The sequence below is a fragment of the Paenibacillus sp. JNUCC 35 genome (assembly GCF_058269095.1).
On record NZ_CM177771.1, the window covers coordinates 2,927,677 to 3,043,019 of the forward strand.

The 115,343-nt window shown below is 47.8% G+C and carries 92 protein-coding genes and 1 pseudogene (1 of these 93 running past the window's edge); 72 read left to right on the forward strand and 21 right to left on the reverse strand.

The features are described from left to right. From melA to AC2TF6_RS13390, 6 genes are all read left to right on the forward strand, one after another. Positions 1-1,251, forward strand: the 3' portion of a protein-coding gene (gene melA / locus AC2TF6_RS13365) for an alpha-galactosidase (protein WP_491311434.1). 51 nt of this gene lie to the left of the window's left edge; only the last 1,251 of its 1,302 coding nucleotides appear in the window; its start codon lies beyond the left edge, outside the window; it ends in the stop codon at positions 1,249-1,251. Then, positions 1,251-2,207 (forward strand): carbohydrate kinase family protein, encoded by a 957-nt coding sequence (locus AC2TF6_RS13370; protein WP_491311435.1) that lies wholly within the window; start codon positions 1,251-1,253, stop codon positions 2,205-2,207. The genes melA and AC2TF6_RS13370 overlap by 1 nt, the downstream gene beginning before the upstream one ends. Before the next feature lie 104 nt (positions 2,208-2,311). After that, positions 2,312-3,853: a right-handed parallel beta-helix repeat-containing protein gene (locus AC2TF6_RS13375; protein ID WP_491311436.1), complete on the forward strand. Its 1,542-nt coding sequence runs from the start codon at positions 2,312-2,314 to the stop codon at positions 3,851-3,853. A gap of 222 nt (positions 3,854-4,075) precedes the next feature. Beyond that, positions 4,076-5,530, forward strand: coding sequence for a benzaldehyde dehydrogenase (gene yfmT / locus AC2TF6_RS13380; protein ID WP_491311437.1), 1,455 nt, complete (start codon positions 4,076-4,078; stop codon positions 5,528-5,530). Between the two features lie 22 nt (positions 5,531-5,552). Next, entirely contained in the window at positions 5,553-6,422 is an 870-nt protein-coding gene (locus AC2TF6_RS13385; protein ID WP_491311438.1) for a methyl-accepting chemotaxis protein, read from the forward strand. A gap of 234 nt (positions 6,423-6,656) precedes the next feature. Then, positions 6,657-7,256 (forward strand): hypothetical protein, encoded by a 600-nt coding sequence (locus tag AC2TF6_RS13390; RefSeq protein ID WP_491311439.1) that lies wholly within the window; start codon positions 6,657-6,659, stop codon positions 7,254-7,256. A gap of 160 nt (positions 7,257-7,416) precedes the next feature. Here the strand turns inward: AC2TF6_RS13390 and AC2TF6_RS13395 are convergent, their stop codons facing one another. Then, positions 7,417-8,571, reverse strand: coding sequence for a winged helix DNA-binding domain-containing protein (locus AC2TF6_RS13395; protein WP_491311440.1), 1,155 nt, complete (start codon positions 8,569-8,571; stop codon positions 7,417-7,419). A gap of 362 nt (positions 8,572-8,933) precedes the next feature. On the opposite strand from AC2TF6_RS13395, the gene AC2TF6_RS13400 reads away from it, so the two are divergent. The 8 genes from AC2TF6_RS13400 to AC2TF6_RS13435 all read left to right on the forward strand — a co-directional run bounded on the left by AC2TF6_RS13400 (position 8,934) and on the right by AC2TF6_RS13435 (position 17,289). Further along, positions 8,934-9,143 (forward strand): VOC family protein, encoded by a 210-nt coding sequence (locus AC2TF6_RS13400; protein WP_491311441.1) that lies wholly within the window; start codon positions 8,934-8,936, stop codon positions 9,141-9,143. 115 nt (positions 9,144-9,258) lie between these two features. Then, on the forward strand, positions 9,259-9,933 hold the full coding sequence (locus AC2TF6_RS13405; protein WP_491311442.1) for a response regulator transcription factor: 675 nt from the start codon (positions 9,259-9,261) through the stop codon (positions 9,931-9,933). Beyond that, positions 9,930-11,297, forward strand: a complete 1,368-nt coding sequence (locus tag AC2TF6_RS13410) for a sensor histidine kinase (protein ID WP_491311443.1) — start codon at positions 9,930-9,932, stop codon at positions 11,295-11,297. Before AC2TF6_RS13405 ends, AC2TF6_RS13410 begins: the two co-directional genes overlap by 4 nt. 219 nt (positions 11,298-11,516) lie before the next feature. Continuing rightward, positions 11,517-12,506 (forward strand): alpha/beta hydrolase, encoded by a 990-nt coding sequence (locus AC2TF6_RS13415; RefSeq protein ID WP_491311444.1) that lies wholly within the window; start codon positions 11,517-11,519, stop codon positions 12,504-12,506. A 127-nt stretch (positions 12,507-12,633) separates the two neighbouring features. Next, positions 12,634-13,605 (forward strand): alpha/beta hydrolase, encoded by a 972-nt coding sequence (locus tag AC2TF6_RS13420; protein WP_491311445.1) that lies wholly within the window; start codon positions 12,634-12,636, stop codon positions 13,603-13,605. 208 nt (positions 13,606-13,813) lie between these two features. Next, the gene (locus AC2TF6_RS13425; protein WP_491311446.1) at positions 13,814-14,626 is read left to right on the forward strand and encodes a (2Fe-2S)-binding protein; all 813 of its coding nucleotides are present in this window, start codon (positions 13,814-13,816) and stop codon (positions 14,624-14,626) included. Between the two features lie 71 nt (positions 14,627-14,697). Next, positions 14,698-16,674 carry an AraC family transcriptional regulator gene (locus AC2TF6_RS13430; RefSeq protein WP_491311447.1) on the forward strand — a complete coding sequence of 659 codons (1,977 nt, stop codon included), beginning with the start codon at positions 14,698-14,700 and terminating at the stop codon, positions 16,672-16,674. Between the two features lie 231 nt (positions 16,675-16,905). Beyond that, a complete protein-coding gene (locus AC2TF6_RS13435) occupies positions 16,906-17,289 on the forward strand; it encodes a flagellar basal body-associated FliL family protein (RefSeq protein WP_369998581.1) in 384 nt (127 codons plus the stop codon). A gap of 67 nt (positions 17,290-17,356) precedes the next feature. On the opposite strand, the gene AC2TF6_RS13440 is transcribed toward AC2TF6_RS13435, so the two are convergent. Beyond that, positions 17,357-19,411 (reverse strand): serine hydrolase domain-containing protein, encoded by a 2,055-nt coding sequence (locus AC2TF6_RS13440; protein WP_491311448.1) that lies wholly within the window; start codon positions 19,409-19,411, stop codon positions 17,357-17,359. Positions 19,412-19,679: 268 nt separating this feature from the next. Here AC2TF6_RS13440 and AC2TF6_RS13445 point away from each other — a divergent pair, with 268 nt between their 5' ends. Then, positions 19,680-21,077 carry a PepSY-associated TM helix domain-containing protein gene (locus tag AC2TF6_RS13445; RefSeq protein ID WP_491311449.1) on the forward strand — a complete coding sequence of 466 codons (1,398 nt, stop codon included), beginning with the start codon at positions 19,680-19,682 and terminating at the stop codon, positions 21,075-21,077. Between the two features lie 36 nt (positions 21,078-21,113). Here the strand turns inward: AC2TF6_RS13445 and AC2TF6_RS13450 are convergent, their stop codons facing one another. Then, positions 21,114-22,496: an MFS transporter gene (locus AC2TF6_RS13450; protein WP_491311450.1), complete on the reverse strand. Its 1,383-nt coding sequence runs from the start codon at positions 22,494-22,496 to the stop codon at positions 21,114-21,116. A gap of 113 nt (positions 22,497-22,609) precedes the next feature. Here AC2TF6_RS13450 and AC2TF6_RS13455 point away from each other — a divergent pair, with 113 nt between their 5' ends. After that, entirely contained in the window at positions 22,610-23,488 is an 879-nt protein-coding gene (locus AC2TF6_RS13455; RefSeq protein WP_491311451.1) for a LysR family transcriptional regulator, read from the forward strand. 103 nt (positions 23,489-23,591) lie between these two features. Here AC2TF6_RS13455 and AC2TF6_RS13460 read toward each other — a convergent pair whose 3' ends face one another. Beyond that, positions 23,592-25,079 (reverse strand): carbohydrate binding domain-containing protein, encoded by a 1,488-nt coding sequence (locus AC2TF6_RS13460; protein WP_491311452.1) that lies wholly within the window; start codon positions 25,077-25,079, stop codon positions 23,592-23,594. A 196-nt stretch (positions 25,080-25,275) separates the two neighbouring features. On the opposite strand from AC2TF6_RS13460, the gene AC2TF6_RS13465 reads away from it, so the two are divergent. The 5 genes from AC2TF6_RS13465 (at position 25,276) to AC2TF6_RS13485 (ending at position 30,269) form a co-directional block, all read left to right on the forward strand. Beyond that, on the forward strand, positions 25,276-25,929 hold the full coding sequence (locus AC2TF6_RS13465; RefSeq protein WP_491311642.1) for a M48 family metallopeptidase: 654 nt from the start codon (positions 25,276-25,278) through the stop codon (positions 25,927-25,929). A 418-nt stretch (positions 25,930-26,347) separates the two neighbouring features. Further along, on the forward strand, positions 26,348-26,938 hold the full coding sequence (locus tag AC2TF6_RS13470; protein WP_491311643.1) for a TetR/AcrR family transcriptional regulator: 591 nt from the start codon (positions 26,348-26,350) through the stop codon (positions 26,936-26,938). A gap of 24 nt (positions 26,939-26,962) precedes the next feature. Beyond that, on the forward strand, positions 26,963-28,165 hold the full coding sequence (locus AC2TF6_RS13475) for an MFS transporter (RefSeq protein ID WP_491311453.1): 1,203 nt from the start codon (positions 26,963-26,965) through the stop codon (positions 28,163-28,165). Positions 28,166-28,696: 531 nt separating this feature from the next. Next, positions 28,697-29,719, forward strand: a complete 1,023-nt coding sequence (locus AC2TF6_RS13480; protein WP_491311454.1) for a hypothetical protein — start codon at positions 28,697-28,699, stop codon at positions 29,717-29,719. Between the two features lie 43 nt (positions 29,720-29,762). Further along, complete coding sequence (locus AC2TF6_RS13485; protein ID WP_491311455.1) at positions 29,763-30,269, forward strand: MarR family winged helix-turn-helix transcriptional regulator; 507 nt, start codon at positions 29,763-29,765, stop codon at positions 30,267-30,269. A 270-nt stretch (positions 30,270-30,539) separates the two neighbouring features. Here AC2TF6_RS13485 and AC2TF6_RS13490 read toward each other — a convergent pair whose 3' ends face one another. Next, the gene (locus tag AC2TF6_RS13490; protein WP_491311456.1) at positions 30,540-31,916 is read right to left on the reverse strand and encodes an aminotransferase-like domain-containing protein; all 1,377 of its coding nucleotides are present in this window, start codon (positions 31,914-31,916) and stop codon (positions 30,540-30,542) included. A 195-nt stretch (positions 31,917-32,111) separates the two neighbouring features. Here AC2TF6_RS13490 and AC2TF6_RS13495 point away from each other — a divergent pair, with 195 nt between their 5' ends. From AC2TF6_RS13495 to AC2TF6_RS13505, 3 genes are all read left to right on the forward strand, one after another. After that, on the forward strand, positions 32,112-32,978 hold the full coding sequence (locus AC2TF6_RS13495; protein WP_491311457.1) for a DMT family transporter: 867 nt from the start codon (positions 32,112-32,114) through the stop codon (positions 32,976-32,978). A gap of 78 nt (positions 32,979-33,056) precedes the next feature. Then, on the forward strand, positions 33,057-33,584 hold the full coding sequence (locus AC2TF6_RS13500) for a GNAT family N-acetyltransferase (RefSeq protein WP_491311458.1): 528 nt from the start codon (positions 33,057-33,059) through the stop codon (positions 33,582-33,584). Positions 33,585-33,917: 333 nt separating this feature from the next. Continuing rightward, positions 33,918-35,090, forward strand: coding sequence for an MFS transporter (locus tag AC2TF6_RS13505; protein ID WP_491311459.1), 1,173 nt, complete (start codon positions 33,918-33,920; stop codon positions 35,088-35,090). 120 nt (positions 35,091-35,210) lie between these two features. Here AC2TF6_RS13505 and AC2TF6_RS13510 read toward each other — a convergent pair whose 3' ends face one another. Then, complete coding sequence (locus AC2TF6_RS13510; RefSeq protein ID WP_491311460.1) at positions 35,211-35,762, reverse strand: chorismate pyruvate-lyase family protein; 552 nt, start codon at positions 35,760-35,762, stop codon at positions 35,211-35,213. 192 nt (positions 35,763-35,954) lie between these two features. Between AC2TF6_RS13510 and AC2TF6_RS13515 the strand changes: the two genes are divergently transcribed. From AC2TF6_RS13515 to AC2TF6_RS13525, 3 genes are read left to right on the forward strand one after another with little or no spacing between them, the layout of a single operon-like run. Further along, positions 35,955-36,101: a glycosyltransferase family A protein gene (locus tag AC2TF6_RS13515; protein ID WP_491311644.1), complete on the forward strand. Its 147-nt coding sequence runs from the start codon at positions 35,955-35,957 to the stop codon at positions 36,099-36,101. Then, the gene (locus tag AC2TF6_RS13520; RefSeq protein WP_491311742.1) at positions 36,035-36,631 is read left to right on the forward strand and encodes a hypothetical protein; all 597 of its coding nucleotides are present in this window, start codon (positions 36,035-36,037) and stop codon (positions 36,629-36,631) included. The genes AC2TF6_RS13515 and AC2TF6_RS13520 overlap by 67 nt, the downstream gene beginning before the upstream one ends. Positions 36,632-36,671: 40 nt before the next feature. Then, positions 36,672-37,535: a hypothetical protein gene (locus AC2TF6_RS13525; RefSeq protein ID WP_491311461.1), complete on the forward strand. Its 864-nt coding sequence runs from the start codon at positions 36,672-36,674 to the stop codon at positions 37,533-37,535. Positions 37,536-37,583: 48 nt separating this feature from the next. On the opposite strand, the gene AC2TF6_RS13530 is transcribed toward AC2TF6_RS13525, so the two are convergent. Beyond that, complete coding sequence (locus tag AC2TF6_RS13530) at positions 37,584-38,159, reverse strand: TetR/AcrR family transcriptional regulator (RefSeq protein ID WP_491311462.1); 576 nt, start codon at positions 38,157-38,159, stop codon at positions 37,584-37,586. 197 nt (positions 38,160-38,356) lie between these two features. Here AC2TF6_RS13530 and lpdA point away from each other — a divergent pair, with 197 nt between their 5' ends. Together lpdA and AC2TF6_RS13540 are read left to right on the forward strand one after the other, a co-directional pair. After that, positions 38,357-39,742 carry a dihydrolipoyl dehydrogenase gene (lpdA, locus tag AC2TF6_RS13535; RefSeq protein WP_491311463.1) on the forward strand — a complete coding sequence of 462 codons (1,386 nt, stop codon included), beginning with the start codon at positions 38,357-38,359 and terminating at the stop codon, positions 39,740-39,742. Positions 39,743-40,375: 633 nt separating this feature from the next. Beyond that, positions 40,376-42,361: an endonuclease MutS2 gene (locus tag AC2TF6_RS13540; protein ID WP_491311464.1), complete on the forward strand. Its 1,986-nt coding sequence runs from the start codon at positions 40,376-40,378 to the stop codon at positions 42,359-42,361. Positions 42,362-42,410: 49 nt separating this feature from the next. On the opposite strand, the gene AC2TF6_RS13545 is transcribed toward AC2TF6_RS13540, so the two are convergent. Next, the gene (locus AC2TF6_RS13545) at positions 42,411-42,545 is read right to left on the reverse strand and encodes a hypothetical protein (protein WP_491311465.1); all 135 of its coding nucleotides are present in this window, start codon (positions 42,543-42,545) and stop codon (positions 42,411-42,413) included. A 438-nt stretch (positions 42,546-42,983) separates the two neighbouring features. Then, positions 42,984-43,376 carry a RidA family protein gene (locus AC2TF6_RS13550; protein ID WP_491311466.1) on the reverse strand — a complete coding sequence of 131 codons (393 nt, stop codon included), beginning with the start codon at positions 43,374-43,376 and terminating at the stop codon, positions 42,984-42,986. Positions 43,377-43,482: 106 nt separating this feature from the next. On the opposite strand from AC2TF6_RS13550, the gene AC2TF6_RS13555 reads away from it, so the two are divergent. From AC2TF6_RS13555 to AC2TF6_RS13585, 7 genes are all read left to right on the forward strand, one after another. Continuing rightward, entirely contained in the window at positions 43,483-43,824 is a 342-nt protein-coding gene (locus tag AC2TF6_RS13555) for a winged helix-turn-helix transcriptional regulator (protein WP_491311467.1), read from the forward strand. Between the two features lie 161 nt (positions 43,825-43,985). Then, entirely contained in the window at positions 43,986-44,339 is a 354-nt protein-coding gene (locus AC2TF6_RS13560; protein ID WP_491311468.1) for an ArsR/SmtB family transcription factor, read from the forward strand. Next, positions 44,336-44,755, forward strand: a complete 420-nt coding sequence (locus AC2TF6_RS13565) for an SRPBCC family protein (RefSeq protein WP_491311469.1) — start codon at positions 44,336-44,338, stop codon at positions 44,753-44,755. Before AC2TF6_RS13560 ends, AC2TF6_RS13565 begins: the two co-directional genes overlap by 4 nt. Positions 44,756-45,183: 428 nt before the next feature. Then, entirely contained in the window at positions 45,184-47,439 is a 2,256-nt protein-coding gene (locus AC2TF6_RS13570) for an ATP-binding cassette domain-containing protein (protein WP_491311470.1), read from the forward strand. A 240-nt stretch (positions 47,440-47,679) separates the two neighbouring features. Next, a complete protein-coding gene (locus AC2TF6_RS13575; protein WP_491311471.1) occupies positions 47,680-48,225 on the forward strand; it encodes a MarR family winged helix-turn-helix transcriptional regulator in 546 nt (181 codons plus the stop codon). A gap of 129 nt (positions 48,226-48,354) precedes the next feature. Continuing rightward, the gene (locus AC2TF6_RS13580; protein WP_491311472.1) at positions 48,355-48,864 is read left to right on the forward strand and encodes a hypothetical protein; all 510 of its coding nucleotides are present in this window, start codon (positions 48,355-48,357) and stop codon (positions 48,862-48,864) included. Beyond that, the gene (locus AC2TF6_RS13585) at positions 48,861-49,727 is read left to right on the forward strand and encodes an SDR family oxidoreductase (RefSeq protein ID WP_491311473.1); all 867 of its coding nucleotides are present in this window, start codon (positions 48,861-48,863) and stop codon (positions 49,725-49,727) included. Before AC2TF6_RS13580 ends, AC2TF6_RS13585 begins: the two co-directional genes overlap by 4 nt. Positions 49,728-49,967: 240 nt before the next feature. Here AC2TF6_RS13585 and AC2TF6_RS13590 read toward each other — a convergent pair whose 3' ends face one another. Then, complete coding sequence (locus tag AC2TF6_RS13590) at positions 49,968-50,843, reverse strand: CPBP family intramembrane glutamic endopeptidase (protein ID WP_491311474.1); 876 nt, start codon at positions 50,841-50,843, stop codon at positions 49,968-49,970. Between the two features lie 349 nt (positions 50,844-51,192). Between AC2TF6_RS13590 and AC2TF6_RS13595 the strand changes: the two genes are divergently transcribed. From AC2TF6_RS13595 to imm9, 8 genes are all read left to right on the forward strand, one after another. Beyond that, the gene (locus tag AC2TF6_RS13595; RefSeq protein ID WP_491311645.1) at positions 51,193-52,515 is read left to right on the forward strand and encodes an erythromycin esterase family protein; all 1,323 of its coding nucleotides are present in this window, start codon (positions 51,193-51,195) and stop codon (positions 52,513-52,515) included. 194 nt (positions 52,516-52,709) lie between these two features. Further along, the gene (locus tag AC2TF6_RS13600; RefSeq protein ID WP_491311475.1) at positions 52,710-53,246 is read left to right on the forward strand and encodes a pyridoxamine 5'-phosphate oxidase family protein; all 537 of its coding nucleotides are present in this window, start codon (positions 52,710-52,712) and stop codon (positions 53,244-53,246) included. A 98-nt stretch (positions 53,247-53,344) separates the two neighbouring features. Beyond that, positions 53,345-54,088: a YggS family pyridoxal phosphate-dependent enzyme gene (locus tag AC2TF6_RS13605; protein WP_491311476.1), complete on the forward strand. Its 744-nt coding sequence runs from the start codon at positions 53,345-53,347 to the stop codon at positions 54,086-54,088. A 21-nt stretch (positions 54,089-54,109) separates the two neighbouring features. Continuing rightward, a complete protein-coding gene (locus tag AC2TF6_RS13610) occupies positions 54,110-55,339 on the forward strand; it encodes a benzoate/H(+) symporter BenE family transporter (RefSeq protein ID WP_491311477.1) in 1,230 nt (409 codons plus the stop codon). Positions 55,340-55,728: 389 nt separating this feature from the next. Further along, a complete protein-coding gene (locus tag AC2TF6_RS13615; protein WP_491311478.1) occupies positions 55,729-56,751 on the forward strand; it encodes a YncE family protein in 1,023 nt (340 codons plus the stop codon). Between the two features lie 256 nt (positions 56,752-57,007). After that, positions 57,008-57,766 carry a hypothetical protein gene (locus AC2TF6_RS13620; protein WP_491311479.1) on the forward strand — a complete coding sequence of 253 codons (759 nt, stop codon included), beginning with the start codon at positions 57,008-57,010 and terminating at the stop codon, positions 57,764-57,766. Between the two features lie 78 nt (positions 57,767-57,844). Then, positions 57,845-58,372, forward strand: coding sequence for a hypothetical protein (locus AC2TF6_RS13625; RefSeq protein ID WP_491311480.1), 528 nt, complete (start codon positions 57,845-57,847; stop codon positions 58,370-58,372). Between the two features lie 261 nt (positions 58,373-58,633). Beyond that, positions 58,634-59,110, forward strand: a complete 477-nt coding sequence (gene imm9, locus AC2TF6_RS13630) for an Imm9 family immunity protein (RefSeq protein WP_491311481.1) — start codon at positions 58,634-58,636, stop codon at positions 59,108-59,110. 568 nt (positions 59,111-59,678) lie between these two features. Here imm9 and pdxR read toward each other — a convergent pair. Continuing rightward, positions 59,679-61,107 (reverse strand): annotated as a pseudogene (gene pdxR, locus AC2TF6_RS13635) (MocR-like pyridoxine biosynthesis transcription factor PdxR). A 400-nt stretch (positions 61,108-61,507) separates the two neighbouring features. Here pdxR and AC2TF6_RS13640 point away from each other — a divergent pair. The 3 genes from AC2TF6_RS13640 to AC2TF6_RS13650 are packed head-to-tail and all read left to right on the forward strand — an operon-like array spanning position 61,508 to position 65,141. After that, positions 61,508-62,998 carry an aminotransferase-like domain-containing protein gene (locus AC2TF6_RS13640; RefSeq protein ID WP_491311482.1) on the forward strand — a complete coding sequence of 497 codons (1,491 nt, stop codon included), beginning with the start codon at positions 61,508-61,510 and terminating at the stop codon, positions 62,996-62,998. A 27-nt stretch (positions 62,999-63,025) separates the two neighbouring features. Then, on the forward strand, positions 63,026-63,967 hold the full coding sequence (locus AC2TF6_RS13645) for a D-alanine--D-alanine ligase (protein ID WP_491311646.1): 942 nt from the start codon (positions 63,026-63,028) through the stop codon (positions 63,965-63,967). After that, entirely contained in the window at positions 63,957-65,141 is a 1,185-nt protein-coding gene (locus AC2TF6_RS13650) for an aminotransferase class I/II-fold pyridoxal phosphate-dependent enzyme (RefSeq protein ID WP_491311483.1), read from the forward strand. The genes AC2TF6_RS13645 and AC2TF6_RS13650 overlap by 11 nt, the downstream gene beginning before the upstream one ends. An 802-nt stretch (positions 65,142-65,943) precedes the next feature. On the opposite strand, the gene AC2TF6_RS13655 is transcribed toward AC2TF6_RS13650, so the two are convergent. Continuing rightward, a complete protein-coding gene (locus AC2TF6_RS13655) occupies positions 65,944-67,062 on the reverse strand; it encodes a mandelate racemase/muconate lactonizing enzyme family protein (RefSeq protein ID WP_491311484.1) in 1,119 nt (372 codons plus the stop codon). A gap of 265 nt (positions 67,063-67,327) precedes the next feature. Between AC2TF6_RS13655 and AC2TF6_RS13660 the strand changes: the two genes are divergently transcribed. Both AC2TF6_RS13660 and AC2TF6_RS13665 read left to right on the forward strand, forming a co-directional pair. Then, positions 67,328-67,693: a hypothetical protein gene (locus AC2TF6_RS13660; RefSeq protein ID WP_491311485.1), complete on the forward strand. Its 366-nt coding sequence runs from the start codon at positions 67,328-67,330 to the stop codon at positions 67,691-67,693. A 45-nt stretch (positions 67,694-67,738) separates the two neighbouring features. Beyond that, the gene (locus AC2TF6_RS13665) at positions 67,739-68,956 is read left to right on the forward strand and encodes a sialidase family protein (RefSeq protein ID WP_491311486.1); all 1,218 of its coding nucleotides are present in this window, start codon (positions 67,739-67,741) and stop codon (positions 68,954-68,956) included. Positions 68,957-69,134: 178 nt separating this feature from the next. On the opposite strand, the gene AC2TF6_RS13670 is transcribed toward AC2TF6_RS13665, so the two are convergent. After that, the gene (locus AC2TF6_RS13670) at positions 69,135-70,868 is read right to left on the reverse strand and encodes a sulfatase family protein (RefSeq protein WP_491311647.1); all 1,734 of its coding nucleotides are present in this window, start codon (positions 70,866-70,868) and stop codon (positions 69,135-69,137) included. A 389-nt stretch (positions 70,869-71,257) separates the two neighbouring features. On the opposite strand from AC2TF6_RS13670, the gene AC2TF6_RS13675 reads away from it, so the two are divergent. After that, positions 71,258-71,857 carry a DJ-1/PfpI family protein gene (locus AC2TF6_RS13675; protein WP_491311487.1) on the forward strand — a complete coding sequence of 200 codons (600 nt, stop codon included), beginning with the start codon at positions 71,258-71,260 and terminating at the stop codon, positions 71,855-71,857. 320 nt (positions 71,858-72,177) lie between these two features. Here AC2TF6_RS13675 and AC2TF6_RS13680 read toward each other — a convergent pair whose 3' ends face one another. Beyond that, positions 72,178-84,018 carry a DUF7507 domain-containing protein gene (locus tag AC2TF6_RS13680; RefSeq protein WP_491311488.1) on the reverse strand — a complete coding sequence of 3,947 codons (11,841 nt, stop codon included), beginning with the start codon at positions 84,016-84,018 and terminating at the stop codon, positions 72,178-72,180. A 443-nt stretch (positions 84,019-84,461) separates the two neighbouring features. Here AC2TF6_RS13680 and AC2TF6_RS13685 point away from each other — a divergent pair, with 443 nt between their 5' ends. From AC2TF6_RS13685 to ppsA, 3 genes are all read left to right on the forward strand, one after another. After that, positions 84,462-84,920, forward strand: coding sequence for an SMI1/KNR4 family protein (locus AC2TF6_RS13685; protein WP_491311489.1), 459 nt, complete (start codon positions 84,462-84,464; stop codon positions 84,918-84,920). Between the two features lie 203 nt (positions 84,921-85,123). Then, complete coding sequence (locus AC2TF6_RS13690; RefSeq protein WP_491311490.1) at positions 85,124-85,561, forward strand: VOC family protein; 438 nt, start codon at positions 85,124-85,126, stop codon at positions 85,559-85,561. A 254-nt stretch (positions 85,562-85,815) separates the two neighbouring features. Then, on the forward strand, positions 85,816-88,410 hold the full coding sequence (gene ppsA, locus AC2TF6_RS13695) for a phosphoenolpyruvate synthase (protein WP_491311491.1): 2,595 nt from the start codon (positions 85,816-85,818) through the stop codon (positions 88,408-88,410). A gap of 151 nt (positions 88,411-88,561) precedes the next feature. Here ppsA and AC2TF6_RS13700 read toward each other — a convergent pair whose 3' ends face one another. Both AC2TF6_RS13700 and AC2TF6_RS13705 read right to left on the reverse strand, forming a co-directional pair. Further along, a complete protein-coding gene (locus AC2TF6_RS13700) occupies positions 88,562-90,889 on the reverse strand; it encodes an ABC transporter permease (protein WP_491311648.1) in 2,328 nt (775 codons plus the stop codon). 2 nt (positions 90,890-90,891) lie between these two features. Continuing rightward, the gene (locus AC2TF6_RS13705; protein WP_491311492.1) at positions 90,892-91,596 is read right to left on the reverse strand and encodes an ABC transporter ATP-binding protein; all 705 of its coding nucleotides are present in this window, start codon (positions 91,594-91,596) and stop codon (positions 90,892-90,894) included. 257 nt (positions 91,597-91,853) lie between these two features. Here AC2TF6_RS13705 and AC2TF6_RS13710 point away from each other — a divergent pair, with 257 nt between their 5' ends. The 3 genes from AC2TF6_RS13710 to AC2TF6_RS13720 are packed head-to-tail and all read left to right on the forward strand — an operon-like array spanning position 91,854 to position 93,801. Continuing rightward, a complete protein-coding gene (locus AC2TF6_RS13710; protein WP_491311493.1) occupies positions 91,854-92,240 on the forward strand; it encodes a GntR family transcriptional regulator in 387 nt (128 codons plus the stop codon). A gap of 6 nt (positions 92,241-92,246) precedes the next feature. Next, on the forward strand, positions 92,247-93,116 hold the full coding sequence (locus AC2TF6_RS13715; RefSeq protein ID WP_491311494.1) for an ATP-binding cassette domain-containing protein: 870 nt from the start codon (positions 92,247-92,249) through the stop codon (positions 93,114-93,116). Position 93,117: 1 nt separating this feature from the next. Continuing rightward, positions 93,118-93,801 (forward strand): hypothetical protein, encoded by a 684-nt coding sequence (locus tag AC2TF6_RS13720; protein WP_491311495.1) that lies wholly within the window; start codon positions 93,118-93,120, stop codon positions 93,799-93,801. 191 nt (positions 93,802-93,992) lie between these two features. On the opposite strand, the gene AC2TF6_RS13725 is transcribed toward AC2TF6_RS13720, so the two are convergent. Together AC2TF6_RS13725 and AC2TF6_RS13730 are read right to left on the reverse strand one after the other, a co-directional pair. Beyond that, on the reverse strand, positions 93,993-94,232 hold the full coding sequence (locus AC2TF6_RS13725; RefSeq protein ID WP_491311496.1) for a hypothetical protein: 240 nt from the start codon (positions 94,230-94,232) through the stop codon (positions 93,993-93,995). A 332-nt stretch (positions 94,233-94,564) separates the two neighbouring features. After that, a complete protein-coding gene (locus AC2TF6_RS13730) occupies positions 94,565-95,218 on the reverse strand; it encodes a glycosyltransferase (protein WP_491311497.1) in 654 nt (217 codons plus the stop codon). 597 nt (positions 95,219-95,815) lie between these two features. On the opposite strand from AC2TF6_RS13730, the gene tnpA reads away from it, so the two are divergent. The 6 genes from tnpA (at position 95,816) to AC2TF6_RS13760 (ending at position 100,394) form a co-directional block, all read left to right on the forward strand. Next, positions 95,816-96,118: an IS66 family insertion sequence element accessory protein TnpA gene (gene tnpA, locus AC2TF6_RS13735; protein WP_014281220.1), complete on the forward strand. Its 303-nt coding sequence runs from the start codon at positions 95,816-95,818 to the stop codon at positions 96,116-96,118. A 47-nt stretch (positions 96,119-96,165) separates the two neighbouring features. Next, positions 96,166-96,465, forward strand: coding sequence for an IS66 family insertion sequence element accessory protein TnpB (tnpB, locus tag AC2TF6_RS13740; protein WP_350339146.1), 300 nt, complete (start codon positions 96,166-96,168; stop codon positions 96,463-96,465). A gap of 54 nt (positions 96,466-96,519) precedes the next feature. Next, on the forward strand, positions 96,520-98,088 hold the full coding sequence (tnpC, locus tag AC2TF6_RS13745; protein ID WP_491311649.1) for an IS66 family transposase: 1,569 nt from the start codon (positions 96,520-96,522) through the stop codon (positions 98,086-98,088). 105 nt (positions 98,089-98,193) lie between these two features. Next, a complete protein-coding gene (locus AC2TF6_RS13750) occupies positions 98,194-98,682 on the forward strand; it encodes a hypothetical protein (protein WP_491311498.1) in 489 nt (162 codons plus the stop codon). Between the two features lie 160 nt (positions 98,683-98,842). Then, positions 98,843-99,265 (forward strand): hypothetical protein, encoded by a 423-nt coding sequence (locus AC2TF6_RS13755; RefSeq protein WP_491311499.1) that lies wholly within the window; start codon positions 98,843-98,845, stop codon positions 99,263-99,265. A 718-nt stretch (positions 99,266-99,983) separates the two neighbouring features. Further along, positions 99,984-100,394, forward strand: a complete 411-nt coding sequence (locus AC2TF6_RS13760) for a fibronectin type III domain-containing protein (RefSeq protein ID WP_491311500.1) — start codon at positions 99,984-99,986, stop codon at positions 100,392-100,394. A gap of 505 nt (positions 100,395-100,899) precedes the next feature. Here AC2TF6_RS13760 and AC2TF6_RS13765 read toward each other — a convergent pair. Further along, entirely contained in the window at positions 100,900-101,892 is a 993-nt protein-coding gene (locus AC2TF6_RS13765) for an NADP-dependent oxidoreductase (RefSeq protein ID WP_491311501.1), read from the reverse strand. A gap of 172 nt (positions 101,893-102,064) precedes the next feature. Here AC2TF6_RS13765 and AC2TF6_RS13770 point away from each other — a divergent pair, with 172 nt between their 5' ends. The 8 genes from AC2TF6_RS13770 (at position 102,065) to AC2TF6_RS13805 (ending at position 109,955) form a co-directional block, all read left to right on the forward strand. Then, entirely contained in the window at positions 102,065-102,634 is a 570-nt protein-coding gene (locus tag AC2TF6_RS13770; protein ID WP_491311650.1) for a TetR/AcrR family transcriptional regulator, read from the forward strand. A 323-nt stretch (positions 102,635-102,957) separates the two neighbouring features. Further along, positions 102,958-103,530 (forward strand): TetR/AcrR family transcriptional regulator, encoded by a 573-nt coding sequence (locus tag AC2TF6_RS13775; RefSeq protein ID WP_491311502.1) that lies wholly within the window; start codon positions 102,958-102,960, stop codon positions 103,528-103,530. Positions 103,531-103,582: 52 nt separating this feature from the next. Further along, positions 103,583-105,010 carry a serine hydrolase domain-containing protein gene (locus AC2TF6_RS13780; protein WP_491311503.1) on the forward strand — a complete coding sequence of 476 codons (1,428 nt, stop codon included), beginning with the start codon at positions 103,583-103,585 and terminating at the stop codon, positions 105,008-105,010. A gap of 250 nt (positions 105,011-105,260) precedes the next feature. After that, positions 105,261-105,989 (forward strand): YheC/YheD family protein, encoded by a 729-nt coding sequence (locus AC2TF6_RS13785; RefSeq protein WP_491311504.1) that lies wholly within the window; start codon positions 105,261-105,263, stop codon positions 105,987-105,989. A 41-nt stretch (positions 105,990-106,030) separates the two neighbouring features. Further along, positions 106,031-106,930, forward strand: coding sequence for a phosphoenolpyruvate mutase (aepX, locus tag AC2TF6_RS13790; protein WP_491311505.1), 900 nt, complete (start codon positions 106,031-106,033; stop codon positions 106,928-106,930). Beyond that, positions 106,930-108,090, forward strand: a complete 1,161-nt coding sequence (aepY, locus tag AC2TF6_RS13795) for a phosphonopyruvate decarboxylase (RefSeq protein ID WP_491311506.1) — start codon at positions 106,930-106,932, stop codon at positions 108,088-108,090. The genes aepX and aepY overlap by 1 nt, the downstream gene beginning before the upstream one ends. Then, positions 108,087-109,199, forward strand: coding sequence for a 2-aminoethylphosphonate aminotransferase (locus AC2TF6_RS13800; protein ID WP_491311507.1), 1,113 nt, complete (start codon positions 108,087-108,089; stop codon positions 109,197-109,199). Before aepY ends, AC2TF6_RS13800 begins: the two co-directional genes overlap by 4 nt. 15 nt (positions 109,200-109,214) lie before the next feature. Then, positions 109,215-109,955, forward strand: coding sequence for a YheC/YheD family protein (locus AC2TF6_RS13805; RefSeq protein ID WP_491311508.1), 741 nt, complete (start codon positions 109,215-109,217; stop codon positions 109,953-109,955). A gap of 678 nt (positions 109,956-110,633) precedes the next feature. Here AC2TF6_RS13805 and AC2TF6_RS13810 read toward each other — a convergent pair. Beyond that, entirely contained in the window at positions 110,634-111,266 is a 633-nt protein-coding gene (locus AC2TF6_RS13810; protein WP_491311509.1) for a flavin reductase family protein, read from the reverse strand. 161 nt (positions 111,267-111,427) lie between these two features. Here AC2TF6_RS13810 and AC2TF6_RS13815 point away from each other — a divergent pair, with 161 nt between their 5' ends. After that, the gene (locus AC2TF6_RS13815; protein WP_491311510.1) at positions 111,428-111,814 is read left to right on the forward strand and encodes a winged helix-turn-helix transcriptional regulator; all 387 of its coding nucleotides are present in this window, start codon (positions 111,428-111,430) and stop codon (positions 111,812-111,814) included. A 907-nt stretch (positions 111,815-112,721) separates the two neighbouring features. On the opposite strand, the gene AC2TF6_RS13820 is transcribed toward AC2TF6_RS13815, so the two are convergent. Beyond that, a complete protein-coding gene (locus AC2TF6_RS13820; protein WP_491311511.1) occupies positions 112,722-113,624 on the reverse strand; it encodes an SDR family oxidoreductase in 903 nt (300 codons plus the stop codon). A 557-nt stretch (positions 113,625-114,181) separates the two neighbouring features. Here AC2TF6_RS13820 and AC2TF6_RS13825 point away from each other — a divergent pair. Then, complete coding sequence (locus AC2TF6_RS13825; RefSeq protein ID WP_491311651.1) at positions 114,182-114,517, forward strand: TetR-like C-terminal domain-containing protein; 336 nt, start codon at positions 114,182-114,184, stop codon at positions 114,515-114,517. The last annotated feature ends 826 nt before the right edge of the window (positions 114,518-115,343 follow it).

The following is a 115,343-nucleotide window of genomic DNA, read 5'->3' on the forward strand; positions in this document are numbered from 1 at the left end:
GCGACAGATATTTTGCTGATCGAAGGTCTAGAGGGAGGAACCCTCGCACTCGTGGATATCGACGGGGAACGGCTGGAGATTGCCCGCAAGCTGGTGGCCCGGATTATAGAGCAGACGGGGAAGAAATGGAACGTAATCGCGTCTACCGACCGCAGGGAAGTAATCGGCGGATCCCGGTTCGTCATTAATCAGATTGAAGTGGGAGGGCTGCAGACCGTCCGCTACGAATACGAAATTCCGTTGAAATACGGTGTGAATCAGTGTATCGGCGATACGCTCGGGCCCGGGGGGCTGTTTAAGACGCTGCGGACGCTTCCCACCTGGATGGACATCGTACGGGATATCGAGGATTTGTGCCCGGATGCGACGATTCTCAATTATACAAACCCGATGTCGGCCGTCACGCTGCTTACGTCCCGCATCACGACGCTTCCCGTTGTGGGCCTGTGCCACTCTATTCAGAACACGTCCAGGCAGTTGTCCAAATATGCCGGTGTGCCTTACGAACAGATGCAGTGGAAAGCGGGAGGCATCAACCATATGTCCTGGTTTGTCCAACTGACCCATGAAGGACAAGATTTGTACCCGCTGCTTCGTGAGAAAATTCAGGACCCCGAACTGCTGAAAAAAGATCCGGTGCGCTTCGACGCGATGAAATATTTGGGGGCGTTCGTATCGGAATCGAGCGGACATTTCTCGGAGTACATCCCTTATTACCGCAAACGCCAGTCGTTAATCGACCGGCACTGCAGCTCGGGATACAACGGGGCGACCGGCTATTACGCGGACAACTGGCCGATATGGCGCAAAGAAAACGACGAGAAAATCATCGAGCAGCTCGAAGGAAAAAGGCCGCTTGAGCTTGAGCCGAGCAACGAATATGCGGCCATCATTATCGAAGGAATGCTCAAAAACGAGCCGAAAGTCATCTACGGCAACGTGCCCAATAACGGCCTGATTAAAAATCTGCCCGCCGGCGGTATCGTGGAAGTGGCCTGCATGATCGACCGCAACGGCATTCATCCTTGTTATTTCGGCAGCTTGCCGGAGCATCTCGCCGCTTTGTGCCGCTCCAATATGGCCTTTTTCGAACTGGCCGTAGACGCTGTGCTCCACAAGGATAAAGAGATGGCCCGCCACGCCCTGATGGTGGACCCCTTGTCCGCAGCCGTATGCTCGCTCGAAGAAATCGGCGAGATGTTCGAGGAGCTGTACGTAGCGGAGCGGGACTTCGTACCGGTGCTGAAATGATGCATACCGCAAGCACGAGAAAACCGGTCGTTGTCGTCGCCGGCGAGCTGAATGCGGATATGATCGTATCCGGCAGGGATGTAATACCGGAGTGGAACCGGGAGAAAATCATCGACGGATTCCAAACCGTGCTCGGTTCCTCTTCCGCGATTACCGCTTGCGCGCTGGCCAGTCTGGGGGTTGACGTAAGGTTCGTGGGAGTTGCCGGCCAGGATGATCTTGGCGGCTACTGCATCGGCGAGCTTCAGCGGATGGGTGTTAACACCGATGGAGTGACAGTATTGCCGGATGTTAAGACCGGTGTCACCTTGTCGTTCACGACTCCATCCGACCGGGGTCTCTTGACTTATCCGGGCAGTATTCCGATGTTAGTACCCGCATATATTCCGGAAAATATTCTGCGCGAAGCGGACCATCTGCATTTCGGTTCCTACTATTTGCAGGACGGCATGAGGCCACACTGGAAAAAGCTTTTCAGAGAGGCTCGGACCAGGGGGACGCGTACTTCATTCGATGCGGGATGGGACGTGCGCAACGAATGGGATTCCGAGGGCATCCGTTCCCTGCTGGAGGAAACGGACTTGTTTATGCCGAGCGAGGAAGAGGCGCTGCATATTTTCGCAGCGGACCGGATCGCAGATATTCGCGAGAAACTCGGAAGCGCAGCGGGGCGGGTGGCCGTCAAGCAAGGGTCCAAGGGCGCGAGCCTTCTTGCTCCGGACGGGAGCGTCGCAACAGCCGGACCGTGCCGGGTATCTCCCCGGGATACGACAGGAGCCGGGGATTGTTTTAACGCCGGCATCATTTACGGTTCTCTCCACGGCTTGCAAGGGGAGGAGCTGCTGCAGTACGGCAACGCGTGCGGCGCACTGTCCACGCTTGGCGTCGGGGGAACGGGCAATCTGCCGACGACTGCGGCCGTCGGCAGGCTGCTCAAAGAGCAGTCAACCGCCTAAACCCGGCCAGGGAGGTGAGGCCCGCACATTCTCGCAGAGATATACGCGGTTTCGTTGAAGCGATTCAAAGTCCGACTATTAACCAAACAGGGAGATGATCATTCGTGCAATTCGGTAAAACGTTAATAACGGGATTAAGTTTGGCTGTGCTTGGTTTAGGACTGGGCATTGCTCAATCGCCGTCTGTATCGGCTTCAGGCACCGACTATTATGTGGCAGCGAACGGGAGCGATTCGAATCCGGGTACGTTAAGCACGCCGTGGAAGACGCTGCAGCATGCGGCGGATCAAGCGGGACCCGGCAGCACCGTGTATGTCCGGGGCGGCGTGTACAATGAGAAATTGAAGATCACGAAATCCGGCTCTGCGCAGCAAGGCCCCATCACGTTCGCGTCCTACAATTCGGAGGCCGCCGTCATCGACGGTACGGGACTTGCGGTCAGCGGAACGGAAGGGCTGATCGATCTCGCCGATGCCAGCTACGTCAACATTCAAGGATTTGAGGTCCGCAACTTCGCGACGGCCAAAAGCAATGTCATGCCGGTCGGCATCTACGTGCATGGTGCCGGAGGCTTCATCAACCTGTCCGGCAACAAAGTGCATGCTATCAAGAACACGGCCGCTCCGACCGGAACCGACCTTCTGGGAAGGGACGCCCACGGCATTGCCGTGTACGGGACGAAAGCTCCCCAGTCGATCCACGACCTTACGATTGACGGAAACGAGCTGTACAATCTCGTGCTCGGATCGAGCGAATCTTTGGTTCTCAACGGGAATGTCGACACGTTCGCCGTGACGAACAACACGATCCACGATAACGACAATATCGGCATCGATGTGATCGGTTTCGAGGGCAAAGCGCCGGATGTTTCGTATGACCAGGCCAGAAACGGAGTCATCCGCGGAAATCGCGTATACAACATTTCCTCCAATAACAACCCTTCTTACGGCAAAAAGCTTCCGAACAACAGCAATGCGGCAGGCGGCATTTATGTCGATGGCGGCAAAGACAACCTGATCGAGCGGAACTATAGCTACGGCAACGATATCGGCATCGAGATCGCTTCCGAACACGCGGGCAAAGCGACCAGCCGTATTACGGTCCGCAGTAATATGATCTACAATAACCGCTTGACCGGCCTGGCTATGGGAGGTTACGACAAGAAGCGGGGAGCGACGGTAAACTGCGTCATTGTGAACAATACATTCTATAAGAACGACAGCTTGGGAGACGGCAGCGGGCAGTTGTATGTCCAGTACGATACTCAGAACAATGTCATTAAAAATAATATTTTCGTAGCCGGTACCTCGGATGTTCTGATCTATAACGAATATACGAAGAATTCGGGGAACATTGTGGATTATAATTTGTACTTTGCGCCAGGGGGCAGTGCCAATGCGGCCTGGACATGGAAAAATGTGACGTATAACGGTTTCACCGCCTATAAAAAAGGCACGGGCAATGACGCCCACTCGCTGTTTGCCGATCCTTCATTCGTAAATGCGGCATCGAGCGATTTTCATCTGCGGCCAGGCTCTCCGGCAATTGACGCCGGATCGACCGAGCCGGACATTATCGGCTCGCTTGATATCGACGGAGATCCTCGTGTACGGGGTGCCGCAGTGAATATAGGGGCGGACGAATAAAACCTCCGCTGCCGAACCAAGCGCTTGCCGCATGAAGACAACCAGCCTTTCCTTTTAGAGGGAAGGCTGGTTTTGCGTGTCCATATAAACGAGCAATTAGCCCTAACGGATTCAATTGGGACGGTGTCCCGAACAAACATGTAAATCTCGAGAGGCTTAACAATTTTCGGCAGCTTGTCGATATATATATTGCTATTAATTAACAACCAAAGAGGGGATTATATGGACTTCCAACAGTTAGGCAAACAATTTATAGACGGCGAATGGAGAGACGGCAAGAGCGCTAAATCGCTGCCTGACATCAATCCGTATAATGATGCGGTTATCGCCACTTTTCAAATAGCCGATGTTGCAGACATAGATCACGCTTATCAAGCTGCCTACAAAGCGAAGCTGGAATGGGACAAGGTTAATCCTTACCGAAAACGCGATATTCTTGAGAATGCGGTTAAATACATAGAAGCACATGAGGAAGAAATTACATCCATTATTGTTCAAGAACTAGGTGGAACACGTCTGAAGGCTGCATTTGAGATCGGTCTTGTGAAAAATATGATTAAGGAAGCGGCCACGTTCCCGCTTAGAATGGAGGGCAAGATTTTGCCTTCCGTAGAGGACGGAAAGGAGAACCGGCTGTACCGGATCCCCGTCGGCGTGGTTGGGGTGATCAGTCCGTTTAATTTCCCCTTCTTCTTGTCTATGAAGTCGGTTGCTCCGGCGCTGGGTGCCGGCAATGGCGTGGTGCTGAAGCCGCATGAGGATTCACCGATTACGGGTGGAACTCTGATCGGCAAAATTTTCGAAGAAGCGGGTGTGCCGAAGGGCTTGTTGAATGTTGTGGTGACGGATATTAAGGAGATTGGCGATGCGTTCGTCGAGCATCCGATTCCGAGAGTCATTTCCTTCACGGGTTCGACTAAAGTGGGAAGTTATATCGGCCAACTGGCCGTCAAAAACTTCAAAAAGCCGCTGCTGGAGCTCGGCGGGAACAGCGCGTTCATTATCCTGGAGGATGCGGATATCGACTACGCGGTACAAGCGGCGACATTCAGCAGGTTTACGCATCAAGGCCAGATCTGTATGTCGGCCAACCGGATTCTTGTTCAGAAGACGATCTACCCGGATTTTGTGGATAAATTCAAGGAGAAGGTTTCAACACTCACAACAGGTGATCCAAGCGATCCGCAGACGATCATTGGACCTGTCATTAACAACCGTCAAGCCGAAACATTGGAGAAGCTGATCGCAAGCGGAATCGAGCAGGGCGCTGCTGCGCTGGTGCAGGGGAAGATTACCGGCAGAATGGTAGAGCCTACCGTCCTCGTAAATGTCAAACCGGATATGGATGTTGCTCAAAATGAGTTGTTCGGCCCGGTTGTGTGTATCATCCCGTTCGAAACCGAAGAGGACGCGATTGAGATTGCCAACGATACACGTTTCGGGCTCAGCGGAGCCATTCACACCTCCAATCTTGAGCGCGGAGTAGAAATGGCGAAGAAGATCCACACCGGGATGATCCATGTGAACGATGTCACAATTAACGACGAGCCGATTGTAGCTTTTGGCGGAGAGAAGCAGTCCGGCTTGGGCCGTCTGAACGGCGAATGGAGTCTCGATGAATTTACGACGCTGAAGTGGATTTCGGTTAATTACAGACAAAGGAAATTCCCGTATTAAGGGCTGGGGGAGAGAAGAGAACATGAGTAACGTGGCAGAAGCACAAACACAGCATGAATTGATCAAGGCCTTTGTAAAGGTAGCTCCACTGCTGTCCAGTCTGAATCACGACGACATCACAATTGGCATTTATGACACGGAGAAGCTGATCATCAACATTCCGGGCAAAACCTTTTCGCTGAATGTCAGTCCGGGGGACCCGCTAATGGAGGGGGATATCGTAACCAATGCGATCCGAAATAATACAGCTTTAACGGCAGTCGTTCCGAAAGAGCTGTTTGGTTTTCCGCTTGCCGCACGCGCCATCCCGCTGCTTGACGAGCAGGGAAGGGTTATCGGCGGCGTAGGCATGGGTACAAGCCTTGAGAAAGCGAATAGGCTTTTTGAAATGGCCGAAAGCTTTTCCGCAATTGTCGAACAAACAACGGCGTCCATTGGAGATATCAGTCAATCCGTTTCGAACCTTACCGGCCGTGTGACCGACGTTACCAACCAAATGAAGGACGTCAGCTCCAGTGCGCAGCAGATCGGCAAAATTTCCGCCGCAGTTAATGAGATTTCGGACCAGAGTAACATGTTGGGGCTTAATGCCGCCATTGAAGCGGCAAGAGCAGGGGAAGTGGGCAGAGGCTTCTCCGTTGTGGCCGACGAGATTCGGAAGCTGGCAACGAGCTCTAAAGAGAATGTAGAGCAGATTAATGGCATCACGAAAAATATTCAAGAACTTTTGCTGCGGTTAAATGATGCTTTTGCCGATATTTACACGCTTACCGATACCCAGTCAAAAGCGATCCGGGAATTCTCCGCAACGATTCAGGAGATCAGTACGAAAGCAGAGGATTTAGCACAAGTTGCTGAAGAAACCCTTTATTCAAGCGAAAGCAAGCAATAGGAAATTAACGATTTTCTCTTTTGAACGAATCAACAAAGAAGAAGTGCAGTTGTTATGTGCTTCTTCTTTTGTTTTTTCTTTTATCCGGGGTTAATATGCAAGCGGTTCTAAGTCCAGGTAAGCTATGATCCGGGTATTTCATTTCCGTGAGTCTCCGGCAGCCGAAACTTCGCACCAAATCCTACAAAAACACATAAGATTCCGTTCGCTGATGAACATAAAGGAGAGGGGACAATGTCCGACAACGAGTTGATGTTGCAGCAGAAAGCGCTGCAGATTGAAGCAGGAAAGATAGCAGAAGAACTGAAACTCAACGATTTGTTAAGCCAAGCGGGGGAGCCGGTTCGGGTCGGCAGTTCAGCTCTCGGGCTGATGGTCTGGAGGGATTTGGATATCACGGTAATCTGTTCGCGGCTCGATCAAAATGTTGTAGCTCAGATTGCTTCGGAAATTATGGTCCGTACGGGCGTGCGGGAGCTGAAATTTATTAACGACTCTGGCACTTGGAACACGGATCCAACCTATCCTGACGGGTTGTACCTTGGCCTGAAATATAGGTCTGGGCAAGAAAAGGATTGGAAGCTAGACATCTGGTTTATCGATGAACCGGAAAGGCAGCCAGATCTTGGACATATTAAGACAATGCCTGAACGCCTAACTCCGGAAAGGCGTCATTCCATCCTCAGAATCAAGAGTATATGGGCCCAACGTGCTGAATATGGCAAAATCGTGAGGAGTTATGACATTTATACCGCGGTTCTAGACGATAACGTGCACACGCCGGATCAATTTCTGGAATGGTTGGAGCAGCGATCTGCAAAAAGGGGATCGTGAACGAGAATGTCGGCAAGACCACTGATTATGGTGGTGTCCTTCAAGAAGACGGAGACGAAGTGCTGGGACTGCGGTTTTTCTTTTCGATCTTGTTTTAAAGTAAAAAGCTGGCCCTATCACACTTTCGGAGTGATGTGGTCAGCTTTTTTAGATCAGGGCCTTATTCAGGCTTAACATAACGGATATCGTATGTTTCCGCATCTTCCGCAATAAACCGGAGGAGCCGGGAGCCTTCCTCGGCCAAAGCCGTTTGGATCTCCGTGGACAGTGGCTTGAAGGGCTCTATGACCAGGATTGCTGAACTGCGGGATCGTTCAACCTTCCAGGTACCGCTTACGAAACCGTCGACAAGCACGGTGGCCCGGATGATACCGTTGACGGTAAAGACTCGGGAGCGGTGCTCTTCCGCTATAATGCGGCTCCGATCGGCATAAGACAGCAGCATGTTGTCGAACTCCGGCAGGAAACGCAGCGGAGCCAGGCTGTCCGGGTCCGTGAGCGGCAATCCGGTCACGTCGAACAGCTCGCTTCCATGCTCGTCGCGGTACGTCATCAGTCTCGGACGGAGACGGTCTACCGCTTCGCGCAGGCGAGTCAGTCCAGACCAGACCTGCATATCCTGCACGGTGGCAGGGCCGAATGCGGTCAGGTAGCGAAGGAGCATTTCGTCCGGCCCAGTACTGGCCTGGAGTGGCTTGCCGAGCCATGTCTCGGCAGGCGTGTGGGCGGCGAGGCCCCCTACGCCCCAGATTCCACGTGGCGGCACTTGGACAAGCGGCACGAGTGTGCGGACGACGGCCGCGAGCGCGGCAGGGTCTGTGTCCGGCCACTGGTTGCCCAGAAGCGATCCCAGTTCGCTGAACGTACGCGGTTCCTGCTCGGCCAGCGTTCTTCCGGCAGCTGCAATCGCTCCAATGTCCAGCCCGGCAAGCTTTCGGCCGTAAGAGCCTTTCAGGCCGCGATCCAGCGCGGGCTGCAGAAGCGGGCGCAGGCCAAGGCAGTCGTGAGCTGTAACCAGGTGAAGGGTGGAGCGCATCAGAGCGATTCGTACGACCTGCCGTTCCCGGAGCAGTTGTGACAAGTCTTCGTGACGGAAGTCTTCAAGTCGTGTCCATAACCCGATATAAGGAGGATTGGATGCCTGGGCTTGAAGGCCGACCAGATGACGGATGGCTTCCGGCACGGACAAATCTGCCCGGCTAAGCAGAAGCTGCCGCTGGAGCAGGATCCGGTTCAGCACACGCGGACTGAGCACGGAACCGGACCGGCAGCCACCAGAATCCGCTTCAGATGTTGCCGGTGCCCGATCTTTCATAAGATCGGGAGCGGCCGAAGAAATTCGAGACCAATTCGGTTACAGCCGGACGCTTTCGTATAATGATTCCAGGTCATGTAAAGTTCCCCCTGTGACAAAAACCTTATTTAATAAGGGAAATACTACCATGCCCGTTAAGGAAGATCAACTTTGCTGAGTGAGGAAGCAGCATAGCCCGGTATTAAATTAATGTCTGCGCGGCGAAAGAGATGCGGAAGCTTGAATCCGGATTCGATACGGTATCTAGAACACACCGGCCATGGAGCCGGTTTACAAGACCGAATTAATAAAATAAACAATAGTTGAAATGATTCACTTCCTTTGTCGATTTCCCCCTTGTCCATGCGGGTACGAATAAGTTAATGCTGTCCGACTCTTTCGAGCCGGTTTCGTATACCCGCAGCATTAGTCTTGCCCTGAACTATGACGATGTGTCAGAAGCCGGAACGGCATATGCCAAGCTAAGCGAGGGCGGCGAAAGCAAGTATCCTCTCGCTCTTCAGCCGTGGGGTGCTTATTATGGAGAAGTCGTAGATAAATTCGGTGTCACGTGGATGATTACCAAACAGTGAAGATGAAACGTACGATGCCGTTTTTAGAAATAATAGGAGAAGGGTATATCAAATCTGTTTATAGTATAATAATATGTACGACTGTCTAGGATGGAAAACAGGAATGAGGGAACAGATGCCTACTATACTGGTTGCGGATGACGATGCGAACATTCGAGAACTCGTCTGTTTGTTTCTACGCAACGACGGATTCGCAACAGCGGAAGCGGCAGACGGCAAGGAAGCACTTACCGTCTATGCCTCGACGCCTATTGATCTTGTCGTGCTCGATATTATGATGCCGATTATGGATGGTTGGACGTTATGTAAGGAGCTCCGAAGAGCTAATCCTGATCTTCCGTTACTTATGCTGACTGCGAGAGGCGAAACATGGGAGAAAGTGAAAGGTTTCGAACTTGGAACGGACGATTATTTAACGAAACCATTCGATCCGCTAGAGTTGACGGTTCGTGTTAAGGCATTATTGAAACGATACCGGATTGGCTCCACGCAAACGATCCAGTTCGGCAATGTCATCCTTGATCGGCAGACCTATAAGGTAATGAGAGGGACGGAGTCGCTCACGTTGCCGCTCAAGGAGTTTGAACTACTGTATAAGCTTGCCGGAACACCTGGACAAGTCTATACGCGCGGGCAGTTGATTGATCAAATTTGGGGAATCGATTACGCCGGAGATGATCGAACGATAGACGTGCATATTAAACGCCTGCGCGAACGATTCGCGACTACACCCGATTTTCGTATCGAAACGGTGCGCGGGCTTGGCTACCGGCTTGAGGTCTGCGAATGATCAGATCCTTATATATACGTGTTGTCCTGACATTTCTAGTCAGCGTCATCGCAGGCACGGTCATTGCTTTTTTTGTGTCAACTTGGATATTCGAAGATAAATTAAACCAAAACGCGCAAATCAACTTACGTAACTTTGGCCAAGACATCGTCCGGATTTACAAGACACTTCCGTTACATGAAGCTGACTCGTTCGTGAGTGAAATGAAGCAGCTCGATTCCTATCATATTCGAATTTACGAAGCAACGGGTCAGTTCCAGTCGTACGGAAAGCTTAACGGACACAAGTCTGCCCCTGTGACGATGGAGCAGCTAAAAAAGGTAATCGATGGCGGCGTTGTTCAAGCCACGCCAAATGGTATTGCTTCGGTCCTCTTAGGGTTGCCGTTGAAAACAGAAATGGGAACAAAGGCGATGTTTTTGGAAACCCTCGCCCCCCCTTCCGCCACTTTTGTCGCCAGTTGGGCAATAATCTTTGCAACCTGTTCGTTGATCGCAGGAAGCTTATTGATTCTGGTTGCCTCTATATTCTTAGTAAGGCCAATCAAAAAACTGACAAAAGCAACCAAGCGGATAGCCGCTGGAGACTTCAACGTCAAGCTGAATATTAAGCAGTCGAGTGAGCTGGGTACGTTGGCTCGCAGCTTCGAAGACATGATGCACGATTTGAAGCAACTTGAGCAGATGCGCAGGGAATTCGTGACGAACGTGTCGCACGAGGTGCAGTCTCCGCTCACTTCGATATCCGGTTATGCTTCAGCACTCAAACAAGTAGGTCTCTCAGATCATGAACGAAGCCGTTATCTGGATATTATTATCGCTGAAGCGAAGCGGATGTCCAAGATGAGCGATAGCCTGCTCAAGCTGAGTTTGCTGGAATCGCAGTCACAGCAACTTCGTTTGACCACACTTAGCCTCGATGAACAGATCAGACGGGTCATCGTTGCGCTCCAGCCGCAATGGTCGGCTCGCAACATCCGTTTTGAGCTCAATTTGAAGGCCGTTAGCCTAATGGCTGATTATGATCTGTTAAACCAGGTATGGACGAACATAATTGCCAATAGCATCAAATTTTCCAAGGATGGCGACGTAATTAGCGTCACCATCCTACAAGATATTAAAAACGTAATAGTCCGAATATCCGACACGGGGATTGGTATTTCCTTAGAGGACCAGAAGCGTATATTCGAGCGGTTCTTTAAGGCCGACCGTTCCCACAGTCGTAAGTATAGCGGTAGCGGTATGGGACTCGCCATCGTAAAACAGATCGTATCGCTTCATCAAGGCGACATCCGAGTGGAAAGCGAACCCGGCCGAGGAACGACTGTCATAGTCACTTTGCCAATCACAACGCCGACAGAGTAATTAGATTCCTAATGGTTAATTCGGATTGTCAAACGCTGTCCCCGTATTCTCCATGTTACGGTATCATGTGCAAGCTTCCTTGCATGTGACGCCGTAGCATTTTTTTCTTGTTCATACTCCGTTCATTTTGTCGCCATAGGGAGTACATATTCGTCGTATAAGCTTTTCTTAACGGCGATTTTTAAGGTAGGCCCAATAGACAGATGAGGACAGGAGGAGATGAAAGTGACACAAAAAGAGGAAAAGAAAACGAGGAATGGAACGAGAACAAGTAAAGCACTAAAAATTTTGCTTAAAATCATAGGAGCAATCCTTATAGCAATCGTGCTTTTTCTAGCTATTGTTTATACAGTTAATCAAATCAGCAATCATTCGGAGCAAAAAAGATTAGAGCCCTATGGTCAGCACGTAGCGGTAGATGGGAAAAATATGAATGTTTTGATTCAGGGACAGGGCGAAGAAACCGTCGTGCTCCTGCCTGGTTTTGGAACAGCAGCACCGGCTCTTGATTTTAAGCCGCTAATAGAAGAGCTATCACCTTTTTACAAAGTCGTCGTGGTTGAGCCATTTGGTTATGGATTAAGTGATCTAACCGATAAGGAACGAAGCACAGAGAACATTGTGAGTGAAATTCATGAAGCGCTGCAGGGTCTTCATATTGAGCGTTATATTCTAATGGGCCACTCCATTTCAGGGATTTACGGACTCGATTATGTAAACAAGTATCCAAACGAAGTGAGTGCATTTGTCGGGCTCGATAGCAGTGTTCCAACGCTAAGCGAGAAGAGGTTTTCATCTTCAGAAATAGAAACGGTTAAACTACTCAAAAAATCAGGTTTCTCCAGATTGCTAATGAAACCGGATACCGACGTATATGCTGAGCTACCCTATGAGTATCAAACAATAGAACAAATCAGAATTCTTATGTACAAAAACATGTATAATTCCAACCAATTAAATGAAATTGAAAATATGTATTCTAATTTTAAAAGGGCTGAAAATTCAACATTCCTCAAAAATCTTCCTGTTATTTTCTTTATCCAAGCGAATCATCTAGCAACGGATCGATGGATACCCGAGCATGAAAAGCAAATAAAAGATTCTGTACATGGAAAAATGGTACTACTGGAAGCAGGACATTATTTATATCGTTCCCATTCCAAAGAAATCGCAGAGAACTTTAGAAAATTTGTGAAAGAAATAAAATAAGTCATCATATTCTTGTTCATACTCCGTTCATATTGTCGTCATAGGGAGTACATCTTCGTCGTGTAAGCTATCCATAGTGACCCGTTTTGGCAGCCAGATAAACAGATAAAGATAGGAGAAGATGAGTATGGAACTAAAAGCAGAGGTAATAAAAAAGAGGATGAGTAAGCCACTTCGAATTATACTTAAATCATTAGGAGCTATAGCTATATTAATCGTACTTTTTCTAGCCATTGTTTTTATTGTTGATAAGGTCGCTAGTAAATCGGAACAAGGAAAAATAGAACCCTATGGTCAGTCTGTAACCGTCGATGGGAAAAAAATGAATGTTTTAATTCAAGGAAAAGGTCAAGAAACGGTAGTGCTTCTGCCTGGTTACGGAACAGCCGCACCAGTACTTGATTTTAAGCTGCTTATCGATGAATTATCGCCATACTACAAAGTTGTTGCGATTGACCCTTTCGGTTATGGATTAAGTGATAGAACCGAAAAAGAGCGAAGCACAGAGAATATTGTAAGTGAAATTCATGAAGCCTTACAGCAGCTTCATATAGACCGTTACACGCTAATGGGCCATTCCATTACAGGCATTTACGGATTGGATTATGTGAACAAATATCCAAACGAGGTGAGTGCATTTGTCGGAATCGATAGCAGTGTACCCACACAACCGGGTATGGATGTTAAATTCCCATTAACCATGTTTAAATTTCTTAAGCAATCAGGCCTTCAAAGATTCATCGTGAATGTAGGTAGTGACCCATATGCATCTTTATTATTTGATGATAAAACAAAGGAACAAATGAAGATGATTATGAATAAAAACGCGAATAATAACACGATGTTAAATGAAATGAAAAATATTTCTTCTAACTTTAAGGGGGCTCAAAATTTAACATTCCCTAAAAATCTTCCCCTTCTTCTCTTTGTACAAGCGAATAATACAAGTGTAGAAGGATGGATACCTCTGCATGAAGGGCAAATAAAAGATTCAGTACATGGAAAAGTAATAACAATGGACGGATCCCATTATTTACACCATACCAAATTCAAAGAAATCGCTGAAAGCGTGAGGGAATTCAAGGAAGAAATAAAATAAGCCCTCTTAAAAAGGTCTCTAAACCCTAATAAACCGCCCTATGGGACAGGTTATTAGGGTTTGTTTGCTTAACGTTCGAAAAGATTCACCCGGTGATGAAAAAAGCTTGCACGATAACGGTCTTTTATTGATAATCATTATCAGTCAAGGTATAATAAAACCAATTTCCATGTATTGCAAGGGATAGAATGAGGGGTCGAGCGAAGCGATGAACGAAATCATGCTGGAGAAGCTAGATAGTACCTTTAATGTAACGGCAAAAAAACAGGAAAATCCCGTGTTTAGTTGCCCTGCCGCTGACTTGACCGACGAGAATGAAGTAAAGCTGCTGTTGGATTTTTACACGCCTCTAATAAAAGGGTTGGATCCATCCGTTGGTGAAGTCTATATGACGGACTGGTTTCGGGGTCCGCTTCTTGGCCTCATTTATATGTTATCCGCCTGGAATAAAACGCCTGATCTCACGTTGGATAATCTGACCGTTCAAATGTATACAGCTTCTTATAATGACCGCGAATATTATGAGATTAACTTTCTATTGAACAATCTTGAACTTCATGCCGGGCCTGACGAACCGCTGAAGCGCGCAAGCTGGGCGGAAGAGAAGCTGAGCCGCTTTTTGTCACAGACCGTGCGACCGGTTTTTGAGACGATTGCAAAAGCAGGCACCTTAAAGGCGGGCATGCTGTGGAGCCAGTTGCCGACCTTACTTGAGTACGGGTATGAAAGGCTGATGGAATCCGAAGAATGTGAGACCGTCAAGCACCAGACGACGAGAAACTACGGGATTGTGAAATCTTTGGACGGGGCTGTTTTTGGAAGAAGCAAAAATCCGCTCAACGTCAAATTCCGTATGACCCATTCAATGGCCTCTCCTGATAAGCAAGTACGGGTGAAAGCAGCTTGCTGCCTGTATTATCTGGTTGATGGCGGCCATTACTGTTTTACTTGCCCTCGGGTCAAAGAAGCTGAACGTGACAAATGGCGTGAAGAATACAGAGAAGAGCAGAAAGCTAAATAAGCGGCTAAAAAAGAACCATCTCCTTTCGATTCGGCGAAAGAAAATGGTTTTTTTGCGGAACGGGAGAAGGAGTGGAACGCTTGAAATTAGATGATCACATGATGCTATGGAATCAGGTTTTTATAAAGATCATGGATGTTCGTCATACAGCCATGGAGCAGGGAGAAGCGCTGCGAGCTTATCGGCTGCCTGTCAGCGCATTCCTCTATACGATACGTGGAAGTGCTCAGGTATGGCTGGACGGAAATGCCCACGTTGCCAAAGAACCCTATATTTTTCATGGGGGGAAGGGTATGAATTTGACTATTTTGGCCCACGATGAGCTGGAATATTATATGATCTTGTACAAACCGATACTGCCTTTGCCTAATCGCCAGGAATTTGTGCACTTGATGGGAGAGGATAATCCTTTCCACTTTCAATATGCTTTTGCTCCAAGCCATCCTTTAGCTTTATTTGATAAGCTTGTACGGTTGGAGAAAGAGTGGGATCAGACCCATGCATTGGATAAGCTTCATGTCAAAGCGATTTTTTATCAATTCCTCTATGAACTGTTAAGACAACTGGATCAACAAAGGATTAGACCGGTAAGGCCTAATCTGGCTTCACTGGCCACTCATTACATCCATGAGCATTACGCTGAGACGATTACGTTGGAATCGCTGGCCCAAGCGCTTGATTGCAGTGAGGGACATCTGTCCAGGCAGTTCAAGAGTGAGATGCAGAATAGTCCGATTCACTATCTAAATCAAGTGCGAATGAACAACGCTATACGGCTGCTGATGCGAACGGACGCAACATTGCAGGAGATCGCGGAACAAGTTGGCTTTATGGATGCGCATTCCTTAAGCCGCAGCTTCAAAAAATATAAGGGACTATCTCCTGCCCGCTTTAGGAAAAAGCATGCTCATGATTGGCAAGATCGGGAATTGCCATTATCTATGGATGGAATTGCCGTTCTGCAAACGAATAATCCTCTCTATAATGATATTGAAAATCATTATCAATACAAAACGGGGAGAGAGTTATTGATGCAAAGAAGAACGAAGACAGCGGTCATGGCCTTGGTCATGTGTATTTCTTTATTGGTGAGTGCGTGCGGGAATACGGCACATACAACCGTTAATTCGCAAGGCTCGGCAAATAAGACTGAACAGTCTAATCAGCAAGCAGCGGCGACAGTAAAAACAAGAATAGTATCTACCCAGAAGGGGGATATAAAGATACCGGCTGAGCCTAAACGAGTGGCCTCCGATCAGTATTTCGGCTATTTATTGAAACTGGGTATAGTACCGGTCGGAGTTAGAAGCATCATGCTCAACGAGGCGTGGATCAGTAAATCGGGCATATCGGAAACCGTTATGGCCGGCATTGAAGATCTCGGCGATTTTCCGATGAATCCGGAGAAATTAACCTATCTGGAGCCGGATTTAATTATAAGTTCAATCGAAGAGAATATTGAGCTTTATGAGAAAATCGGAACTACCGTATTCTTGCCCTACTGGGAAAATAATTCAACTGCAGGACCCATAGATAAATTCCGCAGAATTAGTAAACTATTCGGCAAGGAACAGGCAGCGGAGGAATGGATAGCTGAATACGAGCAGAAAGTAGCGGATGCTAAAAAGAAAATTGCCGGAATCATCAAAGAAGGGGAGACCGTTTCGATCGTGCAAATCGGATGGAATGGTCTGTATGTTCTGGCAGCGGAAGGCGGTAATTATGGCAGTTCAACGATCTATCAAATGCTGCGGCTGCCTCCTACGAAACAAGCTCTCCAAATGAAAGATGGATTTGCGAAGGTTTCTCTTGAAGTGCTTCCCGACTATTTAGGTGATCATGTGTTTATCTACGGCGCAGAAGACAAAGGGGCAGAGAAAATCTTAAACAGTCCTGTATGGAAAGGTGTTCCTGCCGTTAAAAAAGGCCAGGTGTACTATTACGGTTCCTCCGGAGAGAAACAAGATGAGTTTGTAATGGAGGATCCATATTCGTTGGAGCTTCAACTGGACAAGGTTGTGAAGGTTTTATTGGCTGGGCAAAAGTAGAAGCTTACTAAACAACTTTCAAAAGCCGGAAAAGTGGGAACAAGTCCAATGGATTTGTTCCCACTTTTTAAATCAAAAACGATTGTCATAATTGTAATATTTACTAGTAATTAAAATATATGGATGGTTCGGTGGTTTCGTGATATAATCCTGTAAACAGGAAAATTATGGGTTTCGGGCTGAGTATTCTACTTAGGATGATCCCGTTTTTTCAAAAAGGAGATGGATAAAATGAAAAGAAGATTTAGTATGATTTTAGTATTTTTGACCCTTTTATTTTCCATATCTTCAACGGCAGCGGCAAGCGGAGAAGAGGAAGTGTATAGTTACCGATTTACATTTCAAGGACCGCTGTGGACTTTTAACTATAATCTGAATGCTTATTATTCGGGGAGCGGCAGCACCCCTAGCTTGAAGGCAGCATTATTTAAAGTACATTCATGGGGAGAAGAAGACCTGGACAGAGAGGAGCGCTTCTTTCCTCTTTATTACTCCCCCCGCTCATTTGCTGCAAGCGCGCAATTTCTTCCTTTAGTCACCGGGAGTGAATACGTAATTCGGGTGTATTCTACAGCCCCGAGGTCAGATTGGAGTGTATCCATTACTCCATTCTAAATCCTGTAGAAACTGTGTCACAGGTTGAGTCAAGCCCGCGTAAATCGCGGGCTTTTTCTTGTCAGATCTAGTTATTTTTCAGATCAATTTTAAATACATCCCCCGCGTTGCCGCCAAAAACGATCATCCCGCCTTCAGGCAGTACTACCGAATGCATGCCGCTTACCTTTGAGAAGTTCACGACCGCTCCCTTCGCGTCATAAACGGCGAATCCCCCGCTTGCCGGAGCCTTAACGGTTAACACTCGATTGGCTGATTTTTTATCAATTTTATACCAGACGGCCTTTCCATCAGAAGGTATGCTGCGAATTCCGGAGTTTCCTTGGGAAAAGGGCTGAATCGCATCTTCACGGATATAGGCCTGTCCATGGGTTGACAGATACTCCTTATGGTTCTTTTGATAGAAATTCAAGTCAAAAACATCTCTCCCGGTAATAACCGGAATAGAGGCTGCATTCACTGCTTTATTCTCGCTAACGATTTTAGTGCCGGATGCGTATCCATGACCGGGATCAACGGATATTTTGATGGTCACACCCGCTTGGTTGATATAACGGACGGAAGTTATCTTTTCATCCACTGCGTAGTAGTTTTTTCCGTTTCGATGTTCCCACACCGTTTTAGTCGTCTGATCGAGCGGGTTAGGGTCTAATTTTTGAAAATCATAGGTTACGATGACGATTTGGCCTACGCCGGGAAAATTCAAATAAGTGTTAAGCTTTAGATAGGTTTTTCCGTTTTTCGCTTGGTCAAAGCTCAGGGTCACATTGCCATCGTTGTTTTTGAATTGTCCGCTGCCCGTATACACATATTTTTGAGCCGGTATGACTTCGCCCAGCAGAGCGGGCAAATCAATCTCTCCGTTCTTGATCTCCAAATTTGCTGTTTTACCTACGGAACCGTATAATCCGGAATAAGCCTGCATATCCGAAGGCATATCCACTTTCACGGGCGGTTGAAATGTCTTCTCAGGCAAAATCTCTTTAATGATGCCTTTGGCTTTTGCATATTCCAATAAAACATTCGATGCGAAAGCGGAATTGTGGATAGAAGTCCCTCCCGACGAAAGCACGGCGATGGAAATATCATGTTCGGGCAGGGAAGTCAAGACAGCGTGATACGATTGCGTATCACCGCCTTTGGATAATGCCGTTATTCCGTAATCATCAAAGGGCGTTAAACGGACGGCATCCCAGCCAAGACCATAATTAATAGTGTTGTTCTCTTCGGGGACCCATACGCCGTTCAGATACTCATGACTTTGCATGGCCTTGACCGACTTCTCGGATAAAATATCAGTTCGGTTGCCGATCAGGACTTCACCGAACTTGCTTAGTTCCTCGGCTGTGGAGTAAAGGCCGCCTGTTCCGAGGACATTGACATTTTCGACGGGTAAAGCTTGATCCACCGCGGGATTATAGATTTTTGCGAGCCTGTTTCTGTCAAAGGAATCAAGTGGTGTTTTAGTTGAGGTTAATTGAAGTGGTTTGCTTACATGAGTTTCGAGGAATCTGCTGTAGCTTAACCCGCTCACGCGTTCAACCAAGAGTTCAAGCAGTTGGAAGCCGTCATTGCAATACACCGAAAATTCACCCGGGTTTGCTTTTAAGTGTTCTGATTTTAACTTTTCCAGTAATTCATCATGATTTCTCGTATCATTGTCATCGAACATCGTACCGTTGCCATAGTGGCTGCCGTAAATTCCCGATGAATGATTCATTAGCATGCGCGGTGTAATCTTTTTGTATCGTTCATCCGCCATTTTAAATTCCTTGATATAGGCGGTCAGCGGTTTATCGAGTTCAATTTTCTTAGAATCGGCTAACATCATCGCTGCAGCGGTAACGTACATCTTACTTACCGAGCCGATGCCAAACATGGTGTTTGGGGTGATCGGCTGCTTGTTAGCTTTGTCGGACACACCGGCACTGTCGGATAAAACGATAGATCCGTGATCCCTAATTGCATACTGTATCCCGCTTGCGCCATAACCGGACACGATCTTCGACGCAAGCTCTTTGGCTTTTTCTTTTACAGGATCATGATTCGTTTGAGCAAAAACAGAGGTGGCCGGAATAGTTAGCAGCATAGCGGTCATGAATATCGAAACCATTTTCTTCATGAATAAATCCTCCTTGTAAGTAATGCTAGATTTTACTAGCTAAATTGATCATACAAGGGAGAAGACTGTTTTATAAAAAAACATCCTGAAACGAAAAAAACAATCCCTAAACAACATTTTGTTTAAGGATTGTTCATTATGGAGAAGTTTTTTTATCACGGAGTTCACAATAAGTTTTTCTATATAGCCCGAGTTGGTCATATTTTTTTTGTTAAAAGTATTTTACATTAGGAAAGAAATCTTTTGAAAAGGAAAGGATGGTCAGGAATTGAACTTGAAAGCACCAGATGAATCGAAAAACAAACAGAACACGACCGGTCAAAAGAAAATCAAAGCTTCCTTGTATCAAACGATGTGGCGATGGCATTTCTATGTCGGTTTAATCTGCACCCCTGTTTTGTTCATTTTAGCTTTTAGCGGAGCCGTCTATGTGTTCAAACCCCAAATCGACAACATCCTGTATCAAGATCTGTACGATGTCCATAGCGACAACAGGCAAGTTATGCAACCGTTATTACCTTCGGATATAGTTGCGAAAGTTAGCGAAGCTTACCCTGGATCTTCTATTTCAGGTGCAACCTTTTATGACGAGAACAACAGGTCTGTCGAAGTTCATATGCGTCTGGACGGAAAGGATACTTCCGTTTTTGTAAATCCCGCTAACGGTGAACTGTTAGGAACACTCAACAATAAAACGCGATTTACCGAATTTTTCAAAAATCTGCACGGCCAATTAGTTGCGGGAGGAATGCCGGGCAAACTAATCGTCGAATTGTCCTCCCTTTGGGGAATCATTCTTCTGCTTACCGGTCTGTTCGTATGGTGGCCCAAAAACAAAAAACAAATTTGGGGAACGTACTTGCCCAGGTTTAAAAAAGGAAAAAGGATATTTTGGAGGGATATGCACAGTGTAACTTCCTTTTGGCTGACTTTTTTTATATTTATTGCTATCGTTACGGGTTTGCCGTGGGCGCCGGTTTCAGGCAAACAAATTGATCAGCTCGCTGGAGAATCGACACCTCCATTTGCAACCTCGTATGGAAAGAAGCCTGAATCCGTTGTTCCCTCCGGTTACAGCACGGACGCATGGTCTGCAAGCGAGGTTTTAAAAAGCGGCGGCCAGTCGGCCTCTTCCTTTGTTTCGATGGAATATGTACAGCAGGTGGCTCAGCAAGAAAAGATTAGCTCTCCTTACACGATCTACTTGCCCAAAGACAGCCGTGGTGTTTATACAATCGGTACGCCAACCGTTCTTACTCACCCGACAGATCACGCCACTCTCAATATCGATCAATACTCGGGGAAAATCTTGAGTGATGTTCGTTTTTCCGATTTCGGAGTTAGAGGGCAATTAGTAGAGGCGGCAGTGGCTTTACATGAAGGCCGGTTGTTCGGGATGGCTAATCGAATAATAGGCGCACTGGTCTGTATCGGTTTGATGGTTCTTATCGTTAGTGCATGTATGCTGTGGAAAACAAGAAAGCACAAAGACTCTATCGGGGCTTTGCCTCCCGCTAAGGATAAAATTGTAGTCCGCTCTATTCTGGCAATTATGATCGTGCTTGGGGTGATCATGCCTCTTGTCGGCATTTCTATTCTGATCGTGTTCTTGCTGGACCGTTTTGTAATCATGAAAATTAGGCCTTTGAAAAAATGGCTCAGTTAACCGTTTTGTTGACGCAGCGGTTTATGAACGCAAAGGCTACTGCAAAGCTTTGCAAGAATCCCGGCGGCGCCGGCTCATGAATACCAAAGACAATGCAATTACCGTGAGGATAATCCCAAGCACTCGAAATCCCTCGAAGCTGACATTACCTCCCATGACTGTGCCAATCAACAGAGAAGAGAGAATGGTTCCCAGGTATCTGGATGTGTTAAATAATCCGGATGCTACACCGATTATTTCTTTCGGTGAACTTTGGAACAAGGCCGCTTGCATACCGACATTGTTCAACCCGTTACTAATGCCGAATGCAGCCAAAGCCAAACACACGCTGATAACCGGTGAAGTTGGATTCAATGTCACGAGCCACACCGACCCGAATGTCATTAAGATCGCGGACAGGAACAATGCCGGTCTGGGCCCTGATTTATCAATCCATCGACCTGCCAATGGAGAAGCAGCAAGCGAACACACGCCTAAACTTAACATAAGAATTCCTGTATGGAATTCGCTTACATGACGCACCGTTTGCAAGTAGGACGGAAGCCCGAAAAAAAGCGAGTAATAAAGTACGTTAACGAGAATGAACTCGACATTGACCCAAGTCATCGCAGGATATTGGGCGAATGTGCGCAAAGGAATAAAGGGTGACGTCGTTTTTAGCTCGTGTCGTACGAAAGCCAAAAGCAGAATGAGGCCTGTCAGCCCGACAATGCCATATCCTAATGAGATAGGCCCGGATGATTTGGCCGAGAGTAGTCCAACGAGCAGGGCAACCAGTCCCGCTGTGAACAGCAGGATCCCTGACGCATCAATCAAATTCAACCATTTACGAAAGGACATGTCCCGTGTAACGGATGCTGGCGGTTCGTCCCTAGGAATCGTCCTCCAAGCCAATAGAAAGCCGGCGACCGTAAACGGAATATTGACGAAGAAGATAGCGGGCCAAGCCCACAAATGAATCAAGATTCCGCCAATAAAGGGGCCAATGGCTGCCGCTCCCGATAGGAATATGGACAAAACAGACAGCGCAGTCGCTTGATTCTCTGTAATAGACATGCGAATGATGGCCATTCCAACCCCAACCATCATGCTTGTTCCGATAGATTGTACAATGCGGAACCCGATAAGCCACCCGAAGTTTGGTGATAATGGAGCTACCATGGATGCAAAGAAGGCTACAATAAGCCCGATAAGAAATATCTTCCTGCGACCGAATAGATCGCTGGCCTTTCCCATGACAGGCTGAGCGACAGCACTTGCAATGTAGAAAGAAAAAATGATCCAGGAAACACGTGTAAAGTCAAGTTGGAACACATTTTGCAGATTTGGAATAGCAACAGAAACCATCGAAGAATTTAACGGGTTGAGTAGGATCCCCAGTCCAACGGAAATCATCAACCACCAGCTGCGGGCATTCATTTGTGGAGTCCCCCTAAAGTGTTTTAATGATAGCCTACTTGAAATAATGTATTTACTCCAACGCATTTCATGTTATGATTTCATAGACTTGAAGGAATGTATGGGGGTAGGAGATGGAACTTCTTCAATTGCACTATTTTCTTGCGGTAGCTCGATTGGAACATATGACCGAAGCTGCACGAAGTCTGCACGTTACTCAATCGTCGCTGAGCAAAACGATTCAACGTCTGGAAGAGGATCTGGGGGTCCCTTTATTCGATCGAACAGGTAGAAAACTGCGATTGAATGAATTCGGAAGCAGATTCCTTCGTCGAGCGGAAAGGGCTTTGTTTGAATTGAAACAGGGGAAGCAGGAGATGAGGGATCTATCCGGCCTGGAACATAGCACACTCGAATTGGCGGTGACCACCGCAAGCACGCTGCCTCATATTCTTCGAGAGTTTCGGAAAAAAATGCCCGATATCCAATTTCATGTCCAAATGCTTGCCACGCAGGAAATGGTAACGCTTCTTCATAGGGGAGAGGTCGATTTCTGTTTGTCTTCACCTCGGGTAGAAGGGGAAGATATTGAATGTCAAATCGTGTGCATAGACCCGATTCTTGTAGCTATTCCGAAGGGGCATCGGCTGGCCGACCGAAGCAGCGTATCCTTGACAGAACTAAAGGATGAATGGTTTGTCGGTGTAAAGCGAGGCTATGGTACTCGCGATTTAGTGGATTCAGTATGCAGCTCGGTTGGATTTGCACCTAAATATGTGTATGAGGGAGATGAACCTGCTAGGTTAAGCGCTCTGGTGGAAGCTGAAATTGGCATAGCCTTCATACCAAGCACGGCACGGAATTCGCGGGAAAATATCCACTATCTCCAAGTAGAGGACCACGAGCTAGTAAGGGAGATCGCTTTAATATGGCACAAGAGCCGTTACATTTCGCGGGCTGCTTTGGAATTCCGTAAGGTCGTTGTAGAATATTTCGGAACGAACTCGAAATAGATAAGTTAAAAACGGTGCTGAAGAAGTGAAAAATGATTCGGGGAGCAGGGAACGAAGAAGGGCACTCTTCTGTAGAGTGCCCTTCGCTTCTTAGAGTACCTATCTAATAATGATTCAAAGCTTTAACCGGCAGAGAATAATAGGCGTTTCCTTTTTGTTTGCCATAACTATGCACCGCGACGCCGCCAAAACCGGCATGTCCGTCGTAATGAGCTTTTATTGCGGCGAGTGCACGATCCAGATCATCCAAGCCTTCTTCATAAAAGGTCGCGCTGTCCGCACCGGCTGTTACAGGGTCAATCGTTTCAAGCCCTACACAAACTTTTTTGCCGGCCACTGCCGCATAGTCGATTTCGTTCTGGGCATCCCGGACGGCTTGCCATTGACCGTCGGAATATCGGTCCGTATAGTCCATAAGCCCGACCCAATCCAGCCGATCGATCAGATGCTGGTAAAATCCTTTATTGCTGCCGTTATACGTGACCACGTATTCAGCGCCGTCATACCATCTGGGGATGTCCTGGGCGTATGTCATTCCGGTTCCGTTCATAAGTAAATTGGCTTTATCCAGATAAGCAAGCGCTTGCTGCATCATATCGGTTTTGTTGCTTGCCCATTGTTCTTTATTCAGGTAAATTTCAATATCTTGATGGACACCGTCGAATTTTTCGTTAGATGCCGCACTGCCGTTGAAGTTAATGACAGCGGTAATTCTTTTCAATCCTTCCGAATGGTTTTCTGTCATGCCCCATTCTTTAGCTCCGCTTACTGCTTCCACCCTCAACCCTCTGGCATGTGCTTGAGAGATAAATTGCTTAAGCTGCGAGTTATAAGTGGTCAAATGGGTATCGTTTATGGCAAGAAGAAGAACATTGACCCCTTTGTCTTGAGCGAATTGGAACAGGGTCGAACGTTCCGCTGAATCTTGCAGCACGGAAGTTGTCTCCTGCCAAATCCACATCGCCTTGACGTCCTTATTTATGGCTTGGACACCATTTCTGGCTTTAAGGCTCAGATCATCTAAGTATGCGTTTGCACCGCTGTCGGCATTTTTATAAATGTATACTTGGAGCTTGGCGGTTCCGGGTACAGTCGTAAAAGCGGTCGATTTAAATTCGTAGAGCGTTTGATTAAATTTCAAAGTGAACTTGGCCAGTACATTGTTGTTTGCATCTAAACAATCCACTCCGATAATGGCTGAATCCGTAACGGCGCTTACGCTGCCGTGTCCGGACAAGACATAGGCTGCCCCCGCCGGTATTCCGGAAATGATTTGCCCCGCACCCCCTTCGCCAGAAGAGATGCGTGCGGCTTTTGCTCCTGCAAATGCCGGAGAAGAGACGCTGGCGGTATTCCCCCAGTTTGTCCAATTTGCCAAATTTTCTTCAAATCCTGGATTAGCAATCAGATTATCACCCGGATTCAAAGCGGCTGCGCTCACACCCGTCCGTTCTGTCGTTCCGTTATTGAACTCAGGATTCAGCAGTAAATGGTTACTTGCCGCTTGTCCTTTTGACGGCATTCCCGAAAGACTTATAAGGATGGAAAATGCCAAAATAAGCGACAAAACTGCGTGCATAAACTTTTTCATCAGCATGACTCCTTTTTATCATAGATTGGTTTAAATACTCATTTATGGTATCATGCCTCGATTTAATAGTACATATAAGAACGTTAATAGACTGTTAATAGACATTAAATGTTATTTAGTTCAAAGCGGCTGAGGTGATGAAATTGCCGCCCGATGTTATAATGATAGCCATAAACTAATAGAAACGATGATGATGATGAAAATTGAACTAGACCAACAACAAATAGATATTCATGTTGAATACGGCACACGCAAAAAACTCTCGATCCACATCGACCCTTCAGGACTGGTCACCGTGAAGGCGCCGAATCATACAAGTGATGATGTGGTAATGAACGCCATAAGGCAGCATGGGAATAAAATTCTGAAGCAATTGCAAGCGATTGAGGCAGCTCGCACGCCTATGAAGTTCAGGGAATACGAAGAGGAAGGCAAGTTCCTTCATCTTGGTCGATACTACCCGCTTCATGAGTTAATCGAGACGAATGGGCGGACGGAAGAAGAGCTGCAGCACGATCTGAAGAAGTTCTATTTTACGAGCTGTAAGAAGGTGATCGGGGAGCGCATAAAAATCTATCAGAAGCAGCTGAAAGTCACGCCCAAATCCTTCACCATCGAGGAATCCCGAACGAAGTGGGGGAGCTGTAACTCGGCTAAGCATCTTACCTTCAATTACCGTCTGGCAATGGCGCCCGTTGACGTTATTGATTACGTGGTCATACACGAGCTTTGTCATCTCTTGCATATGAATCATGATCGATCCTTCTGGCGGCGCGTCGGAAGCGTGATGAAGGATTACAAAGCGAAGGAAGCGTTCCTCGCTAGGTACGGACACGCCATGACATTGTAATGAAAAGATACATGCTTTCGGATAGTGCATAGTTATAAAGCATTTCTTTGCCAAGAGAAACCGCCCGGAGTAGGATTGGAGCCGGTAGGTAGCGTTCTTCCGGACTTCTTTAACAGAAAAGAGGCGCTCCATGTTCTTGGTCCCGCACAAATAATGATTAAACCTGTCGACACGACAGGTTTTTTTTGTGTAGAAATATTTGCGGCAAAACAAATTGCAACGTCAGCTTTGATATCGCAGAGCTATATTTAGTGAAAAGCCTGAGCCTGCTGTAAACGAGGTGTAGAGCGGTTAGCCAGAGACCAGAATGAACCTAAAGAATGAGTTCTATGTGTCCTTTTTTATCAAAAGCAACTTACATTTGCATGAAAAAATTTTTTTTGATAAAATAACTGACGAACGTTCGTTAATTATCGAGGTGATACTATTGAAAAGTAAAGAAATTAAAGATATTGCTTTAAAATTTTTCACCATTCATGGGTATGAGGGAGCATCTCTATCTCAAATTGCCGAGAATGTCGGGATGAAAAAACAGTCTCTCTATGCTCATTTCAAAGGGAAAGATGATCTGTTTCTACAAGTTTTACAAGATGCCAAAGAGACGGAAATTTCTTCGAAACTAAACTATTTGAGTAAAGTGGATACCCAAAACCCCAAAGCGGATTTATTAGGATATCTGCAATTGGTTATTGATTTGTTTCAACAGAGCGAGCAGTTAAAGTTTTGGCTGCGTATGTCTTTTTTTCCACCTCTCCATCTTGCAACAGCGATTAATGAAGAAGTATTCGATACGGAACAAAAGATTCAAACCGTATTGGAAAACAAATTTCAAGCTTGGATCGATGCCAAAGCCATCACGGAGGATACAGCCTCCATCCCAACTCTTGCCTTCTTAGGTATAGTTGATTCGATCATGCTCGAACTTGCATATGGAAATAATGAAAAACGTTTAAACGAGAAACTAAATGCCTCATGGACCGTATTTTGGAGAGGTATTTCACAGCTATGATGGTACAGAGGGAGGTATTGCTTCATGAAGAAACCATTGAAAGAACAAAAAACAGTCTTACTCATTCTATTAAGTAATATATTCATTGTTTTTCTAGGAATCGGACTTATCATCCCTGTTACGCCATCCTTTATGAATATGATGCATTTATCAGGCCAAACGATGGGTTATCTTATAGCGGCATTTTCGTTCGCACAATTACTCATGTCTCCCCTGGCAGGACGATGGATTGACTGTTATGGCAGAAAAAAAATGATCATAATCGGCTTATTTCTCTTCAGTGTATCCGAGGTGATCTTCGGTTTAGGTACCCATGTATCCGTTCTTTATTTATCCAGAATTCTAGGAGGCATTAGTGGTGCATTTATTATGCCGGCTGTAACTGCCTTTGTTGCAGATATTACCTCAGTAGAGGAAAGGCCAAAAGCGATGGGTTATATTTCTGCCGCCATTAGTATCGGTTTTATTATTGGCCCGGGTATCGGAGGTTTTATTGCTGAGCTGGGTGTGCGTGCCCCATTCTACTTTGCTGCCGGCTTCGCATTAATCACCTGTATTTCATCCCTGTTTATTTTAAAAGAGCCGCTAACCAAACAACAGCTTTTAGAAATCACTCAGCTTAAAAAAGATACAAACTTTGTAATTGATCTCAAACGTTCCCTTCATCCACTATACATGATTGCTTTTATTATTGTGTTTGTGCTGGCCTTTGGTTTATCGGCCTATGAAACTGTATTTAGTCTGTATTCCGATCACAAATTCGGTTTCACTCCAGGAAATATTGCTACCATTATTACCATAAGCTCAATCTTCGGGGTTGTAGTGCAGGTCTTTATGTTTGGTAAAATGGTAGATAAACTCGGTGAAAAGAAACTCATCCAGATATGCTTAATTTCTGGCTTAGTATTAGCGGTAGCATCTACCATGGTCTCTAGCTATTTAGCCATTCTGCTGATAACTTGCTTCATCTTTCTCGCATTTGACTTGCTGCGACCGGCATTAACGACCTATTTATCAAAAACTGCCGAAAAAGAACAAGGATTTATCGCCGGAATGAACTCAACATACACAAGCCTGGGCAATATCTTCGGGCCCGCGTTAGGCGGTATCTTATTTGATGTAAACATCAACTATCCGTACCTCTTTGCTGCTGTCATTATGTTTATTGGTCTTGTCATTACGATGATGTGGAAAGAAAAACATTCAGCTCGCAGCTTGGTAAAATAAGATAAAAACTTCGGTTTCCGTGACAACGGTGAAATTTGTGAAAACGAGTCAATCACCGTATTGCGACTCTGATTTTCTGCTGATCTTGTAGGCTATTTAGTCTATCTTTTGAAAGGATGCCGACACATCGGCTTCTTTTAGATGCAAATGAAGTCGCGGTAATCGCGGCTTTTTGTGTTTTAACGATACAGGATATCGGATTGATTCCAACAAGGACTCCTATAAAATTCCGTGACCATAAATTTTCAACAATACTTTAAAGATACCTTGATTATATTGTGGAAGAGAAGTAGTTAATGAGATTAAAAATTTATATACTAAAATACACGACGGCCAGATAATCAGCGGAACCATTCCCCGTAGTGGTCATGAGTACGGAAACCATCCCTAAACAACATGTTGTCTAAGGATTAAGTAACCTACCCGGTTGACTACCTGCGTTCACACGCATATAATTAGGTTACCTATTTAATTGATTACCTAACATTTAAACCTCCTATTTATGATGAAAACGAAAGGAGTTCGTCCATTATGCGCATGCGTGGAGTGACTTATGACACGGGATTTCTAAGTGAGGGAACCAGCACACACCCCGATTTCGATGCGGCGAGAGTGAACAGGGAGATGGAAATTATACGGCATGATCTGCACTGCACGGCCGTACGTGTAACGGGCGGCGAGCCCGTTCGCCTGGAAATCGCATCACAAGCGGCGGCGGCAGCAGGCCTTGAGGTATGGTTCTCGCCGTTCACAAACGATCTGGACCAAGATGAGTTGCTTGACTTGCTCGCAGACTGTGCAGAACGCGCCGAACGCCTCCGGCTTACGGGGGCGAAGGTGGTCATGGTAACGGGGGCCGAACTCATGCTCTTTACCCGCGGTTTCCTTCCCGGAGAGACTTTGTCGGAGCGCCTCGCGGCATTGTCCGAACAGGCGGTTAGCCGGGCCGCGTTCGCAAAATTACCGGCTCTGCTCAACGGTTTTTTGACACGTGCCGTAGATGTCGTGCGAGCCCGATTCGGGGGTCCCGTTACGTACGCTGCCCTGCCCAGCGAACCTGTGAACTGGGAACCTTTCGACTTCAGCGCTGTCGACGCCTACAACTCTGCCGAGGTTGCTCATCTTTATGCGGATTCAATCAAGAAGCTGGCCGGCTCAAACAAACCTCTGGTGATCTCCGAGTTCGGATGCACAACCTTCAAGGGTGCGATCGATCTGGGGGCACGTGGAATGTTCATCGTAGAGTGGGACGGTGCGCAGGCAGTTGGGCTGAAAGGCAGCTACGAGCGTGACGAGTCCGAACAAAGCCAGTATTTCAACGACAGCGTCGACATTTTCGAAGAAGCCGGAGTCGACACGGCCTTCTGGTGCACCTTTGCCTGCCACAACTTGCCGTACGATGAAGATCCCGATCGTGATTTTGATCGAGCCTCATACGGGGTTGTACGGGTGCTGCCAGAAAGCTGCGGCATGACTTACCCCGACATGCCTTGGGAGCCCAAGGAAGTCTTTCACACTATAGCAGCGCGATATAAAGCCGCAATGAAATCATAGAACAACGTGTCTTTGCATCTCACATGTTATTCATATTAGGGGAGTGAATGGATTGGCGGATGAGCGGAAGCAAACCGCAGAGCAGTTAATGGAATCGTATTTCCAAGCGCAGGTCGGCGGAAATATGATGCAGAATCGCGCGGTACACAATCAAAAGCCGGGCGAAATAATGGTTCTCTATTTCATTAGTATGAATGTCGAAGATGAAAGCCCCGGAATGAAAGTTTCGGAAATCAGCGGAAAACTGAATGTCACTTCGCCAACGGTAACCCAGCATATCAACAGTCTGGAAGGACAGGGACTTGTCGAGCGTCACGCCGATCCCGCCGATCGGCGGGTTGTCAGAATCCGGCTTTCGGATAAAGGCAAAAAGTATATCCAACACATTAATGAAGCCCGCCTCAATATGTTCGTCGGTCTCGTTGAGCATCTAGGGGAGGAGAAAAGCCTGCTCTTTGCCGAGCTGCTGAGAAATGCTTCGGATTATATGCTTAAACAGCAGGAATTTTATATCCGAAGTTTGCTTGCGGATGACAATGACGCAAAATGAGTAAGCAGGAAAAGCCCGGTCATTTGACCGGGTTTTTCTGATGCTTCCGCTGTACAGTGGGCCCTGCACGCATTTACTTCTGCAATTGCACGGACTCCCCGCGCCGCCGGCTCATGAACACTAGAGATAACGAAATTGAAGAACGGGAAGGCAAAAGCGGTTCGAATGTCAACGACCTCAAGAATAGAATGAACAATGGGTCGTAAAAATGATTAAAACCTGTCGATTCGACAGGTTTTTTTGCGCAGTAATATTCCGTGCATATTCTGCTCACAGCCGGAAGAAAGGCTTAGGAGATCTGCTTGTAAACGGGGCACGCTCCAATTCTTCGGAAATGATGCGGATCCCTTCTTCAATATCCTGCTCATCCGTCCGAATAATGCTAAGGCGCAGCAAGTTAGATTTGGGGAAAGAAGGAAGGAAATGCCTGTCGGCCGACAGTATATCCACGCCGCGATTCTCCAAACGGTTGACCACATCTTCCGGATGAATGGAGTCTGGAAGTTGAATGGAAGCGAAAAGCCCTCCGCATGATGGAATGGTAGCTAAGCATTCTTTGGGCAATACTCGCTGTGAAACTTCCTTTAGATGTTTAATGCGATGATTGTACAAGGATTTCATCTGCTTTGCATGATGAGCATACATTCCGGACTTCATATAAATCTCAAGTACACCTTGAGAAAGAACCGAGGTGCTCAGATCCGCCGAATGTTTATGCCACTGGAGGATAGGAATAAACGAATCGGGTACTGCGGCAGCGGCAATCCTTAATCCGGGCAGCATCACTTTGGAAAAACTTCTTAGATAAATGACATGACTGGCCCCATTATAAGCGTGAATCGGATCTGCTTTGCTGTTTGTTTCCAAATCCGCAAGATAATCATCCTCCACAATGTAAACGTCATTGGCTTTGGCGAGTTCAGCCAGCCGCTGTTTGTCCTCCGCTGTATAAGAAGTGCCTAACGGATTATGGAATCGAGGGATCGTATAAAAAAACTTGATATGGTTGCTTTGAAAATGGCGTTCCAAAGCTGCCCAATCAATCCCGTCAGGAGTTCTTTCGATCCCGATTACGGTTTGTCTTTGTGTCTTAAGTGCGGCAAGCATTCCCCAATACGTTGGCTGCTCGACCAGAATGTTCGTTTTTCCGTTTGGGAAAGGCATCCCGGACAGAAGATGAAGAGCTTGCTGAGCGCCTGAAAATATAAAAACCTGCTGTGCCGAAGGGAAAACCTGCTGCTGCTGAAAAAGCTTCACGATCTCCTGGCGAAGAGAAAGCAACCCCTGTGGATCGGGATAAGTGAATATCGACGCCTCAAATAATTCCATCGCTTTGTTCAAGCATTGACGAAAATCCGTTTGCGGAATCGACGCGGGGTCGGGAGCCGCTGACGCAAAATCGATTCGTTTTGTTTGCAGCAGGGGAAGGAGCGCTTCTTGCGCTACGACGAAATAACCGCTCTTCGGACGGGAATAAATAAGATATTGATTTTCGAGTTCCTGATAAACACTAATAATGGTGTTAAGACTACAGCCGAATCTCTGGCTCTGCATACGAATAGAGGGCAGCTTCTGACCCGGTTTAACGAGACCATTGACTATGTCCGCACGGATAATTTGCAGAATGGTTTCTTTTTTATTGGTCATAAAAATTCTCCCAACTTGAATGATTTGGTCCGATATCTGTACCCATACAGACAGATAAATATTCAATATACAGGTTATTTTGTGACTATTATAATACAACTATTCATACAGAAGTGTATTATACGATTATTTTATTACTTTGTCCGCTCAAAGTGTCGGGTGCATTTTTGTAGAGTAAATATTGGGGTGATTGTAATGAACCAAACGACAAGAGGCTGGATCCATGGTTTCGTAGGCGTGCTTATTTTCAGCGGCTCGCTGCCCGCAACACGGCTGGCTGTGACGGATCTTGATCCGTTATTCCTTACCGTAAGCCGCGCCGCAATTGCAGGGTTGTTGGCGGGAGTCCTTCTCCTCATCTTCCGGCAGCAACGGCCTGTCCGAAGCGATATCGTTCCGTTATTGTTAGTAGCACTCTGCGTGGTAGTAGGTTTTCCGCTGCTGACAGCCTTGGCGCTTCAGTACGTCACATCCGCGCATGCCATTATTTACATTGGACTTCTGCCGCTTTCGACGGCGATCTTCGGCGTGCTGCGGGGAGGTGAACGGCCTCAACCAACCTTTTGGATCTTATCGGCTCTAGGCAGCTCCCTTGTAGCTGGATTCGCTCTAACGCAAGGGGCTGCATCTTCGCCGGTCGGTGATACGTTAATGCTGGCTTCTATCATCGTATGCGGTTACGGTTATGCGGAAGGGGGACGGCTTTCACGGAGGCTTGGCGGCTGGCAGGTGATCTCCTGGGCGCTCGTTCTGTCGCTTCCCGTTATGTTACTGCTCTCGTTTTATTACATGCCGGTTTCATGGGCGGGTATAAGTACTTCCGCAATGTTAAGCCTTGCTTATGTGTCCCTGTTCAGTATGCTCATCGGTTTCGTATTCTGGTATCGTGGTCTTGCCCAGGGAGGCATAGCCGCAGTCGGGCAGTTGCAACTTCTCCAGCCTTTCTTCGGCCTGCTGCTTTCGGCTGTCGTTCTGCACGAGTCGATCGGCTGGCCGATCTTTGTCGTAAATATCGGTGTCGTACTATGCGTGGCGGTTGCACGGCGATTCTCATCAAAATAGTTTTCAACGTCAGCTTTTATTCGCAGAGATATTTAATTAATATGAAGTAAAACGCAGAGATGCAATAGGGGGGAGAGTATGGTTTCAATCATTCAGATGAAACTCGAAGATTCGTTTAAAATACGCGATATAGATCGTTCCGAAACGATAGAGCTTATCTATACATGTAAGAATGAAGATCTGGAGGAAGTAAAAACAGGTCATGAATGCCCTAACTGGAAAGAAGACGATTATAACGCTGTCATTTCAAGGTATGAGTATGAGCTAAAAAACGGCGGTACAGCTTTCGGAGCATACGATGGCGATACATTAGTCGGGTTCGGTGTCCTGGCTAATAAGTTTAGAGGCCAAGAGAATGACCGGCTTCAGATAGACCTCATGTATGTTACCCGGGATTACCGGAGACAAGGAATAGGCAGCCGGATAATGGATGAGTTAAGTAAAGCGGCCATTGAAAAAGGCGCGAAGTACTTATACATCTCCTCTACAGAAACAGAATCCGCTGTAAATTTTTACACAAGCTGCGGTTCGGCCGTTACGTCGGAAGTCGATGAGGAGCTATTTGAAAAAGAGCCCTGCGATATTCATATGATTAAACGACTTTAAGAGTTTTCTCCCTAACAAAACCTTGGTCTTTATGTTACTCTGAAAAAGAATTTGTATCGAAAGGGTGACCCTAAGCCAATGATCTACTAATCCTATCCCACAAAAGAAAATATCGTAGACATACGAATTTTCTTTTGTGGGATAGGATTAGTGCGGGCTTTTTTATAGGAACGATAAGACATTGCTTCTTTAAAGGAAGCCGTGTGACTTGTTGTTCGTATGTATGCCTCCTATCCGGAAAAGGATAAGGAGGTTTTTTGTATGGAAAATAATACAGGAACACCCGTGAATGGATGATCTTATAATTTTTTTCGAAAAATCAGGAGGCTCAGCATGTTTAAACTATCTAAAAAAAGAATGGTACTGGCTGTACTAATGATCAATATTTTCATAGTTATGGTGGGGGTTGGCTTAATCACTCCCATCCTGCCGGAACTGATCACTCAATTTGGAGCAAGCGGGCAGTCGATGGGATTATTGGTAGCAGCCTATGGAATTACCCAGTTCTTGTTATCTCCAATAACCGGACAACAGTCTGACCGATACGGGAGGAAAGTGTTCATCGTTGCAGGCGCCGTTATCTTTGCTGCAGCTAAATTTATATTCGCTGTTGGAGATGCGCTGTGGATGTTGTATACATCCAGGTTACTGGAGGGAGTGTCGGCAGCTATGATTGTTCCGCCAATGATGGCATATGTAGCGGACATTACAACAACCGAGGAGCGTGCTAAAGGAAATAGTCTATTAGCCGCAGCCATGTCATTCGGATTTGTTATCGGACCGGGGCTGGGAGGAATTCTCGCAGGGTATGGAACGAGAGTGCCGCTCTATGTAGCGACAGGTGCGGCTCTGGTCGGAGTCATTTTTTCGATGATTTGTTTACCCGAAAGTTTGTCGAGAGAACAAATGAAAGCGGCGCGGGCAGCGGTTACCCGGAAGGAATCGTTGCTTAAACAATATGCGAGATCCGTGAAATCAAAGTACGCCGTCCTCTTTATCCTTGTCCTGGTGATGACTTTTGGACTCGCTAATTATGAATCGGTTCTTGGGTTATATGTAACGCAGCGTTTTCAATTTACCCCCCAAAGTATTGCCGTCATTCTGACGACAGGTGCTGTCATTGGAGTTGCCATGCAAGCGTTAATTGTGGCGAAAGTGATTAAGAAGTTTGGTGAAAATAAGGTCATAAAAGGCTCTCTTCTTGTTACCGCTATTGCCTATGCCGGGCTTGTTTTGGTCAAGGACTTCTGGAGTATCTTCCTTATAACTTCCGGTATTTTCTTTGCAACCGCCATGCTCCGTCCAGCTCTCAATACACGATTATCGAAGATGGCAGGGAACGAACAAGGATATGTGGCCGGAATGAATAATGCCTATATGAGTTTAGGCAATATCATAGGGCCCATTCAGGCCGGATTCTTATTTGATATGAATATGTTCGCTCCCTTCATAGCGGGCTGTTGTATTCTGTTTATTGCTTTTTTGATGACCATAAAATTCAAGTGAAAATGTTCTGCCTTAAAGTCATTCAGAATCCGTTGCTTCAGACCGAACTCACCTTTACTTCAAAAGGTGGTTTTTTCTATATTCCGAAAACCTCCAAAAGCGATTTGTGTGAGTGTGGCATTATTGTTCGCTGGCGGAGGTAATGCGGGAAGCGGAACGGACAATGGCGTCCAAGTCAAAATATTCGATCAGGTAGAACCAGCACGAATCTCCCCCCATGATTTTATATTTTTTCATAAGGTAAGTGGAAGTGGCCAGGGAATAGGGTGCGAATGCTTCCATGCTGCTTCTGTGTTCGATTCCTGTCTCCGTTATTTCCCTTCGTGTCGGATATTCAGCCAGCAGTTTGCCGAGCGGAAATTGCCGGTTATCGAGCTGCCTGGCCAAATCTGCCGGGAGTGTCGGCAGGTTCGCATACACAATATTGAAAGATAACACACGGCCGGGCAATGTTAGGCTCGATAGGCGTCTGATGAACTGTCCGTTGGCCGGAAAAGCTTGCCGGACGTCTTCCGGAACGGATTCCGAAACTGCCCGTTCATGTTCATACACATGAATATTCACTTGATTACGGACGATAATCTCGATCGTTCGCGTTGTCGTTCCGTCCGTTTGCAGCAGAAGATCGGATATGAGGAGCTGATCCTGTTCGTTGTCCGCGTAAATTGTCATAATGCCTCCTTTAATCTCTGTTTCCTACTCTTGATTATATATAAAATGGTTATTTTTTCAATTAATTAGTAGTAAAATATAATTATTAGAAATAATTTCGAAAACATAATTTTTATTTTTCACAAATTTATTGACCCCTGTATGGTTATAAAAGTCGAGCAGATTCGTTCCGTTTTACCTAAGCTCCGGTATATGTACCGGCCCCGCGATGAATATTCCGGAAGGTCCTGCGCCAGAAACACGGGACTCCGGGAAGCTGCCGGAGAATATGTTTGTTTTCTGGATGCGGGGATGCTGGTGCCCAGGGGCATTTCTACGGTGCATTCATTGAAAAAATGAATACGCTGCAGCTCCCCAAGCTTGCGGCCTATTCAGCCGAAGAGCTTGATAAGGTCTCTGCCTGCACAGCATTATCCTCCCATACGCTGCTGATCGGCGCCGATGATCCTGAACTGGTGAGATACCTGGATGTCTCGCGTATCTATGTGCATAACCGGCCTACGCTTGAACTTTTCCGCGCAGAGTTTCCTTCCCGAGTAGTCGAATACTCGCTGGGCTTACGCACTTTCCTGCCGGCAAATACGTTTGAGCTTTGTATCGTGACGGATGTGATCCGAGTGCTTCATCCCGAGTTGCGGGCCAAGCTGCTGAGAGAACTAACCAGAATATCCAGGGAGGTCATTCTTCTTTTGTCAGCAGGAACATGTGCACCGGAAACGGCTCTGTTGACCCCGAATAAGACGGATCAGTCCGCAAAAAAGGAAGCTGCTCACGAGCACACTCAAACTCTAGATTGCGGGCTTTTCATCTTGGAAAAAATATCAGCCCGTGCTATTGTAACTGAAACGAGCAATTGGAGTGGAAACTGAATACTCTCTAAACGAAAAAACTATGAAAGGATTGGATTGTATGACTCCACAAATCATGCGTATACTCAAAAAGCTGTATCGTTCCGACAATTACGACTATGATCGCGGTCGGTCGGTTTCCATTTATTCGGAAAGCACATTGTCAGAAAAAGAACGAGAAATGTTGGAGCAATATGGATGGAGTGCCAACGATATCGTATCTTTTGCTAATCATGATGACATTTTGCAAAAGCTGCTTTCATTGAAAGGAAACCCTGCTCTCAGCCAAAAAAGATGCATAGAAACCTTCATTGCCGGGGTTGGCGGAAGCTATCCTCGAGGGCGTTCCGTTTTATCGGCCTGGCACAAATTAAATACGCTGACTAGGCATAATTACGATGAGCAAGGACACTTTGCGTGCTGCTGGGTTTGTCAGGGAAAAGACGAGCCGAGTTTTGAAAATGACGCTTACTTTCAATACTGTCTCTATATCGGACATGCCTATACATCTCAGCCCCATTACGCATACCTCAATCTGAACCATCTTTTGAACGCGCCTGCTGTACAACCGACCGAGCAAGATGTTCAAACTTTTTCTAAACTAATTGATTTGCTTCGGATTGCCTCCGATGACGAAACGCCTGGCCAATTTGAAAAGCGTTTAATAGCTGCCAAGATTTTAAGCGGTGACAAATACACTAAGCGAGGAATTTTAGATACCCTGGCCATTGTAGGTGTAATTCCGAATCCGTTTTTAACATTGACCCCATACACTTGGACGGATTTTGGAGATATCGCTGCCTGTGAGGACCGATTGAATAATACGAAAGGACGCTCGGATCTGGAGGTGCCTTGGGCAGGATGGCGAGGTTCGTTAAAGCCGAACGAAGAGATCATAACGGAGCTGTTTGGAGATTATTTATAGAATGGACTGTTAGAGGATACACGAGTCCAGCCGTGATCATGGATCCTATCAAGTATGGAAGGCCCTTACCAGTTCTTTGGCAGACTGCTTGCCCGCCGAGAGAAGGCTGCCGCTCAGTTCAGGATCATTCACTGTCCGTGCAAGAACAAGAGAGCCCACCATGGTACTGAACAGTGCGCTGCCTTTGGACGCGTCAATTTCGGCGAGATTGGAGATAAAAGCAATCATCCGCTCCACTTCATGGGTGAATACTTGCCGGACGTCTTCTGAAGAACGGGAGATTTCGGCAGAAAGGGCAGGAATAATGCAGCCCATCTCCGTTTTGTCGCGGTGATACGTACTTAAATAATAATCAATGACCGTATTGATTTTTGGGGTCTGCTTCTCCTGATCGGCGGCTTTCTGCAATAGCGCGATGGTATCGGTTATGGCATATCGGCAGGTTTCGGCAACCAGTTGTTCTTTGTTGTCAAAGTGTGCATAAAACCCTCCATGAGTCAATCCGGCCCCCTTCATAATGAACGGAACGCTTACGTCTTGAATACCCTTGGTGCGAAAAGCCTGGGCAGCACTTTCAACGATCTTATTCCGCACTTTTGTCTTATGGCCTTTGGGATACGGCATTGTAATCACCCCATTGCTTCATCATTCTGTTTTCAAAATATTATAAGCGTCATAATAAAACCTGTCAATTTAGGGGGGCCCGTAATTGTCAGTTCAAGAAAGGCTAATCGCGGCTGTTGACGGCTTTAAAATATGATGATTATAATATATTATGGTCATCATAATATAAAACGACTTCAACTTGGAGGTATCGGGATATGAGTAAGCTTGAATCCGTAGAAACGTTGGTTATTGGATCAGGTCCGGGAGGTTATGTGGCGGCGCTGCGATCTTCACAGCTTGGTATGAAGACGGCGATTGTCGAACGCGGCCAGCTTGGCGGAGTCTGCACGAACGTGGGTTGCATTCCATCCAAAGCATTAATTGCAGAATCGCATCGCTATGATTTGTTTCGATCGTTCAATCAGGCAGATGCGGCTGCGTCATTTAAGAATGCGCAGGATTTCAAGCAAGGGATTGTGACTAAGCAGGCAGGCGGAGTCCGTTATTTATTAAATACTGCGGGTGTGAGCATTCTGGAAGGAGAGGCTAGATTGGTCGATGAACATACAGCTGTTATCGAACAATCCGGACAGGAGCAAACCGTTTCTTTTAAGTACGTCATACTGGCAACAGGATCTCGTCCGATTGAGCTTCAAGCATTCCCTGTTGGAGGACGTGTTTTGTCTTCTACAGAAGCTCTGGCGCTCCCTGAGGTTCCGGCCAGCCTGGTCGTTATAGGCGGTGGATATATCGGTGTCGAACTGGGGCAAATGTATGCCAAATTTGGAACGAAGGTAACGATTCTGGAGGGAGGAGAACAAGTGCTGCCTGGATTCGAGGCGGACCTTGTGGCCCCTGTTGTTCGGCGGTTGAAAGCCGATGGTATTAACATGATTACCGGGGCGACAGCTGAACACGTCGTACAGAATGCGGATTCAATTGCACTGCATTATTCAAAAAATCAGGAGCAGCATCATGTTACAGCGGACTATGTATTAGTCACTATCGGCAGAAAACCAAATACGGACGGCAAGTTGGGACTGGAACGCATAGGCCTGCCGGTGACGAGCAGGGGATTGATCGCGACGGACGAACAGTGCAGAACGGCTATCCCGCATATTTTCGCAATTGGAGATATTACGGCTGGTCCGGCCCTCGCTCACAAGGCGTCCTATGAAGCCAAGGTGGCGGCAGAAGCCATTGCAGGCCTTACGTCCGAGATTGATTATAGAGCCATGCCGCTCGTCGTCTTTTCTGATCCGGAGCTGTCCAGCGTCGGCATAAGCGAAACGGAAGCAAAGGCCAACGCCGTCCCGGTTGTGATTGGCAAAGCTTCTTTCGGGATTAACGGAAGAGCATTGGCATTGAGGGAACCCGAAGGATTTGTCAAGATTGTCGCGGACCCGGCCTCTGGAATCGTGATGGGCGCACAAATCGTAGGAGTGGAGGCATCAACACTCGTGTCGGAGCTTGCGCTTGCTATCGAGATGGGGGCTACCGTGGAGGACTTGGCTATGACGATTCACCCCCATCCTACATTGGGAGAAGTGATTATGGAGGCTGCCGAAAACGCGGTCAAAAAAATGAGGATGAAAAGTTAAAAGAGCAGCAGATTTAACCCTATATGGAGAAGGGTAAGATCTTCGCCACAATCCTGAAATATGTACGGAGTAAAATTGTGAGCGGAGCATGCCGGCTGAACGCGGACCAAGGCATTGCCGAGCAGGGCAACTACATGTGACTGCTCGCTGCGGAGGGGGCTTACGGCCGGTTGCGCCGGGTGCAGTTCAGGCATGACGATTTAGGGGACGCCGACATCCATGGATTCGAATGAGACGAGATGAACCGTGAGATTTTATAGTACTTGACATTCACCGGGGGAGTAAGGTATTGTTGAAAATAATTATTGCCTAAGGGAGAGATTTTGATGTCGGTGAACGTTCTTAACTAATCAAATTCCATAATGAGGGTTCTGGAGATTCATGCGTGAATTTTGCTGTTAAGCAAGGTTTATTTAGCCATGGATTTACAGTCAACTCGGAATTAGTTAAGAACAACGGATATCATACAATGCCATAGGTATATGCCTATCATTGCGCCTGTCATCCGTGCTGAGTTCAGCACGGATTTTCTGTTTTATCAGGCGCTCTTATTTAGGCATAACATTAAAAGGCAGAGAATGACGCACGTTCATTCTCTGTCTTTTTTTATTTTCGTACAAGGAGAGATCACCCATGAATGAAAAAGCATTGCAGCGTTTGGAATACGGCAAAATCAAAGAAGCTCTGGCGGAATATGCCGTATCGTATCTCGGAAAGCGGCAGATTATCGAGCTGCTTCCTTTAACGGCGATGTCCGTCGTGCGGGCGAAGTTGGACGAGACGGCGGAAGCGAAGTCCCTGCTTCAGCACGGCGCCAGCGTCCCGATTCCTTCATTGGAAGGCATGGAGAATATTTTGAGCCTGCTGGGAACGGGCTACGTGTTAGGTGAAAAGGACTTCATGCACATTCACCAATTTCTGACCAGCTGCGCGCAGCTCATGAGGTATATGGCCGCGAAAAGCGGGGCAGCGCCTCGGGTTAGCTCTTATGCGGCTTCCATGTATACGATGGATGTGCTGAAATCGGAGATCGAACGGTGTATCCGTCACGGGCAAGTGGCCGACTCCGCGAGTAAGGAGCTCATGAAAGTCCGCAAGCGGCTGGCCGTATTCGAGGAACGTCTGAAGAGTAAACTGGACTCCTTGATGAGCCGCCACCGCTCCATTCTGCAGGAGCATGTCCTCAGCACGCGCAACGGACGCTATGTGCTGCCGGTCAAGAAAGAGCACCGCAAGCTGGTGAAGGGGACGGCGCTCGACGAGTCGGCAAGCGGCCAAACGGTGTATATCGAACCGGCCGAGGTCATGACGATTCAGTTCGAGCTGTCGGGACTGAAAGCGGAGGAAGCCCGGGAGGAGCTGAAAGTACTCAGCGATTTGACCGCGCTGGCGGAGAGCTGCGATCAACAGTTTCTGACGAACGTCGAGACGGTAGGCACCTATGATTTCATATTTGCCAAGGCCAAATATGCTCTGAGCATCGGAGGCTCCAATGTGGAGCTGAACGATCAAGGGATCATCGACCTGCGCGAAGCGAAGCATCCGCTGCTGAACCGGCCGATGGTTCCCTTGAACTTCGTCATTGGACGGAGATTTAAGTCGCTCATTATTACGGGACCGAATACCGGAGGCAAGACCCTTTCGCTGAAAACGATCGGCCTGCTGACTGTCATGGCGCAGTCGGGTTTATTGATTCCGGTACGGGAAGGAAGCCTGCTTTCCGTATTCAACCATCTCGCCGTTGATATCGGGGACGGCCAAAGCATCGAGCATGCGCTCAGCACTTTCTCCGCGCATATTCGGAATGTCAATGAAATGCTGCAGTTTGCCGATCGTTCGACGCTCATTCTGATCGATGAGATGGCTTCCGGAACCGATCCGGGGGAAGGGGTCGGCTTGTCGGTGGCCATTCTGGAAGAGCTGCACCGAAGAGAAGCGACCGTCGTGGCGACGACTCATTTTACGGAAATCAAAAACTTCGCCGACGTGACGCCGGGGTTCGAAAATGCCCGTATGGAGTTTGATACGGACACGCTGCGGCCGCTGTACCGGCTGAGGATTGGAGAAGCGGGGCAGAGCTACGCATTCCTGATCGCGTTGAAGCTGGGCCTGCCCGCCGGCCTTATTGAGCGGTCCCGCGAAATTACCGTGCGCGGCTTGCCGCAAAGCTCGCCGCAAGGGACACAGGTCGCGGGATCTGAGCCGGAGCCGGGCGAAACTTCCGCGGCGGATGCGGACGATCCGCAGGAAGAAATGACCATGATGGATGTGACTCTGCCTCCATCGGAGAAGGAGCCGGAAGACGGCGCCGGTAAGACGGTTCCGGAAGTCCCTGAATGCTTCCGGGTCGGCGATTGCGTGTATATCGCTTATTTGGGCCGTACCGGTATTGTGTTTGAAACCGAGGATGCCCGGGGCAACGTCGGGGTGATGATCCAGAAGCAGAAGGTCAAAATCAACCGGAAGCGGCTGAAGATGCACATCGAGAGCAAGGAGCTGTACCCGGACAATTACGATCTGGACATTGTGTTCGAGACGAAAGAAAACCGTAAAAAACGCAAGATGATGAGCCGAAAGCACGCACCGGGCGTTACCATCGAGACCCAATTGGAGGAGTGATCGGATGAAAAATTATTTGGATGCCGCCGCGGGCGAAAGGTTTTTTGTTTCAAGCAGCATTCGATGAGGAGGACCTGACGATCACGATCAATTCGATATCGAGCGTAAACCGTATCGTCTCGTTGATCGAGCAGAGCGCAAGCTTGCCGCGTGAAGCTTCTTCCGGACTGAAAGAATGAAACATCGAAGAGCCGACCTCCCTTACGGATGGTCGGCTCTTTTGCGTGACTCCACATATACGCTTATCATGAGCCCGTCTTATACGAATACCGTTACCGGAACAAGCAAAGCATGGATCGCAGATTCATACGGCAGTTGTCATTTGAAGCAAGATGCGAAACCTGAACTACAGGTAAGAACATCGTATACTTGTACAGAGGCGAGACAAATCGAGTACACGCCTCTCCATTGTCATACAACGTTTTTTGCGAAACAAGGTATTCGACAATTAATTTGCCGCCGTTGATAATAGGAATACTCATCTCTCATACAAAAAGGTTAACAGTTCATCTTGGTGCTCAACAGTAAGCTAAAAAGCACCTCTACGCCAGTTGCAGTATCTCTCGGTATAGAGGTGTTCGGCTAATTGCCGATAGGACACTCAAAGTCTCGTATAGCTGGGTTAGCCGGTGTGTGCGACGGCGCGGATTTCAATCAGTTGGTGAGGGAACGCCAGACCCGATACGCCGACGAGGGTTGCGGCCGGCCGATGGTGGCCCACATACTCCTTATACAAAACGATGAACGGTTCGAAATGTTCTTGAGGGTTTGTCAGAAAGACTTCCATCTCGGCGATGTTCGACCTTGTGACACCAAATCCCGCCAGCACGCGGTCGAGGTTCTCCAGCGTCTGCCTGGTCTGTGCCTCGAAATCGCCTTCGCCCACGAACTCACCCTGCATATCGTGGGAAAATTGTCCCGAAATGCAGATAGTGCCGTTGATGCTGTAGCCTTGGGAGACACTGAAAGCTTCTTCCCACGCAACACCGTGATTGTAGGTTTTAGCAGTAGTCATTTTTTTTCTCTCCTTTACTTCAAAGTAAGGTTAGTATAAACTGAGCACAAATAATTAAGTAGTACGCACTATTTTGATAGGTACTACCCGAAAGGATAGTGTAAATATGAGTATGGCTGAATATAAAGGAAAAGTTAAACATATTCAAGATACACCTTTTGGTTATACAATGTCCGTCATTTCCGGCAAATGGAAAATGGTTATTCTTTATCTTTTAGCAGAAAACCAGCCGGTACGCTTTAATGATCTGAAAAGACAAATAGGAGCAATTACTTATAAAACATTGAGTTCACAATTAAAAGAATTGGAAGCGGACGGCCTGGTTAAACGGAAAGAGTATCCCCAAGTTCCCCCTAAAGTCGAGTACAGTCTCACAAATAAAGCGGAAACCCTATTACCCATTTTGGAAGATTTATGTGAGTGGGGAGTAAAAAACCAACATAGTTGAATCCAGTTGTACTTGTTAAGTTCCGCGCAGTGCGCGGTTTTTTTATGCAGGCAAGTTCTTACAAACTTTAAAGGTGGGATCGGCGGCTATACCGCTTGACGAGACACCAAATGGTGTCATATAATAAAAGTGTCACCAAATGGTGTCCAATAAGAGAATCAATGAACGACTTAGGAGAGGGTGTTGTGAGCGAGGACCATCAGTTGCGAGATGTGTTTGACGCGATTGCAGATCCAACTAGGCGCCGGCTAATTCATCTGTTAGCAGAAGCAGAGGAGATACCTCTTCATGAATTAACGGCACAGTTTCAAATGGGCCGTACAGCGGTATCCAAACATTTGACCATCCTTAAAGAAGCCGGACTGGTACTTGACCGTAAAGTCGGCAGAGAAACGCGATTTAGGCTAAACGCCTCTCCACTCAGAGAAATTCAAGATTGGGTGGCTTTCTACAGCAAGTTCTGGAGTACGAATTTATTGCGCTTGAACCGACTATTAGAGGAGGAAGAAGAATGAGTTTAACCTTGTCCCTGGATTTTCAGTACAAGACATCGATTGAGAAGCTTTGGTTCGCCTTAACCGATTCAAGCAAGCTTGCCAAATGGGTGGCCGACATCCACACCGGTCAAGCGATGGAGAATGATTTTAAGCCCGTCGTAGGACACCGTTTTCAGTTCCGCGCGCAGCCGACCGAATGGTGGAACGGAATTATTGAAGGCGAAGTGCTTGTCGTGGACGTACCCAACCGGTTGTCCTATACTTGGGCCAGCGGGGAGAAACATACGGTCACCTGGACGCTGAAGGATTTAGGAGACGGGAAGGTTAACCTTCATCTCGAACAAACTGGCATCTCAAATGATCAAGCACTTAATGGAGCCAAGTATGGTTGGACCAAATGGTGCGGCAATCTTGAAAAGTTGTTGGAACAATAACCGCATTCGGTGCTGACTATCTCTTTCCTGAAGGCTAAGACCAAAGGGAACGATAGTTGAACCATGCTTGACCCGAATCAACCTAAACCGGCTGCATATCGTATGCAGCCGGTTTACTATCTTTTCCGGACAATCTGCCAAGTTCTTGTCGCTTAGTGATATGTTTACACTAGGTACGTATGGATAAAGCTAGTATGTGATCGACCCATCTGCTAAACCCCGTTCTTATGGGAGGAAGTGGATAACGCGAAAAGGATGCTTTACATAGTCCGGATTTCAGTACTCATCAAGAGCATGAGGGGCAGCCATTTCTAAACATGAGAACCGAGAAGAGCTATCGCAGTACCTCTCAGGTTGATACTTTCTATGCACGGCGGATGGTACAATGAGAATTCAAGTGGAAATTAACTATCGGAAGGATGTCAATCATGAGCGAATCTAATCAGGAATATATCGTCATCTCGGCTGCCAGGGAAAACAATCTAAAGAACGTATCCTTACGTATTCCCAAGCGGAAGATCACGATATTCACCGGGGTATCCGGATCCGGCAAGTCATCGATCGTCTTCGATACGATTGCCGCAGAATCCACGCGCTTGCTGAATGAGAACTTCAGCATGTTCGTGCGTACTTTCCTGCCCCGCTATCCGCAGCCGGATGCGGACGCGATCGAGAACCTGAGCATGGCTGTTATCGTCGATCAGAAGCGGCTGGGCGGCGGCTCCCATTCCACGATGGGCACGATTACCGATATCTCTCCCATTCTCCGTCTTCTATTCTCACGAGCGGGTCAGCCCTATGTCGGACAAGCCAACATGTTCTCTTTTAACGATCCGCAAGGCATGTGTCCCGAATGTAACGGGATCGGTCGCAGCCTGAGCGTCAACATGAGCAAGGCGCTGGACAAGTCAAAATCGCTCCATGAAGGGGCAATTCTGCTGCCGGGCTATTCGGTGGACAGTATGGATTTGACGATAATCGTACAGTCGGGGCCCTTCGATCCCGACAAGAAGCTGAGCGATTATTCGGAGGAGGAACTGGAACAACTGCTTTACGGCAAGGCGAGGAAAGTGGCGACGCTGTTCGGAGGGAAGACAATTAACATTACGGTGGAAGGCGTCATTGAGAAGTTCACCAACAAATACATCAAGCAGGATGTGAAGACGAAGTCCGAGCGCACACAAAAAACGGTTGCGCCGTACATCACCGAGGGTCCCTGTTCCAGCTGCCACGGCGCGAGACTCAGTCAGGCCGCGCTCGGCTGCAAAGTCAATGGACTCAACATTGCGGAGATGTCCTCCATGGAGGTCGGCCAGCTCATTCGCGTCATTCGGGAGATTGACGATTCTGTCGCCGCCCCGATCGTTAAGTCGCTGACAGAGCGGCTGCAGCATCTGGTGGACATCGGGCTTGACTATTTGACGCTGGACCGCGAGACGGCTACATTGTCCGGCGGCGAGTCGCAGCGGGTCAAGATGGTGAAGCACCTAAGCGGCAGTCTGGTGGATGTCACGTACATCTTTGATGAACCTAGCATTGGCTTGCATCCCCGTGATGTACACCGGTTAAATGAATTGCTTCAGAAGCTGCGCGACAAGGGCAATACCGTGATCGTCGTCGAGCATGATCCCGATGTGATCAAGGTGGCGGATCATATCGTGGATGTCGGTCCTTACGCCGGCAGCCGCGGCGGTACCATCGTGTATGAAGGAACCTTTCAAGGCCTGCTCGAGGCAGATACATTGACCGGCACCCATATGAAGCGGCAGCTCCGGATGAAGCATGATTGCAGGCAGCCATCCGGCAAGCTGTCCATCAAGGATGCCTCGCTGCACAACCTGCGGAACGTCAGTGTAGATATCCCGACCGGAGTGCTGACCGTCGTTACGGGTGTGGCCGGCTCGGGCAAGAGCACGCTGATTAACGAAGTATTCCTCAGCCGGCATCCGGATGCGATCGTCATCGACCAGTCGGCGGTAGGCGTGTCAACACGTTCGAATCCCGCAACCTACACGGGCATTATGGATGATGTGCGCAAGGCGTTTGCAGCCGCGAACAAGGTGAGTCAAAGCTTGTTCAGCTTCAATTCCAAGGGAGCTTGCGAGAACTGCCAAGGGCTGGGTGTAGTGTATACTGACCTTGCATTCCTTGACAGTGTGAAGCTGCCATGCGATGTATGCGGAGGTAGACGATTCAAGGAAGAAGTGCTCGCGTACAAGCTGAACGGAAAGTCAATTGCGGAAGTGCTGGAGATGACGGTGGAGCAGGCATTGGATTTTTTCCAGCTAAAAGAGGTTGTGCGCAAGCTCCAGGCGATGAGTGATGTGGGGCTGAACTATATTACACTCGGCCAACCGCTCAGCACGCTCTCGGGCGGGGAATGCCAGCGAATCAAGCTGGCAAGCGAGCTGCATAAGAAAGGCAGCATCTACGTGATGGACGAGCCGACGACCGGGCTGCATATGTCAGATATCGGTCACCTTCTGGAGATTATGAACCGCCTCGTGGATGCCGGCAATACGGTGATCGTCATCGAGCACAACCTCGATGTAATCAGCCAAGCGGATTGGATCATCGATATAGGACCGGACGGAGGCAGCAAGGGCGGGCAGGTGGTGTTCGAGGGCACACCTCCGCAGATCATCCATGCGGAGCAGTCGATCACGGGAAGGTACTTGATGTAATCATCAAGAAACAAGTTCATTCATTACGTTAACGGGAAACTACAGTTTTAAAAACAAAGAGCAGTTTGCTGCGGCAACTGCTCTTTAGCATTTACTGATGTGCGCGATATTGATTCATTCGAAACGATGGTCGGAAGGCGAGTACCTTAGGAAAGGTAGATCAGGTGATTAAACGCGCTTGGTGTTGATGTGTGATAAAAATGTGTTGACACAAAAGTAATTAGGAGCCATACTATATATATGAACAACAATCATAAAATAATAAATGACATTGACGCTATTCCCTCGCTTGCACAATCCAAGCGTCAGATTGATCGCTATAACCTAGACATAGACGCACAAGCTATACTCGTCGCGTCTAGGCTAATGGCGGCGGGAGCCAAGCTTGGACATGCCTCGGAGATTCATTTCTCCAGATTCGGTTTATCAACAGGCCGATATCGTTTATTGGCAGATCTTGAAGATAACGAAGGAGAAGAGTTGCCTTCGCAATTAGCGGAGCATCTAGGCGTTACACGTGCTACAGTGACAGGTCTTATCGACACTCTTGAACGAGATGGGCTAGTATCTCGGCGATCAAGCCCAGACGATGGCCGTCAGAGATCGGTCATTCTGACGGAAGAAGGAGCGAAGAAGCTTCGTGAAATGGCTCCTGAGCATTTCGCTCGGCTGGAAGCAATGGTGGGCTTACTCAGTATCGATGAGCGCAGCGTATTTCTCGACTTGCTGGGCCGAGTTACACAAGGCATCTCAGCACTTACGGGCGAACTAGGCTCGAAACCATAGGGAAATATCAGGTATGAGTAGAATGGGCTAGTGAAGCTAGCCTATTTTTACTCTTATATAGTTAGGACGCTAATTATATTTCGCTGAAAGCAATCGTTGAACTTTTTCAAAGAAGAAGGGAGCAAGTAAATGAACAAGATGAAATACCCGAATCCGGCAGATGATGTTTACGGCATCAAGGCTTCTGGTTCCAAGAAAAAGACTTTTGTACTATGGCGTGAAGTTGTAATGGCCTATGCTGCTCCTGCCATCATGGCAGGTATCGGGGGATTGGTTACTGCCGATAGGAGTCTTCAAATAGGGGCATTGACCACAATCGGCGGTGCATCGGCCTTGATGGCCTTGATGATTGGCCTTTTGTTGCGCAGCCGAGTGGGCCATAAACGATGGGTCATCGGTGCACCTCACTTGGTTGTGGTAGGGGTGTTCGCACTGACCGGGTCCACGTTTGGCCTATACGCCGCATGGATGACATCTGGTTTACTGGAAATTATGATTCCGAGCAATCGCTTGGCTTGGGTCGGTCGTGTCTGGATCGATTTCCCGTTGTCTGGATTCATAGCAAGCACGATAGTGACATGGCGGTGGCGTCTTGCCGTCACAACTAATTTTTCATCCAAAAGGAGAAGAAAAAAATGATAGTTATTATGGGAGCAACAGGTACGATAGGCAGTGCGCTTTTGGAACGTTTGGTTGATCTTGGCGTACCCGTCAGGGCGCTGAGCAGAGAGCCAGAGAAGTTGCGTGATCAGATCGGAGAAAAAGGCCGATCGACTATCGAGATCGCAACGGCGGATGCTTCCGACCCCGAATCGCTGCGCCGCGCGTTTACAGGTGCTAGCCAGCTCTTCCTTGCCATGGCCAACAGTCCAAGACAAATCGAATTGGAAACTTCAATCATTCAGATTGCCGCCGAATCTGGAATCGAACACATCGTAAAAATATCCAGCCCTGCCTTTGAGCAGAGCTCTCCAGTGGCAGTGGCGGGCTGGCATCAAGAAATCGAGAACACGCTGAGGGAGTCGGGTCTCACCCACACCGTGTTGCGCCCTTATGCATTCATGCAAAACTTAGTGCGCCTTGCACCAACGATCACAACCCAAAATGTTTTCTTCGGCTCCATGGGCGATTCACCGTGTAACTTCATTGACTGTCGCGATATCGCGGATGTTGCCGCAGAAGTTCTGACCAACCGCGAGGTATCAGGCCAAATATATACGCTTACTGGTTCGGAGATTTTCAGTTATCCCCAGATCGCGAGTCAACTATCCGCCCTGCTTAATCGGCCGATCAGCTACATCAACTTGGAACCCCAAGTACTACTCCGCAATCTTATCGAGCACGGGCATATGCCTCCTTGGCTTGCGAACCACGTTGTGGAAATTCAAATCATGTCTACGGTGGTGCCGGAAAGTCCAAATGACACTGTGAAGCGATTGCTCGGCAGAGAGCCGCGCACGTTAGACGCCTTTCTGCATGAATATGTAGAAAATTTCCGATAGAGGCGGAGTCCGCCTATTTTGAAATTTGTGTCGTTGGCAGCATTTTGTTCCGATCTCAAATAAGTCATTGAGCTAACGGGACACGATAGTGAAACATAAAGGGTTCCACATATTAGTCATGCATAATATGTAAAACCCCTTATGTTATTTGATTTCCTTAAGGTAGATCCACAGCCTTCATCCGGTATACTGCCGGACGAAGGCTGTTTTTTGTTAGCAATACTCTGCAAGCTTTCCAGCCTACTTAATGAGTTTTCTTCGGGATACAAGGATCGCGGCAATCAAGATAATAAGCGCCGTGATCATACCGGATTCTCCGACCCAAATTTCAGTATGATTTCCGGTAGTTGCGCGCGCGAATGGTCCTTGAACAACGGCATTCCACGCGGCATGGAGGATAACCGCAGGCCAGACGCTGCCTGTGGAAAACCGCAAATAGGCGATGATATAGCCGAACGGAACGATGCATAAGTAGAGGCCGGCTACCGTGAGAATCATGGACGGCCCTTCCACATATAAACCGGCAATGACAATCGGAACATGCCAGGTTGCCCAGATCAAACCGCTAACGACGACGGGACGCGGAACTTTGGCATCGACCAGCCTTGTCAGCATGTATCCCCTCCAGCCGACTTCTTCTCCCATAACCGGGATCAGGTTGATCAAGCTTCCCAGAATTCCGGTCACGACAACGATCAGAATGAAATTCAGCGGGGTTGGCAGATGCTGCAGTCCGAGCATATGGAAGATCGGTTCTAACGAACCGCCCACAGGAAGTTGAAAGATAGCCAGTCCGCTGAACCAGGCGATGGAGTAGGTGATGAAACAGATGGCCATAGGTATCAGTACGGCCAATCCGATGCCTTTCCATATTTTCGCGCTGCCGAGATTGAACGATACGTCTTTAAACCCTTCACGTAAGAGAAGCCGGGCTAGAATGGAAGAGAGCGCGGGCGTAAACATGTACACGACAATGAGCGGGATGCTCTTCGTCAAGATTACGGCTATATTCATGACAACAGAAAAAACGAGCAGGATGCTGAAAAAGAGCCGAAGTCCTTTTCTGGCACGATGGACTTGCTCCTCGGTAGAGGGCGTTGCCGCATTAGATATCATAGTAACCCTTTCCTTCCTAATTCATTAGTTTGACTAACTGATCGAATTATTTACCTACAGGCGTCTGACGGATTTCCCATCTGGATCACATCCTTTTCGGGAATTAATTAGTTGCGTTTTGATGGGCTCATTATCACCGAGGGATTGTCATTATCGCCAGTGATAGAAAGTCATTTCTCCCTGCGTGATGTTTTGTCAAACCGTTTTATGACGGTTCGTCACTAGGAAAAATGATCGTAAATGAGTAACAATCGGATCAAAGCGATGGACGCACTTTCACTTGCGGATTATCTTGCTTAACTAATTGAATGAGGTGGAGACGATGAAAAAGAAAATGATGTACGGCGGAATGGTAGCGATGGTCAGTGCCGCGCTGCTGGTTGGAGGATGCGCAAAAGAAAGGGAGACTAAAACGGTGGTAGTTACCGAATCAGCTGAGCCTGTCCAAAACGATGTGATCTCATCCATTAAATCGCAGGCGAAGCCTTTGAAGACGGTTGACCCGTCACAACCACTCGATGATTTGCAGCCGCTAAAGAGCATGATCGGGGATGCCCGTTATGTGGGATTGGGAGAGAATACTCACGGAAGCTCCGAAATATTTACGATGAAGTTTCGGCTTGTGAAGTATTTGGTCACCGAGCTCGGTTTTACGAATTTCGGGATGGAAGAAGATTGGGGGAGCGGTTTAAAGCTGAATGAATATATCCAAACGGGAAACGGGAATCCGAGAGAATTTTTGAATCTGCTGTATCCGACGGATGAAATTGTAGCCATGTTAGAGTGGATGAAAGATTATAATGCCGATCCCTCGAACAAGAGGAAAATTCAATTTATCGGACTTGACTTAAAATCGCTGGATCAAGGCGTCTATCAACAAGTGACAGATTATGTTAAGCGGCATTATCCCGATATGCTGGCTGAAGTGGAGCTTAATTACAAAGAGCTTCGGTTATCAACCGGAGGCTTGCAGGAATATATGAAGCTGTCTCCCGAGGTAAGAGAGCGGTTTAAGGGTAACGCGGAGAAAGTCGTCCGATTGCTTGAAGAGAAGACCAAACAGGCAGACAAAAAAGCGGAAACAACCGAGCTTATCTGGGCGAAAGGAACCGCGATGGCTATACGGAATTTCACGGCCATGTTGATTCCTGATGATTATCCAAGCATGCTGAAGCTGCACGAGCAATATATGGCCGATCATGCGATGTGGGCCGAGGAGGCGTTAAACGGAAAAACGATGATATGGGGACATAACACCCACATGGCCAAAGGAATTATCGATAAAGAATTATATCCGGATGCTTCCGGTAATTTTTTGAAACAGCGTCTTGGCGACCAGTATATCGTCATGGGAAGCACCACTTCGGAGGGCGATTACACCTTATTCAGTGAATACAACCCTGACGGCAACAGTAAGCTCTCAACAGCAAAAATTCCACAGGATGTGAACAGCTCCAATTACATGCTTGGAAAAGTTTCTCCGGAAATGTTTCTGCTTGACGCCCGCCATCTTGAAGGACCGGCCAAGCAATGGATGGATGAAAAACGTCCTCTGCTGGCCCTCGGGGGACAACTCCTCCCGAACAAGCCGGTATACTTCGACGCGTCTTTACAGGAACAATTTGATATTCTTTTTCACATCCGGAAAACAAGCCCGTCCCATATCAAGTAGCCGCCGGAGAGTTGCACAACGACATACAGATTCTGAGGCGCACGTGCACCTCTTCAAAATACTTATCCGACGTGGATGAGTATTTTTTACGTTAATTATGGATTGCAACAATTCTGTATTTATGGACATTTATCTCCATTCCAATCGCTGATAAACTTACCTCACAATACTTTAATACAATAGGAGTGATAACAATGGATGGAGTACGTTACAAGATTAGAGAAGTGTTGGACAAGAGTAAGATTGATACATTTCTGCAGCAAGCTCGAATCGGACAACTTGGTATGGTCGATGGTCATCTGCCGTACGTCGTTCCGCTGAATTTCGTTTGGACAAATGGGAAGCTTTATTTCCACGGAGCCACCGGTGGGAGAAGAAATCAGGTGATGGGTGCTAATCCGGAGGTCTGTTTTACGGTTTGTGAAGAATATGGAACTATTACTGATCCGGTGCCGGCCAAAACGGACACTGCATATATGAGTGTAATGATTTTTGGCAAGGCACAGCCTATCGTCGATCTGGATGAAGCTACACACATGCTGCAAGAAATGATGGATAAGTATGTGCCTGGTTACTATAATCGGCCGTTACCTAGGCAGCACGTAGATAAATACCGGTCAGCGGTATTTGGCGGTCCTGTTCAGGTGTACAGAATTGATCCGCACCATATCACCGCGAAAGAAAATGCAGTCGAAGAAGAAAAAATGTTCAAACCTGGAAAAACCGTGTAAGATGTTTTTTTAAAAATGAATGCTGCCGTTGCTTTTGCGGCAGCATTTGCATTATTACCTCGGTTGTGGAAGAGGAGAGAAGAAAGAGGGGAAGAGAAATGAGCCATCTAGTTGAAGAGAATCTCAAAACCGTAAGGCAGCAGATGGAATTGGCCTGTCAAGTCTCGGGGCGCAAGATCGAAGACGTGAAATTGTTGTTGGCGACCAAAACCGTACCGCTTGAAAAATTGCAAATGGCCATACAAGCGGGTGAAACTCTGTTTGGGGAAAACAAAGCGCAGGAACTGCGGGGCAAATTTCCGCTTATGCAGCAGTATACTCAGGTGGAATGGCATTTTATCGGACATTTGCAGACGAATAAAGTGAAGGATGTTGTCAAATATGTTACGCTCATTCATTCTGTGGACCGTTTGAAATTGGGGCAGGCCCTGCACCATCAGCTCGTCAAAGAGAACAAGACCATGGATATTCTGGTACAAATCAACACGTCTTACGAAGAAAGCAAATTCGGTGCTTCGCCGGAATCGGCATTGGAATTGGTGGAGCAATTGTCCCAGTTTGAAACGTTAAACGTGAAAGGTTTAATGACAATTGGAAAACTGAATGCTACAAACGACGAGACCCGGCACTGCTTCCGATTATTAAAATCTATTCAAACACAAATTAGGGAGAAAAAGTTCCCACGTGTACAAATGGATATCCTCTCGATGGGCATGTCCGGTGATTTCAAGGTGGCCATCGAAGAAGGAGCTACGATCATCCGCGTAGGGACAAGCGTATTCGGCCAACGTTACCTGCCGGACAGTTATTACTGGAACGAAAATGCGCGTCAGGACGATTAGGAGAGAGGCAGGAGAAAGGATATGAACACAACGTCATCTTCGCTGCGCGGTCGCGATTTGATATCGCCGACCATAGCCGCTTTAATATCTGTCATTGTCAACTACGGGGGCACCTTTATTCTCGTGTTTCAGGCAGCAAAAGTCGCGGGTTTAAGTCCCGAAATGACCGCTTCATGGATTTGGTCGATCTCCATTGGAGTGGGTGTAACCGGGATATGGCTAAGTTTTCGATACCGGGAACCGATTATTACGGCTTGGTCAACACCAGGCGTGGCTTTTCTCGTTTCGGCATTAGCGGTAACCCCTTATCCGGAAGCAATTGGCGCTTATATTATCTCTGCAGTAGGATTTATTGTTTTAGGATTATCGGGCATGTTTGAACGTTTCGTCCGGCTTATTCCTCCAGGCATCGCTTCCGGGTTGCTAGCAGGCATTTTACTGCAGTTTGGCATTTCAGCCTTTGGAGGAGCGAAAGTTGACCCATTGCTTGTCATTGTACTGTTTGCCGCTTTTGTCGTGCTAAGACGGTTTACATCCCGCTATGCGATTGTTGGCATACTGGCAATCGGATTGATTTATTTGATTTGTATGGGGAAAGCGGATTTCAGTACGATCCAATTGGCGATTGCATCACCGGTATTTGTCGTTCCGGAGTTTTCGTTACATGCTTTATTGGGCGTTGCAATACCGCTGTTTATTATTACCTTGACGGGACAATACATGCCTGGAATGCTCGTATTGCGGAATGACGGGTTCAAGACGAGCGCGAATCCGATTTTGACCATAACGGGTTTGGGTTCGCTTCTTGCAGCGCCATTCGGCTCGCATGCTTTTAATGTAGCAGCCATTACAGCAGCAATTTGCACAGGAAAAGACGCGCATGAGGATTCGACAAAACGTTATATTGCAGGCATTGCCTGTGGCATGTTCTACATTGTTGTCGGCATTTTTGGCGTGACGTTGGCTGCTCTGTTTTTAATTCTTCCTGCTACCTTTATCGCAACGTTAGCGGGATTGGCATTGCTTGGCACAATTGGCGGCAGTCTTGCCAATGCTTTAACAGATCCCAAGGGACGTGAGACAGCTCTGATTACGTTTTTAGCAACAGCCGCGAATGTGACCTTGCTTGGCGTCGGCGGCGCATTTTGGGGACTTATCGCGGGTTTGGCAGCGCATTTATTGATTCATGGGAAATTTCATAAAAAGCAATACAGGGCGAGAGGAATACAACAAGTCGAACAAAAACAATAGAAGCTATTCCTGTAATAACGATGGGCAAGTAAGCTTCATGGGAGGCGGTAAGTCAAAATTCGCAAGTACAGGGGCCCTCTGTCAGTTGCCCCCTATCGTCGTATGACCGAGTTATCCGGGAAAACTGCCTTACGATTTGCAGACCGATACGGACGTGAGCGACTTTGCTATCGGCCGTTTGGCCGAAAAAAACAAACAGGTCTACGATGGCATTGTTTTGCACACTCGGTTATTTTTCCATGACGATCTCTCGATCACTAGTTTGGAAGGGACGCCAGAAACTCTTTAATCTGGATCAGGGCGAACTTGTTGACATTAACCTGCTGCGAGGCTACGGTGAAGTATTATATGATGGATCATGTAGGAAGCCCTCAAGAAAGGACGTACATATGAATATCACTAAAGTGACGGCTTCATCAGCTCCTCCGACCGCGCCCACCGACGTTTCGGTTCGCTGGCGCACGGTAATACCCGGCAATATGGGGCATCGGCTTTGGCTCGATACAGAGAAAAACCGTGTGCTGGTCAGCGACGGCTGGGGCGTAGCGTTTTCTGCGTTACGGTTGCGAGCTCTTGATCTGAACGATGGGCGCGAATTGGCCTCCGCAAGGCTTGGCAACGTTGTTCGAGCACTCGCTCTAGATGCAGACGGCAGTTGGCTGGCTGCGACTGACACTAAGCTTTTTCGACTCGACCGATCAGATTTGCGATTGATTACGAAATGGACGTCACGCATCCCGAAATACAGCGATAATTTGGTAGCAGGAGCGGGCTTTGTTCATGCTGTCAATAACGCATCGGCTGGACTGTACGCCATTAATCTCGCAACCGGCGCCGTTAAGCGTCGGCTGCTTGACGAGGATGTTCAAATTCACGCCGACGACGATACAGGACTAATCGCCGTGTGTGGCAACGGCAGTTTGTGGCGCGCGGATTTTGGCCTCGCTGCCGCACTTCGCCGAAGCGCCCAACTGCCCGCCATTTGCGATTCGGCGGTAGATCGTCATGGTCGGCTATGGCTCTCTTTAGGCCAAGGAAGGCGACGAGAATCCAATCGCGTATCTTGGGCAGAACCGACCACCAAACTCGGTTTGTTCGATCTTTCGGCAGGCAATAATCTCGTTGAAATTGAGCTTGGACTACCGTTCTGGCAGATCGCCGTGTCTTCCAATGGTGAAAAGGTTTCCGTGTCAGGTGTTGTCTCACGGGAGATCGATGGCCAGATTTATCGGCGTAAAACGGATGTCACCTGTTATAGAACATCCAACTACGAATGTATGTCATGGGTCCGTGTTCCGGAGGGATTCGAGGTCCAAAGCGTCTGGCCCGAAAGAAATCTTGCTTTTGCGACTAAGATGTCAGAACAGGACTCGGATAGCGCTCAAGCAGAACTGATATGTTTCAGTTTGTGATTCTTGCTGCGGGTATTGCGAAAGCTAGAACTTCGGCACGATTGTCTCTGAGAGGATTGAGTCATGGCGTATAAACGGCGGCAATCGGCGGGCCGTGAACGATGAATCCGAACAATGTGCGGTTTCAGGGGAAACAACGAAGTGGCATGAGTTGACAGTAGGGGGGATTGTTCTCTTCATGTGGGAAACGGGGTAAAAGACCAAGCGGACATATTTCTGGCTCGCAGACGAAGATGTTTCGGGAGGGTAATTTTCCATGCATGTAAATTTGTATATTTATCAAAATCATAACAAAGATACACTTGCTCTATATAATGCTGCAATCAGTATTGAAAGGGCGCTTGCGTTGGAATTTAAGAACTTCAGTTACTACTATCTATTGCCTAAGGAAAAAGCTGACCATCCTGGAGATATTGGCGTGAAGTCCGTCAGAAGAAAAAAGTTTGAAGATGGAATCGCATCTGGAGAGATAAAGTCACTTAATATGTCGAATTCCACAGATTTGAGGGAACAAAATACATATGCGATATACGTAAATGATAAAGCTCACGGCGGCACAGCCAACATAAGTCTGCATTTTCCGTGTAAGTACATTTGCGAATTGCAAGCTATGTTTGAAAATATTGTCGGTCTGTCCCGTGCAGCATATGCGTTTCAAATAGAAACGGATTCAGCATTAAAGGGCATATCTTATGTTATTACGTCAACGTTATATAGAAATGAAAGAATAAATTTTTCATCATACCTCTTAAATAATGATAAAATATCCAAACCAAGAATGATGTATCCAGTGAATTATTTCACGGAGACTCAGTTGGGCTACTCACATGATGGTGTAACCTTTCGCGATTTTATAAACGCTTATTTTGGTGCTGACGCGCTTAACGCGTTGGGTAACGATATTTTTATACTGAAAATAGACTCCGAAAAGCTATCAGAGGTCAATAATGACTTTGGAGAAGCTGGTTTTCTAATTTCTTGGATAGAAACCAGAAAAAAGCGAAATTCTCCATGATAGAGCGTGGAGCCGGAGGTTCCACTATTTTAGCCCATTTCACCTGCCGTTTGAGGACAACATTTAGGAGGTAAGCGTATGAAAACACTTCGATTGGAACCACTGAGAGGCATAGATTTGAACGAAGCAGGTTATGTTGCGTTCGGACAAACGGTGCAGCAGGTGAAGCTGCTGTTGGGTGAACCGTCACGGGCATATGACAAACAGCTCTTATACGACGAACTGGAGCTTCGTATTGATTTGAATGATGAGGACCGCGTTGTATTTATGGAATGTATCTTCGGTCCGTTTTGCGAGAAGACAATTCCGCTTATCTACGAGGAACGACCATTTGAACTGTCTAGTGAGGCGTTGATCGCTTTGTTAACCGAGAAAAACAATGGCAAAATCGATGATACGGAAGCCGAGTATGGCTATTCGTTTATGGAAATTAGTGTTGGTATTTATCGTGAAGCAACACCGACGGATGTGCTGGAATCGATCGAGGAAGCCAAAGCCGAAGGAACGTATGAGGAAGATTGCGAATGGCTGGAGAACGATTTGCGGAAGGCGAACCATTTTTGGACGATTGGCATCGGTGAGAAAGGGTATTACACTGCTCTGTGACAGCAGCAAAAATCAGTCGCAAACCCGAATCGAAAATCGGGATTTTTGCAACTTGGAACTACAATATTGAATCGGGAGATCTCAGAATATGTTCGCTTGAGCGTGATGGGGGATCTCATTCGTTTCTCTGCTGAAGGCGAAACCTTGTACGTTATGAGCTAACAGACGAGTGGCGTGATTGGTAGTAAGCACTGATTTCTGTTCATTTCGTGGTAACGATGGATGAATATATTCTGAAACGAGGCTGTTGGAGGTGTAGAGATGTCGCAATTGCCGGCAATTAGAGCATTATTATATGTAGGGGTAATCGATCTTGAGGCGTCAGTTAATCTGAATTTCATACGAGAGCAAGCGAACCAACACATTCAAGAATTGTCTAAGTCTATCAATGTTGATGATCTGGGCGGGTGGCGATTGCTGATCACATTGGTACTCAACTATGGACATGACATAGGCATTGGAAAGCGCGTTGTTTCTTACCCGTCGGATAACGAGAAAGTATGGTCGCTAGGAATTCCAGTACCAGACCAAGAACAAGTCGTGTATGGGCTGAAAGAAAAACACTTCATACGCACTAATTATGTTCGGAGTGACGCATTGTTCGATTCGCTTGACGCGCGGTTCGCTGACTATACCAATCTCCAAAGCTGTTTGACTACCAATGTTTTACGCGCATTGGATGCTGCATTTCAGCGCGGAGTGACCGTCGCTGGAAAGCGCATAAAACTCAATTGGTAGTTACGGTCTGACGAATATTTATTTTCCAGGGAAGATTTGATCGAAATGGACAGGCTGACTCAGGTCACGACTGTTCCCAAACATACGTCATTCAAACGCCTTTTCTTTAGGTACACGAGGGCTGTTTATTGAGACAGCGAGGAAAGCGATATATGTATAATGGACAAGGAGCGATTCGAGAGCTACCTTATTCAGCATCTGCAACTGATGATGAATATAATAATGCTCCCCAAATTCCATCCCTGGAAATGAAGCGCTACATGCAAGCCGGAGACGTCCCCCCAAAGCTGTATGAAGCTTCCGAAAGTGCGCTCAACAGAGTATAGCAAAAAGTTTCGTTTTTCACCATATATGCGCCGCATTCGCTGGTTTTGCACATCGATATACCATCAGAACGGACTACGTGACTTGCCGGGAGGAACCCGCGTCATCCGATTTATGCCAAGCTTATACGTAAACAACGATGAAATAGATCAAGCGGTCGACATACTTGGTCATGTGCTTAGAGAACTGGATGGCATCACGAATTGATTGTAAGAAAGCACAAAATCTGGCGGGGATGCTTGTATTATAAAAGCATCCCCGTCAGACGTTTAATGCCTTCTTCAATAGCTGATTCATCTACTTTAGCAAAACCCAGTACCCATCCTTTACGATCGCTTTCCAAACAATACTTGCTTAGCGGATAAACACGGATTCCCTTTTCGATCGCCAAGTTCGTCACGGCTTCTTCGTCAAACGATGGTTCTGCTTCAAGAAGCATATGCAATCCCGTTTCTACGCCGCTTAGCGTGAAGTGTTCGTTCAGACCTGTCGTGATGATGGCCTTCGTCATGGCCTCGTGTCTGCCGATATACATTTCGAACTCGTCTCATATGGCGCATGAAATGACCATGTTCAATAAAATGAGTAAGCGTAATTTGCTCCATAATCGGAAGATGGCGATAGGTTAATTCATGGACCCGGGCAAGCTGACGAATGGCCTCTTTGGGACCAATGATGGCCGATATCCGAATACCGGGCGCAACCATTTTGGAAAAACTCATCATATATAACGTGTTCTGAGGTCGCTGACTGAACAAGGTTGGAAGCGGGTCACCGCGATATCGAAATTCGCTGTCGTAATCATCCTCAACAATCCAAAACCGCTGCTCGGCAGCCATGTGTAACAATTGTTGCCTGCGAGGCTCCGACATAATAACTCCAACCGCACACTGGTGCGATGGCGTAACAAAGACAAGTTTGGATTGAGGGTGAATGCGGTTAACGCACAGCCCGTACTCGTCGACCGGAACGGGTACAACTTGCATACGCCGATACTTCATCGCCATCCATGCAGCAGGAAAGCCGGGATCTTCAACCGAAACCGTTTCTCCTTCATGTAAAAGGGCTTGTGCGATCAAATCGATGCTATGTTGTGCGCCTGAGGTTAATATGATTTGATCGATATTCACATGAACGCCCCGTTCAAGCGACAAATAACGTTGAATCTGTTCTCGCAGCGGCAGGAATCCGTAGGAGTCGCCGTAAGCCCAACTGTCCAGGTCTGTTTCAGTGGAGGCATGTAAAAAGGATTGCCTCCAATTCTTTTGAAAATGTTCGTCTAAGTAAGGCTCATGGGGACTAAAATCGATCTCTACTTTTCGATTTTCTTTGTCTCCGAACCAGCTGTGCAATTGGCCGATTGCACAGTCTAATAAAGGCAATTCGGGGGGGATGGGTCCTTGTGTCGCTGCAACCTCTGTAGGACGAGTCGCATAGGTCCATTTGCTGACTCTTGTCCCGCCTCGACGAGAGGTTACGGTGTACCCGCGGCTGAATAACTCCTCGTAAACAATCTGTATGGTTGAACGGGAAACGCCAATCAATGGAGCGAGTTCGCGGGATGGGAGCAGCAATTCGCCCGGCGGCCATTTTCCGGTTGTGATATTATGAATCGCTTGGTCTAGAAGCTGCTGCCAGATGGGACGTTCGTCATCTCGGTTTACTTTTAGCATTCATTCACCTCTAGTGTTTCTCCGGGATTATGGATTGTTCTAAAAGATTATGCATGAAGATTTATTCGCAATCCATTGACTGATACATTATCATAACAATAGTTGCTATTGCAAACGATACAATTATCGAATTTTAAACCTAACCATCGTTAAGAAATTGCAAATAGCCCCTCATCCAAAGGGACGAGGAGCCGTGTTGCCACCCTAAGTTAGAACGTTCGCATTTGAACAAATAAAATGTTTTCACTTTGAAATAATCGGTTAAACCGGTACATGTATGGATATGAGGACGTACAGGGGATAAAATGCGGAGGAACCACCGAAGGATTAAAAATCCAGTGCGGTGGTTCTTTTTTTCTCCCGTCTCCTATGCCATCATTATAGATGGGGGCGATGAACGATGTTCCAGGATTTCAAGCTCGTCGGTGACCGTCCGGTCGCGCTGCAAGTGAAAGAATACATCAAACGGTTAATTATAAAAGGGGCGCTTCAGGCGGATCAGAAGCTGCCCTCCACACGAGAAATGAGTGGTCTGCTAAAGGTGAGCCGCAATACAGTCATTGCAGCCTATGAGGGTCTGGAGGATGACGGATTTAGGTATGCGATTCCCGGCAAAGGCAGCTATGTGGCCGCTACGGGGGGGCATTTGACTACAGACACCGGAGGAGCTGACGGCTCTGGCGCCTGGCAGATCGACTGGAAGGCAAGAATGAACGAGTATGCTGTATCGGCTGTGGAGCTGGATATGATGAAGCAGGGCATTCGCGCCCAAAAAGGAGTCATCTCTTTCACAAGCATCGCTCCGGATGAGCAGCTGTTTGATCTGGGGGATGTAAGGCGAGCCTTTATGGACCGGATGGCAATCGAAGGGCAGGTGCTGCTCAACTACGGCTATGCCAAGGGCTATAAGCCGCTGATCGATTACCTGATACGTTATATGGAGAATAAGGGCATCGATATAAGCGGCAAGGATATGTTGATTACAAGCGGATTTACGGAAGGCTTTGACATTGTGTTGTCGGCACTGCGCCCTTCGGCGCGCCGCGGAGCGGCCATTTGTGAAAATCCGACCCATCATACAGCGATCAAAAATTTGAAACTGCAAGGATTTGAAATTACCGGCATTCCGATGGAGCGTGACGGTATTGATGTGAAACAGCTTGAGAAGGTAATGCAGAACCAGACAAACAGCTTTGATCTGGCCTATTTGACTCCTTCCTATCACAATCCTACAGGCATCGTCATGTCGCCGGCGAAGCGCAGCGCCGTTATAAAATTAATGACCCGCTATCAGATTCCGGTGATCGAGGATGGATTCAATGAGGAGCTGCGCTACTCGGGAGCGCATGTTGCCCCGTTAATAGCGACAGCAGGGCAAGGGAACGGAGTCATCTATATTGGCAGCCTCTCCAAGGTGCTGTTCCCTGGTTTGCGAGTGGGTTGGGTGCTTGGAGACCGGGCGCTGATCAACAATCTGGAGAGCATTAAGCGTGCACGCACCATTCATACCTCAACAATCGATCAATCGATTTTATATCAATACTTGCTCAACGGAAATTTCGATAAATATATAAAAAAAGCGCGTATGGAATATAAGCGCAAATATGAGCTGACGAAGGCGTGCTGTGAAGCACATCTCCCTGAGGCGCAACTGTCCGGCGACGGGGGCTTGCATTTGTTTCTTACCTTCCCGTCAAGCGTAGATACACGCCAACTGCTAGAAGCTTGCACAGAACAGGGTGTTATTTTTACGCCGGGAGACAAGTTTTTTATTCAAGAAGGCGAAGGGACGAATACATTGCGGCTTGGTTTTTCACGAGTGACGGATGAAAATATCGAGCGGGGTATTCAGATCATCGGCCAAGAGGCGCGCAGCTTTCTTCAGGGATAACGATTTTTAAGAGAATGAGGGGTCATGATGAGGATAGGCGTTATTATGGGTGGTATTTCATCTGAACGAGAGGTTTCTCTGCAGACAGGTCAAGAGATGATCCGGCATTTGGATCGCAGCCGCTATGAGGTGGTTCCAATTGTGATCGATCAGCGAGCGGATTTAATCGCACAGGCTCAACAGGCAGGCATAGATCTCGCGCTATTGGCGCTTCACGGCCAGTATGGCGAGGACGGCACGGTGCAGGGAACGCTGGAGACACTGGGCATTCCATATACAGGCAGCGGTGTCCTGGCAAGCAGCCTATGCATGAATAAGCAGCTATCCAAAAGGCTGCTGAAGACTGTAGGCGTGCATACGCCTGAAGGGCTTTGCTGGCAGGGGATGGACGATTATGAACCGCAGGCGGTGAAGCAGCTGGGTTACCCGGTTATTGTGAAGCCGAATATGGGGGGATCCAGCATCGGGATCCAACTTGTGCATAAGGAGAAGGAATTGCTGCCGGCTGTTCAGAAAGCTTGCAGTTTCGATCAGGCGATCTTGATTGAGCCCTATATTAAAGGAACGGAGATTACCTGCTCGATTGTGGACGGCGAGGTATTACCGATTATCGGTATTCGCTCCGCGCATTCGGAGTGGTTCGACTACAAAGCGAAATATGAGGCCGGCGGCGCTGAGGAGAAGGTGATCCGGCTCCCTCCAGCTACCCAGCAGCGTGTGCGTGAAGCGGCGCTTGCCAGCTACCGGCTGCTGCAGTGCAAGGTCTATGCAAGAGTCGATATGATTTTGTGTCAGGATGTACCTTACGTGCTGGAAGTAAACACCTTACCGGGAATGACCGAGAACAGCCTGCTTCCGAAGAGCGCAGCAGCTGCAGATATGACGTTTGCACAGCTGCTGGACCGTATTATTGCCAGCTCGCTCCTTGAGCGGAAACAGGAATGGGGGATGGTGCAAGATGTTAAGTGAAGAGGGCACAGGGCGGTTTTTATCCTCGCGTGTACGGGATATTCGGCCATCGGGTATTCGCGCTTTTTTTGATCTGAATGCAGCAGGCGGAGATACAATCGCCCTTGGAGTCGGAGAGCCGGATTTCGTTACACCGGAAAAGGTACGTGAAGCCTGCATTCAAGCATTGCGTGAAGGGCAGACGAAATATACCTCAAATGCCGGCTCGATGGAGCTGCGGGAGGAGCTTTCGGCTTATCTTGCCGACAGCTTCACGCTTTCCTACGATCCCGAGCAGGAAATCATCGTGACAGTGGGGAGCAGTGAAGCCGTTGATCTGGCTCTGAGAGCAGTGATTAATCCGGGGGATGAGGTGCTTATTCCGGCACCAAGCTATGTTGCCTATGAACCGATTACCCATCTGCATGGCGGTAAAATCATGGAAGTGGCGGCTACGGTACAGGAGCAGTTCAAGCTGACCCCCCAAGCACTTCAAGCGGCGATTACGCCTCATTCGAAGACTTTGATGATCAATTATCCATGTAATCCGACCGGAACAGTTATGACTGAGCAGGATTGGCTGCCAATTGTAGAGCTCATTATCAAACATAATTTGGTTGTCATTTCGGATGAAGTTTATGCCGAGCTGACTTATGGGAGAAAACATGTCAGTATCGCCTCCTTTCCGGGCATGAAGGAGCGTACGATTGTCATCGGCGGCTTTTCCAAAGCGTTCGCGATGACAGGCTGGCGGGTAGGCTATGCTTGCGGCCCGCGCGAGTTGATAGCCGGCATGCTTAAAATCCACCAGTACACGGCCATGTGCGCCCCTACCCTTGCACAGATCGCCGCAATCGAATCATTGCGTCATGGCTTGGCTGCCAAGGATGAGATGATGGCGAACTACAATGAACGCCGCAAGCTGTTTGTAGCAGGCTTGAATGCAATCGGGTTGACATGTCACGAGCCTGAGGGGGCTTTCTATGCCTTCCCTTCAATTGCTTCTACTGGCATGTCATCTCAGGAGTTCGCTCTTCGGCTGCTGGAGGAAGCGAAGGTGGCGGTCGTGCCGGGACATGTATTCGGATCTGGCGGAGAGGGGTTTATTCGCTGCTCCTATGCAGCCTCACTCTTCGATTTGGAGAAGGTGCTGGAGCGGATGGGAAGGTTTATGCGGGCGACGCAGTCGATTTGATGAAACTATCACAATTACTGAAGTTATCTTCATCGAAACTGATTTCAGCATATATGAAGAAACTAGAGAGAACTTCAACTTCACTTCAGTGGGTTGAAGTTCTTTTGTTCATCTATAAATTTTATAACTCAAAGTCACATGAATATATAGTCGGTAACATAAACCTCGTGGAGGAGCATTTTGTTCGGATTGGGGAACAGAAGACGGGCAGCGAGGCACCGACGCTTTTTTCGCATTTTCTTGTCGTTAGACCTTACCTGATGTGATACTAGTTTTTACTATTTCGATTCACATTCGTTTATAAGAAACTCTGAATACGATAAGGGGAGCCGGCATCGCTGCCATGGATATCACGGACCGCGAAGAGCGGCTATACACGGTTCGCGAGCTGATCGCTTATGCGCACCAAGCAGGCGCTGCCGCGGCATGATCGGAGCGGGGCTTCAGGTATGCGAATACGAGTAATATCCGAATATGATCATTTACAAATCCCATCAATGAAACTATTGATGGGATTTATTTTTTAACGGTTATGTTGACATATGGAAAGATAAGAACTAAGAATAGCACAGGCTATTGTATCTTTGTCTTGGACTAGCGGGTACCCCTGAAGAAGTTCGAGCACGCTTCTCCCCTTACAACATAACCTGGTATAATTCAGAGCCAGTGGACATAAAAAAGATGACCCCTGATAAATTCAAAATTTAAGGGTCATCTACTGGCAGCTTAACTCTAACAGACATACGCGTCTGCAGAAGCAGGCACTTATTACAAATATTACGTCACGTCGCCTTGCAGGAAACTATGCGTAACTGCTTCCGTCCCATTGATAAAATGCAAGCATGTCCAGGTCGATTTCAATCCCGATTCCGATGCCGTATGGAATGGCTATCTCACCATTTGAAGGTTGAACCGAAATCAAATGGTTAAACGGGTTGTCCATAACATCCCATTCCACGGGTTCGATCATTTCCGTTTCCATTTTGCTCCATGGTTCCAAACAGGCTTGAGCGAATAAAGCATATAAGCGTGTTAATGCACCATCATAGGCATGAGGCGTTGCACGAATGCCAAATTTTCTGGCGAGGCTTAATGTTTCCCTGTACTCGTCTATCCCTGTAACATGCAAGGGATCGGGAGTGATATAATCCAGAGCATACTGGGAGAGCAGGGGAATAAAATCCGATGCTATTTTGATGTTCTCGCCTCCGGCCAAGGGAACAAAGAACCGGCTTCTTAATACAATATATTCAGCTATGTATTTAATTTGGAGCGGTTCTTCCATCCATAGTAGATTGGGCCATTTCTCAAGCATAGTCTTCCATTGAAGAGTTGCCGCCACATCATAACTTTGATTGGCGTCTAGAGCCAAACTAATCTTTCCTTGCAACAAATGTTGTACGGACAGAACATGGCGTTGATCCTCAGCGATTGATTTACCGCCTATCTTTATCTTGATCATGTTAAATCCTTCGGTAACCGCTTGATTAATCGCTTCAAGTGAATGTTTGTGCCAATCCGTTTCTACTGAATAGGACTGAAACGAGGCATAGACGGGTACTTTATCCCGATATTTTCCGCCCCATAGGTCGCATACGGACAACCCGCTCGATTTGGCTAAAATTTCTGTTAAAGCCATACTAACAGCCGTGGCTGCGCGCGAATGCCACTTTTTTAAAATCAGCACCAATTTGCTTCTGTCAACGATCGGTTTACCTATCAAATAAGGAATGATTCGCTCCTGAAAACCTTTATGCAAGGTTGGCAGCCAATCCACACACTCTCCCCAGCCTTCGACGCCGGTATCCGTAGTAATCCGGAACAAATAATTGGTTCTGTATGATTTAATGCCGTTGGCATCTCCATATGCCGCGGGAAGACGATAAAAGAGCGGAAAGGTTTCGATTTTATGAATTAGCAAGCAAACTATCCCCCTAAACTTGTTGTTACTGTTTAGTATGTCACGTGTTCACCGTTTTATGTCGGAAACTAGAATGAAAGTGTCAATTATTAAACAATTTATTCATTGCGACCGCGTGAAAGATTTTCTATCTGGATCCTATCGAATAAAATTCGATTCCTTTTCGAGGAAATTAAAAAAAGGCAGAATGTCCTGTGACATTGTCCACGCTATTCGGACGTGGTGTTCATATATTAAGCTAAACCAATGGAAAGGGAGTGCTTTCATGCCTTTAACAACGGGCATCATTACGAATACGGGAACCACACCTGCATCGAACCTTGTAATCAATCTTGACAACGATAATCTTAGTTTTACATCTAACGTTGTTTACCATATCTACGTGTGGAACAGCTTGGTGAGCAAAGCACTCGTTTATTCGAATTCACTGTTTATCAATGCGAACACCAGCCAAATCCTTACTTTCAGCATCACAGGCAATTCTTCTTATCAGGTTCAATTTCTGGTTACAGGTACGGTACCAACCGACACAGTCATCACGGTATTCGGAACGGATTCGTCCGGAAACGTAATTCCGCATCAAAGAATTCTGCAGCAAGAACTCACCCAAATCGGGCAGCTCAGCCCTTAAATTGAGGTAACCGTCCTTATCACGATAAAGAGGGGAGAAGAACCTGTGGCAAATATACAAATTTCGCCGAGTGCCAGTATTCAGTTTGAGCCAAGCATAGCGGTGAATTGGCTAAATCCCTCTGTTATGGTGGTCGTAGCTGTGGATTTTAGCACAGGATCGCCGAATATTGGCCTTTATAAGTCAATTGACGCAGGAGCAACATGGAGCACGACGCTGTTCCCGTTACCAGCGGGGTTCGCAGGCATAGAATCGCCTCATATTGATTATATTTTTCCGAATTCTTTTGTTGTGCTGGCACATGCCTTTGATGAGAACGGCCTCAGCGGTACGGTAGTAAGCTATACTTCCAACGATAATGCCTCCTCGTTTGGACCGCCTGTGGTTGTCAATCAAGGATATGGACAGTTTGTCAATGACGATCAAGTAGTAGTTACCACTGACAAAGCCGGATCCAGTCCGTTTTTTGGATCCATTTATACGGGTTATACACACGATTACAACACGGAGTTCACACCGGGAAATACCATATTCTTCAATCGTTCCAAAGATGGCGGAAACACGTACTCGGACCCAACGCTTCTCTCTTCAGTCACCGAATTTGAAGAGTTTCCCGGTATTGCGATTACATTAAATGGAATTCTCATCGTAGGATGGATAACCCAGCCTCCCGGCGTAAGCGAATTTAATATCCGTACTTCACAAGATGGCGGAACCACATTTGATATGGAAACCGTGGTTACACCGGTCGTTGTTGTACCTTCGCCATTACCCGGCTATCAATTCAGGTGCCTGACGTATCCCTCCTTGTCGGGAGACATCTCAAACGTTCCGACAACGCGGGGGAACGTCTACGCCGTTTGGCAAGACTATAGAGAAGGTTATTCCGATATCTATCTTTCAATCTCCACAAACTTTGGTGTAAATTGGGGGACGCCGATGCCGATAGCAGACAGTCCGGTCGGATCCCAGAACTTTTTCCCGGCTATCACTGTTTCCCCTTCGGATGGAGCCGTGTTTGTTTCCTATTACACCAATCGAGTCAATCCGCCCGATCTTGACGTTTTTCTCGCTACATCCAGGGATGGTGGAATCACGTTTATAAACACTCGCCTTACGACGACTTCGTTTAGTGTTGCGGGTCTTCTTGTAATCGGGGACTACATCGGCAATGCGATCGTCCCGCAGACAGACCGTCTTGTAACCGTTTGGATGGACACACGGACAGGAATTGAAAACATCTGGTTTGGAGATAACCAATAAACTTGCTTTTTCAAGCTACCTAAAAGGAATAAGCCTTGATGCCAGAGAGAATGTCCGGTTATCCAGGCTTGCGTGGGAGTTAAGCGTGAGCGCGTTTGACTCTTTTTTTGTTTGGCAGGCTTACGTACAATCTAAAATCAAAATTTGCCATACCATACTGGCTTCTCTAAAAATTTGTTTAAGCAGTTGTGTGAGGGTCGGGGAAATGCCTTTTAACGGGATATAATCGCTTTTGTTGACGCTGACCAACTAGCAGATGCATCATCCGCTGTTGAATATTTCTCGTTTGTTCCGTTGCATACGCGGGATGAGCCAGGTTGCATGTTTCCATCGGATCAAGGGTTATGTTATACAGTTCATACTCGTCTGGAACCGGTTGGGTTTTGACTGTGGTGACCCAATGCGAATTCTGAATGCCAGAAGCAGTCTCTCCAACGGGGTGGAGCGTCACGTCTTTTATCCCCGGCTGGCTCCAGAATTGAGCATCATCGAAGTAGCGGGAGAACTTCCATAGTTCTTTCTTACCGTTTCTGAATAACGGTGCGATGACAGTCTCGATGTGGGTAGGCTGAATAACGGATGAATAGGCCCTCCCCAATGGACTGATTTGGTGCTGGCCTCGGGTAACATCGTCGTCCGTCATGAAATAAACCGGCTGATCGACGATTGTGGACGGGCTCTCTCCAAAGAGATAGGGAGTGAGGTCACGCCCGACAAAAGGGTGAACTTCGCTGAATGTGTTTCGCAAGCTGTTCTGAATCTCTTCGATATTAACATTCGCCAGTCCAAGCATTGTAGGCAGAAGATCCACATGGCTTGTAGGAGTGTGGAGGCTTGTAGGCTGCGGAAATAAATGTTTATTGTGAATGAGGAAGGGAACATGCAGAATCTCTTCGTAGGCACAATAAAATTTTTGATGAAGACGGCCCTGAGCGCCAAGCATTTCTCCGTGATCAGATGTAAATATAACAATCGTTTGGTCATAGAAAGAAGAGCGGGTGAGAGCATCGAACACCTTAAGCATTTGCCGGTCAGCATTTTTTTGCAATTGGTAGTAGAGTTTACGATAGAACGATTGGTCTATAATAGGCTGTAAAGCTTTTGGATACAGATCCCGGTAGCTTGCCTGACAGCGCGGTTTGGTGAAAAGCGATTCGTTTAGAGTTGGAGAAGGAGCGACTTCCGGCATAGGTTCCACTTCAAATTTAAACTGGGGCAATTGCTCCGTAATAGCGCCGTACAAAACAATATCGTGCGGATTCACAAAGGAAGCTACGAGCAGCCAGGGTTCCGCAGGATTGTCAAGACGGTTCAATCGGTCCAGGGCTTCTATAAGTTCGACCGCTTCCGCAGCGTAGATCTCGTCTCTGCCGCTTAGTCCTACCCCGGCTGATGAAGCCGAATTTCGCGGGTTTCTTCCGTGAGGTTCAGGTCCGATCCAAGTCGAAAAGCCGAAATCGTTCAAGCGGTCGGCGTTCCAATATAGGGCTTCGAGGCTTTTGTCCGGTACACCTGTCAATGGATCGTAGCTTGGAAGGTTAGTGTGAGTACCGGGTACGGTAATATCTTCATGGGATATGTGCCATTTCCCTTTATAGTACGTCTGGTACCCGGCTGCGCGAAAATAATCTCCCATCGTAGGTACCGTGCTTCTATCCAGCCAAAACATATCCGAGTCAAAAGCTTCTTTCGCGATTCCCGTTGTCTGGGTGACGCCATGAAGAGACGGATAATGACCCGTCATTAAGGTGGTACGGCTGGGTGAGCACGCTGCGCTTCCTATATAATGTCTGTGAAATTCCAATCCATGAGACTTCAAAAGTTCTTGAGCGACAAGATTCTGTTCACGCCATTCTTTGATTTCCGCGTTTTCATAAACAGGCGGGTACCGTTCCTCATCGACTAGGAACACCAAAAAATTAGGCCTTTTTAAATGTCGACTAATGGGGATCACATCCTAGGAAATCTTTTTACACTAGATTATGTGATCAAGCGAAAAAAAAGTATAACCTAACGGCGGGACTTCAAAAATGGGATACCTTCTCAAATGCTGAATCAGCTCATCCAATTCCCAATTTCGCTTCATGTGATCCCCTCCGAATAAAATTCCAGTAAGAGTGAGTATCGGAACTTAGTACTTGAAATAGGTATATCGAAGCTGTATATTTTAGACAAAATGAGACTCAAATAACTCGAAGTTCCATATACAAAAATTTATTCGGAACTTTTCTTTCTTCATGGGAACTAAGCTAACTGGCAGAAGAGTAAAAATTCTTTCCGTACGTGGACGGTGTTCTAAAAATGAAAATACAAATTGTATTGTTTGACGGCTTCGGAGAGCTTGTCTCTTTCGCACCTTTTGAGGTACTCAAAAGAGCAATAGAAGAAGGGGCTCCATTTACGGTTGAACTAATATCAAGTGAACCAAAACAAGAAATTACTACTTCGTTTGGAGTTACGGTTAAACTAAATGATTTTTTACGAATGGATAATCGTCCGGATCTGTTAATTGTACCTGGTGGTGGCTGGAATCATAAAGCTGAACATGGGGCACGAAAGCAAGCAGAGCTTGGAACCCTGACCGAAATGATTAGAGAGATGCACAACGAAGGAACGATCGTTGCGGGAGTTTGTACAGGAGGTATGCTACTAGCTGCCTCCGGTATATTGAACGGTCGAAAGGCGACGATGCACTACTTGGCGCAGAATGAAATCATTGAATACGGGGCAGAGCTCCTTCGTTACAGAATTGTTGATCAAGGGAATATTATCACTGCAAGAGGAGTCACTTCAGGACTTGATTTGGGACTTTGGATCACGGAAAGGTTTGCAAGCGCCAAAATTGCAGCTGCCGTTGAATATAGAATGGAATACGAGAGGCGAGGTGTTGTTTGGAGTTAATTTGAATTCATTTTTAGTGCTTGTCAAAGGGGAAGTGATAGCGCGGCGATGGACCCAATCCATCGCCTGTTTTCGATTCTGTGATTCTGTACGCTCCACTCAGCTATCGGGCAGTATATGGGCTCGTGATCTGCAATATCATTCACAACAGATACAGCTGTATTGCTGATGTGCAAAAAAAACACCCTGACCACAGTGGTGGAGGGTGTTAAAGCGAAATCAATGGAAGCAACCGGTTTTCGGGTTGCCTCATCTAGATGAAGAGCGATTTTGGATTCGATCAGGCAGAAATTTCCACGGTCTTTCCGTGCAGTGATCTGTTACTCCTCGTGTTGAACGATCCGAACGGTAACCGGATTGGACTGCTGGCTGCCGAAAATAAGACGGCCATCCGGGAGCCTGACAGAGAATCCGACAGGCAGCCGAAGTGAAATCAACCCATACGTAGCGGGAAGTATGGCGACAGCGAACTGAACGGTGATGCTCTCGCCTTCCTGAAGCTCTCCGAGCGGGATTCCCGCGGTTATGTCCGCGTTAGGTGCGGCCATCCCGTTAATACGAACGCTTCCGGGTACGAAAGCGAGACCGGCGGGGAGGTCATTTTGCGTAAAGATTTCAACGATTGGCGCGCGGCTTGTATTCGTAATGACGGCCGTATAGGTCAGTACATCTCCCGGGGCCGCTTCAGGGCTGTCAACATTAAAATCAATCGACGCAGCCGGTGCAAAAACGGGCAGGACGACTTCATTGGATGCTGCTGCGCCGGTATAAATGGCTGTTTCGTCCGGCAACTGGTACGTAAACGTTGCCGTAGCCCGGTTCCGGAGAAGACCCTCCGCCGGAAGCGACGTTATGGTTAAACGGAAAGCTGCTGTTACAGCAGTGCCGGGAGCCAGAAGTCCGATTGCCAGGTCGGACGGGTCTGCCGCTGGACGAGGCTCTCCGTTAACGGTCACGGAATCCGGGAGGTAGGCCGAACCGGGCGGAAGCAGATCTTGCAGGATAACATCCGCTGCAAGTGTTCCGCTGTTCCGAATCGCCACGGTGTATTCGACGACATCTCCCAGGACGCGGATTCCGGGCGATGCCGATTTTTCCGCAACGATCACTGGGGATTGCACGCTTATACCGATGAGATTGGATGCAACCACGTCCGAATAGGTATTACCGTCTGGGAGAACATACGAGCTTTCAATCCGAGCCTGGTTTTCGATTTGACCGGAATCGGGCTGCTCCGTTACCGTCACCGAGTAGGATACACTCGCTGAACCGCCAGGTCCGAGTGAGGGCAGGGATAATCCTGTGGAGAGATTGGCCCCGGGCTGGAGCTGTCCGTCGATACGGATGCTGCCCGCATCGAGCTGCGTCCCCGCCGGCAGCCGGTCGGTCAAGACGAGCGAGCTCACGGCAATCGTTCCGGTATTCGTCACCAGCACGTTATAAGCGATTTCGGAGCCGATCGTGGCAATGGTCTGGACTGAGCTTTTCACGGCTTCGATCGCATACTCGTAGACGAATACGGCGTCGGAACTGGCGGATACCGTGTAGGAATTGCCCGCATACGTGAAGCTTGCCGATGCCGTATTGACGAGCTGGGCCGATGCAGGAACGGAGGTGATTTCCAGCTTGAATCCGATCAGAACTGTGCTCTGCGGCGGAACGGCCCCCAAGGTAATTCCGGCTTGAGGCCGGGCATCCGGAAGAGCGGTGCCGTCGACCGTCACACTTCCCGGCACGAAAGATGTTCCTTCCGGCAGGAGATCAGTGACGATCATATCGGCAGCGGGGGCCTGCCCTCCATTCGTCACGGTTATGCCGAACGCAAGGACATCGCCGATTGCGGCAGCTTCTACCGTGCTGTTTTTGAGCAGGCTGACGGAGTGCGGCGTGACAGGGATCACAACCGGTTCCGAAGCAGAGCTGCCTTCATGCGTGCGGCCGTCCGGCGTCTGGAACGAGAAGGCGGACAGCGCCTGGTTTACGAGAATGCCTTCCGGCGGCATCACGGCAACCCGTACACGGAAGGAGACTGACGCCGACGCCCCCGGAGCAATGGTGCCGACCGTGATTCCCGCGGCGGGATCGGCGCCGGGAATCACGGTGCCGTTGACGGTAACGCTGTCCGGCACAAGAACCGTTTCCGGTGGCAGTAAATCCGTGATAGTGGTAAATGCGCCGGTGGATCCGGTGTTCGCCGCTGTAATCGTATATAGAACAGTATCACCGGCCGCCACGCTGTCTGCGCCGCCCGTCTTTTGAACCGTCAGAACCGGCCGAAGAACAGGAATGGTAACGGAGTTGGATACAATGGATTCGGCTTCGGCACCGCTGGCGAAAGAAACAACAGCCTGATTCGTAAGTTCCGGAGGAGACGGAAGCGATACGACGGACGCCTGGAAGGAAACGGAGACCGAGGCTCCGGAAGCCAGCTGCCCGATAGCGATGCCCGTATTGGGATCGGCATTAGGCAAGGCGACACCGTCCACGGTTACGCTGCCTTTCACGAAAGCGGAACCCTGCGGAAGCGGATCTGTGAGCACGACTTCCCGGATGAGATCGGTAGCCTTGTTCGTTACGGTGATCGTATACCGGATGGTATCGCCGAGGATGGAGCTTCGCAAATCAGTCTCCTTGACCGCTGTGACAGGAACATTAGATACCGAAACAATGACCGTGTTCGATGCGCCCGATCCCGTATTCGTCCTTCCGTCCGGAGAAACGAAAGTAAACTGCGCCGATGCCTGATCGATAAGCAAGGGAGGAGCCGGAACGGCCGGAACGAGCACCTGAAAGGTAACGGCGGCGGACCCGCCCGGGGCAATTGATCCCGTGGGTATGCCCGTAACCGGATCGGTTCCGGGCAAGGGTATCCCGTTCAGCGTGACACTGTTGGGCACGAAGGAAGATCCCGGAGGAATCGGATCGGTTACCGATGCGCTCGCTGCAAGATTGCCCGTATTCGTGAGGACAATCGTATAAGTGACGGTGTCTCCCACGGTTGCGTTGTCCGAACTGCCTGATTTTGCGACGGTAAGGATAGGCTGGAAGATCGGCACGACAACGGGATTCGATATGGATGAGAACGTAAAGGCCCCGCTTGTAAACGCGACGGACGCCTGGTTGTACAGTTGGGGAGGCGTCGGCAGAGACTGGACGGTGACTTGGAAAGTCACCACGGTCGTACTGCCTGCCGCAAGGGTGCCCACAGGTATGCCCGTAACCGGACTCGTACCGGGCCTGGCTGTGCCTCCTACCGTGACGCTGCCCGGTACGAAAGCGGAGCCGGCCGGGATAGGATCCGTTACGACCGTATTGGTCACCGCGGCTATTCCGTTGTTCGTGACGGCGATAGAGTAAGTGACGATATCCCCGAATATGGCATCGGCCGCAGTCGTTCCCTTCACGACAGATACGTTCGGAGCCGATACCGGAATGGACAAAGTGTTGGAAACGGCGGAGCCGTTTACGGTGCGTCCGTCCGGCGGCAGGAAAGTAAATGCGGCCGAAGCCTGATCCGTCAATTGCTGCGGATTGGGAACCGATGTAACGAGAACCTGGAACATGACGGAAGCCGTACTTCCGGGGAGAACACTTCCGGCGTTTATTCCGGCAGCGGGTGAAGCGCCCGGTACGGGAATTCCGTTTACGCTGACGCTGTTTTCAATAAACTGCGATCCTGCGGGAATAGGGTCCGATACGATGAGTGCGGCGGCGATATTTCCACTGTTGGTTGTCTGTATCGTATAAGTCAGAGTGTCCCCGACGGTCACATTAGAGAAATTAGCGCTTTTGACGAGTTGAAGAATCGGCTGATAGAGCGGTATCGTAACCGGGTCGGAGTAAGAAGTGCCGGAGAAAACTCCCGATGTGAAGCTTACGGCAGCCTGATTGGACAGAACAGGCGGTGAAGGCAGCGATGTAACCGTAACCTGGAAGGTGACGGTGGCAGTTGCTCCCGCTGCGATCGTTCCGGCATTGATACCCGCGTCGGGCCGCGCCAAAGGAAGAGGCGTTCCGCTGAGTGTTACGCTGCCCGGAACGAAAGCGGAGCCGGCCGGAATCGGATCGGTTACGATAACACCGGTTACCGCTTCGATTCCGTTGTTTGCCGCCGTGATGGTATACGTCAGCGCATCTCCGAATACGGCGTCCGCTGCGCTGGCGCTCTTGGACACGGCCACGTTCGGAGCCGATACCGGTATGCTGACGGCGTTGGAAAGGGCAGTACCGCTCAGCGTCCGTCCGTCGGGCGGCTGGAAGGTGAAGGCGGCGGTTGCCTGGTCGACGAGTGTTGGCGGAGACGGGACGGAAGTAACGACAACCTGGAAAGTCACTCCGGCCGTACCTGCCGGCGGGATCGGGCCGACTGCGATCCCTACGGTCGGGTCCGCTCCGGGGATCGGCTGTCCGTTCACGGTCACACTGTTGGCTATAAATGCCGAACCGGCCGGAATCGGATCCGAAATCGTCGTTACCGCCGCGATATCGCCGGAGTTGGCCGCGAGGATCGTGTAGACGATCGTATCGCCCACCGTGGCATTGGCGGTGTTTGCGCTTTTGGTTACGCTGAGTATCGGCTGATACACGCCGATGACTACCGGGTCCGATAGAGAACTGCCGGAAAAAGCTCCGGATGTGTAGCTGACTCTCGCCTGATTGGACAAGACGGGAGGAGACGGCAGGGAAGTGACGGTAACTTGAAAAGAAACCGTCGCTTCCGCGCCGGGCGCTACAGATCCGACTGCGATACCGGCAGCCGGGTTAGCGCCGGGCTGAACGATCCCGTTCAAGGTCACGCTCCCGGGGACCAATGCGGAACCGGTTGGAATGGGATCGGTCACGACCACGTTAGTCACCCCGGAGATACCGGCGTTCGAAGCGGTAATCGTGTAGGTGATCGTATCGCCTACTGCCGTATCCGTGGAACCGGCCGTTTTGGTGACCGCGATATCGGGTGCCGATACAGGAATGGAGACTACGTTGGAGACGGCGGATTCCCGGATAATACGTCCGTCCGGCGGAACGAAAGTAAAGCTGGCGGAAGCTTGGTTGACAAGCGAAGGCGGTACCGGAACGGAAGTGACAATCACCTGGAAGGTGACTAGAGTGGAACTTCCGGGCGCAATGGACCCGACTGCAATGCCCGTAGACGGATCGGACCCGGGATACGATGTGCCGTTCACCGCGACACTGTTCACAAAGAAGGCGGAGCCGGCGGGAATCGGGTCCGTGATCGTAGCGGCAGCGTCGATATTGCCGGAATTGGTTACCAGAATCGAATAGGTGATCGTGTCGCCGACAGTTGCGTTGGTTGAATTTCCGCTTTTGGCCAAGGTGAGAATAGGCTGATATACGGGAATGGAGAGAGGCTCGGAGACCGAAGATCCTGTAAAAGCGCCGGAAGTAAAACTGACCGTAGCCTGATCCAAGAGCTGGGCGGGAGAAGGCAGAGAAGTGACCGTCACTTGGAAACGGAGAACGGCCGATGCGCCTGGCGCGATAATTCCGGCAGGAATGCCGGCAGCCGGATTACCCTCAGGAACAGGCAGTCCGTTCAGGGTTACACTGCCCGGGACAAGGGCCGAGCCGGCCGGGATCGGATCGGAAATAACGACGTTGGCCACATTTTCGATGCCGCTGTTTGTGGCGGTGATGGTGTAGGCGATGGTATCGCCGACGACGGCATCCGTGGAACCGGCGGTTTTCGTAACCGTAACGTTCGGCGCGGATACTGGAATCGTTACGGGATTGGAACTGACAGATTCGCTGATGGTGCGTCCGTCCGGAGGCTGGAAAGTAAACGCGACTGCGGCCTGATCGTTCAGTCTTGAAGACGGCGGGATGGAAACGACAACGGTTTCGAATGAAACCAATATCGTCGCTCCCGGCAGAAGCGGGCCTGCCGCAATTCCGGTCGTGGGATCCGCTCCGGGGAGGGGCAGTCCGTTCACAAGTACACTGTTAGCCAGAAAAGTGGAACCCGGAGGAATCGGATCGGTTACGATGAGGCTGGCGGCAATATTTCCGCTGTTCGTTACCGCAATCGTATAAGCGATCGTATCGCCAACCGTAGCGTTGGAGAAATTAGCCGTTTTAACGGCCGCTAGAAGCGGCTGGTAGACAGGGACAAGCACGGTTCCCGACGTGCTGGACCCGGTAAAAGCGCCCGAAGTAAAGGAGACGATTGCTTTGTTCGACAGGACGGGCGGAGAAGGCAGCGACGTTACGCTGGTTTGAAAGCTGAGTACAGCCGAGGCGCCCGGCGCAATGATTCCGACGGGAACACCTACGGAAGGATTGGCCGACGGCAGCGGAGTACCGTTCAGAACTACGCTTCCCGGAACGAATACCGATCCGGCCGGTATGGAGTCCGTAGCGAGAACACCGGTCACGTTCTCGATGCCGTTGTTGGTCGCCGTTATGGTGTAGGAGACGACATCTCCGAGAACGGCATCCGTAGAAGCCGTCGTAAGCGTAACCGTCACGTTGGGAGCTGAGACCGGGATCACGAGCGTGTTGGACACGGCTGACCCGGTAACGGAGCGTCCGTCCGGAGGGACGAATACAAAACTTGCGGAAGCCTGATCGAGAAGGATTGATGAGGCCGGAACGGAGTTGACGACCGTTTGGAACATGACCGTCACCGGAACGCCGGGCGCGACGGAACCGACGGGAACTCCCGCCGAAGGATCGGCTCCGGCACGCGGAGAGCCGTTGACGGTGACGCTGTTGGCGAGCAGGACGGAACCGGCTGGAATCAGATCCGTCACGGTTGTCGAAGCGGCAATGTTTCCGCTGTTGGAAAGCACGAGCGTGTAGGTAATCGTATCCCCTACGGTTGCGTTGACGGTATTTGCGCTTTTGGCTATGGACAGAATGGATTGATATACGGGAACGGTAACAGTGTTCGATAAAGAAGAGAAAGAGAGCGTGCCGCTTGTAAAACTGACGGAACCGCGGTTCACTAGCTGTCCGGAGGCCGGCAGCGAATTGACAAGCACGCTGAAAGTTACGGCAACCGCTCCCCCCGGAACAATCAGACCCGCCGGTACGCCTGCGGAAGGGTTTGCGCCCGGCACAGGGACGCTGTTGACTGTTACGCTTCCGGGCACTAGCGTTGTGCCGTCGGGAATAGAGTCGGTCACGATCACGTTCGTTACATTCTCAATGCCGTTATTCACCGCGACAAGCGTATAAGCGATCGTATCGCCCACGACCGCATCCGTGGCGCTTGCGCTTTTGCTCATGACAACATTAGGAGCGGAAACCGGGATCACGACGGTGTTGGACGAAGCGGAGCCGGAAACCGTCCGTCCATCCGGAGGCTGATAAGTATACGACACGGCGGCCTGATCGACTAACTGTGGAGGCGTAGGCACGGAAGTAATCACCACCTGAAATGTCAGAGTCGTTGAAGCGCCGGGTGCCAGAGTGCCCGCGGCGATGCCGCCGGCGGGATTGGCTCCCGGAAGGGGGACTTGGTTGAGGGCGACGCTGTTGGACACAAGCGAACTGCCGACCGGAATCGCATCGGTAATCGAAGCGGTAACGCCGATATTTCCGCTGTTGGAGGCTGTGATCGAGTAGGTGACAAGATCACCCACGGTTCCTTGCGAGAGATTTGCGCTTTTCTTTACGGTAACGATGGGTTGGTAGACAGGAAGACTGACCGTATTCGAGGCTGCCGAACCGCTGAAGGAACCGCTCGTGTAGCTGACGGATGCTTGATTTACGAGCTCCGGCGGGGACGGCAGCGACGTGACCTGCACTGAGAAGACGATTGTCGATGAAGCTCCGGCCGCAATGGTCCCTGCAGAGATACCGTTAGCCGGATTAACGGCCGGAACGGCGGTGCCGTTTACTTTTACGCTTCCTGTAACGAAGACGGAGCCGGCCGGAATCGGATCGGTTACCACGACGTTCGACACGGCACCCGTCCCGCTGTTGGAAACCGTCAGCGTATAAGTTACCACATCCCCCGGAATCGCATCGGGTGCGGACGGGCTATTCACGATCGTAACATTCGGCAGAGAGACGGGAAGCGTAACACTATTGGATGAGACGGAGCCGGTCAGTGAGCGTCCATCGGGTGGACGGTAGGTATAGGAGACTTGGGCCTGATCGGTCAAAACAGGCGGTGCGGGCAGCGTGTTGACGACGGTCTGGAATGTTACCGTCACGGCTGCTCCCGGTCGCGCGGAACCCGCGGCGATGCCTGTGGCTGGATTGGCTCCCGGGACCGGAACACCGCCAACCGTCACACTATTGGCGACAAAAGATGAACCGGCCGGGATCGGATCGGTCACGGTAACCTGGACGGCCAGATTGCCCGAATTCGTTACAGTGACAGTATAGGTAACGGTATCGCCGACGGTGACACGTGAGGCGCCGGCGCTTTTCACAGCGGCCAGAACCGGCTGATAAACAGGCACAATCAGAAGATCGGAGACGGCCGTTCCGGAAAACGCTCCGCTGGTAAAGCTGGCGGAAGCCTGGTTGCTAAGCTGCGGCGGGGAGGGCAGTGTATTGACCTGTACGGCAAACGTTACGGCCGCGGAAGCGCCTGCCGCAATGCTTCCGACGGGAATGCCCGCGGCAGGACTTGCGGTAAGCAGAGGCGCCCCCCGTACATTCACGCTTCCCGTTACGAACGAAGAGCCCGCCGGAATCGGATCGGTCACCACGACACCCGATACGGCTTCTATCCCGTTGTTCGTGACGACAATCGTGTACGTCACCGTATCGCCGATTACCGCATCTGTGGCGGAAGCGGTTTTGACAACCGATACGTTGGGCGCCGAAACCGGGATGGTAAGCGTATTGGACGACACCGTGCCGGTCAGAGTTCTTCCGTCCGGAAGACGGTACGTGTACGCGGCGGCGGCTTGATCGAATAGCTGCGGCGGGGAGGGCAAGGAATTTACTATCGTCTGAAAAGTAACGGTTGATGTCGTTCCCGGCGAAACGGTTCCGACGGATATTCCCGTAACCGGATCGGCGCCGGCCAGCGGCAGTCCGTTAACCGTTACACTGTTCGGGGCGAACGAGGAACCGGCGGGAATCGGGTCCGTCAGCGTAATGCTCGCGTTGTAGTTGCCGCTATTCGTCAAACTCACCGTGTAGGTCACACTGTCTCCGACAGTAGCTTTTGCCGTATCGGCGCTCTTGACGGCCGAGAGCACGGGTTGGTAAACCGGAACAGATACCGTATTGGAAACGGAAGAGCCGGTAAAAGCGCCGGATGTAAAACTGACGGTTGCCTGGTTTCCCAGCGTGGCGGGCGAGGGCAGCGAGGTAACGGTAACCGTAAATTGCAGCGTCGTCGAAGCTCCGGCGGCGATAGCGCCTACCGGCACTCCCGCGGCGGGAGTGGCCGCCGGGACAGCGGTCCCGTTAACCGTTACACTGCCGGTATTGAATGTGGTGCCGGCCGGAACCGGGTCGGTTATCACGACGCTGGTTACCGGGACACTGCTGCCGTTGGCGGCGACAACCGTGTACGTAATGACGTCTCCGACAGTGACAGCTGTGTTGGAAACCGATTTGACGGCTGTGACGTTTGGCGCCGATACCGGAACGGACACTTCATTGGAAACGGCGCTTCCGGTGAGCGTTCGCCCGTCCGGGGGCTGGTACGTGTAGGACACGGTCGCCTGATCCACGAGCCGGGATGTGGCGGGCAGGGAAGTGACGACCGTCTGGAACGTGATGACGGAGCTTGCACCGGCCGCCAAACTTCCCGCGGCGAATCCCGCTGCCGGATTCGCCGCCGGTAAAGACGTGCCGCCAACCGTCACACTGCCGGCAAGAAACGTGGAGCCGCCCGGAATCGGATCACTCACGTTAAGGGAGACGGGAAGGTTGCCGGAGTTTTTTACAGTGACGGTATAAGTGAGGGTCGCACCGACCGTTGCGCTTGCGGGACTGACGCTTTTCACCGCTGAAACGATCGCTTGGTAGACAGGCAGCGTGATCGTATTGGACAAGGACGAGCCGGTAAAAGCGCCGGACGAAAAGCTGACAGTCGCCTGGTTGGAGAGCTGAGCGGGCGAAGGAACGGATGTTACATTAACACGGAAAGTGACCACTGCTGAAGAGCCCGCCGCGATGGAAGCGACGGGAACCCCTGTCGCCGGATTTGCGGCTGGAACCGCCGTCCCGTTCACGGTTACGCTGCCGGTAACGAATGAGGAGCCGGCCGGAATCGGATCGGTTACGACCACACCGGTGACGGCCGTAATCCCGTTATTCGTCGCCGTAATGGTGTAAGTCACGGTGTCTCCGACGACAGCGTCCGTTGAACCGGCGGTTTTGACCACGGCAACGTTCGGCGCCGAGACGGGAATGGACAGCGTGTTGGATACCGCCGAACCGGAAAGCGTCCGTCCGTCGGGAGGAGAATACGTGTAGCTGACCGTGCCCTGATCGGTTAGTCTTCCCCCGGTGGGGACAGACGTCATGATCGTTTGAAACGTGACGGTAACGACGCCCCCTCCGGAATCGATGTTCCCGACGGAGAACCCCGTCGCCGGATTTGCGGCCGGCTGGGATGTACCGTTGACGGTTACACTGCCCGTCACAAATGTGGACCCTGCGGGAATGGGATCGGTCAACGTGGCGGCCGCACGGATACTCCCCGTGTTCGTAGCCGTCAAGGTGTAAGTAACCGTATCTCCCACGGTCGCGGTAGAAGTGTTTGCCGTTTTGACGAGTCCGATAACCGGCTGATAGACTGGGACGGCAAGTGTGTTGGAGGGAACGCTCCCCGAAATAACCGGTCCTCCGGTTACACTCTGAAACGAGAAACTGGCAGTCGCCTGGTTCGAAAGCTGCGCGGGCGATGGAAGGGAGGTCACGGTCACCCGGAACGTCACGGTGGTCGTACTGCCCGCGCTTATCGTTCCGAGCAGAATGCCGGTCGAAGGATCGGTACCCGTTCGAGCGGTCCCGTTGACCGTCACACTGTTCGGGGCGAGTGTGGAACCGGCCGGAATCGGATCGGTGAAGACCGTGTTGGAGGCGTCGACCAATCCGGTATTCCTAACGGCGATAGTGTACGTGACCGCATCGCCGATGACGGCTCCGGTTACGCTGGCGGTTTTAGTCACGGTGACGAGGGGAGCGTTAATATCGATTTGAATGGCGTTCGCATTCACGATATATCCGTCCCCGGACGTCGTCAGTTGTAAAATTGCGGAGGTCTGGGAGTTTTTCAGCGTCGAGGATATGTCCACGTTGGTGATATCCCATCCCTGGCGCCCGCCGGTGATCAACGTGCCCGGAGCTCCGTTTACGGCGTTGCGCGTACCGAACGTTCCGGTTGTATCGAGCGTGCCGTCATCTTTGTTGATTTGGGACGCGAAAAAGTTGGCGGCGAAATTGTTGGCCCCCGATAAAGCCGTCAGACTCGATGTCGTCGGACCGAACAGAGCCTGGTCCCCGGTTTTGTTGGCGTCTCCTTCCTGTGCGCTGATTAACGCACGGCCTTTTAGCGTCCCTTGCGCCGGAGTGGCGAAGCCGGAGATGACCACATTGACGGGCCCCGAAGTCGACTGGACAATCTCCGCGCCCACACCCAGCGAGAGGTTCCGGAAGGGAAGACTCGGGTTCTGGTACACTACCGCCAGGGTCCATCCGGCGTGGTTGGCTGTGGGGTCCGGAACGGCAAGCGTGCCAACGATGCTTTTGGCCGTGTAGGTTCCCGCGCCTCCGGCACTGACCAGAGCCGTTACATTAGCCGTGCGGACGTATGCCAGAACAGAGCTTGGAGAGACCGCAAACGTCACGTTATAGACGGTAGCGGCATCCTGAGTTACGCTCGATGTGCCCGCCGGTGTGGTGAAGGTGATGGGATTGTTGATAAAAGCGGTATTGTTGACCGTGCCGTCCAGGTAAGAGCCGCCCCAGATGAGCTCTGCGTACAATACCGTACTTCCTGCGGGCAGAGTGAGAACTGCGGCAGAGCTGTTGGAGGTGTATAGGCTTGTTGTTCCTGCCGGATATGTACCGTACTGAAGTGTCGTATCCGTTGTTATGTAAGCCCCTATACTGTCTACTGTTCCTGGAACTCCGGCAGTTTCGGATCGGCTCAATCCGAGCGTGTTGCCTGTAAATGTAATGGCGCCTGTCTGGTTTGCGGCATATCGCTGCAAAAAAGCCATCGCTGCATATCCTCCAAGTTAGATAATGATCGACTTCCGATTAATGGAAGGTTCGACTATATCTATGAAAGGGATTCTTGACCCTATGCATACAAAGAGAACCAAAAATAAAGTAGAAACTCCGAAACGTATGGATTTAAACGAATGAAAATGGGATAACCGAAGGCCTATATAACGTGGTTCACTCTCGCATTCGCCTAATCGTACAAGTTCGCGATTTGAGTGCTAAGGATGGCCTCAAAACTTGCCGTTGCCGTAATAGGCAAGTTCGTTGGCTATTGTGTGCGGCGGCGGATTATCGCTGATCGACCCGGTAAGCGAGAAGTGTCCTAAGCGACATCGAAGAGTCCGGATGTCGGGCACTGATGCGAGTGATTTTTATGTGATACAATAAGGGGGATATTTTGGAAATTAAACAAGTGTTGGGAGAAAGGATGATACCCATGTATGAGCGTTTGGCAGACAAACTGAAGACGACTTCCGCTTTAAGATGGTTTCCTAATCACGGAGCGGAAGAGAGCTGGATAGCGGAAGCGGAAGAGGAATTAGGATTCAGCCTGCCTCCGTCTTACCGCTGGTGGCTGGTTCATTACGGAAATGCCTGGTTGAACGGCGGGCATGTTCTAACGATCGCTTCTCCGGAGCATAGGGAGTATAACGACAGCGACCTTCTTTATATACATAGGTTGAACAAAGCCGAGGAGTGGTGGGTAAGTCGGTTTCCCAACAGACTGGACTTGTTCGTTCCGGATAGTGACGAGCTTTATTTTTTTGATACGTCTTCCAGAGATGAACAGGGTGAGTTTCCGATTATGCGCTATGATCTCATGAATGATTGGATCGACACGTATGCTTTGACGTTTGCGGAGTTTTTAGAACAGTTGATCGACGAGCGTTCTTAAATAAGAAACGCATGACCAATTCAATAGCCCGAAAAGCCGCCAAAACGCCGCAGAAGGCGGTATATGAAGCTTACGAAGCCAGAGCTGGTGGAGTTGTTAATCCAATCGGAGCCATACATGCGCAAAATTGAAAAGTACCAGTAAACAGCTTGTAATGTAATATAGCTTGGTTGCAAAAAACAGGAACATAGGAGGTATGAGATGTGAAGATTCATAGACTAGATCATGTGGGTGTAATCGTAAATGATCTCTCTGCCGCTAAAGAGTTTTTTATCGATTTTGGTCTTGAAGTGCAAAGGGAATGGGAATCGGAAGGAGCGTGGATGGATCAGATAGTTGGGCTTAATGACGTTAAAGCAGCATGTGTAGGATTGCGGACGCCAGACGGTCAGGCATGGATAGAGCTAATCAAATTTTATACGCCGTCAGATGAACAAGATATTCAGAAACCTTTTGCAAATACCCTGGGTATCCGGCATATTGCATTTGCTGTTGAAGATATTGAAGCTATAGTTGCCAAATTAAAAAAGAAAGGTACGGAAATCTTTAGTGAGATAGAGCAATATGAAGAAAGTTATAAGTTATGCTACGTTCGTGGGCCAGAGGGAATTATTGTGGAGTTGGCGGAGCGAATCAGATAAATCTATTTGATTCCCCAGTTAACTCAGGAACATCTATTCACACAAACACTAATGATAGCGGGAAAACAAGAAAAGAACCTGAGTAGTTGTCTCAGGTTCTTTAATATTGCATATAAACAAACACGATGATATAATCAGATCACGACTGTTTTTGTTAATTTAGACATAAAAATGCATCTTATACTTTAAGTATACCGTGCCGGTGAACTCTTGTCAAATGTTTTTCTCAATTTAATGGTTAGGGGAGATATCGAATGAGTTCTTTGGTTCTCGGTTTTCAGGAAATGGAAAAAACGCAGCTTATGCTTGTTGGCGGAAAAGGGTTAAATTTAGGGGAATTATCAAAAATGGAAGGAATACAAGTACCGGAAGGATTTTGTGTCACAACAGCGGGATATCAAAAAGCCATCGAACCAAACGAAACGTATCATGCATTGCTCAATCGACTAACCCTGCTAAAAGTAGAAGATCGAATCCAAATTGGTGAAATCAGCAAGAAGATTCGACAAATCATTATGGAGGTCGAAATTCCTTCCGATGTTGCGAAAGCAGTTACTCACTATCTCTCCCGGTTTGGTGATGAACATGCTTATGCCGTGCGTTCTAGTGCGACTGCCGAAGATTTACCGCATGCTTCTTTTGCCGGTCAACAAGACACTTATTTAAATATCATCGGCGTCGATGCTATCTTGCAGCATATCAGCAAATGCTGGGCTTCCCTGTTTACGGATCGCGCGGTCATCTACCGTATGCAAAATGGATTTGACCACAGTCAAGTTTATTTATCCGTTGTCGTTCAAAGGATGGTTTTCCCGCAGGCTTCAGGGATTTTATTTACCGCCGATCCGATTACATCTAACCGAAAGCGGCTATCCATCGATGCCGGTTTTGGACTCGGAGAAGCTCTGGTCTCCGGCTTGGTATCCGCCGATTGTTATCAAGTGCAGGAAGGGGAGGTCGTCGATAAGAGGATAGCAACCAAAAAATTGGCTATCTATGGACGGAAAGAAGGCGGAACAGAGACCCGGCAGATCGATCCCGATCAGCAAAAGACTCAAACACTTACCGAACAACAAATTTTACAACTGGCACGCATCGGAAGACAGATCGAAGCTTATTTCGGCCAGCCGCAAGATATCGAATGGTGTTTAGCCCATGATACATTTTATATTGTCCAGAGTCGGCCGATCACGACTTTATACCCGATCCCTGAAGCGAATGATCAAGAAAATCACGTCTATGTATCTGTCGGTCATCAACAAATGATGACAGATCCCATAAAACCATTGGGATTGTCTTTTTACCTGTTAATTACTCCTGCACCTATGCGTAAAGCCGGTGGGAGGTTGTTTGTTGATGTTGCACCTAGGCTGGCTACACCTGTCGGCCGGGAAACTTTATTAAATGCCCTGGGATCCGATCCGCTCATAAAAGGCGCACTCAAGACCATCATAGAGCGAGATTTTATAAAATTGATACCAAATGATCAAACAGCACCGATTCCGGGCAGAAGTAATACAGATATGCTGGCACAATTCGAGAACGATCCGACAATCGTTTCTGATTTGATTAAGCGTAGTCAAACATCGATAGAAGAGTTAAAACAAAACATCCAAGCGAAATCGGGATCGGATTTGTTCGATTTTATTCTGGAAGATATCCAGCAATTAAAGAAGATCTTATTTGACCCCCAAAGTACTGCCGTGTTTATGGCTGCTATAAATGCTTCATCATGGATCAATGAGAACATGAAGGAGTGGTTAGGCGAAAAAAACGCGGCAGATACGCTTTCTCAATCTGTACCGGGCAATATTACTTCGGAAATGGGTCTGGCGCTAATGGATGTCGCGGATGTGATTCGTCCTTATCCGGAAGTGATTGATTATTTGCAGCATGCAAAAGAGGATAACTTTCTGGAGGAACTGGTTAAGTTTGATGGGGGAAGAGAAACCCGAGACGCTATCTACGATTATCTCAGCAAATACGGAATGCGATGCTCCGGAGAAATCGATATTACGAGAACTCGCTGGAGTGAAAAACCAATTACACTTGTTCCCCTGATTCTTGGTAACATCAAGAACTTTGAGCCTAATGCCGGCAAGCGAAAATTTGAGCAAGGGCGCCGGGAAGCTTTGGAAAAAGAACAAGAGTTAATCGATCGATTGAAGCAATTACCGGACGGTGAACAAAAAGCCAAAGAAACAAAACGAATGATCGACCTCATCCGGAATTTCATCGGCTACCGGGAATATCCCAAATACGGTTATGTTAGCCGCTACTTCGTTTATAAGCAGGCTTTACTGAAAGAAGCCGAACAACTCGTACAAGCGGGCGTTATTCAGGAAAAAGAAGATATATACGATCTCACTTTTGAAGAACTTCACGAAGTCGTACGCACAAATCAACTGGATGATCCCATCATCAGCAAACGAAAAGACCAGTACAAATTATATGAAAAACTAACTCCGCCACGTGTTATCACGTCTGATGGTGAAATCATTGCAGGTGAGTACAAACGAGAAAATCTCCCAGCCGAAGCTATAGCAGGTCTGTCTGTTTCTTCCGGAATTATAGAGGGACGAGCACGTGTCATCTTAAACATGGAAAATGCCGATCTGGAAGATGGAGATATATTAGTCACCTCCTTTACTGACCCTGGCTGGACACCATTATTTTTATCCATAAAAGGTCTAGTCACCGAAGTTGGCGGACTGATGACCCATGGAGCGGTTATCGCGCGTGAATATGGCTTGCCGGCAGTTGTCGGGGTGGAAAATGCCACCAGACTGATCAAAGACGGGCAACGAATTCGCGTGAATGGAACAGAAGGATACATTGAAATATTGTAATGGTTGCCGATCACCAAACGCCAGTCCGGTTTACGGTGAGGCGCGCGAATCAGCTCCGATTCGCGCGTATGCAAACAGCCTTGGCCGACTAATGGCCAAGGCTGTTTTTGCTGATTATGTCAAGCCGTTATCGGGACTTAGGCGTCCCAAACTATTCTATGCTTTTCAAGGATTCAATCATATTAATTTGGGATACTTTCCGCCGAAGCAGTAAGTTAGAGAGAATGGTGAGTAAGAATGCGGCAGCAACAGCAACCGAAATGACGAACGGATTTAATTGATCCGGGATTTGCTGATGGCTACTTGATAATGCCTTTACAACAAGTGAATACACATAGCCGCTGATCGGCAGCGCTGCGAGGACCGCAAAGGTGGTGAGTATGATGTTTTCAAAAAAGATCAGCCGGTTTATTTTATTTTTTTGGTAGCCTAATACCTTAAGGGTTGCAAGCTCGCGGTTTCTTTCGTAAATGTTTATGGACGTTATCGTATAGATGGCGCCAAAAGAAAGCAGGACCGCACAAATGATAAACATGATAAATACAAAGCTGTTTTGTTTCAAAATATATTGAGCGGATTTCTTCAGATCACTCTTATCTGTAAGGGTATTTACATGTGGATCTTGTTCAAAGAAGTGACGAACGCTTGCAAGATCTGCAGAGCCGGCGGCTTCAATTAAGAGCGAGGCCGGGCTGTAATCAATGCCAAAACTCTTTAGATAAGCCGGTGTGATGTAAAACGATGGATTTGAGTACTGGGTAGATATTTGTAAAACCTTCATAGCGACAGACTTGTTTTTCAGCTCAGGGGCTGCGAACTTTATTTCGATCCTATCCCCTTCTGCAATTTGATATTTGTCGGCGTAAGATTTGGGTACCAACACACCGCCTTCTTCCAATGAAATCCTGTTCTCCTTATCGTCAAAGAAATGAAGGAGACGGTTATCTTTTTCAGTAACTACCAGAGTGGCATTCTCATGCTCATCGCCTTTGATGAATTCAATGGGGAGGGCGGCTAACCTGTACCTGTTTTTAATACCGGAGGGTAGTTCTGGCGGATCGGGAATCGTTCCCACCGTATAATCCACTCTTAAATCATAGGTATACACATCTTCAGTTTGGTTAACAACTTTTTGCAAGGCGGTCTGAGTGCCAAAAGCAGTGATTAATAAAACCGTGCTTACAACAACGCCAGTTGAACTCGCCAAAGCTTTTTGTTTATTTAACCCTATATTTCGGAAAATAAGTTTGTAGCTGTAGGGAATACGAGTCCAGATCCCCGGAATTCTTTCGATGATCAGCTTTTTCATCTTCTTAGGGGGTTTAGGGCGCATGGCCTGAGCCGCACGTTCTTTTAATACGGCTCTTCCGCTTACATAACAGGATAAACTCCCAAAAGCACTGGAGAAAATGATGGGAGGAATAAGGGTTAATAAAGACAGCGAGAATGTAATATCAGGCAGGGAGTAGGCCCTGGCGCTTGACGCTCTTACTAGGGGAATAAATACAGCAGCGGCAATGGCGCAGCCCAGGATGGAGCCTATGATGCTTACCAGCATAGGGTATCCCATGTAATGAAGCATGATGCTTCTGTTTTTTACGCCCAAAGCCTTCATTATACCCACTTGATTTCTTTGAGAATCTATCATCCTCGACATAATCAGAAATACGATAATCGCCTCAATCAAAAAGAGAACCAAAGGTACAACCTTACTCATCATGGTATTGTTATAGATGGTTTGAGTGATTTGAGAATAGTTGAAGGTCCGCTCTTTACTTACTTGGTTTAAATAGGCAAGTTGTCGGGACTGCGCTTCAATGGATTTACCTAATGTATCCATGTCGTAACCCTCTTCGGCATCAATCATGATTTCATTATAGGTAAAGCCGCCATCCAGGATTTCAGGTATTGTCTCTTCGGCCATATATGCGATTCCGTAAGCTTTGTGGTCTTGTGTCGGGTTTTTCTTGGCATATTCCGCGTTCTCACACAAGCCGCTAATGGTAAACGTAAAATCTCTACCATCCGTATGTATACGAATGTTATCACCGGTATGAAACTGATGTTCTTTTGCATAATGGGAGTCTAATACGATCTCTCCTTTTTTTGATGGGATACTGCCCTCGATCATCGTAAGCGTATTGATTTCATTGTTCACGGGAATCGAATGAATGGTTAACGAAGCTTTATCCTTATCAAAGACCTGCTTGGCATCCAACGTATAGCGTCCTTCTATTTTATGTATACCTTCAATTTTGCTTAAACCCGCCACTTCTTCTTTGGATATTTGATTGTAATACACATATAAGTCGCTTAAATTATGGTTTTTAAAATAATCTTTTGTATAAGAGCTGAGAGTATCGCTATAGGTGACCAGTCCCCCGTAGAAAAAAGCCCCCACAGCAACAACCAAAACCAGGGCTATAAATTGTCCTAAAGACTGTCTGATATCCCTTACTGATTTAGAAAATAATTTCATGATCACCACTCGATCCCTTCAACACTTTGTTTGTCTTTATTAATCGTTACACTTTCAATCATTCCGCTTTTAACCTTAATAATTTTGTCAGCCATCGGAGCAATAGCAGAATTATGGGTGACCAGAACGACGCATTTTTTCGTTTCCTTGTTCAAATCTTGAAGAAGCTTCAAGACGGACTTGCCTGTACCATAATCCAAAGCTCCGGTTGGTTCATCACAGAGTAAAAGTAAAGGGTTTTTGGCAACCGCTCTGGCTATGGCAACTCTTTGCTGTTCTCCTCCAGAGAGCTGGGAAGGGAAATTTTCGATCCGGTCCTGAAGTCCCACTTTATATAAAATATCTTTCGCATCCAGATAGTTTTTGCATACTTCCGTGGCGAACTCCACATTCTCCAAAGCGTTTAAATTCGGAATTAAGTTATAAAATTGGAACACAAAGCCCACTTTCTCACCGCGATATTCGGTCAACTTTTTTTCGCCTAGGCTAGTGATTTCCTGATCACCAACAAACACTTGACCTGACGTAGCCGTATCCATACCGCCAAGTATGTTCAAAATCGTGCTTTTACCGGCGCCGCTTGCACCCAAAATAACGACGAATTCCCCCTCCGCTATGGAAAAATCAACGCTATCAAGCGCTCTAATCTGCACTTCACCTATTTTGTATTCTTTCGATACGTTCTTGAATTCGATTAACTTTTTCACTTATGACATCTCCTCGTACAGAAATAATGAAACTCAAATTTCGAAAGTTATTTTGTGCTAAGTTATTTCAGTATGCATGTTAGTATGTTACTGATGTAGCATACTATAATGCGCTTGTGAATAATTGTCAATCACGAATGATTGGGTGTGCGAATCGTCAATGTCTTTTCCTATTTGGGACGTAAGCTACCTTGAAGCCTTTTATTGACAATTATTTGCCTATAAATTATAGTGTGCTGGATGGGTAACATACTAATATGCTGAATGGTGAGGGAATGAATGTAACTTTCGACGAAAAGCAGCCGATTTTTCAACAGGTGGCCGACATTATTGAGGACGATATTCTGAACGGCACTTTCCGCGTGGATGAGCAAATTCTTTCCGTGGCCCAGTTTTCCCAGCTGTTCCAGATTAATCCGGCGACCGTAGTGAAGGGAATCGGCCTGCTCGTAAATGAAGGTATTCTGTATAAAAAAAGAGGGCTTGGCATGTATGTCGCGGCTGATGCGAAGCAGAACATTCAGATTAAACGAAGAGACCGTTTCTATAAAGAACTGTTATCCAATCTGGTGAATGAAGCCGACAAACTCGGGCTGACAACCGAGGACATTATGAACATGATCAAACAGTTGAGAGAGGAATAGCGAATCGTGAGCATAGCATTGACCTGCGGCAATTTAACCCAAAAATACGGTCAAACTTACGCATTGTGCAATCTGGATCTGCAGTTGGAGGAAAACGTTATTTACGGTTTGCTCGGGCGTAACGGCGCCGGCAAAACGACGCTGCTTAACACGATCGCCGGCGGCATTTCCCCGAACTGCGGCTCAATCGAGGTAAGAGGGAAGAAGCTTGGGAAGGGAGAACTTCCGAAGGATTTCTGTTTCGTGCGCGAGAATAGCAAACACTTCGGAGGAGGGCGGATTATCGAAGTTTTGAAATTCGCCGCTAATTTTCATCCCAATTGGGACTGGACTTTTGCTCTGGAGCTGCTCAAAACGTTTCGGCTCGATCCGGACAAAAAAATCAGACAGCTTTCAAGAGGCACGGAATCGCTCGTAGGCAACATCATCGGTCTGGCCAGCCGGGCGCCGCTGACGTTATTCGACGAGCCGGTGCTCGGACTCGATGTTTTGATGCGGGAACAGTTTTACAAAGCGCTTTTGGCGGATTGCGCCAATCACCCCCGCACGGTCCTGCTGTCTACGCATTTAATTGACGAAATCGCCCCAGTTGCGGAAAGAGTTTATATTATTGAAGCGGGCTCGATCCTGCTTCATGATGAAATGGATCGGATACGCATGGCAGCTCATCTGATCCGAGGCAATTCGGAAGCCGTGGCTTCCTTTACAGCCGGAAAGCGAGTATTACATAAGGAGACATATGGTCACGGCACACTTGCCGCTATTTACGAAAAGTTGAATGATGGGGACAGGCAGCTGGCGCGGGAGATGAATATTTCGATTGAACATCTGACGCTTCAAACGTTTTTCTCGTATTTAATCAGAGGGGGTCATTGACTTGGGGGCATTGGCCGTTCATTTAAAGGCAACCTATTTGCAAATGAGGGTTTACATCTGGTGCGTCATTCTTCTTCTCCTGCTAGGAAAATTGGCGGAATTCATTGTGGGCCTCTTTATAGACAGCAGCCAAAGCAGGGGACTTTCGGGCGGCAACATCCTGATTCTCATATTGCCCCTTATCGCTATCGTGCTGCCGCTCATTTATTACAAACGCATCGTACATTTGGGCGCAAGCAGAGAGCACTATTTTAAGGGACTTCTATTCGTCTTTGCTGTCTACGCGGCAGCCATCGCTTTCATTAATTCTTTATGGGTTGTGATTGAATGGAATGTGATCCGGAATTACACGACCCCTGTTAATCTTATTAGGGCTTTTCATTGGAATGACTTTGGCTTGGCGGGTTCTTTCCTTTACCAAACCGCTTTTTATTTAATGGCGATGGCGCTGCTCTGCATGCTGATCTCCGGTTATTACCATCCTGCCGGGTGGCTGCTGTGGGCTCTGCTCATTACGGCGATCCCGGTCGGAACGGCGATTCCTTCGCTGCGCGTTCATGTCGTCTCTTTCTTCAAAGCCTTGTTATTCAACGGCTCGCTGCTTGCGGGCATCGGATTTAACCTGATTCTTTGTTTGGTTTTTGTGGCAGGCGGCTGGCTTTTTACCAAAGGAAGAACGCACTGAATAAATTCATTTATTAGAAACGTCGCGTTTTCAAGGGGAAAATATTCAATTTGCAAAAAAACACGAGATCAAAGAGAGGGCCATCCCGCAGAAAGATGGCCCTAAATCTTGCCGTTACAACCGGTACGGTGAACAGTAAATGATGGCAAAGGCTGTTGGAATCTTTCATTGATGAAGAATCGACACGAAGATTATCCTACACCGTCACTTTCTAACAAGGAATAAAAATTATCGCGGTCTTCGTCATCAAATTTGCCAAGTGTCCGTACCCTGACAAATTCATGTACGCCATACATGTCTATTTCCTCCCCGTACCCATTGTAGAGCGCGATCATATCGCCATCCTGATTCAACTCCATGTACCCGTAACAATTTGCTTCAGGCGCTTCACCGTAAAGGAGCAAAAAACTAATTTTGTCCACGCTGTTCATGCAGATCCTCCTTTTCTGCTTTTTTTGTGTATATCCCTGACCTCTGCACCGACCTGAAGAAAATTTTACGTGAAATCAGATGAATTGGAAAAAGCGATATCGCTTTTCATTCTCGGAAATTCATTCCTATTTCGAAAGCATAAGGGGGGATCCCTCGCTATGCCGCGCACTCGCACATTATCTCTTGACGAGATGCGATTTGGGGATTATGATAACGTGCCGGTCAACTCAACAAGGTAAATCAATAAAAAGGCCGACTTTTCGAAGTGCCTCGGCACCGAATCGTCAGCCCGTCATGGAAGGCTAATTTCATTAAGGTCTATCGCGCTGGCTTAAAACTTTCCAGGAAACTGTTTGACAATGCCATCTGTCAGGATATCGGCTAAATGAATCATATGGATCTCGTTTTTGTCGGTTGCTGCAATATCCGCTTTCCAATCTCCTTTGAGACAGGCCAGGACGATTTCCGTAATCAACTGAAGATGCGTATACAGCATATCTTGCAGCGTTTTAAACGGCCAGTTCGGATTCGCTGCGCTTAAAAATTTGGCGATATCGTCGGCGTTTCTATGCCAATCCGCCTCAAGCTTTTTCACGTCCGCCTGATTACCTGCTTTGGCCGCCGCTACAATTTTCACTGCGATCAGAATATGCTCTCTCAGAAGATCCGCCAGCTTATTGCCGGCCGCTTCTCCATAATACGGCTTGATGACATTGCCTATATCCTGTTGGTTCCGCAGAAGCCGGTCCAACACGTCTTTCTGATCTGGACGGTTAGATATGGCGCTGACAATATAGCTTCTTGTCCATATCGTATGGTCGATCCAAACTTTCTGCATATCAAGTTTCAATTGCACCATTTTGGGACTTAGGCAAGCCGAATCATTCTTCTCTTCCGTCTTCGCTTGCACGGAACCTACTGCCGGCGTCATGCTAAAAACGAGCGCCAAGGTTAACAGTATAGCCACCAAGCATTTGTTTTTCACATTCATTTGCTCCTCTGTACGTTTGAAGTAAAACAGGCTGTTTTAGTATGGGTTAAAACATCTGTTTTATACAGAAGATTGTTTACGGCGTTCCGCCAGTCTGCGAAGCCATGCATAGCGCACAACCTAAACTCATACGCTGACGCATTCAAGGCAGTGGAAGCAGACCAATTTAATAAATACCTTCAGGTTGGATACATTAAGGAAATTCGACGCAATAACTTGAGCATACGAAACCACCTGAAAAGAAACGAGACTTCCTGTAAAGGCATCATTTCTTTTCTGTAGGTAATGTTTTTGTAGGCCATATTCTAGAATAAATAATAAATAGAATAGACCTGAAGATAGGTATAAGGCTCTTTTAAAAGCACTACATGCTACCCGCATATGTTCTTTAATTAATACTCGGAAATGGAATATAATGGAGGAGGTCGTAGCCCAGGCGAAGGCGCGGGAGCGTCCTTTTTTGTTGAACTAACTGGCAGGATAATTCTGTTAAATGTAGAATATCAGTAAGCGTCAAATCTGACCCACCTGTTCAAAGGAAGTAAAGGCTGTCACAATGAGTCCATCATAGATCGAAAGGATGGACCATTCATGAAAGAGACGGGACAGGAAATATGGGCAAGACACATTGCAGCCTTCCAGAAAAGTGGGCAAACGATGCAGGCCTGGTGTGCCCAAGAAAATCTGAAAGTGCATCAGTTGAAATATTGGCTGTATAAATCTCCAAAAGTGAAATTAACGGAAACTTCTACGACCTTCCGTGCTGTGGCCGTCCAACATTCGCAGCATGAGCCTTTATGGGTGCAAGTTGGTGCTGCACGAATTGTTGTCCTTCCAGGCTTTGAACCACAGTTGCTTCGCGATGTGGTCGCTGCGCTCGATCTCCTATGCTGAATTTCGCATCAGCTTCACAGGTCTATTTGGCCTGTGGCTCCACAGACATGCGTAAATCCATTGACGGCTTGGCGGCCATTGTTCAGGAACAGTTTGCGCTGAGTCCCTTCTCCACAGCATGGTTTGTCTTTTGTAATCGCAGACGGGATAAGCTCAAGATCTTGCATTGGGATCACGCTGGCTTTTGGCTTTACTACCGTCGTTTGGAACGCGGAACCTTTCAGTGGCCTGCCGGCGGCAGTTCCCCACTGAGCCTGACGCAGCGAGAATTGCGATGGCTACTTGATGGTCTGTCACCCGAGCAAAGGCAGGCCCACCCGGCGATATCGCCCGAAGTCGCCATTTGAAAAACCTTTCTCCGTTTGGCAGGAAATCCCCTTGGCTTGTCGAAAGAAAAACAGATGAAGAACGAAACGGAATCCCTCACCCTGGCACAACTCCAGCAGCAAAATGAAAAGCTGGAGCAACAAAATACCGAACTTTCGGCTAAGCTCAAATGGTACGAGGAGCAGTTTCGTCTGGGACAGCAGAAGCGCTTCGGCGCTTCCAGCGAGAAGACACATCCCGATCAGCTCGAGTTGAACCTGTTCAATGAGGCAGAAGTGCTGGCTACGCCGGAAGGGCAAGCTCCCGAGATGGAGAAGGTCACCTATGAACGCCGAAAAACCACGGGAAAGCGCGAGGAAGACCTGACTAAGTTGCCTGTCGAGACGGTGACGTACACATTGGAAGAAGGCGAACAGATCTGTACATGCTGCAGCGGATCACTGCATGAGATGACGACTGAAACGCGTAGTGAAATTGCCGTGTTGCCACCGCAAGTAAAGGTCATTCGGCATGTGCGGCAGGTGTATGCCTGCCGTCACTGCGAGCGGCATGGCCTACAAACGCCCATCGTGACGGCGCCTATGCCTAAACCGGTGTACCCGGACAGCCTGGCTTCGCCTTCGGCGATGGCGCATGTGATGTGCCAAAAGTATGTGGATAGCCAGCCATTATACCGACAGGAGCAGCAGTTTGCCCGTATGGGCTATACGTTATCTCGGCAAACGATGGCGAACTGGATAATCTACGGCGCGGAGCAGTGGCTGTTGCCGGTGATTGCAGAAATGAAGAAACATCTCCTTCAGCAGGAAGCGCTGCATGCGGATGAGACCACTTTGCAAGTATTGCGAGAGCCGGGGAAATCGGCCGAGGCGACCTCCTATCTGTGGTTGTATCGAACGGGTCGCGGCGTACCGCCTGCCATGCTCTATGACTACCAGCGGACACGCGGTGGTGAGCATCCGCGAGACTTCTTAACGGGGTTCAAGGGATATTTACATGTGGATGCCTATCCAGGATACCATAAGGTCAAGAATGTGACGCTTGTCGGTTGCTGGGCACATGCACGGCGCAAATATGACGAGGCGTTGAAAGCATCGCCGGAGGCCAAGGGCAATCCTGAAACGGTAGCCGCGCAAGGTCTGGCGTATTGCAACCAGCTCTTTACACTGGAACGGGAGCTGAAAGAGGCCTCGCCGGGCGAACGTCACAAGGCCCGAGCAGAGCGAAGCCGCCCCGTGTTGGAAGCGTACCATGTGTGGCTGCGTCAGCAGAAATCTCGGACGATGCCTAAAAGTCTGCTGGGCCAGGCGATTGCCTATAGCTTAAACCAATGGGATAAGCTGACAGCGTTTCTGAAAGACGGTAGGCTGGAGATCGACAACAACCGGAGTGAGAGGTCGATCAAACCGTTTGTGATCGGGCGAAAGAACTGGCTTTTTGCGAATACACCTCGGGGCGCAAAAGCTAGTGCAGCAGTATACAGCGTGATTGAAACAGCGAAAGAGAACGGACTGCATCCGTTCCGGTACCTCAAGTACCTATTTGAGCAATTACCGCAGCTCCCTTATCTCCAAGCTTCGGAAACGCTTAAACCGCATATGCCCTGGTCCTCTTCATTACCAGATACCTGTCGCATGCCTTAATACTCTCATCCATCATACGCGGGCTTCCATCTGACTTCTAGGTGGGGCCTATTTGACGCTCACGAATATCACCACATGAACATTATTGAAAAGTAGGTAAACCAAATGGTGAAAATTCGTGGTAAAAGACGATATTATCGAAAAATAATAAAGAGGATTCAAAATTTCAACCATCACTTATCTGAAGAGAACAGCTGGTATAATATGTGGCACATTCACTTTGATGGGAAGGGGATAAGTGAGAAATTCAAGGACAGAAGAAGCCACATTAAGCATTATATTGAGCTATGTCGGAAAATCAAGGTTTCAGAATTATCAAACTCAAAACCATTTCAAGCTTGGATATTTTTAGACTCTGAATATCCAACATGTGATGCACTGTACTTACATACTTCTAACCCGCACAGTTCGTTTCCGTTTAAAAACCAAGATATTGTTTGGTTAAGTGAAGCAACGGAAATCCCCGAAATTCTGAAGGGGATAGTTAATTTGAATGAGTTTGAAGTTGGTGAATACAGGCATTCTGAAGGTAAAACGGACTATTTTATCTGGATGATTAATTTGGGCATGAGTCTTACGGATTCGTTGAACTAGCGGGAAACGAGTTGAATAAAGTGAGATCAAAGAAAGGGCCATTCCGCAAAGGGTATCATAAATAACTAATAAATTTTGAGTGAAACAAGGAGTATGAAAGCGTGAAGGCGTTATTTGTGGGAAAGATCATTTCCGATGTTAGAACAGAAAGGAGTTCGCTATGATTTGGATTGCTCCACCTTATGAAGTAGACAAAGTATCTATTATTTCTGTAGCAGAACGGGTCGAAAAACAAGCTAGATACATTAGACAGGCTGGGGCCGAACATTTCGCCATCATTAATTTCGTAATTGAGCCCTGTCAAGGTCACATCGGCTTTAAAAATGAGGCACTAATTCAAGATGATTTGAGAGGAAACAAAGAGTGGGAACAACTGTTTCCTATAATGATATGTCACATTTATGATGCTTTAAAAAATTTTATACAATATCAATATGATGAAAGAAATCTGGCAATTGGTAATTTCAAGTTCAAGCTCACGAGCCTTAAAATCCATCCCGGAGATAGCAAAGTAATGGATTTCGGAATAGCAGCTCATATCGGTTTGAGAGAAATCTTTCAAAATATAGAAGCAGATGAGTAATGCCTAGTAGTAATTCATATTGTAGGTAGAAATAACCATTAGCAAGTGTTTGTGGTAACTTGTACATACTTAGAGGATTTGGCGGTAAGTAGTCGTATATATATTGTGCAGTGACCTCTCAGAGAAACAACCGCCCCTAATAGGTTTGGAGCCAGCAGGCATCCCCTCCTGGATTTCTTTAACAGAAATGAGGCGCTCCATGTTCTTGGCGCTGCACATACTGATAAATTATCAACTTGTCAATGTGACAAGTTTTTTTTGCATTTAAAACAAAGAACTTAACAGAAGAAAGAAAATGTTTCTATCTGTCGAAAGAACATAAATTGAATGCAAATAGGTGATCATCAGTTGAATAATTTTATGCTTACGGGTACAAGCAAAAAGTCGCATCGTTGCGGCTTTTTTTATTTTAACGATACCAAGGTTACCAAAAAAAGTCTCCATAATAGTGTATGCGAAAGGAGCGAAAGCCGTACGACATCGAGGTCAAGATGGGACCCGCATTTTGACCTCGTTTCCACGAACAGCGTAGGGCGATCGAAAATGCGGGTACTCGGGTGTTTTTCCGATGGTCAGAGAAAGGCAAGCAATAATGTGGGATGGTGCATCGTGAACACTAAATAACACTTTTATTAAATGGAAATATATGATATATTTGGATTACAAAAGGAATTTTAACAACAGGTTTTTTTAATTTTAACTTATGAGGAGGATTTCTATGAAAAAGCAATGGATCGTCTTATCTGCGTTAGCTTCTGTTTTAGCGTTTGGACAAACTGCATTAGCAGCCGAAAATGTTCAAGGTGAAAACAACAGCCAAAAAACTACAAGCTTAAGTGAATCTGCGGCATATACGGAATATCAAGTAACATGGAATGCGGTTAGTGGAGTTGCAAATTATAAAATCAAAATAGTGAGAGTAGATTCGGGCGATGTGATTGTGCCGGTGACTGATTTGGGAACAGACCGAGTCTTTAAAGCTTCTCATCTTAAATCCTTAACTAAATATCGAGTTTGGGTTGCCGCTTATGATAGTAAAGGGAAATTGCTAGCTCAGAAAACAGAAGTAAAGACGACCGCTGATGAGATTGGCGGCATCATACGATGGAATCTCGAGTCATTAAGCTAAGTACGAGCTTCGTGATAGGGTACGGCGAAGCCGCGTTCTTTCCATGTTGGAAAGGACGCGGTTTTTTTCTTATTGGAGCGGCTGAAATAGGGGGACATATCGCTCAATCGCGATGTTATCTGTTGCACGACCTTTGCGATCCATGCTGATGCGAACATCGTGTTCCTTCAGTAATTCGATGTATTGTGGACTCGTACCAGCTAGCCGAGATACGCTCCGGAGCGAGGAGCCTATAGCTTGATTTTACGGATGATCAAGCATGGGCAAATGAAAAGAACTGGGGCTTTCGTCGTTATTTTGTTTCGAGGATTGTCAAATGTGAGCCTTGAAGTCTGTTTGCTTTCACTTCCCTATTATTTGCTTAAAAAGACGAAAACTAGCAATGGCGATGTAGGGGGGACCTAGCACCGCCATTGCTTTATTTTGTAAGATGATTTGATCAGGCAAGCTATCCATCAAGTGCGCAAACTTACTTTTGAGCACCCCATTTCACTAAGTAAGAGGTTTATACCATGTTTTTCGATATGACGATTTTTCCCCGTTTCGGCATCTCTTCGCTTTTGCGATACGCCTCAAGTAGGCCTTGAGCAGTAAAGGGATAGGTCTCATCGATATAGATACTCAATTTATTCTCTTTCATATGGCGAACAATAGATTCAAAATCGGGACGGTTAGGTCTTGCCTGGAAGTAATATGCGTCAATGTCGCGGACCTTCGGATATTGATTAATCGCGAATGCCACTAATGAAATATAGGTTCCGCCATCCTTGATGACCGAGTAGTTCTTCTTTCCGATTTCTCCCGGTAACCCGGTACCAAAAGTGGATCCAAAAGTGGATTGGTCCATAGCGGAATCCAATACGATATCAACAGGTTCTGTTATTTGGGTGGCAAAGTCGACTTTCCTGTAGTCGAACACCTCGTCCGCACCGAGTCCTTTGACGAAATCATGATTATAGTCCCTCGCGGTTGCGATAACATATGCTCCATGTTGCTTGGCCAACTGAACCGCCGCATGCCCCACACCTCCGGCGCCGGCTTGAACGAGGATGCGTTGTCCCGGTTGAAGACGGCCATGCTCAAACAGCGCTTGCCAAGCTGTCAGGGCAACCGCAGGCGCGGCACCTGCCTCTTCGAAGGAAAGACTCTCCGGGATAATGGCAAGATGATCTTCCTCCACCGCAACATAGTCCATGTAGGAACCCATCGGAACCATGCCCATGACACGATCCCCCGGCTTGAAATGACGCACTTTTTCTCCAACTTCTTTTACGATGCCGGCTACTTCATTACCAAGAACAAGCGGCAATTGAGCCGGAAATTTATCGGCCATCGGACTCTTAAGAATCGCGCCACTACGCAATAGCATATCTGCGGGATTGATGGACGAGACACGCATTTCGATGAGAACCTGTGTATTGGTGATTGTGGGAACCGGCACTTCCAGTTCCTCTAGCATTTCGGGGATTCCAAAGCTTGTCAAAGCAATTGCTTTCATGATTACGCCTCCTCATAAGTTAAACAAACGTTGAATTTTCAACATATGTTATATATAGTGAGCGTATCAAGGTGGTAGATAGTGTTCAATGGTTAAAACAAGCTCCGTTGTTGATTTTTCAACAGAGGGCTTCGATATGTTCATTTTGTATGAGATAAAGGGGGAGAAGGATATGGACAGGCGTATTCAAAAATCGAGGCAAGCGATTATGGATGCTTTTATGAGGTTGATGTCGGAAAAGGACTTCGAGAGCATGACGATCAACCAAATTGCGGAGGAAGCGAATGTCAATCGAGGAACGGTGTATCTGCATTTCGCTGACAAGTATGATCTGCGTGATCAATGCGTGGAAGCACAATTAAACCAGTTGCAGCTCAGTTGTATGCCTGAAGAGGGCTTGGTTCTTCTCACTTCCAAAACCGCGCTGCTGCGCACGTTTGAATATTTGGAACAGCATGCTTCATTCTATTCCATAATGCTGACTAGCAAGGGAAGCGCGGTTTTCCGAAACCAATTGGAGACAATGTTCCGGCAAAGTCTGAGCATGGTTTCGATCAGTCTCGATCGGGAGCTGAACAGGGACATTACGGTACAATTTTTAATTTCAGCGGGAGTGGGTTTATTGGAATGGTGGATTACCCGTTCGATGCCGTATCCACCATCGGTCATGGTTGAACAATATTGGAAATTGTTGAACAGATTCCAATTGCAAATGTTCGAAGAAAATAGCGTATTAAAATGACTCAAAACCGTTAGAGCCTCCAGTGTTTTGAACTATTGAGATACGATATTTCAATAAAACAGCGACAGTCTATCCTGAAATAACTGTCTTGACATCTTGTAGCACCATACAATGAAAGCTTCAATTGAATAGCTATAAAACTTGTTATGACCTTAGTCTGCGTTAATCGCAGACTATTTTTTTGCCGTTAAGCCCGTTATTGTGTTAGATAGAACATATATAGATAGGTTTATGTGAAGAAATCGAACAATGTGCAATTATTGACTTTATTCTATAAGGTCAGTATAATTTTGTTGGTCGACCAACCAAAAAGGTGGGATTGTATGAGCACACAGGATAAAAGGACACGATTAATCGAGGCGGCTTACAAAGTATTTGTAAAAAAGGGATATATGAACGCTTCGATAAAAGATATTGCAAACGAAGCCGATATAACACCAGGACTTGTTCATTATTATTTTAAAAATAAAGAGGAACTGTTGCTTTCCGTACAGGAAGAAGTCCAAAAGCATTACCAAAGGCAATATGACGGACAGCCTAATGACTCTGTAGACATCGAGGCAGTTCTACTTGAAATCAAATCCAGAGCGGTAGACAATCCCGACTGGTATCGTTGGCGATATGAAATTTATTCTTTAGGGATAAAAAGCGAAAGTGGCCATCTTGAACAGCAAGTAGGGTCTATTCTCAAGAATGGGAGAGATAGTCTTTCCATACCGTTGCAGCATTTAGCAGGCAATTCCCATCATGCTTCTGCGCTTGCCAGTATACTATTGGCTTGCTTCGACGGGCTAGCGCTTCAGAAAATTATTGACGATGAGTTTGATATCGACCACTCGTATAGATTATTGATTGAGCTCTTTGAGCTTTATTTAAGCAAGTCTCATTCTGTTTAACTTATATATGTTCACTTGAATATACAACTAAACTAACACGCAAGGTGATACTATGAAAAAATTAGTAATCTGTTTATTCGTCTTTCTGCTCGTTGCCCCTTCACTTTCTCTAGCCGCTGAAGGTCGCGATACGGCTCAACAAATCGAAACATTTATGAAAGAAGCACTGGAAGAATATCATATTCCCGGAGCTTCACTGGAAGTCGTACATAACGGTCAGACCATCTTTCAAGATAGCTGGGGGACAATGAGTGACGGGTCCGCCGTAACGGAAGACTCGACTTTTCTTATAGGGTCAGTAAGCAAGCCTTTGACTTCACTTGCTATTATGATGTTGGTGGAAGATGGAAAAATCAAGCTAGATGAACCGATAGAAACTTACATCCCTTGGTTTACTTATCAAACAGATGGCACAAAATCAATAACCGTGCGTCATCTATTAGAACAAACAAGCGGTATTAGCGCTTATGATGGAATGAAAGTGACAGATCAGCAAGGCCGTGATAAGGAGAATGGTATAACTCAAGCTGTTACAGAACTGAGCGGAGTACAGTTAAGGCGTATTCCGGGTGAAGCATATGAATATAATTCAGCTAACTATTTGCTCTTAGGAGCTATTATTGAGGCGGTATCCAACCAGTCATTCTCAGCATTTATGGATGCTCATATTTTCTCTCCTCTTAGCATGAACAATACTACTGCCGATTATGAAAGTGCGGTAGACAGAGGATTTGTGCCCGGCTTTCATTCATGGTTCGGCAAACCTGTTAAAGGTGATGGATTGTATGATCAATCGGGAGCGCCTTATGGTTATATGTCTTCAACCGCCAGTGATCTGACCAAATTTATAAAATTCATGCTAAACGGCGGAGAATTATTATCCGAACAAAGTTTAAAACAACTACAAGCCCCACCGGAAAATGGTAATCGATATGGTTTGGGTTGGCACTTCCCAAGATCGGGCAATAAATATCCTTACCATACGGGCGCAACGCCTGAATATAAATCGGAAATATTCTTTATTCCCGAACAAGATCTGGGTGCCGTTCTTTTAATGAATAAATACCATGAATTGGAAGCTGTTTCGTATTTAAGTATAATGGAAGGAATTCGATCCATTATAAACGGTAAAAATCCGGATTTGGTACAACTAAACGTTAGCACGCAATGGATTACGCTTGGTGTTGTATTATTGTTGGTTATTATATCTTTAATTAGTTTAATCCGTTTAAAACGTAGAACTACAATAAACAAAAAGTTATGGGTGTCTATGGGAATCCTCTCCGTCATTTTTGCTGTCGGACTGATTCCATTATTCACATCTAGTATGGGTATCTCATGGAGGACGGTTGGTCTTTTCCTTCCAGACGTCGAATTTCTCATTCAATGCCTAATTGCGATATTGGCAGGTCACGGTTTCCTAACCTTCCTCATTATTGCAGGGATAAGAAAAAATCAAAGTCTGAATATTGTTCGATGAAGGCGATAGAATTGGGCTATTGTGTGTACTTTACAAACTTGATTATATAACTTGAGCACACTTAGAAGGCTTATTCCATTTGTTGAAGATGGAGTGAGCCTTTTTTGCATGCAGAAAATCTAAGGAGATGAACAGACAATGGCAAAACATGAACAGGTAGTAAACCAAGACAGGGGTCCACGCAGGCGGAAATCCGAATGCATATGCTTACAGCATGCTTTACAAAACATTTAGACGAGAGGGATGACCAGTGTCCGTTGGAAAAATGAAAAAGTACAAAGTTATGTTGAAACATCCCGTTTTGCGTCCGCATTTACCTAAAACCCGCTGGTTTACGAAATCGAGGACCAAACGAATGCTGAAAACCTATTCATCGGTCTTCATAAAACCCAATCACGGGAGTGGCGGCAGCGGGATTATCCGGGTCAAGAGATTGAAAAAACGATACGAGGTTCGTAGTGCTTCAAGTCGAAAGGTTGTTCGATCGCGTTCTCTCTCTAAAGCCATTAAGTCATACCGGAAACCTGGACATCCGTATTTGGTACAGAAAGGACTTCGCTTAGCTAAGTACCATGGGTCGATTTTTGACATCCGGATTTACTTACAGAAGCCAAAGGGGAAATGGGTTATTTCCGGCGCGGTCGCTCGTGTCGCGGCACCTCGTAAGTATGTTACCAATTATCTTAAAGGAGGGCATGCAGTATCTTTGAAGCGGGCACTTTACAGTCTTTTTAAGCACAGCCGCACAAAAACGAAAACCTATTTGCGCAAAATTTCCAAACTATCCCTCATCATAGCCAAAACGATTAATAAACGGCATCCGGTTCGCGAATTGGGGGTTGACATTGCCATAGATAAGAAAGGTCGTATTTGGATTATTGAGGCCAATTCACGCCCCGGACATATGTTATTTACTCAACTTTCCGATCCTACTATGATCAAGACCATTATGAGAAACAAGCGTCTTATTCGAAAGTAGGTTCCATGCACGTTACTCTAGGGGAGAAGGAGAGCATTTCAATGAAAAAAACAAAGCAGTTTAGAGACTTGATCCATTCACAAAAACCGGAGTTTATTATGGAAGCCCATAATGGTCTGTCGGCCAAAATAGTGGAGGAGACTGGGTTTAAAGGAATCTGGGCCAGCGGGTTATCCATCTCTGCAGCGATGGGAGTAAGGGACAACAATGAGGCCTCCTGGACGCAAGTTTTGGATGTTTTGGAATTCATGAGTGATGCTACCTCCATCCCGATTTTGCTGGACGGAGATACGGGGTACGGCAACTTTAATAATGCAAGACGGCTAGTGAAAAAACTGGAACAGCGCCATATTGCGGGAGTATGCATTGAAGATAAGCAGTTCCCCAAAACGAATTCTTTTATTAACGGTCAAGAGCAGTCTTTGGCTGATATCGAAGAGTTTTCCGGAAAAATTAAAGCGATGAAAGATACCCAAACGGACGAGGACTTTACGGTGGTGGCCAGAGTAGAGGCATTTATTACGGGGAAAGGGCTTAAAGTGGCGCTGCAGCGGGCGGAGGCGTACCGGAAGGCAGGAGCCGATGCCGTATTTATACACAGCAAAAGATCGGATGTCGCAGAGATTGAAGCGTTCATGAAGGAATGGGCCGGAAGATTGCCGGTAGTGATCGTGCCTACCAAATACTATACGACCCCAACCGTGAGGTTTCAGGAGATGGGGATTAGCCTTGTGATCTGGGCAAACCATAATCTGAGGGCATCCATTCAAGCAATGAAACACTTATCTGACCGAATTTATCAAGATCAAAGCCTAGTTCATGTCGAAAAAGACGTCGCAACCCTGGAAGAAGTATTCAGACTTCAAGGGGCCGAAGAGCTGGAAGCTGCGGAACAGCAATACCTTCCGTCGTCAGAACCGGATTCGGGTGAGCGTGCATAATGGACACGAAATTGTTAGGAGAAGAGTTGAAAAAATTAGGATATACCTTTTTCAGCGGTGTTCCTTGTTCCTTTTTAAAAAACTTGATCAATTATGCCATAAACGAATGCGATTATGTGGCAGCGGCTAACGAAGGAGATGCGGTCGCTATTGCATCGGGAGCTTATGTAGGGGGGAAGAAGTCAGTAGTCCTTATGCAAAATTCAGGACTAACCAACGCTGTTTCGCCATTGACCTCCCTTAATTACCCTTTTCGTATTCCGCTGCTCGGATTTGTCAGCCTGCGCGGAGAGCCGGGCATACCTGATGAGCCTCAGCATGAACTAATGGGCCAGATTACAACGCAAATGCTGGATTTGATGGAGGTGGAATGGCAGTATCTCTCCAAAGATTTAGAGGAGGCAAAAAAGCAGCTGATTCAGGCTGACGAGCACATTGCCCGAAATCGCCCGTTCTTTTTTGTCGTTAAGAAAGGCACTTTCGACAAAGTGCAACTGCGAAATCAGCAAACCTCCATTCATTTAAATCAGATCCGTCAGCATGCTCATGCGGATCATCAAATGCCTACGCGGTATGAGGCATTATCTGCGATTAACTCCATGAAAGACGGCAATACTATACAGCTCGCGACAACGGGTAAAACCGGACGCGAACTGTATGAAATCGAAGATGCGGATAACAACCTGTATATGGTAGGTTCTATGGGATGCATCGGTTCCTTGGGACTCGGATTGGCTTTGAGCCAACCAAGCAAAGATATTTTCGTCATTGACGGAGACGGTTCTCTGTTGATGCGTATGGGGAGCCTGGCAACCAACGGGTATTATCAACCAGGCAACATGGTTCATATTCTGCTCGATAATAACGCCCATGAATCAACAGGCGGGCAAAGTACGGTATCCCATGGTATTAATTTTATAGATATTGCCGCTTCCTGCGGGTATATGAAGTCGATTCATGTTCACAGTCTCGAGGAACTACAAGCTTTTTTACAAGAATGGAAAGTGAATAGAGGACTTACGTTCGTGCTCCTGAGAATATCCAAAAGTTCCAAGGATCAGCTTGCTCGCCCGCATATGAAGCCTCACGAAGTAAAAGAACGTCTGCAGCGTTTTATTCATAACGATCCTTTGAAGGACAAGGAAGTGGGCGGTTCATGAGTTCCTCCGTCAAGAAAAACATCTTGCTTACCCCTGGTCCGGCAACGACTACAGAAAGTGTGAAACGGGCACAAGTGGTTCCGGATATTTGTCCTCGCGAAGCCGAGTTTGGGCAAATTATGGAGTATATTTCTACAGAACTTACCCGGCTGGTTGCAGACCCGGATCATTATGCGACCATATTGTTTGGCGGATCGGGTACTGCAGCGGTAGAATCCATCATCAGTTCGGTCCCGAATCACGATACGGTGGTCATTGTTAGCAATGGAGCCTATGGAAAACGGATGTGCGAGATAGCGAAAGTTTATGGAGTGAACTATCTTGAATTCAATAGTCCTCCCGATGATGCTATTGATTTGGCTGATTTAGAAAGGTATATCCAATCCTCCAAACGCACCGTCTCCCATCTGGCCGTCGTACATCATGAGACGACAACGGGTCTGCTTAACAAGATAAAGGATATCGGAGCATTATGCAAAAGGTATCAAATCGACATGATTGTAGATGCCATGAGCTCATTTGCGGCCATTCCGATTCAATTGAAGGAAATGAACATTGCCTACCTGGCGGCAAGCTCCAACAAAAACTTACAGGGAATGGCCGGGGTTTCGTTCGTGATAGCCGAAAAAAATAAATTGGAGAATTTGAAAGGCCAGAAACCAAGAAGCTATTATTTGAATTTGTATGCTCAATACAACTATTTTGTGGAACATGGGCAGATGCGGTTTACTCCTCCAGTCCAAACCTTATATGCGCTTAGACAAGCGATTGAGGAATTAAAGCAGGAGGGAGTGGATAAAAGGTACGAAAGGTACGCGACATCCTGGAAAACCTTAATTAACGGGTTAGCCCGATTGGGTCTAACCTATATCGTCCCCGAAGAGCATCATTCCAAAATTCTTACTTCCATTCTCGAACCTCAATGTGCGGGCTACGACTTTCAATCTATGCATGATTATTTTTACAGCAAAGGCATTATGATTTATCCCGGCAAACTTGAGAAACTAAATACGTTCCGGATCGCCAATATAGGTGATATAACGTATAAGGAAATGGAGTTATTTTTGGAATTGCTTGAACGCTATCTCAGCAGCATAAAATCTGGATGAGAAAGGTGGAGTCCTATGGGATCGACAACAAGAAATAAGTGGTACAAATATTTGATATTGAGAAGGTATGCATCTCTAAAGCGATACGTACCCAAGACGAGGCTCCTGAACCGGCATAATTTTTCGAAACTTCTCTCCAAGTACACGCATGTTATCTTGAAGCCGGTGTGGGGGAGCCGCGGACGGGGTATCATTCAAGTCTCCTGGAAAGGAAGACATAAGTACGCCGTACATTACGAGAATAGAAAAATTATAATTCGGGGTAGAACCAAAACGTATCGTTATATTAGAAGAAAAATCGGGAACGCCAGTTATATGGTTCAACGCAGAATTACCCGTCCGACCATCCACAAACGCCCCTTTGATATGAGAGTCATCATTCAACGGAGAATTTACTCATCTTCATGGGTAGTCACAGGAAAGGTTATCAAAGTTGCAGGTAAAGGTTATATCGTTTCCAACCATACACGGAGTAAGGGGACATTGCACCGTTTTAAATCCGGGATTAGACGATCTTCCGTTCGGCACCTGTCCGCCAGTGCGTTAGAGTCCCATATTGATCGTGTTTCCATACGTTCCGCGAAGAGATTAAGCGCATTTTTTCCGGGACACCGTATATATGGACTGGACATCGGAATAAACCGGAAAGGACGTATCGGAATTATTGAAGCTAATCTTTATCCGGCAAGTTCCCATTTCCTTAAACTGAAGGATAAAAAGATGTATTACCGCATTATGGATTACAAAAACGGGTAAGACAAAATGGAAACTTTTTTTGTACAAATTAAGAAAGCGTCTATAGATAATAAGAGGTGGCTCTGTATTAATCAGGGTCATCTTTTTAAATGTCCATTGGGATTTGCCTCGTGACGGCGTGCGTCCCGCTTTAATAATCAATCTTCCATGATAAACGGGTAACGGATGACCCAGTCCAACCCGATGAAACGGGGAGCCCCCGGAACATAATTTGTGAGACAAGAGCATATATGCTTAAAAGTCGCGTAGCAGCGGCTTTTTTTACTTTAACGATATAGGTTCTTGTCACAAGTCAGTGACAAGAACCTATATTGTTTCCCATAATTGAGGATCTTTCTCAAGACGCAAAGAGAACGATGTGAGTTAAGCGTAGAAAACGCGACGTCCAGGCAGTAACGCAGGTGACTTGCGGGAACCGGTGAAGTCCGCAGAAACGCCCTTGTATTTGTAGTTACACTGTAAGGGGAATGGAATACAGCCAGCTCACGCAATTTCACGAAACCCGCATTTATACGATGTGATTACGATAAGGGAAGACAACCTGATCTGTGGAATACGCTGTAGTGAAATCGGCTAATGGAGCGGTTCTTCAGTTCTGTGTTCTGGAGGAAAAAAGAAACACATCGAGCAATTTGAAATGGAGAAAGATTTGTCATGACGAAGATGACATTTGCATCGCTAAATATTCTTATCAGTTACATTTATAAATGAAAATGTAGATGTCAGTCCGGCATAGTCACCGGCTAAGCTTGCCAATGGCTTCCATTTATCCACTACTGTTTTATAATTTCCCGCATACGAAGCGGAGTCCATTTGCACGTGCTCTATGATTCCAAGAACCAGATGATCTCCACCGACGGGTATAATTCGATCGAGTTTTAGCTCGAAAGCGATCGGGGCTTCAAGTACCGCTGGTACATTGACGCACTTACAGGGCTTGGGCGTGACTCCTGCAAGTTCAAACTCATTCTTTAACGGCCCGACATTAGCGGACGAACGCTGCATCGCTTCGCCTAGAGGCTCGGAAACCATATTAATAACATACTCTCCGAGCTCACGAATATTGGTCAGCGTATCCTTGACCGTACCGTCTCGTTCGCCTACGCCCGGGCCGATGGAAATCAGCAGTGTTGGTGGGTTACGGGAAGCAACAGTAAAAAAACTAAAGGGAGCCAAATTTAATACGCCTTCCTTGCTTTTGGACGAAACCCACGCAATGGGTCTCGGTACAACTGAACCGATCATCAATTTATACATTTCATGCTCACTTAAATCGCTCGTATTAAACTCGATTGCATCATAACTTGGCATAATTATTATCCTTTCATTACTTTCTCCGGCGGCAGTTTCGGTTTAAACTGTTAACCAGAGAGAAGTTAACTGCTTGCACTTGGAACTCATACTAACACATATCCTCAAAAAAAATAGTATGCACTTTAAAGTGTGTACTTACTTTAAGGGAAGGGAACTTGATGATGAAACAGACCGAATCTACGAAAAAACAGAATAGCCTGACTCCGTTTGACTATACTTTAACCATGATTGGCGGCAAATGGAAAATGAAAATCATGTATCAATTAACCTGCCAAGAGGTTATACGCTACGGTGAGCTCAAGCGGCGCATTCCAGACATTACTCACAAGGTCCTGAGCTCCCAGTTGAAGGAGCTAGAAGAAAGCAATATTGTCAATCGGAAAGAATACCGACAAACACCTCCTAAGGTGGAATATTCTTTAACTCCAAGGGGCAGAACCTTGATGCCAATTCTGGAGGCTATGTGCAAATGGGGGATGCACAATCTCTCTAGTAATTTAAGTATTGAGCCTGCAGAAAATAGCAGCTACGGAACCAGACAGTAAAATATAGTGGAGGTAAAACGATTACGCTTGAGAAAATGAAGGTATCGGATTCGCCCAGTTTGATTAAAATTTGGTCTGATCCAGATGAATACTAATTGTTTTACTGATGAAAATCAGGCAAAAGATATGATTAAACTCCTTGATGAACTTTTGAGCGCGGCGTCCGCTGTACAGCGGACGGACTCGCATGGATTGAGCGGGAATGGGGATACGCAGGCTTGAATCATTCCCTTTATCACGATCTGCTTAATGAGACAAAATCGATCGAGAATCTGAAAGACTTGTCATCCGAATTTCGGCGCATACGGCAAATGTCGGATGACAAGAACTTATATCGTTTGCCGTATTAGGACAAGAACATATATCGTTAACCGCAATTGAAGATATTCTCAATGCATTGTTATGAAAGCAACCCTAGCTGTGACCAGAAGAGAGTACTACTAGCGGTGAGGAGGTAAGAGGCGCGGCGGAGATACAGGACGTCATCGATTTGTCAAATCCAAATACTTGTTTATTGTATTTTTATGAAACTTTTTTCAAAAGCCTCCCTAGAGGGGGCTTTTGCTTGGAGAACGCAAAAGTCCCCTCCGTCGTTATGGCGGAAGGGGCTGAACTTTCTTATCAATCGGGGTCCCCCGAGTCCACAGTGGTTGAGCTCCGCTCCCGTCGGCGCGTCTGGAATACTGCCGCTAAGATGAGGAAACCTGCGATGAGCGTGACTACGCTTCGAACCTGCAGCGTGGGAATGGCTCCGGTGGTGAAGGAGGCAGGGGCTTCGGAACCGCCAAATTGATGGCGGCGACAAGGTCCACGACCAAGATGGTACACGCGCACACGCAAGCCAGAACCAGGCCCTGCTGCCGTGACGGGTTCAGGGCAGCAGGGGCCATCGTCTGTGGGGCGCACATTATTTCCCGGCTTCCTTGTACGCACCGGCCAAGATGTCATCAATTAGAGTCGGCCCGGCGGGCGTCCATTCGAGCAGTTCACGGGTGCGTTCGCTGGAGCCGTTCATGGATAGTTTGAAGAATCTGCCGACAAAACCGAAGTGCGCAACTGCATCCTCCGGCGTGATCGTCGCCACCGGGATATCGAGGGCGCGTCCGATGGCTTCGGCGATCGCCCGGGTGGAGATGGTTTCCTCTGCAACGGCATGCAGGCGTGATCCGGCCTGCGCCTTCTCGAGTCCAAGCCGGATGAGCTTGGCGGCATCGGAACGGTGCACCGCGGACCATGCGTGGGAACCGTCATCGATGTATCCGGACACGCCATGCTTGCGTGCAGCGCTCACCAGGAATTTGACAAAGCCCCAGTCTCCGGCCCCGTGAACCGTCGGTGCGAACCGGATGATGATAGTCCGTACTCCGCGACCGACGTAGTCGAGAGCGAGGTTCTCAGCGCCGCCTCGATGAGAGTCCGGGCTCACGTCAGGCGACGGGTCCGTCTCCAGTATCGGCCGCCCCTGATACAGACCGGACATTCCAGTCGCGACCATGAAAGGCCGGTTGGTACCGACTAGCGCCTCGGCAAGGGTTTCGACTGCAGTCCGCTCAGCACGGTCAGACTCCGCCGGATTTGCAAAGTCGTGCTTGTTCGCCAGGTGAACGACTCCCTCCGCCTCGGTAGCCCCGCGGCGGAGGGAGTCGAGATCATCGAGATCCCCGCGCAGAACCTTCGCGCCTTTCGCCTCGAGCGACGCAGCAGAAACGTCCGAACGGACCAACCCGACGACCTTGTGTCCAGCTTTCAGCAGCTCATCTACGGTGGCCGATCCAATCCACCCTGTTGCTCCAGTGACAAATACATTCATTCATGTTACCTCCTTGCAGCCCTTCTGTGGGCTACGGCATATTTTTTGCGGTTACTCGCATCCTCAGAATACGAGACGACATCCGTCCCCTTTATTTACGAGACAGTGTGTAACTTAATTTACTATAAACGGTGCATGGTGTCCAGTATTTTTTTTAAAACAAGTCGTGGGTGAATGCCGTCTTAGCGACAAGAGGGCTTACAGCCCCCGCGAACAGGGCCGCATACGAGGTGAAGGCGACGGGTTTGGGTTAGCCACATATAATCAGAAAATGGACAAGGAGCAACGTCCCCTTGTATAATTGAGATATGGATAAAGAACACAATCCCGTCGGTCGTCCCCGAAACGAGCAAGCGAGGACGGCTATTCTAAATGCAGTTGACGACCTCTTGTTCGAGGTCGGGTATGCGGCAATGACGATGAAGGGCATCTCCGATAGGGCCGGAGTGTCCAGGCAGACCGTGTATCGATGGTGGTCACACAAAGCGGAGATCCTGTTTGAGGCCAGCGCAGCCGATGCGGAGGAGGAGCTTGCGATTAGTCTCTCAGGAGATCCTTTGGACGACATCACGGCCTACCTGGAAGCACTTCTACGCTTCCTCGCGCACTCACTGGCCGGTGCCGCCTATCGGGCACTCCTCGGTGAAGCGCAGCATGACTCCGTCGTGGCGGAGCTGCTCTCCGCGAAAGACCCGCTCGGCGATAGCGCTCGTGTCGTGATCGAGCGCGCGCTCGGGAAGGATACGCTGCCAGTCCCGCTCGACCAAGCCACTGCCTTGCTGATTGGACCGAGCTTCTACTGGATCTTGAGCGGACGCGATCCCGCTCAACTTGTCCCGCGGGAGCTGGCCGAGAATTTTATTCACGACCTCCAGCCGCGACAGTCCCGGTGAACGAAGGCTCATCCCGGCGACGGTGCCTCCAAAATTTCATAGCCGGAATTTGGTTAAACAGGGCTTCAGAGAACCGACTACATGAGTTTATAAGTAAAATGCAGCGCGTATCCGTTAGGATGCGGGCTGCATTTTACTTATCAGCTATTAATACAAAATAATGGAGCAGTATATTGCATACCAGAATCAGCACTGGCTAAGAAACGACTTTGAGAAGTTTATAAATGAATGAACCCAACTTAGGTTTGCAAATTATATTTATTAGTCGGATATTTGTGGGATTAGAAATGAGAGGAGTGATGTCTTATGAGAAGACATTTAATCGATAATAGGGCAAAATGACACTTATGCCGTGACGGGTTGTCGGAGGACAAGAACATATATCGTAAAGGAGTCGCATCGTTGCGGCTTTTTTTATTTTAACGATACATGTTCTTGTCCCAAGTCAAAGACAAGAACATGTATCGTTTTCCGATTGGACAAGAACTTGTATCCTAAAGCGCGACTGTGAGAGCGAAGCATGCAACCACTGTCATGTTTAAGATTAATGCGGTGAATGGATAAATAAGAAATAGCCTATTGAGGGTTTCTCAACAGGCTGACCAGCCCCGCATTCTTTATTTTGGCCAGGCCGGTCTTAGAAGTTAAACTTGTCAGAGTCTGATCCAACCCCTTAGGTTCTGGTTCAGCGCATCGTCGGTTTGACTTGTATGAATGTTTTTCAACCTTATAGGTTAAATTATTTTTCGTGACTAAAATCGAAAGATGGTGAATTCCCATTTTACATTTGATGGCCATACTGTATTAGATTTCGGCTCAGGTACTG

Coding starts and splice junctions, on each gene's coding strand:
- AC2TF6_RS13370 (WP_491311435.1), top strand. CDS start 1,251: ATGCATACCGCAAGCACGAGAAAACCGGTCGTTGTCGTCGCCGGCGAG.
- yfmT (WP_491311437.1), top strand. CDS start 4,076: ATGGACTTCCAACAGTTAGGCAAACAATTTATAGACGGCGAATGGAGA.
- AC2TF6_RS13385 (WP_491311438.1), top strand. CDS start 5,553: ATGAGTAACGTGGCAGAAGCACAAACACAGCATGAATTGATCAAGGCC.
- AC2TF6_RS13390 (WP_491311439.1), top strand. CDS start 6,657: ATGTCCGACAACGAGTTGATGTTGCAGCAGAAAGCGCTGCAGATTGAA.
- AC2TF6_RS13395 (WP_491311440.1), bottom strand. CDS start 8,571: ATGAAAGATCGGGCACCGGCAACATCTGAAGCGGATTCTGGTGGCTGC.
- AC2TF6_RS13400 (WP_491311441.1), top strand. CDS start 8,934: ATGCTGTCCGACTCTTTCGAGCCGGTTTCGTATACCCGCAGCATTAGT.
- AC2TF6_RS13405 (WP_491311442.1), top strand. CDS start 9,259: ATGCCTACTATACTGGTTGCGGATGACGATGCGAACATTCGAGAACTC.
- AC2TF6_RS13410 (WP_491311443.1), top strand. CDS start 9,930: ATGATCAGATCCTTATATATACGTGTTGTCCTGACATTTCTAGTCAGC.
- AC2TF6_RS13415 (WP_491311444.1), top strand. CDS start 11,517: ATGAAAGTGACACAAAAAGAGGAAAAGAAAACGAGGAATGGAACGAGA.
- AC2TF6_RS13420 (WP_491311445.1), top strand. CDS start 12,634: ATGGAACTAAAAGCAGAGGTAATAAAAAAGAGGATGAGTAAGCCACTT.
- AC2TF6_RS13425 (WP_491311446.1), top strand. CDS start 13,814: ATGAACGAAATCATGCTGGAGAAGCTAGATAGTACCTTTAATGTAACG.
- AC2TF6_RS13435 (WP_369998581.1), top strand. CDS start 16,906: ATGAAAAGAAGATTTAGTATGATTTTAGTATTTTTGACCCTTTTATTT.
- AC2TF6_RS13440 (WP_491311448.1), bottom strand. CDS start 19,411: ATGAAGAAAATGGTTTCGATATTCATGACCGCTATGCTGCTAACTATT.
- AC2TF6_RS13450 (WP_491311450.1), bottom strand. CDS start 22,496: ATGAATGCCCGCAGCTGGTGGTTGATGATTTCCGTTGGACTGGGGATC.
- AC2TF6_RS13455 (WP_491311451.1), top strand. CDS start 22,610: ATGGAACTTCTTCAATTGCACTATTTTCTTGCGGTAGCTCGATTGGAA.
- AC2TF6_RS13460 (WP_491311452.1), bottom strand. CDS start 25,079: ATGAAAAAGTTTATGCACGCAGTTTTGTCGCTTATTTTGGCATTTTCC.
- AC2TF6_RS13465 (WP_491311642.1), top strand. CDS start 25,276: ATGAAAATTGAACTAGACCAACAACAAATAGATATTCATGTTGAATAC.
- AC2TF6_RS13475 (WP_491311453.1), top strand. CDS start 26,963: ATGAAGAAACCATTGAAAGAACAAAAAACAGTCTTACTCATTCTATTA.
- AC2TF6_RS13480 (WP_491311454.1), top strand. CDS start 28,697: ATGCGCATGCGTGGAGTGACTTATGACACGGGATTTCTAAGTGAGGGA.
- AC2TF6_RS13490 (WP_491311456.1), bottom strand. CDS start 31,916: ATGACCAATAAAAAAGAAACCATTCTGCAAATTATCCGTGCGGACATA.
- AC2TF6_RS13495 (WP_491311457.1), top strand. CDS start 32,112: ATGAACCAAACGACAAGAGGCTGGATCCATGGTTTCGTAGGCGTGCTT.
- AC2TF6_RS13500 (WP_491311458.1), top strand. CDS start 33,057: ATGGTTTCAATCATTCAGATGAAACTCGAAGATTCGTTTAAAATACGC.
- AC2TF6_RS13505 (WP_491311459.1), top strand. CDS start 33,918: ATGTTTAAACTATCTAAAAAAAGAATGGTACTGGCTGTACTAATGATC.
- AC2TF6_RS13510 (WP_491311460.1), bottom strand. CDS start 35,762: ATGACAATTTACGCGGACAACGAACAGGATCAGCTCCTCATATCCGAT.
- AC2TF6_RS13515 (WP_491311644.1), top strand. CDS start 35,955: ATGTACCGGCCCCGCGATGAATATTCCGGAAGGTCCTGCGCCAGAAAC.
- AC2TF6_RS13525 (WP_491311461.1), top strand. CDS start 36,672: ATGACTCCACAAATCATGCGTATACTCAAAAAGCTGTATCGTTCCGAC.
- AC2TF6_RS13530 (WP_491311462.1), bottom strand. CDS start 38,159: ATGCCGTATCCCAAAGGCCATAAGACAAAAGTGCGGAATAAGATCGTT.
- lpdA (WP_491311463.1), top strand. CDS start 38,357: ATGAGTAAGCTTGAATCCGTAGAAACGTTGGTTATTGGATCAGGTCCG.
- AC2TF6_RS13540 (WP_491311464.1), top strand. CDS start 40,376: ATGAATGAAAAAGCATTGCAGCGTTTGGAATACGGCAAAATCAAAGAA.
- AC2TF6_RS13545 (WP_491311465.1), bottom strand. CDS start 42,545: ATGTTTCATTCTTTCAGTCCGGAAGAAGCTTCACGCGGCAAGCTTGCG.
- AC2TF6_RS13550 (WP_491311466.1), bottom strand. CDS start 43,376: ATGACTACTGCTAAAACCTACAATCACGGTGTTGCGTGGGAAGAAGCT.
- AC2TF6_RS13555 (WP_491311467.1), top strand. CDS start 43,483: ATGAGTATGGCTGAATATAAAGGAAAAGTTAAACATATTCAAGATACA.
- AC2TF6_RS13560 (WP_491311468.1), top strand. CDS start 43,986: ATGAACGACTTAGGAGAGGGTGTTGTGAGCGAGGACCATCAGTTGCGA.
- AC2TF6_RS13565 (WP_491311469.1), top strand. CDS start 44,336: ATGAGTTTAACCTTGTCCCTGGATTTTCAGTACAAGACATCGATTGAG.
- AC2TF6_RS13570 (WP_491311470.1), top strand. CDS start 45,184: ATGAGCGAATCTAATCAGGAATATATCGTCATCTCGGCTGCCAGGGAA.
- AC2TF6_RS13575 (WP_491311471.1), top strand. CDS start 47,680: ATGAACAACAATCATAAAATAATAAATGACATTGACGCTATTCCCTCG.
- AC2TF6_RS13580 (WP_491311472.1), top strand. CDS start 48,355: ATGAACAAGATGAAATACCCGAATCCGGCAGATGATGTTTACGGCATC.
- AC2TF6_RS13585 (WP_491311473.1), top strand. CDS start 48,861: ATGATAGTTATTATGGGAGCAACAGGTACGATAGGCAGTGCGCTTTTG.
- AC2TF6_RS13590 (WP_491311474.1), bottom strand. CDS start 50,843: ATGATATCTAATGCGGCAACGCCCTCTACCGAGGAGCAAGTCCATCGT.
- AC2TF6_RS13595 (WP_491311645.1), top strand. CDS start 51,193: ATGGTAGCGATGGTCAGTGCCGCGCTGCTGGTTGGAGGATGCGCAAAA.
- AC2TF6_RS13600 (WP_491311475.1), top strand. CDS start 52,710: ATGGATGGAGTACGTTACAAGATTAGAGAAGTGTTGGACAAGAGTAAG.
- AC2TF6_RS13605 (WP_491311476.1), top strand. CDS start 53,345: ATGAGCCATCTAGTTGAAGAGAATCTCAAAACCGTAAGGCAGCAGATG.
- AC2TF6_RS13610 (WP_491311477.1), top strand. CDS start 54,110: ATGAACACAACGTCATCTTCGCTGCGCGGTCGCGATTTGATATCGCCG.
- AC2TF6_RS13615 (WP_491311478.1), top strand. CDS start 55,729: ATGAATATCACTAAAGTGACGGCTTCATCAGCTCCTCCGACCGCGCCC.
- AC2TF6_RS13620 (WP_491311479.1), top strand. CDS start 57,008: ATGCATGTAAATTTGTATATTTATCAAAATCATAACAAAGATACACTT.
- AC2TF6_RS13625 (WP_491311480.1), top strand. CDS start 57,845: ATGAAAACACTTCGATTGGAACCACTGAGAGGCATAGATTTGAACGAA.
- imm9 (WP_491311481.1), top strand. CDS start 58,634: ATGTCGCAATTGCCGGCAATTAGAGCATTATTATATGTAGGGGTAATC.
- AC2TF6_RS13640 (WP_491311482.1), top strand. CDS start 61,508: ATGTTCCAGGATTTCAAGCTCGTCGGTGACCGTCCGGTCGCGCTGCAA.
- AC2TF6_RS13645 (WP_491311646.1), top strand. CDS start 63,026: ATGAGGATAGGCGTTATTATGGGTGGTATTTCATCTGAACGAGAGGTT.
- AC2TF6_RS13650 (WP_491311483.1), top strand. CDS start 63,957: ATGTTAAGTGAAGAGGGCACAGGGCGGTTTTTATCCTCGCGTGTACGG.
- AC2TF6_RS13660 (WP_491311485.1), top strand. CDS start 67,328: ATGCCTTTAACAACGGGCATCATTACGAATACGGGAACCACACCTGCA.
- AC2TF6_RS13675 (WP_491311487.1), top strand. CDS start 71,258: ATGAAAATACAAATTGTATTGTTTGACGGCTTCGGAGAGCTTGTCTCT.
- AC2TF6_RS13680 (WP_491311488.1), bottom strand. CDS start 84,018: ATGGCTTTTTTGCAGCGATATGCCGCAAACCAGACAGGCGCCATTACA.
- AC2TF6_RS13685 (WP_491311489.1), top strand. CDS start 84,462: ATGTATGAGCGTTTGGCAGACAAACTGAAGACGACTTCCGCTTTAAGA.
- ppsA (WP_491311491.1), top strand. CDS start 85,816: ATGAGTTCTTTGGTTCTCGGTTTTCAGGAAATGGAAAAAACGCAGCTT.
- AC2TF6_RS13700 (WP_491311648.1), bottom strand. CDS start 90,889: ATGAAATTATTTTCTAAATCAGTAAGGGATATCAGACAGTCTTTAGGA.
- AC2TF6_RS13710 (WP_491311493.1), top strand. CDS start 91,854: ATGCTGAATGGTGAGGGAATGAATGTAACTTTCGACGAAAAGCAGCCG.
- AC2TF6_RS13725 (WP_491311496.1), bottom strand. CDS start 94,232: ATGAACAGCGTGGACAAAATTAGTTTTTTGCTCCTTTACGGTGAAGCG.
- tnpA (WP_014281220.1), top strand. CDS start 95,816: ATGAAAGAGACGGGACAGGAAATATGGGCAAGACACATTGCAGCCTTC.
- tnpB (WP_350339146.1), top strand. CDS start 96,166: ATGCGTAAATCCATTGACGGCTTGGCGGCCATTGTTCAGGAACAGTTT.
- tnpC (WP_491311649.1), top strand. CDS start 96,520: ATGAAGAACGAAACGGAATCCCTCACCCTGGCACAACTCCAGCAGCAA.
- AC2TF6_RS13750 (WP_491311498.1), top strand. CDS start 98,194: ATGGTGAAAATTCGTGGTAAAAGACGATATTATCGAAAAATAATAAAG.
- AC2TF6_RS13755 (WP_491311499.1), top strand. CDS start 98,843: ATGATTTGGATTGCTCCACCTTATGAAGTAGACAAAGTATCTATTATT.
- AC2TF6_RS13760 (WP_491311500.1), top strand. CDS start 99,984: ATGAAAAAGCAATGGATCGTCTTATCTGCGTTAGCTTCTGTTTTAGCG.
- AC2TF6_RS13765 (WP_491311501.1), bottom strand. CDS start 101,892: ATGAAAGCAATTGCTTTGACAAGCTTTGGAATCCCCGAAATGCTAGAG.
- AC2TF6_RS13770 (WP_491311650.1), top strand. CDS start 102,065: ATGGACAGGCGTATTCAAAAATCGAGGCAAGCGATTATGGATGCTTTT.
- AC2TF6_RS13775 (WP_491311502.1), top strand. CDS start 102,958: ATGAGCACACAGGATAAAAGGACACGATTAATCGAGGCGGCTTACAAA.
- AC2TF6_RS13780 (WP_491311503.1), top strand. CDS start 103,583: ATGAAAAAATTAGTAATCTGTTTATTCGTCTTTCTGCTCGTTGCCCCT.
- aepX (WP_491311505.1), top strand. CDS start 106,031: ATGAAAAAAACAAAGCAGTTTAGAGACTTGATCCATTCACAAAAACCG.
- aepY (WP_491311506.1), top strand. CDS start 106,930: ATGGACACGAAATTGTTAGGAGAAGAGTTGAAAAAATTAGGATATACC.
- AC2TF6_RS13800 (WP_491311507.1), top strand. CDS start 108,087: ATGAGTTCCTCCGTCAAGAAAAACATCTTGCTTACCCCTGGTCCGGCA.
- AC2TF6_RS13805 (WP_491311508.1), top strand. CDS start 109,215: ATGGGATCGACAACAAGAAATAAGTGGTACAAATATTTGATATTGAGA.
- AC2TF6_RS13810 (WP_491311509.1), bottom strand. CDS start 111,266: ATGCCAAGTTATGATGCAATCGAGTTTAATACGAGCGATTTAAGTGAG.
- AC2TF6_RS13815 (WP_491311510.1), top strand. CDS start 111,428: ATGATGAAACAGACCGAATCTACGAAAAAACAGAATAGCCTGACTCCG.
- AC2TF6_RS13820 (WP_491311511.1), bottom strand. CDS start 113,624: ATGAATGTATTTGTCACTGGAGCAACAGGGTGGATTGGATCGGCCACC.